This is a genomic window from Herbaspirillum hiltneri N3, from assembly GCF_001267925.1.
In the GTDB taxonomy this organism is placed as follows: Bacteria; Pseudomonadota; Gammaproteobacteria; order Burkholderiales; family Burkholderiaceae_D; genus Herbaspirillum; species Herbaspirillum hiltneri.
Genome location: NZ_CP011409.1, coordinates 2349842 through 2465184, shown reverse-complemented (window position 1 = coordinate 2465184; position 115343 = coordinate 2349842). Strand labels below are relative to the sequence as shown.

Genomic DNA, 115343 nt, shown 5'->3' with positions numbered 1-115343 from the left:
TGCAGGCCATCGCAGACGCCATGCCTGTATTTCCCGCCAGATAGGCAGCGCCACAAACCATCCCATTTCGATGAAGAACAAGAGGATGCCGACCGCCTTGATAAAGAAATGGTAGACCAATGCGGCGATGCCAAGAAACAGCACCAGCCGGTAAATCCAGACCGCCCAGGCGAACAGGACGAGGCCGATGCGGCGCTGGTGCGGGAACACTTCGGGCGCTGGTTCGCCCAGCGCAAACAGGCGTTCACGCAGATCCCAGCGCGCCAGCGCGAAGCAGCGGTTATGCAGATTGGGCAGGCCCAGATAGTCCGACAGAATGTAGTAGCCATCGAAGCGCATGAAGGGGCTGGCGTTGATCGCCAGCGTGGAAATCCAGGTCGTGGTGGACAACAGAAAGGCGGCCTGCTTTACGCCGCCCTCCGGAAGCCAGGCCCACGCCAGCGTGGCCCACGCGGCGATTCCCATTTCGGTCACGATGCCGGCGCCGGCCACCGCCAGGCGTTGTTCGCGCCGCGGCAGCTTCCACACTTCGTTGGTGTCGGTGTAGGCGACCGGCCACATCACCAGAAAAGCCAATCCCATGGTCGGCACGCGGCAGCCATACCGCTTGGCCGTCAGCGCGTGTCCCAGTTCATGACAGGTTTTGGCAAACACGACAGCCACGCCATACATCGCCGCGCCTTGCCAGCTCAGGGTATCCATCAGCGTTGCGGAGAACCGATCCCATTCGCGATAGGCGCCAAGAATACCCAGCACGCCGGCGGCGATGGTCAGGCGGCGAAACGTGGGACTGAACAGGAACGCCAGGCGTGGTTGCAGCCATGTCAGCCAGGCATCGGGGCGTAGCAAGGGGATGCGGAAGAACAGATAGTTGTGCAGCAGCCATTGAAACAAAGTGCCGCGCTGCCGCTCACGCGCCGCGGCAAATACCGGGGCGGAACCGGACGCCGGCTGCAGCAGATTCTGCTCCCGCAAGAAATTCAAGAAATGGTCAAACGCCTCCTTGTCGAGTTGCAAGGCAGTCGAGCGATTGATATCGCCGATGATCGCTGCCGCATCATCCAGGTCCCAGCGGCTGAGCATTTCGAAGCTGGGCCAGTCGAGCTGGAAAAAGACATTGCGCACGGGGTCGTGCAGCGTCCAGCTGGGCTGGCCGTCGGGAAGTCTTGGTCCGGCAGAAATGGATAATTCCTGGCGCAGGCTCGGCAATCTTGCAGGCATGATGTTTACACGGCGAGGAACTGGCGAATGCTCGCCAATGGCCGCCGCAATATCCAGTAGACGAGGGGCACGCGGTCGCCCACCAGCTTTGCGGTTCCTTTCAGGCCGATGCGCTGGTCAGTCGCGGCGTCGATCTTGGCGCGCACGCGATAGGCATAAGTGCCGTCGGGACGCGCTGTTGCGCGATGTCCCATATAGCGCAGCGTGCCGGAGAGCGGCGTCAATGGCGCCGATGCCAGATACAGATGCAGCGGCGCCTGGTCCGGCAGGGGAATCGCGTCGCCCAGAGGCACCCAGGCTTCGATCTCCACGTCATTGGGAGCCGCGATCTGCATGATGCGTTCGCCGGTTTGCACCGGGCGTCCGATCCACTCGGACGGGTCGTCGAACAAGGCGATGCCGGCTTGCGGCGCCAGTACTTTCGAGCGCTGAGCCTGGCCCTCGAGGAAGGCGGCCTGCGCCTGCTTTTCAGCGACCTTGCCCAGCAGCCCCGCCAGTTGCGCTTTGGCGCGGGGATCGTTGAGCACGATCTGCGCTGCCTGCCGATATTCCGCTTGGGCGGTGGACAGCGCTTCGCGCGCGACATCGAGCTTGCTGTCGATCGGCGCCTGGTCGAAAGAAAAGAGTGCCTGGCCGGACGCGACCGACTGATTGGGACGGACGGTGAAGTTGGCGATGACGCCGTCGAGCGGCGCGCGGATGGTGGCAGGATTGGCAGGAACCAGTTCACCCGGAGCCAGCACCGTCAGGTGCACCGGGAACAGCAATACGCCCAGTACGGCGACCGCGACCGCGGCGCGGCGACGCCAGCGCAAGGATGGCAAGGAAGCGTTCCACCAATTGCGCAGATAAGTCGGCAAGGCCGCCAGCGACCAGCGCGGTCCGCGATGCAGGGCGCGCCAGGCGTGTTGCCAGATGTCCATCCATTCCGACAGCGACGCCAACTGCTCGGCCGACAGCGCCAGATCGCCCGCCAGCAGCAAGCCGGCCTGGCCGGAGGTACCGGACCGGTCTTCAGTTACGCGCCCGGTTCTGTTCAGGGGTATCCATGTGACGCAAGGAGGCAGCCATTCGTCCCAGGCGGCGGTGACTTTGGGCGGCAGCCGCGCGGCTTCGACCGCGAGCGGCGTATTCGCGTCATGCTGCTCGGCAAGCGCGCGGCAAAACTGGTCGATCCATTGCGCATAGGGCGCGTTGGCCTCGACCGCGACCACGCCGGACAGGGTGTGAACACCGCCGGCACCAAACCACAGTGCGGCCTGGCGGTAAGGCGCCAGGGTGCGGCTGTCATTGACGGCGAGGAAGGCCAGCTCGTTCGGGCTGCTCGCCGCGCGCGCACTTTGTGCTAGTTCCAGCAGGGCCAGCAGAGGATTGAAGACCGGGCCCGGATTCATGCACGCAATCGCGTCGTCGCCGGACTACGCGACAACAGGGCCAGGCGATCGGCTCCCGCCGCATGCGCCGATCTGATTTGTTCGTTCAGGCCGGGACGTCCCGCCGGTTCCTGCTGGCCGCGCTCAAGCTGCGCGCGCTGGTTGTTTTGTCCCTCTTTGGTGACGACGATCTTGAACGTCTGTACCGCGACGTGGCCCTGGCTGTCGCGCGCACTGACCTTGAAATTCAGCGTACCTTCAAATCCGAGGGGTGGCGTACCTGTGAACCGGCCAGTGGAGGGATCGAACTTGAGCCAGGTCGGCAACGGCCTGCCGTCCGCCAGGGTCGCGTTCAACTGCAGGCTGCTTGCATTTCCGCCGTAGGAGAAGGCATCGCCGGGCACCTGAAGAGAGATAGGACCATTATTGCGTACGTTCAGGTCGGGAATAGGCGTATTGCTGATCAGGACGCCATCGTTGCCAATCAGATCCGGGCGGCCGCTGGTCAGCGCCTGAGGTTCGGACAACGTAGTCGAATCAAGCGTGAAGACGCCGGACATCAACGGACTGCTCCAGGCGACGGAAGGCGTGAGGATGGGCGCGATGCTTGCCTCGTTTGGAGGCAGTCCGGGAGACGCCGGTTCTCCTCCGGTCTGTATGGCGAGAGGCGGCGGGATTTGCGTTTGCACCGGCAGCGGAGGCGGTAGCGGCGACGATGGCGCAACGGTTGCAATCGTTCCGACCGTGAGTTCGTTGCTGCTGACGTCGCTGGACGTGTTGCCGGCGATATCGGTGACGGTTGCCACCACCTCGTAACGATGCGCCGTAGGCAGCGCCAAAACACCGCTCGCCGGGACGGCCGTGGACAGATCAAGGCTCCAATGCCCTGCTACCGGAACGACATTATACGTAGCGCCGCCGACAGTGACCGTCATGGTTTCCCCTGCGGCCAGGGTGGCATTACCGGTCAACGTGGGTGTGCTGCTGTCGGTCTGCAGCGTGTCGACGGTCGCTACCGTGGCCGCAGTATCGTAGACGTAGGCCTGGCTGAGCACGGCGCCGTCGTTGCCGGCGGTGTCGGTCACCTTGACCAGCAGGGTGTTGCTGGCGTTGAGGGTCTGGCCGGCCAGCGACCAGGCATTGCTGCCGACAGTGGCGTTGGCGGTGTTCCAGGTAGCGCCGTTGTCGAGCGAGACCAGCACTGATTCGCCGGCCGCCAGGTTGGAGGACAGGGTGCCGCTTACCGTTTGCGCCGCCGTACGGGTGATGAAGTCGCTGCCGGAGGCGCCGCTGTCGGCCGAGAAGGCCACGCTGGCCACGCTGGTGGTCGGGGCGGTGGTGTCGAGCACGTAGGCCCGGCTGGTGGCGGCGCCGTTGTTGCCGGCGGCGTCCGTCACGCGCAGTTGAAGCGTGTTGCTGGCGGCCAGGGTGACGCCGTTCCAGGTCAGCGTGGTGCCGGACACCTTGCTGGTGATGTCGGTCCAGGTGGCGCCGTTGTCCAGCGAGCCGTAGACGATGTCGCCGGCCGCCGGGGCGCTGCTGAGCGTGGCGGAGATTGTCTGCGCCGCCGTGTTAGTGATCAGGTCGCTGTTGCTGGCACCGGTGTCGGCCGACAGCGCGATGCCGCTGAAGCTGGTGGTGGGCGCCGTGGTATCGAGCACGTAGGCCTGCGAGTAGGCGGTACCGTTGTTGCCTGCGTTGTCGCTGACGCGCACTTTCAGGGTGCCGCTGCCGGACAGCGTCTGCCCGGCCAGCGACCAGGTGTTGGCGCCGGCGCTGCTGGTCGCCAGCGTCCAGGTGGCGCCGTTGTCCAGCGACACGTAGACCTGCTCGTCGGCCGCCCGGTTTGACGCCAGCGTGCCGCTGATGGTTTGCGCCGCAGTCTTGGTGATGAAGTCGGTGCTGGAACTGCCGGTGTCGGACGAGAAGCTGGCGCCAGCCACGGTGTTGGTCGGCGCGGTGGTGTCGACGACGATATTCTTGTTGGCGCCCAGCGAGCCGGCCGTGCCCGGCGTGGCCAGCGTGAGGTCGGCAGGCCGGTGGCTGCCGCCGGCGTCGGTGATGGTGGCAGCGTTGAACGCCAGCGCGGCGGTCGAGCCGTAGTCGAGGTCGGCGCTGTTCTGCCCGGCGGCGACCACATAGGTGAACGTCAGCGTGCTGCTGCCCGAGCCGCCCGCGTAGCTGGCGACGCCGCCGTTGTCGAGCGTCAGCGTCGGCGTGCCGCCGCTGGTGTCGACGTCCACCGCTGTGGAGAAGCCTACCGTGATGGTAATGGTCTGGCCGGCGGCGTAGCTGCCGTCCGCAGTGGTGGCGCTGATGCCGGTCACGCTCGGGCTGGTGCCGTCGACATTGATGCCGGCCGTGCTGCCGACGCTGTTGAGGGTGGTCGCGGCGTTGTTGCCTGCGGTGTCGCGCAGCGTGCCGCCGTTGAGCGACAGCGCGCCGACCGTGATGCCGTTGGCATCGACGTCGCCGCCGGGCACGGTGTAGCGGAACACCAGCGCACTGGTGCCGGAGCCGGACACATAGCTGGCGTAGCGCGTGGTGGCGCCGACCACGAGGGCGATGCGCGGCGTGCCGCCGGTGGTGTCGACGGTGACGGCTTCGTCGAAGTTGACGGTGAAGTCCAGCGGATTGCCATTGTAGTAGGTGCCGTTGGCCGGCACGGCCACCGAGGCGACGGTGGGCGCGGTGGAGTCGATGTTGATGGTCAGCGCGGCCGAAGCGGCCGTGGCGTTGCCGGCGGCGTCCGTGGAGACGGCCGTGATGGTGTGGTTGCCTTCGGCCAGCGCGCCGGTGGTCAGGGTCCAGCCGCCGGCGCCGGCGGTGACGGTGCCCAGCAGCGTGGCCCCGTCGAACACGGTGACGGTGCTGCCGTTCTCGGCCGTGCCGCTCAGTGTCGGCGTGGTGTCGCTGGTCACGCCGTCGCTGCCGGAGGCGCCCGTGTCGCTGGCTCCTGCCAGCACCGGCGTGCCGGGCGTGGCCGGGGTGCTGGTGTCGAGCGTGTAGGCCTGGGTCTTGGCGCTGCCGCTGTTGCCGGCGGCGTCGACGACCCTTAGCTGCAACGTGCTGCTGCCGGTCAGCGTGACGCCGTTCCAGCTCAGGGCGGTGCCGCTGACCTTGCTGGTGATGTCGGTCCAGGTGGCGCCGTTGTCCAGCGAACCGTAGACGATGTCGCCGGCGGCCAGTGTGGTGCTCAGGGTGGCCGTGATGGTCTGGGCCGCAGTCTTGGTGATGAAGTCGCTGTTGCTGCCGCCGGTGTCGGCCGACAGCGCCAGGCTGTTGAAGGCGATGGTCGGCGCCGTGGTGTCGTAGACGTAGGCCTGGCTCAATACGCTGCCGTCGTTGCCGGCGGTGTCGCTGACCTTGACCTTGAGGGTGTTGCTGGCGGTGAGCGTGCGCCCGGCCAGCGACCAGGTGTTCTGGCCCACGGTGGTGGTGGCGGTGGTCCAGGTCGAACCGTTGTCGAGCGATACCAGCACCGTCTCGCCGACGGCCAGGTTGGCCGACAGCGTGCCGCTCAGGTCCTGCGCCGCCGTATTGGTGACGAAGTCGGACGACGAGGTGCCGCTGTCGTTGGAGAAGGCCGCCGTGGCCACAGTGGTGGTGGGCGCGGTGGTGTCCAGCGTATAGCTATGGGAGCTCAGGCTGCTGTCGTTGCCGGCTGCGTCGGTCACCTTGAACGCGATGGAGCTGCTGCCGGCGCCCAGGGTGGCGCCGTTCCAGGTCAGCGTGGTGCCGGACACCTTGCTGGTGATGTCGGTCCAGGTGGCGCCGTTATCCAGAGAGCCGTAGACGACATCACCGGCGGTCAGCGTTGTGCTCAGGGTGGCCGTGATGGTCTGGGCCGCAGTCTTGGTGATGAAGTCGCTGCCGCTGCTGCCGGTGTCGGCTGACAGCGCGATGCCGCTGAAGCTGGTGGTGGGCGCCGTGGTGTCCAGCGCGTAGCTGTGCGTGTAGGCGGTGCTGGAGCCGTCGCTATTGGTGACGCGCGCCTGGAAGGTGCTGCTGCCGGCCAGCGTGGTGGTGGTGCTCCAGCTGCTGGAGCCGACCGTGTAGCTGGTGGCATCGGTCCAGCTGCTGCCGTTGTCATACGACACTTGAACCTTTTCGCCCGTGCTCAGGTTGGTCGACAGCGTGCCGTTGATGGTTTGCGCGGCGGTCTTGGTGATGAAGTCGCTGCTGCTGGTGCCGGTGTCGGCCGACAGGCTGGCGCTGTTGACCGTGACCGTGGGCGGGTGCAGCACAGCCTTGACGTCAGTGATGTCGAAATTCTGGAACAGCCCGAAATCGCCGGAACTGAACACCACCTGCTTGACGTCGTTGATCTGTTTGCTCAGGCTGGAATTGAGCACGGTCTGCCAGCCGTTGGCCAGCGAGTTGACTGTCAGCGTGTCGGTTGTATTGTCGGCATACGTAAAGTCTATCCTCAGCGAGCCGGTCAGGACGCCGACATCGAACGAGCTGATGTCGAAGCTGTAGCCGGAACCGATTGTGATCGTCAGTTTGACTTCATTGGTCGGGCCTTGATAGGCGTACAACCCGTCCGTGCCATAGGTGCCGTCAATGCCCAGGCCGCCGGCGCTGGCGCCGCCGGAAAACGTGATGTTCTGGCCGTTGACCTGCTTGACGATGGTGGTCGAGGTGTAGTCGGCGTCGCTGCCGGACAAGGTAATCAAGGTGAGCAGGCCCTGATAGTCGGCGATGTCGAGCGCTTTGGTGTCGATCTTGCCGGCATGCGCTTCGAGCGTCCAGTTGCCGCCGATGGCTGCCGCGCCGGTGGCGTCGCGCGACGCCGCGACATCGGCGCCGGTGACCTGCGCCAGATCGGCGATCAGCGTGTTGTTGTCGCCGGCGGCGACATCGCAGCCGTACAACAGCAAGTCGCCGTCGGCGGTCAGGGCCTGGCCAAGTTGCGCCAGTTCAGCCTGGGTGGTGGCGGTTCCCAGCGTCGCTTCATCCAACCGCGCCGTGCCGAGGTTGATTACACCTTCCGAGCCATGCGAGAGGATGTGGATTGCATCCAGTCCGTTTTGCGTGGCCGCCCATTGCGCGATCTGCGCCAGGCCGTCCTTGCTGCCGTCGAACTCGACGATGCCTACGCCATCGCGGACGCCGGCTTCCAGGCTCTTGTAATTGGCGACGGAGGTGTCGACCAGTACCACCTCTTTCTTGCCCTCGTCCTTGGCCGGATCGGCGGCTCGCACCGTGACTGCCGGCGGCACTGGCGGCGGCGCGCTGTCATGCGCCTGGGCGGCGTGTGCTGCGTCGGCGACAGCGCCGTCAAACATGAAGCGTTGTTCCAGCGACAGCAATTGCGATGCATGCCGCAGCGGCCGACGGACGGCTGGCTTATCAGTATCGGCAACAGCAGCAACAGCGGCATCGGCGGCAGCGCGACGCAGGGAAGAAATCAACTGGTTCATGGCGTGCTCCTATGTGAGGGGCGTTTGGAACGATTGAACAATTGAAACGATCGCGACTGAACAATTCAATTGAACGCGCGCAGATACTAGCGTGGTGGTGCGATCAGGACTTTGCCGCTCATGCCGGCAATCAACTCACTGAAGTGGCCGTCAATCACCGCGGTCAGCTTGACGGACTGGCTGACCGGATCGACGCGCGCACCGATGCGCAGCACCTTGGCTGGATAAGTCTTGCCGGTTTCGTCAATGTTGACCTGGAACGCCGCACCATTGCGCAGCCACGCAAGCCAGCGCGAAGGGACGATGAATTCCAGTTCCAGCTGACTGTCGTCAATGATTTCCATCAGTCCCTGGCCGGGCTGCACGTATTGCTGTTCCCGCACCTTTTGCTCGGCGATGCGACCGGCGAATGGCGCGGAAATCTGGCATTTCCCGATCAGCGTCCGGTTGGCGGCGACTTCGGCTTGCGCCTTGAGCGCTTCGGCCTTCGACACCTCGAGTTCCATCTTTCCGACCGAATTGAGCTCAGCCAGTTTTTGATTCCCGCGCCACGTGGCATCGGCGGCCATCAATGCAGCGTTGGCTTTCGCCAGCTGGGCCTGCTGCAACATGCAGTCGAATTGCACCAGCACCTGTCCTTGCTTGAATGCAGCACCTTCGACCAATGGCAAGCGATTGATCTTGGCGCCGATTTCAGCCGCCAACGTGGTGTAACGGCGTGGCGCCAATTGGGCGCGGATTTCGCGATTTTCGAGGGCTGATCCGGTTGCAGATCCGGCTGAGGCCTGCGGCGCAGCGGCGTAGCCAGTTGATGCAAGCAGTGTAAACGCACAGGAAAACGCATAGGCAAATGCCAGCCGGCCGCGCCCACCGTGTAAGGCTGAAATCATGGACGACTCTCTGGTTCCGGCAAGACACCCTGATTCCACGCCTGCAGGGATTTGTCGACGGCCGCCGTCAATGCCTCCAACGGCATGTCCGATGTCGCGTCCACAGAAGGTTCCATACCCAATGTCGCTTGCAGGCGTGATGCCGCCGCTTGCGCGTTCGACAAGGCCTGGTAGCGACGCAATTGGGACAGCACCGCGGCGCTCTGTTGCGAAATTCTGTCCAGCGTCGATTGTTTTTCCGCACTGGCCTGATTGGCGATGTGCTGAGCAAGACGCACATCGACTTGCGCAATGGCGTCAGAGCGCTCGTACTGTTGAGCCGTATTCGCGTATTGCAATCGCGCGATGTGCAATTGGCTCAGCACAGCCATCTGTATCGCCATGCGGCGCTGATCCGCCAGTGCGACCCCCGCATCGGCCAGACGCATTTGCGCAGGCGCAGACAGCAAGCCCAGCAGATTGAATGAGATCTGCGCACCCGCTTCGGTCCAGTTCTGATGAATCAGATAATCGTCGTCGCTACGCTTGTAGCCGTAATTGAACGACAAGCCGGGGAAAAATTTGAGCAGCGTACGCCGGGTTTCCTGTTGCGCGATGCGGGCGTTGTAGATGCCTTCGCGCAAATCGGGATTGCGCAGCAATGCCACTTCTTCCAGTTTGTCCATCGGTTGGCCAAGCCATGCCGTATTGATGTCGCCGGCCTGATCGACGACCGTGTAGTCAACGGTCAGAGGTATCGCTGTCAGCGTCGCCAATTCAATGCGCGCAGCCGAGAGTTCCTGTTCTATGGTTTCGAGCAGGCGCAAATTTTCCAGCAGTTGGCGCTGATAACGCAGCGGCTCCAGGGGCGACCGGATGCGGTCCGCTTCGGCCTTGCGCGCATCCTTCAGCGCCAGCTCGGATTCAGTGATGGTGGTGCGCAGCAGAGGCATCAGTTTTTGTGCCGCGACGACGCGCCAATAGGCCGTGCGCACATCCAGGATCAGATTGTGCAGCGCCTTGCGTCGACGTTCCCCGGCAATCAGGACGCGATCGGCATTTTGGCGGGCTGCGTAATAACTCTGTCCAAAGTCGAGCAGGCTCCAGGAGATGCCGACATCGGTAGTGACGGCAGTGCGGCTGGAAGAAATGTAAGGATTGGCCAATGAAGGCGCGCCGGTCACTGAATCGGTGCTGCGGGTAATCAGGTCATTGTTGCGGCTACGATAACCGGCGGAAGCAACCAGCTTGGGCAGCATGTCGAACTGGCCGGCTTCGAACGTCCCCATGGCGACAGCTTCTTCCATGGCCCGATAGCGGCGATCGGCGTTGTACTTGATGGCGCGGGCAATTGCTTCGTTCAAGGTCAGCGGGCCGCTCAAGGGAGCCACATCACGGGTCAGCGCGGCGCGATCCTCGGCGAGAGTGGAGCGAATCTCCGATGTTGAAAGTCGCGCCGAGTCGATGTCCAGCGTTGAGCAGCCGCTGAGTATCAGCAGGCCGATGGCACCGCTTGCCGCGGTCTTGGCCAGCGACGAATAATTTGTCCCGATAGCGGATACCCGCTTCCCCAACGCATGCTGCATTTGCGCATCTCCCCATATTTTCTATATCGGCCGGAACTGCGAATAACTGCGAACAGTCCCGGCATTTCATTTTCTTTGAAGCCAGGCAATATTTTGGCAGTTAACCAGAGCTTAATCAATCGTGTAACGCGAGCTTAACCGCGCATCTTCCGTGTTTTGCGCTTTCGTCTTTGCATTGGACCTTAATTCAAATTATTTAATTGTTAACATTCCGGCCGCTCAATGCTCGGCATCGTTGCCTTCACGCGACCGCGCCGCGCGCAGCGATGTCGCTGAAAACGATATCAGCAGTTGGAATCAAGACAGCAGACGGAGATGCTTCGATTCAGGCGCGGATGAAATCCACAAATGCCCGCAAGGGAGGCGGGAGATTGCGTCGTCCCGGATAGTAGAGAAAAAAACGCGCCGCCGGCGCATTCCAGGCAGGGAGCACCGTCACCAGATCTCCGCAGGCCAGCGCATCGAGCGCCATGGTTTCATAGACATAGGCTACGCCCAGTCCGTCGCGCGCCGCCTGGATCATCAGGGCGTCATCATCAAGCACCAACGCGCCATTGACCGACAACGTCAGCGGCAGGCCCTTGCCCGATAATTCCCACGCATATCGTGTCCCGCTCGGAAAGCGCCTTCCGATGCAGGCATGCGAAAGCAAGTCGGCCGGCTCCCGCGGCGTACCGTGCTGCGCCAGGTAGGACGGAGACGCCACCATCACGAATGCCTGCGGCGGCCCGATGGGAAGCGCAACCATGTCTCCGGCCAGGCGTTCTCCGAAGCGAATGCCGGCGTCGAATCCGGCGCCGACGATATCGCTGAGGCCATCGTCGGTCACGATTTCCACCTGGATGCGCGGATGGGCCGTGATAAAGCGGGACAGTAGCGGGCCCACCGCCAATCTGGCTGCCGGGCGGGGCATGTTGAGTCGCAGCGTGCCGGAGGTCTGCTCCTGCATGGCGGCGAGAGCGGTCAAGGCCTCGGCCACGTCCTGCAACGCAGGCGACAAGCGCGCCAGCAATAGTTCACCGGCTTCGGTCGGCGTCACGCTGCGCGTCGTCCGGTTCAGCAAGCGCAGACCCAGGCGATCTTCCAGGACACGCATCGCATGGCTTAAGGCAGAAGCCGTGATGCCTCGTTCCGCAGCCGCCTTGCGAAAACTGCGGTGACGGGCTACTGCGGCGAAGGCATCAAGTTCATGCAAATCTGGTGTCATAGCTGAATTTTTCTCATCAATCCATCAAGCATAACCGGTCTTATCGTTTTCCACTCCAGCGGACACACTGATGCGCTGCCATCGGCTCACGCAGTTGCGCGGCCCACGGCGATCAACTTCCTCCTCACCTGAAAGAGAAACGAAAATGCAAATGCAACGAAGACGGCTTGGAAAGAGCGACCTTTCCATCTCTCCCATTGGCCTGGGTACCTGGGCGATTGCCGGTCCGGGCTGGGAATTCGGCTGGGGCGCTCAAGACGATGAAGAGAGCCTCGCGGCGATGGAATATGCAGTCGAACGCGGCGTCAACTGGATCGACACGGCCGCCGTCTACGGCTTGGGGCACGCGGAGGAAATCGTGGGCCAGGTGCTCCGGCGCGTGCCGGCGTCTCGTCGTCCGCTGGTGTTTACCAAAGGAAGCCTGGTGTGGGATCCGGTGACAAAAGAGATCTCGCACACCTTGGCGCCGGATTCCCTGATCAGAGAAATCGAAGGCAGTTTGCGGCGCCTGCAGGTGGAGACCATCGATCTGTATCAGATCCATTGGCCGGCCTTTCCGGCGGGCGGCCGGGATGACGGAATCGAAGCCGCCGTCAGCGCTCTTGCCAAGGCGCGAGAGCAGGGCAAGATCCGGGCGATCGGGGTCTCCAACTTCGACGTGCCGCAACTTCGGCGTGCGCAATCGGTGGCGGGGATTGCTTGTTTGCAGCCGCCCTATTCGGCGCTGATGCGCGAGGTGGAGAAGGAAATTCTGCCATTTTGCGACCAGGCGGGCATCGGCGTGATCGCCTATTCAACACTGCAATCGGGCCTCCTGACCGGCGCGATGACGCGCGCACGCATTGCGCAACTGCCCGACGACGACTGGCGCAAGACGCGCAGTGCCGATTATCAGGAGCCGCGCCTGAGCCGCAATCTGGAATTGGTCGAAGTCATGCGCCGCGTCGGCCAACGCCACGGATTGACACCCGCCGCCGTGGCGATTGCCTGGGTCCTGCGGCAGTTGGCCGTCACGGGAGCGATCGTCGGGGCCCGTCGCCCCGGACAAATCGACGGGCTCATGGCGGCGGCCGGGTTTCGGTTAAGCGCGGATGAATTGGCCGAGATCGCCACCTTGCTGCCGGACGGGACGGGCGTGAACGTACCTGCGGCGAGTTCCTGATCAGGCGCGCAGACACGCACCGGCGCCAAGGCGCGATGCCTGCCGTTGCCCTTGGGAAATCAGGATTTGACTGATATGAGGGCGACATTCCGTTGAGTATGATTAAGTCAAATGCAGCGTTCCTAGCGCAACATCTCGACCGAAAGGATTCAATCATGGGCTCCAGCATCAGCTTGACCAGCATCGGAATCATTCTTCTCGACGTGCTCCTCGTGTGGGCGTGTTTTTCGGTCGACAAGCATCTGAAATTCCTTGACGCCGAAGACCAGCGTGCCGAAGACGAAGACGAGCGTCGCCTGCGCCTGATGCCGCTCTTTACGGATGCACCTCACGCGCAGTGCGGTCGCGACGCACACGTTTAGAACACGGGAAGACCTCGGCCGGCCGGCGCGACTTCGTGCAGTCGGCCGACCCGATACCGCATCTCCTTGCAGCTCGAAACGGCTGTCTCGCCCGCCACCGGCTCATTCCGGTTGCGGGCTTTTTTTTATGCACCGACAACGTCTGCGGAGCGAGATGCGCCCCCTATTTTTCAACGCCCCAGATACGTCGTCCGGAATGATCGATTTCCGTGAGGTAGAGGCGCAGATCGAATTCGTATTGATGGTAGTTGGGCTCCATGTGCGTGCACAGTTTGTAGAACGCCTTGTCGTGTTCCTTTTCCTTGAGATGGGCAAGCTCGTGGACGGCAATCATGCGCAGGAATTCGATCGGCGCCTCCTTGAACAAGGTGGCGACGCGAATCTCGTGCTTTGCCTTCAGCTTCCCGCCCTGGATACGTGAAATCGACGTGTGCATGCCCAGCGCATGATTGATGATGTGAATCTTGCTGTCGTACCCGACCTTGTTGATCGGTTCGGCATTGCGCAGGAACTCGGTCTTCAACTCCTGCACGTATTGATAAAGCGCCTTGTCGGTGCGCAGTTCGTGCGGTTTCGGATAGCGTTGCAGCAGCACGCTGCGCAAGCGATCCTCGGCGATGAGTTGCGACACTTGCGTACGGGTTTGCTCGGAATAGGCGTTCAGGTACTTCAGTGATGACATGGGGATGCAAAGGTGGAGTTGCTGCGCGGCTTCGGGACGCCTGTTCAGGCATGCCATGCCGGCCGGAAAGTCGATTGACGACACCGCAAGGAAATGTGGATGTCGATACCGGGAATTCAATGCTTGTAAAGAATCGCCTTCAGGAACAGCTTCAGATCCTTTTCCAGATCCGCGCCAAAATCCTGCCTGGCCACGCCGCGAAATTCCAGCGGCTCCAGCAAGGGATCGACTGAATCCGTTATCCGGACGGCGCCGCCCAGGGCGTCAAACCTGATGGCATAGAGATAGGCGGGATTGGTTGCGGAATCGGGGGTTTCTGCATGGCGGCGTACGCGGAAACTCAGGCTCAGGTAGTCCGGTTTCCGGCTCTCCTCTTTCAGCTCTTCGCTCCACCAGTTCGCAGCCTGCAATTCCACCCGCAACGCAGCGACCGTGTTCTTCACCGCGTCAACGGCACGGGAAGTGATCATGTCGAAATCTTCCAGCGCCTGCCGCAATTCGTCTTCCGCTGCCTGCTTCTCCTGCCGTATTTCGCGTATCGCATCGTCCAGTATGCCCATGGCCGTTTCTCTTCTTCATGTCATCGAAGGGGGAATGGTAGCCGACAAGCGCGATGCTTTCGCAAAATTTATTGGCGATGCGGGAGGACCGGCCAGGCTTATTCGTTCGGTCGCAGATCGAATAAGCCCAATCCGGCGGTCTCAACAAAGAATTGTTTTGCGCAATTTTATCGTTGATAATTGCGGCCATGAACGACACTACACAACGCCCCCCGCTCCCTGACCGGCTCTCGATCGATCCGCGCAGCCCCTATTTCAACGCCGCCATCTTTGAACATGAAGTAGGCATCCGCCTCAATGACAAAGAGCGTACCGATGTCGACGAATATTGCATCAGCGAAGGATGGATCAAAGTTCCGGCCGGCAAGGCGCTGGATCGCAAAGGCAATCCTCTGCTGACCAAGGTCAAAGGCAAGGTCGAAGCTTTTTACAAGTAGCAATATTGTTCAATTGGTATTTTTTGCGTTCGGGATGTCGCGAAGCCTGCGTCAACTGTCCCGTAACGCCATGGTGCGGGCATTGACCATCTACGCCCGCGTCACTTCGCTCCATAGCCAGTCCTTGAAAGCCACCAGCTTAGGCAGGTTTTCGCATTCCGCACGGTACACCACATAGTAGGCCAGGGGCGAAGAGAACCGGATGTCCGGGAAAAGCCGCACCAACCTGCCGGCAGAAAGATCGTCCCTCGCCATGACGCTGCGCGCGAGTGCAATACCATGCCCTTCAATGGCGGCTTGCAGGACCGCTGCGGAGTTGTTGATCTTCATCCCGCGCGCCGTCGGCACATCCGTCGCCCCCGCCTTTTTCAGCCAGGCATGCCATGTCGGAAATGCGCCATGGCCGTCCATCGACAGGTCGTGAATCAGGGTCTCCTGAGCAAGATCTTCCGGCTTGCGCAAGCGCTTCTTTTTCTGCAGCAGTTCCGGTGAGCACACGGGATAGACTTCTTCATCCATCAGTTTGACGCCGACCAGCCCCGGCCATTGCCCCGTCCCGTAGCGCACGCCGATATCGATACGTTGCGCGATGAAATCCACCGGCTTGAGGCTGGTGTCCAGGCGCACATCGGTATCCGGCCATGCAGACTGAAAACGCTCCATGCGAGGCAATAGCCACTTCGCGGCGAAGGCCGGACTGACGGTCACGGTCAGTACGCCGTTAGCCGAGCCCTCCTTCAGACGTTCCAACCCCAGAGACAAACGATCCAATCCCGCACGGATATCCGGCAGGGCTCGTTCGGCAGCCTCGGTCGAGATCAGGCGCGCGCGTCCACTGGTGCCGCGGTGGAAAAGCGGCGTTCCCAGCCAATCTTCCAATGTGCGCACCAGCTGTCCCACTGCTGCCGGCGTGACGTGGAGTTCCTCGGCCGCAGCCGAAAAGCTCTGGTGGCGGGCTGCCGCCTCAAAGGCGCGCAGCGCATTCAAATGTGCCAGCGTTTTCATTCCGATAAAGAAAATATTTCAATAGAAGACACTTTATCTCGTTTGTCCGTGAAAAGAAATAAGAGAAGAATCTGGTCTTCATTGAAGCAAGGGCGGATGAGTATCCGCCTGGCCAGTAGCGTACTGATCGTCATGCGATAGTTTTTCTATGGTCACTTCAACATGGGATGGAATGGCTCCTGCATCTTGTCCCGTTTTTTAATCCTTACCTGTCGCAGACAGGAAGAAAGGCATTCACGTGAGCAATCAATTCAAAGGCAAGAAGTTGTTGGTCGTCGGCGGTACCAGCGGCATGGGCCTGGAACGCCTGGCGGCGATCCTGCAGCACGTGCACAGCAACTACCAGATCGACCTGTTCCAGCGCCTGATCAAGGCCGCTGCGCGCGAAACCAAGGTCGACGATCTGGAAAACAATTCCCTGAAGGTCATCGCCGATCACATCCGTGCGACCTCCTTCCTGATCGTCGACGGCGTGATTCCAGGCAATGAAGGCCGCGGCTATGTGCTGCGCCGTATCATCCGCCGCGCGCTGCGTCACGGTCACAAGCTGGGCCAGACCCAGCCGTTCTTCTACAAGCTGGTCAAGGATCTGGTCGCCGAAATGGGCGCCGCCTATCCGGAACTGCCGGCCGCCGCTGCGCGTGTCGAACAAGTGCTCAAGCAGGAAGAAGAACGTTTCGGCGAAACGCTGGAACACGGCATGAAGATCCTCGAAGCCGCGCTGGCCAAGAATGCCGGCAAGCTCGACGGCGAGACCGCCTTCACGCTGTACGACACCTACGGTTTCCCGCTCGACCTGACCGCCGACATCTGCCGCGAACGCAATGTCGAACTCGACGAAGCCGGTTTCGCCACTGCCATGGAGCGCCAGAAATCGACGGCCCGCGCCGCCGGTAAATTCAAATCGGCTGCCGGCATCGAATACAGCGGCGACAAGACCAAATTCGTCGGTTATGACGCGCTGACGCAGCAGGCCAAGGTCACTGCGCTGTACGTCGACGGCAGCGCCGTCGCCAAGGTCGAAGCCGGCCAGGACGCCATCGTGGTGCTCGACACCACGCCGTTCTACGCCGAATCGGGCGGCCAGGCGGGCGACGCCGGCGTGCTCGAAGCAGCCAATGCGCTGTTCGCGGTGGCCGATACGCAAAAGATCCAGCCCGATGTGTTCGGCCATCACGGCAGCCTGGTCAAGGGTTCGCTGGCGGTGGGCGATGTCGTGGAAGCCAAGGTCGACGGCGAGCAGCGCGCGCAAACCATGCGCAACCACTCGGCCACTCACCTGATGCACAAGGCGCTGCGTGAAGTACTGGGCGACCACGTGTCGCAAAAGGGTTCGCTGGTCGACGCCGACAAGACGCGTTTCGACTTCAGCCACAACGCACCGATGAGCGCCGATGAAATCCGCCGCGTCGAAGAAATCGTCAACCGCGAAATCCTCGCCAATGCCGCGACCGAAGCCAAACTGATGGGTTACGACGATGCCGTCGGCGCCGGCGCAATGGCGCTGTTCGGCGAGAAGTACGGCGACGAAGTGCGCGTGCTGTCGATCGGTTCGTCGCGTGAACTGTGCGGCGGTACGCACGTGTCGCGCACCGGCGATATCGGCCTGTTCAAGATTGTCGCCGAAAGCGGCGTCGCAGCCGGCATTCGCCGCGTCGAAGCCGTCAGCGGCGAAGGCGCACTGGCGCTGGTGCAGACCCTCAGCAACCGCGTCGCCGAAGCGGCCGCGGCCCTGAAGGCGCAGCCGGAAGAACTGACCCAGCGCATTGCGCAGGTGCAGGACCACGTCAAGGCGCTGGAAAAGGAACTGGCCGGATTGAAATCCAGGCTGGCGTCCAACCAGGGCGACGAATTGCTCGCGCAAGCGGTCGACGTCAACGGCATCAAGGTGCTGGCGGCAACACTGGAAGGCGCCGATGTCGCCACCCTGCGCGAAACCATGGACAAGCTGGACCTGCCCAACGGCATGTCCGTCATCGCCCGCACCGCAGGCATCGGCCGCAACGTCGACGAACTGCAGTGGGACCTGAACTACCTGATGCAACTCTGGCGCGCCATCGAAGGCGCCGGCCAGTCCGGCTCCGGCGCTTTCCTGATTTATCAGGAATCCTCGCTGGTGATCCGCGCGATCCGCGACTATTTCCAGCCTGACATCGGCGAAATCCTGATCGATACCGACGACATCCACGAGCAAGCCCAGCAGTTCATGGCGCACGTGATGCCGGACATGGTTCACCGCGTCAAGCGCTACCACGACGACGTGCCGCTGTTCTCGCGCTTCCAGATCGAACACCAGATCGAAACCGCGTACTCGCGCACCGTGCCGTTGCCTTCCGGCGGCGCCATCGTGATCGATCACACCGAAGCCCTGGTCTCCGTCGACGTCAACTCGGCGCGCGCCACTCGCGGCAGCGACATCGAAACCACCGCGTTCTACACCAACCTTGAAGCCGCCGACGAAGTGGCCCGCCAATTGCGCTTGCGCGATCTGGGCGGCCTGATCGTCATCGACTTCATCGACATGGAAAACGCCAAGAACCAGCGTGAAGTCGAATCCCGCCTGAAAGACGCCCTGCACCATGATCGCGCCCGCGTCCAGATGGGCAAGATCTCGCGCTTCGGCCTGATGGAACTGTCGCGCCAGCGCCTGCGTCCGTCGCTGTCCGAAGGCAGCCACGTGACTTGCCCTCGTTGCAACGGCACCGGCCACATCCGCGATACCGAATCGTCCGCATTGCAAGTCCTGCGCATCATCCAGGAAGAAGCGATGAAGGAAAACTCGGCCGCCATCCATGTCCAGGCTCCGGTCGACGTCGCCGCTTTCCTGCTGAACGAAAAGCGCGGCGAAATCCTGAAGATCGAGACACGCCACCGCGTGACGGTCATCATGATCCCGAACAAGCATCTGGAAACCCCGCATTACAAGCTCGAGCGCATCAAGCACGACGATCCGCGCCTGGACGACGCCCAAGCCAGCTATGCCATGGCTGAAGAGGCTGAAACCGACATCGGTTACAGCAAGCGCCAGAAGGAAGACATCAAGCCGCGCCAGGAAGCCGTCGTCAAGGGCATCACCCCTGACCAGCCGGCGCCTATCGTCGAACGCAAGGTGGCGGCGCCGGTTGAATCAGTGCCTACCCTGGCGCCGGAATCGGGCTTCTTCAGCAAGATCTGGAGCTTCTTCCGCACCAAACCGGTGGAAGCGGCGCCTGTCGCCGCACCGGCCGAAACCAAGACCCCGCAAAAACGCGACCACGCCGACCGCAACAGCCGCAATCGCAACGGTCGCAACCGCAATGGCCGCAACCGCAACGAGCGCGAAGAGCGCGACGGCGGCGCATCTGAGAAAAACGCCCGCGACGAATCCGGCAAGCAGGAATACGAAGGCAAGCCGGCCCGTCCGCCACGGCCACCGCGCGAACCGAAGGAAGCCCGCGAACCACGCGAGCCGCGTGAAGGCGCAGAGGGCCGCAACGAGCGTGAGCCGCGCGAACCGCGTGAACCACGCCCGCCGCGCGAAGGCCGTGAACCGCGTGAGCCGAAGGAAAATCGCGAACCGCGCGAAGGCAGCGAAGCGCGTGAACCACGTCAACCGCGTACGCCGCGTCCTCCACGCGAAGAGCGCAAGGACCTGCCGAAAGCGGAAGATGGATTGCCATTGGAAGCCGCTCTGGCGACCGGCGTTGCTGCTGTCGCAGTGACCGACGTCGAAGGCGCCGACACTGCACAAGTGGCAGGCAATCAAGTTGACGGCGCAACAGAAGAAGGCGAACCGCGTCGTCGCCGCCGCCGTGGCGGCCGCAACCGCAATCGCCGCGATCGTGACGGCGAAAACGGTGGCGAAAACGCCGAAGGCGAATCCGCTGATGGCGTGGATGGCGAAGAGCCGGTGCAAGTTGCCGCTCCAGCCGCAGCCGTAGCTGCGCCTGCCGAAGACAATGAGCGTCCATGGTACGAAAAGGCGCCTGCCGCAACACCGGTCGCTGCTCCAGCTCCTGTTGAAGCTCCGGTCGCCGTACAAGCTGCTCCGGCAATTGAAACGCCGGTCGAAGCTGCACCTGCACCAGTTGCTTCGGCGCCGGTTCAGGAAACAGCAGCCGCCGTTGCAGCGCCGGCCCCTGTCGCCGCAGCACCTGTGGCGGAAGCCGCACCTGTTGCTGCTCCTGTTGCTGCTCCCGTTGCTGCTCCTGTTGCTGCTCCTGTTGCAGCCCCTGCGCCGCAACAGATCAGCCTGCTGTCTGAAGCAACTGCTCCGGCAGCCGTGGAACCGGCTCCGGTGGTTGCCGCGGCGCCTGCAGCGCCAGTCATTGAAGCAGCTCCCGCCCCTGCGGCAGTTGTTGCTCCGACACCGGCCCCGGTTGCAGCGGCTCCGGCAGTTTCCAACGGCAAGCAATGGAATGACCTCAACGACATGCTGTCGTCGGCCGGTCTGACCCTTGCCAGTACCGATCCGGAAAAACTGCGCGCAGCCCAGGCCGCCGCCGCCCTGATCGTGCCCGCGCCGCACGTGCCGCGCGAACGCAAGCCATTGCCGCCGCAGTCGACTGAACCCCTGGTCCAGGTCGAAACCCGTCGTTGATGCCTTAGCAAGCACCGCGCAGCAAGAAAAAAGGGAGTGAAAACTCCCTTTTTTCTCGTCTGCCGCCGGCTGAATGTGCGTTTGCATCATTGCAAAAAGGCAAGTAAACATCCTCTTGTTTCCGTACTGTACCGGGATCGCTCCGGCAGCTCTGTACACTGCCGAATTTTCCTCCGCATGCTATCGTAGCGAGTATGAACAAACGCATCATTCCGATCATCGACGAACGCCTGAACGCTAGCTTCGCAGCCGTGCCCGCGCTGCTGGAAGCGCCGTCCGGCTTCCTCGCCGACGCCTTGATGCGTCCGTTGCACGACCTACGCATTTCGGTCACTGATCGTTGCAATTTCCGCTGTGTGTATTGCATGCCCAAGGAAGTGTTCGACAAGGACTACAACTTCCTGCCGCACTCTTCCCTGCTGTCGTTTGAAGAAATCGCGCGTCTGGCAAAATTATTTGTCGCCCATGGCGTGGAGAAAATTCGCCTGACCGGCGGCGAACCGCTGCTGCGCAAGCACCTGGAACGCCTGATCGGCATGTTGCATGAACTGCGCACGCCCGACGGCCGCGAGCTCGACCTGACCCTGACCACCAACGGCACGCTGCTGGCGCAAAAGGCGCAGGCGTTGAAGAACGCAGGCCTCAAGCGCGTCACGGTCTCGCTGGATGCACTCGACGACGCCAACTTCAAGCGCATGAACGACGTCGACGTTCCGGTCTCGCAGATCCTGCACGGCCTCGACGTCGCGCACAAGGTCGGCCTCGGCCCGATCAAGATCAACATGGTGGTCAAGAAAGGCGTCAACGACCACGAAATCCTGGCGATGGCGCGCCACTTCAAGGACTCGCCGTTCACCCTGCGCTTCATCGAATACATGGACGTCGGCAGCTCGAACGGCTGGCGCATGGATGAAGTGGTGCCATCCAGTGAAGTGATCCGCCGCATTCATGCCGAACTGCCGCTCGAAGCGATCGACGCCAACTACACCGGCGAGACCGCGCAGCGCTGGCGCTACCGGGACGGCGGCGGTGAAATCGGCGTCATCTCCAGCGTCACCCAGGCGTTCTGCCAGGATTGCAGCCGCGCGCGCCTGTCGACCGAAGGAAAAATCTATACCTGCCTGTTCGCCGGCGAAGGCCATGACCTGCGCGGCCTGTTGCGCGGCGAGCGCAGCGATGCGGAAATTTCATCCACCATCGCCGCCATCTGGGGCCGCCGCAGCGATCGCTATTCCGAACTGCGGAGCGAACAGAAAGGCTCGTCCCCGACATCGATGCCGCAAGTGCGTAAAGTCGAAATGTCGTACATCGGCGGCTGATGGCCATGGCCGTCACCCCATCCATTTCTCTCCAGCAGATTACCGGCCTCGTACTGGCAGGCGGACGCGGCGCCCGCATGGGCCACGTCGACAAAGGCTTGCAGCTGTTTCGCGGCAAGCCGCTGGCGGCGCACGTGATCGAACGCCTGGCCGGCCAGACCGGCACGCTGGCGATCAACGCCAACCGCCATCAGAGCGACTACGCGGCGTTCAATCTTCCGGTATGGCCGGACCTGCTGCCTGACTTCCCCGGTCCGCTGGCAGGCCTGCATAGCGGCCTGACGCATTGCGCCACTGACTACCTGGCCGCCGCGCCTTGCGACTCGCCGCTGCTGCCCATGGATTTGGTGGCGAAGCTGGCCGCAGCGCTCTCGCTGCAACAGGCCGACGCGGCCATCGCCGTCACCGGCCGCGCTGGCCAGACCGATTTGCAGCGTCACCCGGTGTTCTGCCTGCTCAGGAAAACGCTGCTGCCCTCACTGACCGGCTTCCTGCAAGAGGACGGCCGCAAAATGGAACGCTGGTTTGCCGGCATCCACACCGTCGAAGTCCATTTCGACGACGAAACCGCCTTCTGCAACATCAACACGCTGCAAGAGCTGCGCCAACTGGAATCCGAATAAATGACTCAACTCTCCCTCTCCGACATCGTCAGTTGCATGTCCGGTTATGACCCGGATGCGATGACCGTGCCGCAGGCGCAAAAAATCATCCACGATTTCGTGCAGCCGATTTCTTCGATCGAACGCGTCGCCATCCGCAGCGCGCTGGACCGTACGCTGGCCGCCGATATCACCTCGACCATCGACGTCCCCGCCAACGACAATTCCGCCATGGACGGGTATGCGCTACGTGGCGACGACCTCGCGAGCAATCAGACGCTGACGCTGCGTATCGTCGGCAGCGTCCATGCCGGCCGGCAGTTCGACGGCGCCGTGGCCGCAGGCGAATGCGTTCGCATCATGACCGGCGCCGCCATGCCGGCCGATTGCGATACCGTCATCCCGCAGGAATTTACCGAGCATCAATCCGATGCCGCCGTCACCATTCCGGCTGGTCGCGTACGACGCGGCGACAACCGCCGCTTGCGCGGTGAAGACTTGCGCAATGGTCAGATTGCACTGCGCGCCGGCAAGATCCTGCGCCCCGCCGATATCGGCATGCTCGCCTCGCTGGGCGTGACCGAGGTTCCGGTGCAGCGCCGCCTGCGCGTGGCCTTCTTCTCGACCGGGGACGAATTGCGCTCGGTCGGCGAGCCGCTCGATCCGGGCTGCGTCTACGACTCCAACCGCTATACGCTGTACGGCATGCTCACGCGCCTGGGCTGCGACATCATCGACATGGGCGTGGTCAGGGACGATCCGGTCGCCATGGAAGCGGCCTTCCGCAGCGCCTGCGAGCACGCCGATGCCGTCATCACCTCCGGCGGCGTCTCGGTCGGCGCGGCCGATTACACCAAACAGACCATGACCAAACTGGGCGACATGCTGTTCTGGAAAATCGGCATGCGTCCGGGCCGCCCGATGGCCTTCGGCCGCATCGCGTCACATGATCGCGGCGCCTATCTGTTCGGCCTGCCGGGCAATCCCGTGGCGGTGATGGTGAGTTTTTATTTCTTCGTGCGCGATGCACTACTGCGCATGATGGGTGCCGACGCCGGTCCGTTGCCGCGCCTGCAGGCGATGACCCTGTCGGCCATTCGCAAGAAGCCGGGACGCACCGAATACCAACGCGGCATCCTCGCACCCGACAGCGACGGTGTATGGAAGGTGAAGCTGACCGGCGCGCAAGGCTCCGGCATCCTGCGTTCCATGTCCGACGCCAATTGCATCATCGTGCTTGACGATGCACAAGGGGACGTCGCCGCCGGCGACCTGGTGCAGGTGGTCCTGTTCGACGGCCTGATCTGAAGCCATGACGCTGACCGCGCGCTTCGACCGGCTGCATCTGCGCTCGCGCGCACAGCCGGCGACGCCGTGGGAAGAGCGCCGCGACCGGCTGCAACGCTTGCGCCATCTGCTGCTGCGCCATCGCGACGGCATCGCCGCTGCAATCAGCGCCGACTTCGGCAACCGCTCGCAACATGAAACGCAATTCCTCGAAGTCTTCACCAGCCTGCAGGCGATCGACCACGCACTGACCCACGGCAAGCATTGGATGCAGCCACAAGTCCGACCGACGGCAATCTGGTTCAAGCCTGCCGGCAATCGCGTGCTGCCGCAGCCGCTCGGCGTCGTCGGCATCATCACGCCGTGGAATTATCCGCTGCTGCTGACCGTCGGTCCGCTGGCCTGCGCACTGGCCGCCGGCAACCTGGCGATGATCAAGCTGTCGGAAAACACGCCGATCTTCGGCGAGTTGTTCGAACGGCTGATCCGGCAATCGTTTTCCGACGATGAAATCACCGTCGTCAATGGGGGCATCGATGTCGCCCGGGAATTCTGCGCCCTCGCCTTCGACCATCTGATTTTTACCGGCTCCACCGCTGTCGGCCGCGAGGTCATGCGCGTCGCCAGCGAGCGATTGACGCCGGTGACGCTGGAGCTGGGCGGAAAATCGCCGGCGATCATTGCCGCCGATGCAGATTTCAGGCATGCCGTCGCGCGCATCATCAGCGGCAAGCTGCTTAACGCCGGCCAGACTTGCATTGCACCCGACTACGTATTGCTGCCACACGGCCGTGAACGTGATTTCATCGACGCCGCACGCGCCGTCGTGGCGCGCACGTATCCTGCGCTCAACGACGAACGCCTGGCCGTCGACGACTACACCAGCATCGTCAATGACCGGCATTTCGCACGCTTGCAGGCGCTGCTCGACGATGCGCGCGCACGCGGCGCGACGGTCGCACCACTCTCCACGCATACGCCGCACCCGTCGACGCGCCTGTTGCCGCCCATGGCGCTGACGCAAGTCGCACCGGACACCCGTATCCTGCAGGAAGAAATTTTCGGGCCGCTGCTGCCGCTCGTGACCTATGAGAATCTCGACGAGGCGATTGCCTTCGTCAACGCCAGGCCGCGTCCGCTCGCACTGTATCTGTTTGCAAAAAGCGAGACGGCCATCGACCTGGTCTTGTCACAGACGGTCGCCGGCGGCGTGACGGTCAACGACACGCTGCTGCACATTGCACAAGAGAATTTGCCGTTCGGCGGCGTCGGCGCGTCCGGCATGGGCGCCTATCATGGAGAGGAAGGTTTCAGGCGCTTTTCGCACATGAAGCCGGTGTTCACGCAAAGCCGCTTCAACGTCATGCGGCTGTTCAACCCACCTTACGGCAAGCTGTTTGCGTTGCTGATGAAATTTCTGATTCGCTGATTTTTCGGACCGGGACCGAGCCTGGACTGCTTCAGCGCCCGGAACCTGTTCACGGTCTCAGAGCAATTCGCTCTGGCCGTCGCCGTCGATTTCCGGCTCGGCGGTACCCAGCAGTTTCTGCGCCGTATCGCTCGGCAAGGCTTCCACCGATTTCAGTTTGCGCGTCATCTGGCGCGTGCGCGTCTCGGCCTGCTCGATGTTCTTGGCGGCGCGTTCCAGCGTACTCTTGGTCGCGGCCAGCACATCGCCGAACTTGCCGAATTCGGTCTTCACCGCCCCCAGCACCTGCCACACTTCCGATGAACGCTTTTCCAGCGCCAACGTGCGGAATCCCATCTGCAGACTGTTGAGCAGCGCCGACAAGGTCGACGGTCCGGCGATGCTGACGCGATGCGTACGCTGCAGGTCGTCCGACAATCCCGGGCGGCGCATGACCTCCGCATACAAGCCTTCGGTCGGCAGGAACAGGATGGCGAAATCGGTCGTCAACGGCGGCGACAGATATTTTTCTGCAATGGTCTTGGCCTCGCCGCGCACGGCGCGTTCCAGTTCTCGGCCGGCTTGCGCCACGCCCTCGGCGTCGGCGCGGTCGGCCGCTTCGGCCAGGCGTTCGTATTGTTCCTTCGGGAATTTGGCGTCGATCGGCATCCACACCGGCATGCCGCCGTCGTCGTTGCCCGGCAGCTTGATCGCGAACTCGACGCGCTCGCCGGTATTGGGCACGGTCTCGACGTTCTTGGCGTACTGGTCGGGCGTGAGCATTTGTTCGAGCAGCATTTCCAGCTGCACTTCGCCCCAGGTGCCGCGCGTCTTGACGTTGGTCAGCACGCGTTTCAGGTCGCCCACGCCGATCGCCAGCTGCTGCATTTCACCCAGGCCCTGATGGACCTTGTCGAGGCGATCCGACACCAGCTTGAACGATTCGCCCAGGCGCTGTTCCAGCGTGGCGTGCAGCTTCTCGTCAACGGTCTTGCGCATCTCTTCCAGGCGATTGCCGTTATCGAGTTGCAGGTCCTTGATCTTGGCTTCCAGCGTGGCGCGCACTTCAGCCATGCGCTGCGCGTTGGATTCGGTCAGCGCGGTCAGCGTCTGGTTCAGCGTATCGCCGAAACGCTTGAGCGAGACCGCCTGCTCTTCGCGGCTGGCCTGCGCTTGCAGGTTCATGGTCTGGCGCATGCCGTCGAGTTGCTGGGCATTGGTCTCGTTGAGCTTGACCAGTTGCTGGGCGAAGCTGTCGATCTGGTTGTTCTGCAAGGTCGCGACGCTGGTCATCTGCGCCGCCAGGGTCTGCTGCAACTGGCCGAAGTTGCCGCCCAGTTCCTGGCGCGTGCTTTGCGCATTGGATTGCAGCTGGTCGCGCAATTCGCGTTCGCTGCGCTCGGCCAGGTCTTGCTGATGGCGCTGCAATTCGCTCTTGAGTTGCTGCAACGGCCCGCCGATGTCGATGCCGCCGCGGCCGCGCAGTAGGATCGCTATCTGCAGCACGATGCCGACGGCAATCAGGGCAAGGAGAATCATTTCAGTCTGGGTCATGTCGCTGTTTCTTGGTGTTTCGTTGATAGGTCGGAGGTCGGAATTGTCACTCAGGCTTGTTGCGCATCCAGTCGGCGGTCTGGAAAAACGACTGCATCAGGCGCGTGCGCAGGGCTTCGTCAAGGCCGGTGTCTTCCATCGCCCAGGCCATGCAGCGCAACCACTGGTCGCGTTCGGAAATGCCGATGGCAAACGGCAGATGGCGTGCGCGCAAGAACGGATGGCCGAAGCGTTCGATGTACAGGTTGGGACCGCCGCTCCAGCCGGACAGAAACCAGTAGGTCTTGTCGCGCGAACCGTCGAGCGACGGCGGGTGCAGCGCACGGATGCCGGCGAATTCCGGCTCGAGGTCCATCAGATCGTAGAAACGATCCACCATGGCGCGCAGCTTTTCCGCGCCGCCGATCATGTCATAGACAGTCGGCTGATTGAGGTCTTCGATTTGCATAGACCGAGATGATACCTGCTTCGGCGGCGGTATGTCTCCCGGTTACGCCCTCGCTATGCTTCGCGCAGGGTCTGCAGTGGCGGCCTCGACAGCACATTGCGCAAACCCGCCCAGCCGCCGAACACGGCGCAAGCCATGCCGATGCCCGCGCCCGCCAGCCATAGCCACGGACTGAAGCGCCATTCGAAGTCGAACACGTAGTGCGCCAGCGCCCAGCCGATGCCGGCGGCGCCGCTGGCGGCCAGCAATCCGGCCACGCTGCCGATCAGCATGACCTCGATGCGTTGCGCCTTTGCCAACTCCTGCCGGGTGGCGCCGAGCGCCCGCAGCAGGCCCGCTTCGCGCACCCTCTCATCCTGGGTGCCGACCAGCGCGGCGTACAGCACCAGCACGCCGGCCGTCAGCGTAAAGAGGAACAGGAATTCCACTGCGGAAATCACCTGATCGACGATATCCTGGATTTGTTTCAACACGCTGCCGATGTCGACCACCGTCAGGTTCGGGAAATCGCGCGTGAGCACGTTGCCCAGTCCGGCCTTGGCGTCCGGCAAGTGGAATGCGGTGATCCAGGTCTGGGGCATCTCGCGCATCGCCGCCGGATTGATGATGACGAAGAAATTGACGCGCAGCGAGCCCCACTCCAGTTTGCGAATGCTGGTGATCGGCACGCTGATCAATTGCCCCGCGATATCGAATTGCAGCTGATCGCCGAGGCTAAGCTTGAGTGTCTTGGCCAGGCCCTCCTCCACCGAGGCTTCGGGACGGCTGTCGTCATACCATTTGCCGCCGACGATGGTGTTCTGCGCCGGCAGGTCGCGCATGGTGGAGAGATTGAATTCGCGATCCACCAGGCGCCTGGCGCGGTCTTCCTGATAAGTGTCGTTGGTGACGGGCTTGCCGTTGACCTGCACCAAGCGGCCGCGAATCATCGGGAACAGACGCGCCTGCTGCAGACCTGCCTGTTTCAGTTTTTCCTCGACCACGTCTTTCTGGTCCGGCTGGATATTGATGACGAAACGGTTCGGCGCATCCGCCGGCGTGGCCTGGCGCCAGGCGCCGATCAGGTCGCCGCGGATCACCGTCAGCAACAGCAAGGCCATCAGGCCGAGACCGAGCGCGACGATCTGCATCGTAGTGGCGCCCGGACGGCGTTGCAAGCCGTCGATGGCGAAACGCCAGCTCTGGTTGTTGAACAGGCCGCGCAGCGATTGCACGCTGCGCAGGCACGCCCAGGCAATCAGCGCAAACGATGCAAAACCGCCGAGAAATCCTGCCGCCGTCATCGCCCCCAGCTTGATATCGCCTGCCTGCCACAGCAGCAATCCTGCAAACACCAGCATGCCCAGCGCATAGGTGGCGATGCTCATCGCTTTTGGCGCCGACGCTTCGCGCCGGATCACGCGGTTATGCGGCACGTTGCGCAGCTGCAGCAGCGGCGGCAAGGCGAACCCGACCAGCAACAGCAAGCCGACCGCCACGCCTTGCAGCGCCGGCCACCAGCTCGCCGCCGGCAGCGCGGTCGGCATGAAGCGACCCAGCCATTCGAGCAGTGCAAAGTGCGCGGCAAAACCGAGGGCTACGCCGAGTGCGCTGCCGGCCAGTCCGACCACAATGAATTCCTGCAGGTACATCAGCGTGACCTGGTTTTGCGTCATGCCGAAACAGCGCAGCATGGCACAGGCATCCAGATGCCGCAGCATGAAACGGCGTGCCGCCATCGCCACGGCGACCGCAGCCAGCAAGGCCGACAAGAGGCCGACCAGCGACAGGAATTGTTCGGCGCGATCCAACGTGGCGCGCATCTCCGGACGGCCTGATTCGAGCGACTCGATGCGCACGCCCTTGACGTTGCCGTCATCGATGGTCTTCTGCAGCCATTGCTGGTAGGACTTGACCTGCTCCGGCGCCCCGGCCAGCAGCAGGCGGTAGGTGACCCGCGAACCGAACTGCACCAGGCCCGTGGCGGCAAGGTCGTCCATCGACAGCATCACGCGCGGCGCGAAATTGACGAAGGCGCTGCCGCGATCGGGTTCGACAGCGATCACGCCGGCAATGCGGAAGCGCTGGTCGCCCAGCTTGAGCGCATCGCCCTGCCTGACTTGCAGGGCCGAGAGGATGTTCGGATCGACCCATACCGAGCCGGCTTGCGGGACGCCTTCGGCAGCACGGTCCACGCCCTCAGGGGTTGCCAGCTTCAGCTGTCCGCGCAGCGGATAGGCGCTGGTGACCGCCTTGATCGATGAGAGGATGGAGCGCGCCGCATCGGGGCCGGCGTCTCCTTCGCCGGCAATCGCCATGCTCGGGAAAACCACCGTCTGCGCCATCGTCAGATTATTTTTTTGCGCTTGCTCGATCCAGGCCGGATTGAGCGGCTGGTCCGCACCGACCAGCAGATCGGCGCCGAGCAACTGGTGCGCATCGCGCGTGAGGCCGGCGCGCATGCGGTCGACGAAAAAGCCGACCGAGGACAACGCCGCCACGGCGACGATCAGGGCAATCAGCAAAAAGCGCAATTCACCGGCGCGCCAGTCACGGCGCGTCATGCGTAACGAGAGAAGAAACATGCGGCTCCAGGCGGGAAATCAGAAAGAAACGACGCGCTTGCCACCAGACAAGCGCGTCCATTGCCGACAGCATAGCGTATGCCGGCGGGGTTGGTTTTTTTACGCCGCCGGCGACCTCATCCGGCTAGCGCAGCCACAAGGCCGCGCTGCTCAACGCCAGCAACACGCACGCCGCAACCAGCAGCTTGACCTTGTTGCGTACGTTGTCGAGCGCCGCCACCAATTGCGCGTTTTGCTCGGCCAGCGTATTGATCAGCGCCGAGGCGTCGACCTGCTCCGCTTCCAGCTGCGTGATGCGCTGCGCCAGATGTTCCGGACTGCCCGGGGCCGGCGCTGCGCCATCCTCAACGGCGGACGAGGCGGCCTTGCCCGCCCGCGTGCGCGCCCACAAGTCCTTGGCGCCGCGCACCACGGTCGGCGTGGCCTGAACGACGTCGGCCCAAGGTATCAGTTTGAAAGCTGCGATCCAGTTGAGCGCCATGAATTTATCCAGTCTTCGCTTGAAATATTGATTGGTTTTCGATTGAACTCGATGCCGGGCGGCACTTCTAAAAAACTCGCAGCGCTCTGCCCCCGTGTTCTGCTCCCGCACGGTAACACTTGGCAACAATCTTGCCGTGCAAAGCGCTTGCTTTTGCCTACCGCAACGTAGACACTCGCCACCAGATAAAGTTGAGGAAAAACATGAAATCATCCCTATGCCGCATCGTCGCGCTGCTCTCCTTCTCCGTCGCCGGCTGCAACGCCTGGGCGCTGGACTGCAATAGCGCCCAAACCCAGGCCGACATGGACGAATGCGCCAGCCAGGCGCTCAACAAGGCCGACGCCGAGCTGAACCAGACCTACGTCGACTACCGCAAGCGCCTCGACAAAACCCAGCAAAACCAGATACGCGACGTCCAGCTGGCCTGGATCAAGTATCGCGACCTGTCCTGCAAGTATGCCAACTCGCGTAGCGCCGGCGGCTCGGTGCATAACATGGCACTGCAATCCTGCCTGACGGAAAAGACGCTGGAACGCACTAAAGAGCTCAAGGCGCTATCCACCTGCCCCGAAGGCGATGTCAGCTGCACCCGCTGAAAAAATGGCGTAGCGGCGCTGTCAACGCCCTTGGTTTGGCAAACGTTCAAGGGCAAGCAGGCGGCCATGCCGTCGTGCAAGCGCAGAACCAGGCAAGAACGCGGCATCCGAGCCGCACAACCCACGTTATCCCTGAATGGAGAAAACCATGAAAAAACTGCTTGCAACCTTGGCCCTCGCCCTCATCGCTCCCGTCATGCTCGCTCCGGCCGCCATGGCGGAGACCGCCCAGCAAAGCAAGATGACCACCTGTAACAAGGACGCCGCCGGCAAGAAAGGCGACGAACGCAAGGCCTTCATGAAAGAGTGCCTCTCCAACAAGCCGGCCGCTCCCGCTGCCCCAGTCACCCAGCAAGACAAGATGAAGAGCTGCAACAAGGACGCCACCGGCAAGAAAGGCGACGACCGCAAAGCCTTCATGAAAGAGTGCCTGAAGAAGGACAAGTAATCCCCGCAATTCAGGTTGAAGAAAAAGCCCGCAGGCGACATGGTCGATGCGGGCTTTTTTACGTCTGCCAGTTTATTGTCGGCACGACATCATTGCTGACTGCGTTTGAAGAAAAACAGCCCGGCGCCGACCAGCATCAGCACCCCGCCAAAAAACCGGTTCTGCATGCGCACGGCTTTTGCATCCCGGAAAAAACGCTGCATGCGGCTCGCCGCGAACGCGTAGCCGTGCATCACCACCAAATCGACCGCCACCATGGTGATCGCCATCAGCAGCAACTGCAGCCATAGCGGACGCTCATGGTTGATGAACTGCGGCAAGACCGCGACCATGAAGACGATACCTTTCGGATTGGTGGCATTGGTCAGGAAGCCGGTGACCGTGCGCTGCCACCATGCCGTCGGCGCCGCCGGACGCGCGGCCTGCGCCTCGTCGACATGCACCGGTGCGCGCCACTGCGACCAGCCGAGATAAATCAGGTAGGCCGCGCCGAGGATCTTGATCGTATTGAAGGCGGCTTCCGAGGCCACCAGCAGCGAACCCACGCCGGCGCCGGCGATCACCAGGATCAGCACCAGTGCGACTTCCAGTCCGAGGATCGTGGCGCTGGTGCGCCGCACGCCGTAGCTGAGGCCATGGCTCATCGACAAGACCGCGCCGGAACCGGGCGAGATGGCGATCAGACAAGCCGCCAGGAAAAACGCAAACCAGGATTGAAAAGCCATGCCTTACTTTCTGCAGATGGATCGGGACCGACATTATAAGGACAAGCGCGGCGGTGCGCTGAACTCCGCCGGCCCAATCACGTCAGAAGGATATAGCTGTTCCGATCAAGATCAATCCACAAGGAGCATCACATGAACCTTCATCTTTCCTTCGGCCCGCTGGTCGCCCTGATCGCCGGCATTCTGATCCTCGTCATGCCGCGCCTGCTCAATTTCATCATCGCGATTTACCTGATCGTCATCGGCCTGGTCGGCTTGTTCGGTTCACACGGCTGGCCATTTGCGTAGCGAAAAGACAGCAACATACGCTTACAAATATGACATCTTTTGAAACACTCTGATGTCGTCGCTTCGGTTCACGGCTCGTTAATGGAAGTAAGGCGCAACACTTAGCGCCGAGACTGAAAAAACTTCTCTTTAAGGAAATTGCCATGAACTCGAAATCCATCGTCGTTGCAGCACTGTTCTCCGCCCTGACTCTGCCAGTGTTCGCTCAGACCGGCGCACCTGCAGCACCTGCTGCCGCTGCGACTCCTGCAGCTGCGACAACAGCGCCAAAGGCTGAGCACGCAGCCAAGCACAAGGCCGTGAAGCACACCAAGAAGGAAGCCAAGGCTGAAAAGACCGCTGCCGCAAAACCAGCGACTGACGCAGCTGCAACTCCAGCAACGCCGGCAACACCAGCAGCACCTGCCAAGACCAAGTAATTCAGGCAGCCTGAAGTGAAGTACAGGTAGCATGTAAAACACGCTCAGGGAGCGCAAAAAAGAACGGCTTGCCATCGAACATGGCAAGCCGTTTTTCATTGCGTCGCTAAGAAACCGGACGCCCGCACTCAACTCAGATCGGCCTGCCAGCGCAAAGCAATCCGGCGCTCATCGCTCTCCTCGCCCGGCTTGGGTTGCGCGTGGCAATCCATGCCGATACCCGCCGCATACAGGATCTGCTCCTGTGCAAAAACAAGCGGCAGATACGGACGTTCCCAGGCTGGAATGTCCATGTTTTGAAAATGATATTTGAGACTCTTGGCCGGGCGATTCCAGGCCAGCCTGACGCGTTCGCCGCCGCTGCGCAAACAGACGGACAAGGCTTGCTCGCGCAGCCATGCGGCGTTAAAACCAATGTCGGAAACCTCGAAAAACAGGCTGCCGGAAAACTGTGGAAAATGCAGCTTCTCTTCACCGCGCCAGGTGAACGGCTGCGGCCCGGTGTTTTCATCGAACGGCGGGCGGCGCGGCGTCAGGAAAACACGGTCGCGATAACGTCGTACGTGACAATCGGGATGCGTCACGCACAGCTGTGCATCGTATTTCGCATCGAGCAACTGCGTGCGCAGTTCGAACAGCCAGGCCGACGAAGGCATGCGCAATCCGCGCAGGCCGAGCCAGTGGCGCAACAGATTGTCGATGCGTTCGGAATCGAGCCGGCGCAATGCCGGCACGCTGAGATATTCCCCTTCCAGGCAAGCGGCGATATCCTGATCCGCCAGCACCGTCAGCAGTCGCTGCGCCGCTTGTGCGTGTCCCGCCGCACGTGCAAAGCGTTCCTGAAAACCGGGGAAGAATTCTGCCAGCACCGGCATCACTTTATGGCGCAAGGCATTGCGTGCATAACGCGTGTCGCTATTGGATTCATCCTCGACGTACGCCACCTGCTCTTGCCGTGCATATTGCTCCAGCTCGCCGCGCGATGCGCCGAGCAAGGGGCGCGCCATCAGCAGGTTGGCGTCGCCGAGCAATTCCGCCGCAACGTTGGCGCCATCCATGCCTGAAATCCCGGCCACACCCGAGCCGCGCAGCATTTGCAGCAGCACCGTTTCGGCCTGATCGTCGAGATGATGCGCGGTCAGCAGCAGGCCTGCGCCATGCTCCCGGCACAGTTGCCCGAGCGCCTGGTAACGCGCCACGCGCGCCGCTTCTTCCACGCCACTCTTGTCCTTCGTCGCCAGTGTCACGTTGCGCGTATCGAAACCGGCGCCGACACGTTCGGATTGCGCGCGGCAATGCGTCTGCCACTGATCCGCATTGGCGCTGATGCCATGATGGATGTGGAAGGCGAACAGCCGTATGCCGCGCTCACGCGCGAATTCGGCGGCGAGATGCAGCAGCACCGACGAATCGAGTCCGCCGCTGTAAGCCACAGCGATGACCGGGAATGCTTCGGCCAGCGTGCGATCGTTGTCGAAGCGATGCGGGATGCTCAGCGCCTCGACGGCCTCGGCGAGTTGTTCTTGCAAGGTGGGGACGGCGCCTGAAGCGGACATGACGATTTTCCTGCGCGTGAGCGATAACGGCTGTTGATGGATGAGACGAACTCCGGCGCCTAGATGACAGCTGCCACCGGCAGCCTGACGCTAAAGAAAATGGCCTCAAACGAGGCCATCTGCAAAAAAAGAACTGTAATCCGGCATCGCAACCTTCACGCAGCGACGCCGGCGGCAGGTTTATTCCTGCGTATTGAGTTCCTTGAACTTGCCGTAGCTCATGAGCTTCTCGTGACGCGCAGCCAGCAGTTCCTTGGTCTTGACGCCCTGGAACTGGCGCAGCGTATCGGCCAGCGCGCGCTTGAGCAGCGAGGCCATTTGCTTGGGATCGCGATGGGCGCCGCCGAGCGGTTCGTTGACGATCTTGTCGATCAGGCCCATGGCCTTGAGCCGATGTGCAGTCAGGCCCAGCGCTTCGGCGGCGTCGGACGCGCGGTCGGCGGTCTTCCACAGGATCGAGGCGCAGCCTTCCGGCGAGATCACCGAATAGGTCGCGTATTGCAGCATCAGCACCGAATCGCCGACGGCAATCGCCAGCGCGCCGCCGGAGCCGCCTTCGCCGATGATGGTGGCGATCAGCGGCACCTTGAGTTCGGCCATGACATAGAGATTGTGGCCGATCGCTTCGGATTGGCCGCGCTCTTCCGCGTCGATGCCGGGGAACGCACCGGGCGTGTCGACAAAGGTGAAGATCGGCAAATTGAATTTTTCGGCGACTTTCATCAGGCGCATGGCCTTGCGATAGCCTTCCGGTTTCGGCATGCCGAAATTGCGCAGCGCGCGTTCCTTGGTATCGCGGCCCTTCTGATGACCGATCACCATGCAGGCCTGGCCATTGAAGCGCGCCAGACCGCCGACGATGGACAGGTCGTCCGCATAGGTGCGATCGCCGTGCAGTTCGTGGAAGTCGGTGAAGATTTCATTCACGTAGTCCATGGTGTACGGACGTTGCGGATGACGGGCGATTTGCGACACTTGCCATGGCGTGAGCTTGGCGTAGATATCCTTGGTCAGTTGCTGGCTCTTCTTGACCAGGCGCTCGATCTCTTCCGAGATATCGACTGCCGAGTCGTCTTGCACAAAGCGCAACTCTTCGATTTTGGCGTCCAGCTCGGCGATTGCCTGCTCGAAACCCAGAAATGTCGTTGTCGACTTGCTCATCGTATTCCTTTACGCATTTTCATGAACAGGCGCGAGTATAACAGCCCGCATGCCTTCTATTCGCATTGCCTCCTTGACAACATTGGTCGCCGAGGGGCAATTTTCTCAATCTTCAGGAGGCGGCGCCATCCAGGCTGCGCCACAGATACCAGGTGGCGACGGTGCGCCACGGCTCCCAGTTCGCGGCGACTTCGCGCGCATCGCTGCGCGATACCGGTTCGCCCGAAAAATAACTGTCGCTGATGCCCTTGAGCAAACCGGGGTCGTCCAGGGGAAGCACATTCGGCCGCAGCAGATTAAATATCAAAAACATCTCGGCTGTCCAGCGGCCGATCCCACGGATTTGCAGCATCTCGGCGATGACGTCTTCGTCTTCCATCTCCGCCCATTTGTCGGGATGGACAGTCTTCGCCTTGAAGTGATTGGCGAGGTCAAGAATGTACTCGGCCTTGCGTTTGGACAGCCCGCAGGCGACAAGATTCTCCGGACCGGCCTTGATGACCTGGGCCGGCATGCATTTCGGGCATGCTTCGAGGAAACGCTGCCAGACGGCCTGGGCGCTCCTGGTGGAAATCTGCTGGCCGATAATGGAACGCGCCAGCGTGGTGAAAGCATCGCCGCGGCCGGTCAGCTGAAGGTCGCCGAATTGCGGAATGAGCTTGCGCATGATGCGGTCGCGCTTCATCAACTCCGCTTTGGCGTCCTCCCAATATGCCGGTACGCTGATCGCCGGATCAGCGGGATTGTTTTTTATCATTCTCGTCAGCCTCGTCGCCACTCGGTCAAACCGCCCGGTTTGTCTTCCAGAATCACGCCGGCCGCAGCGAGTTCGGCGCGGATGCCGTCTGCTTCAGCGAAATTCCTTGCTTGCTTGGCGGCGACGCGCGCCGCGATTTTTGCTTCGATATCTGCTGCGGACAAGCCGGCAGCTTCGCTGCCCTGGCCGCCTTGAAGGAAAGCTTCGGCCGGCCGCTCCAGCAATCCGATCACTCCCGCCAGCGCCTTCAACTGCCGCGCCTGCGCCGGCGACCTGGTCTTGTTGACTTCATTGGCCAGATCGAACAGCACTGCAACCGCCACCGGCGTATTGAAATCGTCGTTCATCGCTTCGGCAAAGCGCTGCGCGTAGACATCGCCCTGATCGACCTCTGCTACCGTACCCGCTTCAACCGGCGCATCTTTCAGTGCCGTATAAAGACGCGTCAAGGCGACGCGGGCGTCGTCCAGATGCGCATCCGAATAATTGAGCGGACTGCGATAGTGCGCGCGCAGAATGAAGAAGCGTACCACTTCAGGATCGTATTTTTTCAGGACATCGCGGATGGTGAAAAAATTTCCCAGCGACTTCGACATCTTTTCATTGTCGACACGGATAAAACCGTTGTGCATCCAATAATTGACGAAGGTGTGCCGATGCGCGCCTTCCGATTGGGCGATTTCGTTTTCATGATGCGGGAATTGCAAGTCCTGTCCGCCGCCATGAATATCGAAATGATCGCCAAGCAAATCACTCGCCATGGCCGAGCATTCGATATGCCAGCCCGGCCGGCCCTTGCCCCAGGGCGAATCCCATTTGACTTCGCCCGGTTCGCTTTCCTTGGCGGCCTTCCACAGCACGAAGTCCAGCGGATCACGCTTGCCGGTATTGACGTCGACGCGCTCGCCGGCGCGCAGGTCGTCGAGCGACTTTCCCGACAACTTGCCGTAGCCGGGAAAGTCACGCACCGAATAATTCACGTCGCCGTCGCTGCCCTGGTAAGCCAGGCCGTTGGTCTGAAGTTTGCTGATCAGGTCCAGCATCTGCGGCACATAGGCCGTGGCTCGCGGCTCATGATCCGGCTTCTGCACGCCGAGCGCGGCGGCATCCTCGTCCATGGCCTTGATGAAACGCTGCGTCAGCTGGCCGATCGATTCGCGATTTTCGATTGCGCGCTGGATGATCTTGTCATCGATGTCGGTGATGTTGCGGACATAAGTCACATCGAAACCTGTCGCGCGCAACCAGCGTTGCACCATGTCGAACACGACCATCACGCGCGCGTGGCCGAGATGGCAGTAGTCGTAGACCGTCATGCCGCATACGTAGAGGCGGACCTTGCCCGGTTCGATTGGGGAAAAAGCCTGCTTATCACGCGCCAGCGTGTTATAGATTTTCAGAGTGCTCATGAATGGGAATATAGGTTCCGGCAATGGTTCGTGTGGTGTTTCAGTGCTGAGCAAGAGGCGCGGGTTGCCATCTGCCGGCACGTTTTCAGTGCGTCCGCGCTTGTTGTTTTATAGCGGTCTACAACATGAATACAACACGATTGCCAAAACCCTTTTTATAGTGCTTCTTTGATAAAATGCGTCTTTTCGTTCGAGTATAGCATTGATGAAAACCATGCCTCTTGCATCCCCGCACACTTATCGCAATGCATTGCGTGGCATTTTGAGCAAGACCGTTATTTTATCCGGCTTGATCGCCGCAATCTACCCGGCGCAGGCCAGCGAAGTTTCGGACATCAGCAAACTCATGCGCAGCGGCCAGTATGCCGACGCCCTGATCAAGACCGATGCGGTTCTTGCCAAGCATCCGCGGGACGCCCAGATGCGTTTCGTGAAGGGCCTGATCCTGGCGGAACAAAACAAGTCCGCTGAAGCCATCGCCATCTTCAGCAAACTGACGGAAGACTTCCCCGACCTGCCGGAGCCATATAACAACCTGGCCGTGCTGTACGCCGCCAATGGTCAATATGACAAGGCCCGCACCACGCTCGACATGGCCATCCGCACCAATCCGACCTACGCCACCGCGCTGGAAAACCTCGGCGACATTTACGCCAAGCTGGCCAGCCAGGCGTACGACAAGGCGCTGCAGATCGATCCCGGCAGCAATGTGCCGCAGCCAAAGCTGACGCTGGTGCGCACGCTGTCAGGCAACATCACCGGCGGCACGATTCCGAAACTGGCGAGCGCCAATACCGCCAACAGCAAGCCGTCGACGCCTGCGGCGCCGGTCGCACCCCCAACTCCGGCACCGACGCCGGCGCCTGCCGCGGAAACCAAGCCGAAGCCGGAACCGAAACCAGAACCTGCAGCGTCGGTGGAAAAACCGAAGCCGACGGAAAAACCGATTGAGAAGCCGGCACCGAAGCCTGCTGAAAAGCCGGTCGAGAAACCGGTTGAAAAACCGGCCGAGAAGCCCGCCGAAAAGCCGAGCAAGGCTGACAAGGCCGCTGAAAAGGCAGACAAGGCCGCCGCCAAGGCCTCCGAATCGGCACGTGAAGAAAAAGACAAGACCGCCGTGCTGGCCGCCGTCAACAACTGGGCCAAGGCCTGGAGCGATATGGACGTAAAGTCTTATCTGGCCGCCTACGGCAGCGATTTCCAGACGCCCAAGGGCGAATCGCGCAAGGAATGGGCTGACGAGCGCCGCGCCCGCATTGAGGAAAAAGGCCATATCACCGTCAAGGTCGAAACGCCGCAAATCGCAATCAAGAACGACACTGCAACGGTCCGCTTCCGTCAGATATATAATTCGAACCGTCTGACAGTTAACAGCCGCAAGACACTGATCCTGACCAAACAGGGCAACAAGTGGCTGATCAAACAGGAGCGCACGGGAGGCTGATGGTTCGTTTTGCTGCAAATACGCGCAAGGGATTGCCCTTGCGATCAGTCCTTGGACGACTGATGCTGAGTTGCCTGGCCTGCGCGCCGGTTGCAACCAGCGTCGCTTCCTCTTCCGCAATTCCGCCGCAAACGCTGCAATCGGAAATCCGCAAGCCAGATCCCGAGGCCTTGCTGATCGAGATCTACAAGGACCTGGGCAACAACCGCCTGCAGGAAGCGCAAGCGAAGGCGGATGCGCTGGTGGCGGCGTATCCCCATTTCCGCCTCGGCCATCTGGTGCGCGGCGACCTGCTGATGATGCACGCGCGTCCGGTCAGGGGCTTCGGCGCGATGGCCGACGCTCCGGCCGACAAGCTCAAGGATTTGCGCGCAGAAGCCATGGTGCGCATCAAGTCGCTGCAGGAGCGTCCCAATCCCAACCTGATTCCCAAGCCGGTGCTGCAAGTCGGCGACGACCAGAAGAACGTGCTGGTGGTCGATACCAGCCGTTCGCGCATGTACGTCTACGAAAATCAGGGCGGCCAGTTGCGCTTCATCACCGACTATTACATTTCGCAAGGCCGCTACGGCGTCAACAAGTCGCGTGAAGGCGACCAGCGTACGCCGATCGGCGTGTATTACGTCAACGCCCGCATTCCCGGCCCCAAGCTGCCCGATTTCTACGGCACCGGCGCGCTGCCGCTCAACTATCCCAATGAATGGGACAAGCGCAACGGCCGCAGCGGCTCGGGCATCTGGCTGCATGGCACGCCGTCCGACAATTTCAGCCGTCCACCACTGTCGTCCGACGGTTGCGTGGTGCTTGCCAATCCCGACCTGCAAAGCCTGTACTCCACCGCCGAAGTCGGCAAGACCGTGGTCGTGATCAGCGACGGCATCCAGTTCGTCAACAAGAGCGAATGGGACAAGGAGCGCGGCTCGGCCGGCAAATTCATGGACCAGTGGCAGCAAGACATGGAAGCCGCGGACGCCGACAAGGTACTGGCCAATTATTCACCGGCCTTCCGCTCCAACCTCGGCGAAAGCCTCAGCACCTGGTTCAGCCGCCAGCAAAAAAACCTGAACGGCGCCCGTCCCTCCAGTGTCAAAGTGCGGGACCTGAGCTTGTATCGCTATCCAGGCAAGGATGAGCTGATCGTCAGTACTTTCATTCAGGAAACTGCCGTCGGCAAGAACAAGAACGCGGTCCGCAAGCGCCAGTACTGGCAAAAAGAAGGATCGCAATGGAAGATCGTCTACGAAGGCACGGCCTGAGCGAATCCGGCCTTCCCTCCCCCGCATTTCAGCCGTCCATTTTCAGTCGTTTTCAAGCAAGGAAGCTCTTCATGATTCAAGCCCTGTCCCGCCGCAAGCTGCTGCAATGCATCGCCGCGATTTCCCTGTCCGGCGCCGCCGTGCTTGCGCATGCCGCCGACGCGCCGCGCGTGCTGCTCAAAACCAGCATGGGCGACATCACGCTGGAACTCGATGCCGACAAGGCGCCTGTCACCGTGGCCAACTTCCTGCAATACGTCAAGAAGGGTCAATACAACGGCACCATCTTCCATCGCGTGATCAAGGGTTTCATGATCCAGGGCGGCGGTTTCGACAAGGACATGCGCGAAAAGCCGACTGACGCGCCGATCAGGAACGAAGCCAAGAACGGCCTGAAAAACGAGGCGTATACTATTGCCATGGCGCGCACCTCGAATCCGCACTCCGCCGCAGCCCAGTTCTTCATCAACGTCAACAACAACCAGCCGCTGGATTATCCCAGCCGCGATGGCTGGGGTTACGCAGTGTTCGGCAAGGTTGTGCAAGGAGCAGACGTGGTCGACAAGATCAAGCAGGTCCGCACCGGCAGCAGCGGCATGTACGACGACGTGCCGGTCACTCCGGTGGTCATCCAGTCGGCCACGCTGGTCAAGTAAGCCGGAGCCGGGCTGCAGCACGCATACCGTATAATTTTTCGCATCATTTCATTTTTCACGCAAAGGAATTCTCATGGCTGTTCTCTTCACTACCAACCACGGCAACTTCACGGTCGAACTGGACGCTGAAAAAGCGCCGAAGACGGTTGAAAACTTCCTGGCTTACGTCAATTCCGGCCATTACAGCGGCACCATTTTCCATCGCGTGATCGACGGCTTCATGATCCAGGGCGGCGGCTTCGAGCCAGGCATGAAGCAAAAGCCGACCAACGACCCGGTCGAAAACGAAGCCAAGAACGGTCTCAAGAACGAGCCGTACACACTGGCCATGGCACGTACATCGGCGCCGCACTCGGCATCGGCCCAGTTCTTCGTCAACGTCAAGAACAACAGTTTCCTCGACTTTCCGGGCCAGGACGGCTGGGGCTATTGCGTATTCGGCAAGGTCACCGACGGCACTGACGTGATCGACAAGATCAAGAACGTCAAGACCACCCGTTCGGGCATGTTCGCCGACGTCCCGGTCGAAGACGTGGTGATCGAAAAGGCTGAAGTGATCTGATCGTCCTGCACCGATCTTCAGTGATGACCGACACTTCATCCGTACAGAAAGCGCAACCCCGGGCGGTTGCGCTTTTTATTTCCGACCTGCACCTGCAGGCCTCGCTGCCGCGCACGACGCAGGCGTTTTTTGATTTCCTGGCTGAGCACGCCGCGTTCACGCAGCAGCTTTACCTGCTGGGCGACATCTTCGAATATTGGGCTGGCGACGACGATCTGGAGACGCCTTACAACCGCACTATCGCCGATGCATTGCGCCAGTTGAGCGAACGCGGCGTGCAGCTGTTCTGGATAGCCGGCAACCGTGATTTCCTGGCCGGACCGGCTTTCGCCGAAGCCGCCGGACTGACCATCTTGGGCGATCCGCATGTCATCCATCTGGCCGGACGCACTATCGCGTTGGCGCATGGCGACGCGCAATGCACCGACGACACGGCTTACATGGCGTTTCGCGCACAGGTGCGGCAACCGGCGTGGCAACAGCAATTCCTGGCCATGCCGCTGGCCCAGCGCAAAGCCATCATCGAAGGCGTGCGCCAGAACAGCAAGGACGCCAACAAGGAAAAATCCAACGAGATCATGGACGTCAATGCCGATGCCATCGCCGCGCTTTACGACAGCACCGGCACGCAGGTGCTGATCCACGGTCACACGCATCGCCCTGCCCTGCATGCCGTACCGGCGAACGGACAGACGCGCTTGCGCTATGTGCTGCCCGATTGGGAGTACGACGTCGAAGCGGCTCGCGGCGGCTGGATCAGCCTGACTGCGGATGGCGTGTTGCATCGCTTCGATGCCGCCGGAGTCGAGATACGTTAAATCACATCCGGCGCAAAGACTGCGCGCCATAAAAAAAGAGGAGCATAAGCTCCTCTTTTTTATTGCTCCTCTTTTTCATTCCACCAGCTTGTTGAGCCGGGCAGGATCGAATTTCTCCAACTCTTCCAGCTTCTCGCATCCGATGCCGGCGCTCTTGAGCGCGGCCAGCATGACCTCGATCTGATGTTCCTGTGCGGCAGCCTGATCGATCAGACCGTGCAGGGCTTTCGACAAGGGGTCGTCGCCATTCGGCGTGACGCCATAGGCGGCGAACATCCGCGCGGCGGCATGCTCGCGTGGATCCGGCACTTCCTTGCGCACGACGCGCGCCGGATTGCCGATCGCCGTGGCGCCCGGAGGTACTTCCTTGACCACGACGGCATTGGAGCCGACCTTGGCGCCGTCGCCGACGGTGAAGCCGCCGAGGACTTGCGCACCAGCGCCGATGATGACGCCGCGTCCCAGTGTCGGGTGGCGTTTTGCGCCCTTGTTGAGAGAAGTCCCACCGAGCGTGACGCCCTGGTAAATCGTACAGTCGTCGCCGATTTCCGCCGTTTCACCGATCACCACGCCGAAGCCGTGGTCGATGAAAACCCGGCGGCCGATGGTGGCGCCCGGATGGATTTCGATGCCGGTGAACCAGCGCGCCAGCTGCGAGATGAAACGTCCCAGCCACTTCAGGCCGATCATCCAGCACTTGTTCGCGACACGATGCAACACCACTGCGTGCAGGCCCGGGTAACAGGTCAGGACTTCCCAGGCGTTGCGCGCTGCAGGATCGCGTTCGATGATGCTGGAGATGTCTTCTCGGAGTCGGCTGAACATATTTTCGGTGTCAATGCGGAAGGTGCAATCTTAATCGTTTACCGTCAGTCTTGCCGAACGGGCGTCGGCTTTCCTGGCATCAATAACGGGATCACACGGAGGCAGTACAGAGGAAGAATTGCCTGCCGGGATCCCGGCAGGCGCCCAAAACTACTTGGGCAGACGCTGCCGGCGCGCTTCGTACAGACAGACGCCGGAAGCGACGGAAACGTTCAGGCTCTCGACCGAGCCGAACATCGGAATGCTGACCAGCAAATCGCAGGTTTCACGCGTCAGGCGACGCATGCCTTCGCCCTCCGAGCCCATCACGAGCGCAGTGGGGCCGGAGAAATCGCCGGCGTACAGGTCTTTTTCGGCGTCATCGGTGGTGCCGATCAGCCAGACGCCGCGATCCTTGAGGTCACGCATGGTGCGCGCCAGATTGGTCACGGTGATGTAGGGGACGGTTTCGGCGGCGCCACTGGCGACCTTGGCGGCCGTGGCGTTGAGGCCGACTGCACGGTCCTTCGGCGCAATCACGGCATGTGCGCCGGCGCCGTCCGCCACCCGCAGGCAGGCGCCGAGATTGTGCGGATCGGTAATGCCGTCGAGGATCAGCAGCAAAGGCGGACCTTCGATGGCGTCGAGCAACTCGTCGAGATTGCGCGCCAGCGACAGCTCGCCGGCCTTGGCCACCACCCCCTGGTGACGGCGCGTGCCGACAATGTTCGACAGGCGCTGGTCGTCCGCCTGGATGATGCGCACGCCTGCCGCCTTGGCCGCATGCAGCAGGTCGCGCATGCGGGCGTCATTGCGGTCCGCATCAACGTACAACTCTTCCACCGACGACGCCTCGTGACGAATCCGCGAGGTGACGGCGTGGAAACCAAAAATCATTTTACTTTTCATGTGCTCTACTTCTTGCCTTATCTTGCCAAATTGCTGATTACTTCAATTCCGGATCGTCCGACGCCGGATCAGCGCTTTTTCTTGCTGGGACGGGAAAAACTTTTCGCCGGACGCTTGCGCTCCGACTCAGCCACACCCTTGGCGGCGCCGCTGCGCGCGGCGGTCTTGCCTTTGCCGGCAGCCTTGCCAGCCTTCGCTGGTGCTGTAGCCACAGGGGCGGCTTTCTTGGCGGCGCCGGATTTCGCACCGGAACCACCCTTGCTGCGCGCCTGCTGGGCGCTTTCAGCGCGACGCGCCTCATTCTTGAGAATGGTGCGGATGCCCGGCTCGGTCACCAGCCGCAAGTCGATCTTGCGCGCATCAAGGTCGACGCGGCTGACCTGCACCGTAACGCGATCGGTGAGCTGATAACGGATGCCGGTGCGTTCCCCGCGCAATTCATGGCGCGCTTCGTCGTACTGGAAGTAATCCGCGCCCAGCTCGGTGACATGCACCATGCCTTCGATATACAGCGCGTCCAACTGCACGAAGATACCGAAGGTGGCAACGCCGGAAATCGTACCCGTGAACTCCTCACCCAGCTTGTCGCGGATGAAGTAGCACTTGAGCCATGCCTCGACATCGCGCGATGCTTCGTCGGCGCGGCGTTCGTTGGCGGAACAGTGGATGCCGAGCGCTTCCCAGATGGCGATGCTGCTTTCCGATTTCTTCTTGCCGTTGGCGCGATCCACGGCCTGCGCCTTGCGTGCGGCCGGCGACAGCATCGTATTGAGCACGCTGGTGTCGAGCCCCTTGGGGTCGTAGCGCTTGCCGAGCAGGATCGCCTTGATGGCGCGATGCGTCAGCAGGTCGGGATAGCGCCGGATCGGGCTGGTGAAGTGGGCGTAAGACTCATACGACAAACCAAAGTGGCCGATGTTTTCCGGGCTGTAGACGGCTTGTTGCATGGACCGCAGCAGCATGGTCTGGATCAGCAAGGCATCGGGACGCGCTTTGATCTTCGGCATCAATTCGGCGTAATCGGACGCGCTCGGCTTGTCGCCGCCGTTGAGATTGAGGCCGATCTGCTTGAGGAAAGTGCGCAGCTGGTTGAGTTTTTCCTTGGTCGGTCCCGCGTGGACGCGGTACAGGCCCGGATGCTCATGCCGCTGCAGCAAGTCGGCGGCGCAGACGTTGGCCGCCAGCATGCATTCTTCGATCAGGCGGTGCGCGTCGTTGCGTGTGCGCGGCAGGATCTTTTCGATCTTGCCGGCGGCGTTGCAGACGATATAGGTTTCGGTGGTTTCGAAGTCGATCGCCCCGCGCGCATGCCGTGCCTGCAGCAAGGCCTGGAACACTTCGTACAGGTGCAGCAGATGCGGCACCAGGCCGGCGCGCTTGGCGGCTTCCGGGCCCTTGGTGTTGGCCAGCACGGCCGCGACTTCGGTATAAGTCAGGCGCGCGGCCGAATGGATCACCGCAGGATAGAACTGGTATGCCTTGATCTCGCCCTTGGCCGTGATGACGGCGTCGCAGACGAGAGTGAGACGATCGACATCGGGATTGAGCGAACACAGGCCGTTAGACAATTTCTCCGGCAGCATCGGAATCACGCGACGCGGGAAATACACCGAGGTGCTGCGCTCCAGCGCATCGACGTCAAGCGCATCGTTGGGCTTCACGTAATGGCTGACATCGGCGATCGCGACAATCAGGCGGTAACCGTTGGAGCGGCCGATCTTGACCGGTTCGCAATACACCGCATCGTCGAAGTCGCGCGCATCTTCGCCGTCAATGGTGACCAGCGGCACGTCGCGCAAATCGACGCGGTCGTCGAGGTCGGCAGCGCGGACTTCGCTCGGCAGTTTCGACGCCAGCTTCTTGGCGGCTTCGGAGAATTCATGCGGGACGCCGTATTTGCGCACGGCGATTTCGATTTCCATTCCCGGATCGTCGATATCGCCGAGGATTTCGGCGATCTTGCCGACAGGTTGCGTATAGCGCGAAGGCTGTTCCGTCAGCTCGACGCTGACCACCTGGCCGGCCTTGGCCTTGCCCGGCGAGCCCGCGAGGATCACATCCTGGCCTATGCGCTTGTCTTCCGGCGCCACCACCCAGACGCCGTTCTCGTTGAGCAGGCGACCGATGACGTGGGTATTCGCGCGCGACACCACTTCGACGATGGTGCCTTCCGGACGGCCGCGGCGATCGGTGCCGATGATGCGTGCCTGGACGCGGTCGCCGTGCAAGACCTTCTGCATTTCTTTCTCGGGCAGGAAGATATCGGCGCTGCCGTCTTCCGGCAACAGGAAGCCGAAACCGTCGCGGTGACTGCTGACGCGCCCTTCGATGAAACTATCGGAATGCGTGAGCTGGTAGTTGCCGGAGCGGTCGGGCTTGATCTGGCCATCGCGCTCCATCGCGTTCAGCCGGCGCGTCAGGCCATCCATTTCTTCAGGCTTGACGCTGAGCGCAGCGGCCAGTGTCATCGTGTTTTGCGCACCGGAAGAGGTACGCAGGATGCCGAGAATTTCCTCACGGCTGGGGATGGAATAGGGAAATTGGCTCAAAAGTATATTCGCGTAAATTGTTATTCGTCAGCAGCGCCCGGCGAATTACCTGACGCGCTGTTGGAATACCGTCGGCCGGGCTATATGGCACGGCGCAACATGCCCTAGTGTAACGGAGGTTGCGGCTATTTGCCTAACGTGGGGCGGCGAAAGGCTACCGCGCGGAATGTCGCAGGAAATAATTCCGGCATATGCTCCGAAGTGATTGACATCCCCAGAAATTGCGCTATAATCTCGTTCTTTCGCTTTTACAGCGTGAAGCCCACGTGGCGGAATTGGTAGACGCGCATGGTTCAGGTCCATGTGCCGCAAGGTGTGGGGGTTCGAGTCCCTCCGTGGGCACCAAAACATAAAAGGCTGGTTGATGAAAATCAACCAGCCTTTTGCGTTTTTCGGGCCATTAAAATTCCTGTCCTTATCCCGCAATCCCCGACCGCAAATCCGTCCTTCGTGCACGACATTTCGTTCGCCACCATCGCCTTCAAATCACCAGAATTTTCCCGCATTATTTTGTTGACCGTCAGACACAATGCCAGTATTATTCAGCCCTTCTAAGCGCTGCACAGATTATGTGACAACGTTTCAGGCCCACGTGGCGGAATTGGTAGACGCGCATGGTTCAGGTCCATGTGCCGCAAGGTGTGGGGGTTCGAGTCCCTCCGTGGGCACCAAAATATTAAAGGCTGATCGATGAAAATCGATCGGCCTTTTGTATTTTCAAGTCCCTTTTTACTTTGCGGCAGCGCCCTTCACCTTCACCGCCTTGCCCTCGGGCGGTCGCACCAGCGCCCCGCGCACTTCGAACTGCAGCTGGTCGAGCACCACGCCATTGACGTCCTGCAATACCAGCTTGTGCCTGCCCGGCCACGGCATCCAGTCGTAGCCAAGATCACCAGTGCTCTTTCCTGCCGTCCGCACCAGCGGCTTGCCGTCGAGCACCCAGCTTCCCTGCTTCAGGCCCTGCGCGCTGAAGCGCAAACGCTGGTGCGCGGGCGGGATATCGGGATCGATCGCCACCAGCATGCCGGGCGTCGGATAAGAAATGGCCGGCGCAATGCCGTTGGACTTGGCCACCCGCAGCAAGGACTGCTGCGTGCCGGGCAGAAAATACTCGGTGCGCGCCGCCTCAAGCTGGTTCTCGAACTGCACCGGCTGTGCGATCACCGACGCGGGCCTGGCCGGTTCCTGCGAACCCGATTGCCGGTGCAGGTACTGCATCACCTCCTGCCACACCGGCGCCGCCCCCGTGACACCCGACACGTCCCACATCGGTGCGCCGGACGCGTTGCCGACCCACACCCCGACCGTATAACGCGAAGAGAAGCCGACGCACCAGTTGTCGCGCATGTCCTTCGACGTGCCGGTCTTGACCGCGGTCCAGATGCGCGTCGACAAGGCGTTCTCCAGACCGAAGGTGCGCGCCCGCGCGCTACGGTCCGACAGGATGTCGCCGACGATGAACGATGCGCTGCCGTCCATCGCCTGCTGATAGACCGCGCGCGGATCGCTCATGGCGGTGCGCACGCTGCTGTAGCGTCCCTGGTTGGCCAGCGCGCGGTAAGCATTGGTGAGCGACAACAGGCTGACGTCGGCGCTGCCCAGCGCCAGGCTGTAGCCGTAATAGTCGCCAGACTCGCGCAGGTTGAAACCGAGCGATTGCAAGCGCCGGAAAAATCTCTCCGGCGTCACCGTCACCAGCGTGCGCACGGCGGGAATGTTCAGCGACGAGCCGAGCGCGGTGCGCATGCTGACCAGCCCCTTGAACTGCTTGTCGTAATTTTGAGGAATGTAGAGCCCGGCGGAAGTGGCCAGATTGACCGGAGAATCGTCGAGCAGCGAGGCGGCCGTCAGCCACTTCTTCTCGATCGCCAGTTCATACAGAAATGGCTTCAGCGTCGAACCGGCCTGGCGCAATGCCTGCACGCCATCGACCTGCGCTGCGCCGGAGAGCGAACCGCTGGAGCCGACCCAGGCAAGCACGTCGCCGCTGGCGTTGTCGATCACGACCACCGCACCGTCTTCGATGTTGCGCTCGACCAGCGCCGATAATTGCTGGCGCAACGCATCGCTGGCAAAGCGCTGGGTCGCTGCGTCCAGGGTCGAACGGATCGTCTTGCCGGCATCCTTGAGCAGCTTGCGTCCAAGATGCGGCGCCAGTTGTGGTGCCGTCGCGGCACCGCTGACTTCACCCTTCGCCGTCGCCCGCGCCAACACCAGTTCGGTACGGCCCTGCAAGCCGTTGCATTCCTGCGGCGCCTGCTGCTCCTTCAAGATCGCGCAGGCGCGTTCGGATACCTTCGCCGGCCTGGCGTTGGGTGCGCGAATCAGCGCCACGGCAATCGCCGCTTCGCTCTGGTTCAGGCCGCTCGGATGCTTGCCGAACAACACGCGCGACAAGGCATGCACGCCGACCAGCTCTCCGCGAAAACTGACCAGGTTGAGATAGGCTTCCAGTATCTGGTCCTTGCGCCAGTTGCGTTCCAGCGATTGCGCAATGAACACTTGTGACACTTTCTGCGTCATTGAACGCGCCGACGACTTGCGCCGCAAGTCGTCGTAAATCAAACCCGCCAGCTGCATCGTGATGGTCGATGCACCGCGCGTCCGGGTATTCCACAAATTCCCCCAAGCAGATGCCGCGACGGCGTTCCAGTCGACGCCGCTGTGCTGATAGAAGCGCCGGTCTTCCGACGCGATCAGCGCATTGCGCAGCGCCGGCGAGATGTCTTCCAATGCAATCCACGACAACCGGCGTTCATTGGGGTTGAGCCGCAACTGCTGGATCAGTTCGCCGTGACGGTCGACCATCGACGCCTCCGACGAGCGGAACGACTGCTGCACTTCGGCGAAGCCGGGAACGGCCAGCACGATGCCCGGCACTCCCAGCAGAAACGCCGCCGACACCGCCACCATATGCCGTCGCAGATTGACGTTCATCACTGTGCCTTGATGCTCATCCTGGCGTTCGGGATTTCACCGAACATTTCCGGCGCATACATTGCCTCGACACGCGTCGGCGGCAAACTGAACTCGCCGGCGTTGTTCAGGCGCACCGTATAGGAAATGCTCGAGCGTCCCTTCGGCATGCGCTCGTAATACGCGCGATAGCCTTCAAAGCTGCGCTCTTCATACGCCAGCCATGCACTGCCGCGCGAGCGGCCGTCGTCCTCGCCGCTGCGCGTGATCGCGGAATCGCGCGCCAGTCCCGAACCAAGCAGGCTAGCACCGCCCGGAATCGGATCGCTCAGCACCACCCAGGTCATGTCGGTCTGCGCATCGACGTCCAGCGTCACGCGCAAGACATCGCCGCGGCTGTAGACGCCCTGCTGCTTCTGCTCGACCGCGACGACTGTTTTCGTGATCCGGTAGCCGCTCGAGAACGGCGTCTTCAACGGCACCGCTGCCAGGCTTTGCATCGTGATCCACGGCTTGCCGCTGCCTTCCTGCGAGAACTTCAACGTGCCCGGCGGCGGCGTACCCCACGGCAGTTGCAACTTGCCGCCGACGGCGCCCGCACCGCTCCACGCATGCGCATTGCTACCCGCGTCAGACACCACGCGCGTCGTGCCGGTGACCTTCTCCGCCTCAAAGGCGCGGCTGAATTTTTCCAGCGCCAGGCTGCCCCAGACGTTGGCCGTGGTGGTGTTCCAATGGCCGCGCTGCTGGCGCTGGATGGCGCCGCTGATCAGCTTGGGCATGTCTTCGCGCCACGCCGGATTGTTCAGCATGGTCAGCACCAGCCGGTTGGCGTTGCTGTCGCCGCTTGCCATCAGCCACCACCAATAGTCGCCCGCCTCATCCGAGAAGCCCATGCGCGTGCCCTGGTAGTTCAGGCGCGAACGGATGATCTGATCGGCTTCGGCCAGGCGCTTGTCGCGCTCGGGAATCGTCGCCACGCGCTGCAGGATCGCCATCCAGTCCAGCACCGCCGACGTCGGCCACAGGTTCGGATTGATCTGCACCGAACCGAGCATCGACGGCTGCACGCGATGGTAGCGCGACAGCGCCTCCAGCGCGGCCAGCTTGCGTACATCCAGATCCTTTTTCGGCGACCAGAAATCGCGCGTGAGCTTGCCTTCGACGAAGGCGGCAAGACCATCCAGCATCTTGTCGCGACTCTGCGCCGGCAAGACGTAGGCCACTTCATTGGACGCCGCCAGCAGATACGCGGTCAGCGTGTCGCTGCCGCGCCGCGCATTGGATTCGCTCGGCGGGAAGTAATACGCCAGGCCGTCGGCATCCAGATAGGTCGGCAAGTCGGCGACGATCTTTTGCCACAAGGCCTCATCGCGCAGGCCGATCGCCTTCGACGTCCTTTGCTCGAGGCAGGCAAACGGATAGTCGGCGAAATACTTGCGGATGCCTTCACTGCCGCCGGCCAGAGACGGCTTGAGCGAAATGTTCAGGCCGCCGCGTCCCGGCAGGCTGTCGGCTGGCTGCGCCACGCTCATCGACGATGCCTTGTCGAGCTGGAACAGCGTGGCCTGCTGCACCGTTACCGGTATCGCCGGCAAGACGCGCTGCACGAACCTGATGCTGTCTTTGGCCGGCGATGCCGATTGTTCCTGTGCGCCGATCTCCCAGCTCAGTTGCGAAACATCTGCAGGCACCGCCACCGGCCACGCGACTTCGCGTGCTTCACCGGCGGGAATGGCGACATCCTTGTCCGGCAGGGCAATCGTGGCCGCCGGAGTGGCGCTGCTCGCTTTCGCATTCAGGCGAATCTGCATCGCCCGCGTCGTGGTGTTGCGCACCGTGACCATCGCGCTGAACTGATCGCCTTCGCGCACCAGCGGCGGCAGGCCGGAGATCACCTGCACATCCTGCGACGAACGGATGCTGGCCGAGCCGGTGCCGAACAGGCCGGCGCCGCTTTCGGCAACCGCGACGATGCGAAACGCCGTCAGCGAATCGTTGAGCGGCACGTCGATCTGCGCCCTGCCGTTGGCGTCGAGCACGATGTAAGGCTTCCACAGCAACAGCGTGTCGAACAATTCGCGCGTCGGCGATTTTCCGCCACCGCCGCCGGCCGGCGTGGCCTTCTTGCCGTAGTGGCGTTTGCCGATCACCTGCATTTGCGCGGTTGCGGTTTCAATACCGTAGCTGCGCCGCTGCAGCATCGCGGAAAGCAGATTCCAGCTGTTGTTCGGCTGCAGTTCCAGCAAGGCCTCATCCACCGCGGCCAGCGCAATTTCCGCCCCTGCGGCGGGCTTGCCGTCGGGCTGCGTCACCTGCACATTGACCTTGGCGACCGAACGGATCGGATAGCTGGCCTTGTCAGCGGTCACGGCGACCTTGAGCACATGGGCGCCGCTGCCGACGGCGATTTCGGCGACGCCGAATTTGTAGGCCGGCTTGGCCAGATCGACCATGGTGCCGGGCGCCTGATACTCCTTGAATTCATGCCACCAGTTGATCGGTTCTTTCCAGCCCCAGGTGAAGAAGGAATACCACGGTACTTCGCGCATGCGGCCGCGCACGGCCAGCACCGATACATACACGTTCGGCGCGAAACCGCCCTTGACCGGCAGGCTGATGGTCGGATCCTGCCCGCTCAACTGCACCACCTGGGTGTCGATGATGCCTTCGCGCTCCACGGCAACCAGAGCCGTTGCATAGCGGAATGGCATGCGCACCTGAAACTTCGCAATTTCACCGGGCTGGTAGGTTTTCTTCTCGGGAAGGATGTCGATGCGATCCTGGTTTTCACCATCGAACCACAGCTCGCCCTGGCGCGTGACCCATACCGAAGTCTTCGCGTAGGAAGCATTGCCGTTGGCGTCCTTGCCGCTGGCGGTCAGCTCGACGTTGCCCGCTTCCGTCAACGACACTTCGCAGATCAGCACGCCGTGCTTGTCGGTCTTGCCCGAGCACAGCGTGCCGAGGTTTTGCGACGAGCGCGTGTTTTCATAGGCATAGAAGCCGCCGACCATGCGCTTGCGGTGCGAATTGGTCTGCTTGCTTTCGCCGCTGATTTCCACCGGAACGTCGGCTTGCGGCTGGCCGGCGGCATTGAGCGCCACCATGGTCAGCGCCAGTTTCTTTTTCACCGATACCCAGTCGCCGCCCTTGATGCCGATGACGACCGCCGACGGCCATATCGCCGTGACATTCGAGACCGTCTGGATCTCGCCATTCGGATCGCTGTAGGTCATCTCGGTCAGTAGCTCGCGCGGCGTCCTGACGACGGGCAGTGACTTGACCGTGGTGCGCCCGGCGCCGTTCTTGTCGAGCGTCACCGGCAACTTGTCGGCGACGATTTTCTGGTCGTCGTTGCCGGCGCCGTCTTCACCCGAACTTCCGGCATCGAAGGAATAGCCTTCATACGCGGGGAAGCTGACCGGCTTCGCGCGCATCAGGCTGGTGACCCGCACGGTCTGCCCTGAGGCGCCGCCGCCGTTGATGTAGTTCAGCTGAACGTCGAGCGGCACTTCCTTCGGCGCCACCAGGGCGTCGCCCTTGCCTTTGCCGGTCACCGGCGTGATGCGTCCCTGCATCAGCGGCAGGCGGAATTCTTCGACGCGGAAGCTGCCGCTGCTATAGGTGCCGGCGCCATAGCCGCTCTCGTCGGAGTCGCCGTCGGCGGCGCCTTCGACGCTACCCTTAGCCGCGCCTCGATCAAGCAAGACTTCGTAGCTGCCGAGCTTGGCTTCCTTGGGAATCGCGAAGACAGTCTCCGCGTTTTTCTGATTGCGCCAGTTCAGCGCGAACTGAAATTCCTGCCCGCTGCCCTGATGAATGATGCGCACGCGCGTCGGCAACTTGTCTTTGCCGGCCAGCGCAAATCCGTTCATGCTCTCCAGCCGGAACTCGTGTTTCATCGATACCGTTTCACCGGCGCGGAACAAGGTGCGGTCGAAGATCGTATGGGCGCGAGCGCTGGAGCTTGCCGAGCGATCCGTCGGCAGGTTGAAGCGCCACGATTCGATGCCGTCGTTCCACGAAGTCAGCGCAAAGGCCATGTCGGCGCGTCCCTTTTCATCGGTCTTGCGCGCACTGACGAACAGACCGTTGATGGCGCCGTCCTGATTCTGCCCCATGGCGCAGACATCTTCGAGCGGCTTGCCGATCGTCGCCACGCCGATGGCGTTGGTCTTGCCGCGCCAGATTTCATCGCCCTTGCAATTGGAAACGCGCACCTCGGCGTCGGCTACCGGCTTGGCGGTATCGAGCGTGGTCACCCAGACCGCATTGTTTTCGCGGCCCAGCTTGACGTGGACCGACAGGTTGGTCACCAGCGTGCTGGTGCGCACATACATTGGCGCCGGCTTGCCGAGCAGCGAGGCGCCGAGTTTCTGCGATTCCAGTTCGATCACGTAAAAACCGGGATCCTTCAGCGGGATGCCGACCACTTCAAACGGCCGTTCCCCATCCTTGGCGTCGGACAGAGCCGGCAGGTTCAGCGTCTTCACGCCTGGCTCCTTGGCCAGCAAGCCGATCGCGCGCGTGTCGGGCGTCTTGCCGGAGGTATCGCCCCAGCGCTCATGGTAGCGATTGAGGCGCGTGAGCCATGCGATCACCCCCTTGTCGCCGTCAACCTTGAGATTGGCGACCTTGCCCGGCAAGGCCTTGCCGTCGACGCCGCGCGCCAGCAGATCGGCTTCGACGCGACGCAGGGTCACCGGCAAGGTGGCGTCGGCGTTCAGTTCGATGATGCCGAACGGCGCGGCCGGAAACTTCGCCAGCGGCGGATAGCCGGCGGTGCGCGACTTCAGCGGAAACGCGGAAGCATTGCTCAGCGTACGGCCGCTCTCATCCTTGAAGCCGGACGGCAGATTGATGGTGAATTCACCGTTCTCGGGGAACGGCGGTTTGAAGGTCAGGCCGTAGACGGTTTCATCGGTGTTGCCTTTTTCAAAGAAGGGCTTGAGCTTGCCGCTGCTGCTCTTGAGCTCCACGGCTTCGGCCAGCTTGCGCGGCACCGGCGACGAAAACGACATGGTCACGGGACGGATCGGCGAACAGGCGGCGTTGGCGTTTTCACGCTCGCAACTGAGGCTCGCGGTGAACTCCTTGCGCACCTTGAACTTGAAGGTCTGCGGCATCGTTGTCGCGATACCGTTCGGCGTGGCGATGCCCTTGTCCCAGGTCAGCCGGACCGTGGCGTCGTTGGGCAGGCGCTGCTGGCACTGCACGATGGTGACGGTGGCAGGATCAATCTTTTTGGCGAACTCCTGCAGCAATTGCTTGCGCGTGGCGTCGGCGACGAACTTGACCGGGATGCGCTCATGCACGCCTTCGGCTTCGCAATACAGATGGTCACGCACGGTGTCCTGGTTGGCGGCGCCGTTCTGGAACAGGATGAAGGCCTGTTCTTCTTCGATCTCTTCGCCGCTTGGCATGTGGCGTATCACCGCCGGACCGCCGGTGTTGAACCTGAACACGCTCTTGCCGCCCAGTGCTGCCCCGGACACGGCCTTGACGCCGGGCTTCAAGGTGAAGGAGCAACGAGTGCCCGGCGGCAGGTCGCGCTCAAAATCGTAGACCCAGTTCTTGCCGTCGGCCCAGCGCGAAGTGCCGGCCACAGGGCAATCGACGTCGAATGGCGCCGCCGCCTTGGGATCGCCGAACTTGATCATCGGCTCGGAAAAACTGGCGCGCGCTTGACGGATCTGGGCCACCTCTCCTTGCGGTGAAAACCCGGTGATGCCGGCGGCGAAGGCCGACGACGAAAAGAGTGTCAATACGGTCAATGCGGTCAATGCAGCCAAAGCCAATTGCAGTGGCGAGATCCAACGCGCGGTCCGGGAAATCAGGGGCATGCTTGCTCCGTTATATTTTTAATCAGTGTTAAGCAATTTTGCAGCGACGCCTCATGATGGCGAATCGTCGTGACACGATCAAGACAATTGATGCATGGAATGGTTCTCCTCTGAAGCCGACACTACAGTTTGCATTGCAAAAAATCGAGGAAGCAGCTGATACGTCGCGAGATCCGGGTATTCCGGTAGTACACAGCATGGATCTGCTGGCGGAACGCGCTGTGCGACTTTTCCAGCACGCGCACCAGCCGCCCTTCGGCGACATCGGCGTCCGACATGAAATTGGACAAACAGGCGATGCCTTGCCCATGGATGGCAAGCTGCCGGATGGTCTCGCCGCTGGAGGCGCGGAACGCCGGCCGGATCTGGTAGCGGTCGCCGTCTTCATGCTGCAACGGCCAGTTATTGAGCCCTTCCGGCTGCGTGAAACCGATCAGTTGATGCTTGTCGAGGTCCTTGACGGTCTTCGGCGCACCGTGACGCCGCAGGTACTCCGGGCTGGCCAGCAATTGCAGCCGGGCCGAGGTCAGCGGCTTGGCGTGCAGCGTGGAATCCTGCAGCTCGCCGATGCGGATCGCGATGTCGGTGCGCTGCTCGACCAGATCGATGAAGCGGTCGTTGGTGGTCAGGTCCAGTTCGATATCGGGATAGGCCTCGCGGAAGGCGCCCACATGCGGCACGATACAGTGCAGCATGAACGGCGCCGAGGCATCCACGCGCAGCTTGCCGACCGGTTTCTGGCTGCGGATGCGGATCGATTCTTCGGCGCGTTCCATGGCGGCGACGATCTCGCGCGCCTGCTCCAGAAACACTTGCCCCTCTTCCGTCAGGTCCATGCGTCGCGTGGTGCGCGTGAGCAGGCTGGTGCCCAGTTTTTCTTCCAGGCGCGTCAGGGCCCGGCTCACGCCTGAGGTGGTCTGCTCCAGCACTTCGGCGGCGGCGCTCAGGCTGCCGGCCTCGACCACCGCGATAAAGATCCGCATTTCATCCGATTGCATGGCCATTGTTGACTCCAATTCAAATATTTTTTGATTTTAACTGTATTTTTCTCAACAAAGATAGGCTTCACAATGCCATACGTCAAACAAACCTCAGGGAGTTGAATCATGCCGATTGCTTTATGGGCGCTGGCCATCAGCGCATTTGCGATAGGAACCACCGAATTCGTGATTATGGGCCTGCTGCCCGAAGTCGCCGCCAATCTGGGCACGACATTGTCCTCGGCCGGCCTGCTGGTCACCGGTTACGCGCTCGGCGTGTTCGTCGGCGCTCCGCTGGTCACCGCCACCACCGGCAAACTGCCGCGCAAGACTTTGCTGGTCAGCCTGATGGTGCTGTTCGTCATCGGCAACGTCGGCTGTGCAATCGCACCGGATTACGCCACGCTGATGATTTCGCGCATCGTCGCTTCGTTCTCGCATGGCGCCTTCTTCGGCGTCGGCTCCGTGGTCGCCACCGGCCTGGTGCCGAAAGAAAAGCAGGCTTCCGCGATCGCCCTGATGTTCACCGGCCTGACCGTGGCCAACGTGCTGGGCGTGCCGTTCGGCACATGGCTGGGCCAGGCTTACGGTTGGCGCTCGACTTTCTGGGCAGTCAGCGCTATCGGCGTCGTGGCCTTGCTGGCGACCGCTTATCTGGTGCCGCGTTCGGATGACCGGCAGGATGCCGACTTCCGCAGCGAACTGCGCGTGCTGGGCCGTCCGCAAGTACTGCTCGGCTTGCTGATGACGGTGCTGGGCTTCGGCGGCGTCTTTGCGGCATTCACCTACATCGCGCCGATCCTGACCGACATCACCGGCTTCCAAGCCGGCGCCGTATCGCCGATCCTGTTGCTGTTCGGCGTCGGCCTGGTGGGCGGCAATCTGCTGGGAGGCAAGTTCGCCGACAAGTACCTGATGCCGACACTGGTGGTCAGCCTGGTGCTGCTGGCCGGCGTGCTGGTGCTGTTTTCATTCACCAGTCATTACAAACTGGCCGCCGTGATCACCGTCGGCCTGCTGGGAGCCGCCGCCTTCGCCACCGTGCCACCGCTGCAAATGCGCGTACTGGAAAAAGCCACCGGCGCGCCCAACCTGGCGTCCTCCGTCAACATCGCCGCCTTCAATCTGGGCAACGCCCTGGGCGCATGGCTGGGCGGCGTGACCATCGACCACGGTCCCGGCCTGCATGCAGTGTCGCTGGTCGCAGCAGTGATCACGGCAGGCGGCCTGGTGGTGGCGCTGGTCAGCTGGAAGCTGGACCGCAAAATCGCTCCTTCCGTTGCACTGAAAGCCGTCAACGAAGCTTGCTGAGCCGCGTCCCCTTCACTCTTGTCCTGGAATCCACCACCATGAACACGCACAAAACAGCGCTGGTAGTCGGCGCCCAAGGCGTCATCGGCCGCAACCTGATCGATCATCTGCGCGGCCTTGAGGACTGGAACGTCATCGGCCTGTCACGCCGCGGCGGCGAGTCCGACGCACACGTACGGCATATCGCGGTCGACCTGCTCGATCGGGACGACGCCCGCGCCAAACTGGGCGGCCTGAAACAGGTCACCCATATCTTCTACGCCGCCTACCAGCATCGTCCGACCTGGAGCGAGCTGGTGGCGCCCAACCTGGCGATGCTGGTCAACACGCTGGAAAGCGTCGAGCCCGTCGCCGATCATCTGCAACACGTCAGCCTGATGCAGGGTTACAAGGTCTACGGCGGCCATCTCGGTCCGTTCAAGACCCCGGCGCGCGAAACCGATGCGCATTTCATGCCGCCGGAATTCATGTTCGACCAGCAGACCTATCTCGAACAGCGCCAGCAAGGCAAGGCCTGGACCTGGTCGGGCATCCGCCCGGCGGTGGTCGGCGGCTTTGCATTGGGCAATCCGATGAACCTGGCGCTGGCAATTGCGGTGTATGCGTCGGTGTCGAAAGAGCTGAACTTGCCGTTGCGCTTTCCGGGCAAGCCGGGCGCTTATGACAAGCTGGTGGAAATGACCGATGCCGGCCTGCTGGCCAAGGCCACGGTGTGGGCGGCAACCGATCCGCGTTGCGGCAACCAGGCGTTCAACATCGGTAACGGCGACCTGTTCCGCTGGAGCGAAATGTGGCCGAAGATCGCGCGCTATTTCGATCTCGAGGTGGCGCCGCCGCTGCCCCTGTCGCTGACCACCGTGATGGCGGACAAGGCCGAGGTGTGGCGGCGCATCGTCGACAAACACGATCTGGCCCGGCACGACCTGTCAGAATTGTCCTCGTGGGAGTTCAGCGACTTCGTGTTCTCCTGGGATTACGATATGTTCGGCGACGGCTCCAAGGCGCGGCGCTTCGGCTTTCACGACTACGTGGAGACGGAAGCGATGTTCATGGCGATCTTTGATGACTTCCGTCGCCGCAAAGTGATTCCCTGAGGGCTGCGGCACGCTTCGGGACGCCCATAAAAAAAGAGCTTGCGCCAATGCGCAAGCTCTTTTTCGTTCCGGACCAGCGGTCCTGCAGAACGGCGAATTACTTCGTCTCGCCCTTCTTGATCCATGCCGCCAACTGATGCGGGCCAAGGCCGTCATAGTCTTCGAACGGCTGATGAATCCACGGATTGGTCGGCAGGTAGTCGAGGTGATAGTCCGGCTCCACGATCGAGCAGGCCTTCCACCACAGCACCGCCGACTTGATCTCGGTCACGGCGGGATAGTGCTCCTTAAGATGCTGCTGGACCTTTTGCAGCGTCACGCCGGAATCGACCAGATCGTCCACCAGCAAGACGCGGCCCGACAGGCTGCCCTTGGTGATGGTGATGTACTTGGCGATGTCCAGACTGCTGCGGATGGTGCCCGCGGCTTCACGATAGGAGCTGGTCGACAGGATCGCCAGCGGCACGTCGAAGATGCGCGAGAATACATCGCCCGGACGCAGGCCGCCGCGCGCCAGGCACAGGACCTGATCGAATTGCCAGCCCGATTCAAACACCTTCAGGGCAAGCTTTTCGATGCTGCGGTTGTAGTCGTCCCAGGAGACCCACAGGTCTTTGTCGTCGGATATTTTCATTATTGATACTCGTCGTACGGAATTGCTTAATTGGATTACTTGAACGGGTGGCGCAAGACGATGGTTTCTTCGCGATCCGGACCGGTGGAAATCATGTCGATAGGCACGCCGACCAGTTCCTGGATACGCTCGATGTAAGCGCGAGCGTTCTTCGGCAGGCCGTCCAGCGATTGTACGCCGACGGTCGATTCTTTCCAGCCCGGCATTTCTTCGTAGATCGGCACGCAGGCGGCGGCTTCTTCAGCGCCGACCGGGAAGATGTCGACGGTCTTGCCGTTGAGCGTATAACCGGTGCACAGCTTGAGCGACTCGAGGCCGTCCAGCACGTCCAGCTTGGTCAGGCACATGCCCGACACGCCGTTGATCTGCACCGAACGCTTCAGCAGCGCGGCGTCGAACCAGCCGCAGCGGCGCGCACGGCCGGTCACGGTGCCGAATTCGTGGCCGACGGAAGCCAGATGCTTGCCGACGCCGGCATCGGTCGGCAGTTCGGCCGGGAACGGGCCCGAACCGACGCGGGTGGTGTAAGCCTTGGTGATACCCATGACGTAGTGCAGCATGTCGGGACCGACACCGGCGCCTGCGGCGGCGTTGCCGGCCACGCAGTTGCTCGAGGTGACGAACGGATAAGTGCCGTGGTCAACGTCCAGCAGGCTGCCTTGCGCGCCTTCGAACAGCAGGTTGGCACCGTTCTGATTGGCGATGTGCAGGTCGTTGGAAACGTCGGCGACCATTGGCTTCAGACGCGGCACGTTGGCCAGCGCGTCGTCCAGCGTCTTCTGGAAGTCGACCGGCTGGGTCTTCAGGTATTGGGTCAGGACGAAGTTGTGGTAGTCCAGGTTTTCCAGCAGCTTTTCGGCAAAGCGCTTTTCGTTGAGCAGGTCGGCCACGCGGATGGCGCGGCGGGCAACCTTGTCTTCGTAGGCCGGGCCGATGCCCTTGCCGGTGGTGCCGATCTTGGCGGCGCCGCGCGCGGCTTCACGCGCCACGTCCAGTGCCACGTGATAAGGCAGGATCAGCGGACAGGCTTCGGACACTTTGAGGCGCGATGCGACTTCGACGCCAGCGGCTTCCAGCTTGTCAATTTCGCGCAGCAGATCAGGCACGGACAGGACCACGCCGTTGCCGATGTAGCAAGCCACACCAGGACGCATGATGCCCGACGGGATCAGCTGCAGCGCGGTCTTCTGGCCGCCGATGACCAGCGTGTGGCCGGCATTGTGACCGCCCTGGAAACGCACCACGCCCTGGGCGTGATCGGTCAGCCAATCGACGATCTTACCTTTACCTTCATCGCCCCACTGCGTACCGATGACGACGACATTCTTTGCATTGCTTTTCTGTAACATGGCTTAACCCAAATTTTTGATAATCCAATTTCCATTGCTGAGTTCCACTGCACGGTCGCAGTCGAATTCGTCCTGGTCGTTCTCGTGTCCCGGGAGGCTCTGAATCACGATTTCCCCGGCGCGGCGCAATTCCGCTATTTTCTCACGCAAACCTGCCTCGGTACCCCATGGCGCGCGAATTGCGGGCTTTCTTTCCGCTCCCGGCATCAGGCGAGCCAGTTCACGCAAATCCATGGAAAAACCCGTCGCCGGGCGAGCGCGTCCGAATGCTTCGCCGACATGATCGTAACGGCCGCCGCGTACCACTGCATTGGGCAGGCCAGGCACATAAGCCGCGAACATCACGCCGCTGTGATAGTGGTAACCGCGCAGGTCGGCCAGATCGATCGTGATGTTGGCTTCGCCGGCCAGCTGCACCAGCGCCTGCAGTTCGTCGAGCGCCTGGGCGATGCCCGGCAGCGCCGGCAAGGCCTTGCGCGCACGCGCGATCACCTCGATGTCGCCGTACAGGCCCGGCAGCGCCAGCAAGGCGTCGCGCGTGGCCGGCAGATAATCTTTGGTCAAGATGTGCAGACCGGGAATGTCCTTGGCTTCCAGCAGGCCGAACAGTTGCGCCGCCTGTTTCGCCGCCTTCTCGTCGTTGGCGATGATGGCACGCAGCACGCCGACATGGCACAGGTCCAGCCGCACCTTGCCGATGCCGGCCAGCGCCAGCGAAGCCAGCGCCAGCTCCTGGATTTCGGCGTCGGCTTCAAGGCCGGCGTGGCCATAGATTTCGGCGCCGATCTGCAGCGGTTCACGGGTGGCATGCAGGCCCGATGGACGAGTGTGCAACACGCTGCCGGCGTAGCACAGGCGCGTGACGGAATCGCGATTGAGCAAATGCGCATCGATGCGCGCGACTTGCGTGGTCATGTCGGCGCGAATGCCCAGCGTGCGACCCGACAGCTGGTCGACCAGCTTGAAGGTGCGCAGGTCGGTGTCCTGTCCGGCGCCGGTCAGCAGCGACTCCAGGTATTCGAGCAGCGGGGGCATGACCATTTCATAGCCGTACAGACGGAAATTGTCGAGCATGCGGCGACGCAGCTCTTCAATCTTGCGCGCTTCTGACGGCAAGACATCGGCGATGTTTTCAGGAAGAAGCCAGTTAGGCATAAAACAATTCAATCAAAAAAATATCTGAAACGAACCCCGGCATGCCCGGGCCAATTCAGGCAAACCCCGCCACACGCGGCAAGGCACACGCGTCCGAAGAAGCGTATGCCTGGTGCACATCACATCAATGCCGGGGAAACAAATACTCGAAAGAAACGAAAGAAACAGCGGATATCAATTCAGGTCAACAAAAACAGAAGGACGCCCCGTGCCGGCAGCATCCGTTTTCCTGTTCGCGCAACCCGTAATTGTATACCACGAACGGGGCGTGGCTTATTTCTTGGCGCTTGCGCCTCCCACGCCCTTGAAATATTTAAAGAACTCGGAGTTGGGGTCCACCACCATCAGGTCGTGACGGTTCTTGAAGCTGGCGCGGTAGGCTTCGAGGCTGCGGTAGAACTTGAAGAACTCGGGATTCTGTCCGAATGCCTGCGCGTACACCTGGGAAGCCTTGGCATCACCCGCACCGCGGATTTTTTCCGCGTCGCGATAGGCTTCAGCCAGAAGCACCACACGCTGGCGATCGGCGTCGGCGCGAATCTTTTCCGATTCGGCGGCGCCGGTGGAACGCAATTCATTGGCGACGCGGGCGCGTTCGGATTTCATGCGGTCATACACCGAGTTATTGATCTGGTCGACATAATCAACACGACGCAGGCGCACGTCGATGATCTCGGCGCCGATCTGCTTGGCTTCCGTGGCGACTTTGCGCTGGATCGCGTCCATCACCTTGCCGCGCTCGCCCGAGATCACTTCGCGCACGGTGCGCTTGGTGATTTCTTCGTTCAGCGCGGCCTTGACGATTTGCGACAGGCGATCTTGCGCACGGCGCTCATCACCGCCAAAGCTGATGAAATACAGGCGTGGATCGACAATGCGCCATTTGACGAAGGAATCCACCAGGACGTTCTTCTTTTCGGCCGTGATGAAACGGTCGGCGTCAGGCGTGTCCAGTGTCTGGATGCGCTTGTCGATGTAGATCACATTCTGGAACGGCGGCGGCAGCTTGAAATGCAGGCCCGGCTCCGTCACCACCTGCTTGACTTCACCAAGCGCGAAGACGATGGCCGACTGGCGCTGTTCAACGACGAAGATGGTGGTCGACACCAGCCAGATGGCGATGATGGCGACGATGATGCTGGTAATCAGGCGGCTCATTAGCGTACCTCCCGATCGCGGGAATCGCGCGCATCCCGGTTGCGGGAATCGCGTTGGACATCTGTTGAATACACTGGATCTGTTCCTGGAAGTGTTGGCGTGGTCGCGGCAGGCGCGGCGGCAGGCTTCGCTGCCGCCGCGGCGCTGTCAGATTGCTGGACCAGCTTGTCCAGCGGCAGATACAGCAAGTTGTTGCCGCTCTTGGCGTCCACCATGACCTTGGTCGTGTTGGAGAAGATCTGCTGCATGGTTTCCAGATACATGCGGTCCCGCGTCACCGCCGGGGCTTTTTGGTATTCCTCTAGCACTTGCTTGAAGCGCGCCGCATCACCTTCGGCGTTGGCGACGATGCGCGAACGATAGGCCTCGGCTTCTTCCAGCAGGCGCGAAGCAGCGCCACTGGCCTTCGGAATCACATCGTTGGCATAAGCCTGGCCTTCATTCTTCTGGCGTTCGCGGTCCTGCCCTGCCTTGACGGCGTCGTCGAACGCCGCCTGCACCTGCTCAGGCGGTTGCACGCCTTGCATGGTGACGTTGGTGATCTGCACGCCCGACTTGTAGCGATCGAGGATCTGCTGCATCAGTTGGCCGACGTCGAGCGCCACTTTTTCACGGCCTTCGTACAACACGAAGTCCATCTTGCTGCGGCCGACGATTTCACGGATTGCAGTCTCCGCCACCTGGCGCACGGTCTCGTCCTGGTCGCGATTGTTGAACAGCCATTCAGCGGCGTTCTTGAGCTTGTATTGGACGGCGAACTGGATGTCGATGATGTTTTCATCGTCAGTCAGCATCAGCGCTTCCTTCAACTGCTTGTTCTTGGCATTGCTGCGATAGCCGATTTCTGCCGTACGTACCTGCGAGACGTTGACGATCTCGTGGCTTTGCACGGGATACGGCCAGCGCCAGTTGAAACCCGGCAAGGTCGTGTGGCTGTACTTTCCGAAGGTCATGACGACCGCGGTCTGGCCTTCCTGGACGATGAAGAAACCGCTGGCCAGCCACAGGAACGCGACGATGACGGCGATCACGCCTGCACCGATACCGGCGCCCTTGATGTCGCCGCGATTGAAACCGTCGCCGTTGTCCGAACCGCCGCCGCCACGCTTGCCGAACAGCCGGCTCAGGCGCTGATTGAAATCACGCCACAGCTGATCGAGGTCAGGTGGACCCTCTTCCGGCTTTTTGCCGTTGTTGCCGTTGTTCTGATTTTGACGGTTGTTGTCGTCTTGTGAACCGCGCCCCCATTGAGGGTCGTTCAACGAAAACTTTATACCGAGTTTTTTGAATAGAGAAACAAGCATGCGTTGCGATCCGGCTTAGTAATTGAAAGAATCAAAAGAGGGAATGCCCGCCAACTTCGAGAACCGCCTGGACGACCAGCTGTGGCGGTTCAAGCCAACAGATTAATGTGCATGCGCATCGTGCGCATCTTGAGAATCGAGAATCTGCGATCGCGCACCCCTGCGTGCCTCGACCGACGACCTGAGTGAGTCGGCAATTGCCTGCCGCAACAAATCCAGGCCGGCACCAGTTTTCGCACTGACAAAAACCCGGTGGATTCTACCATACTCGTCATGCTCGATTGCCGGCTCCAGCTCGGCGGCATCGATCTTGTTCCAGACCAGAATCTGGGGAATATGATCCGCGCCGATCTCCTTGAGAACCAGGTTCACCTGCTCGATTTGCTCCATGCGCACGGGGCTTGCCGCATCGACAACATGCAGCAGCAGATCGGCGTGGATGGTCTCTTCAAGCGTGGCGCGGAATGCCGCCACCAATTGGTGAGGAAGTTCGCGGATGAAGCCGACCGTGTCTGAAATGACAACATGGCCGACTTCGCCCAGATACACCCTGCGCGACGTCGTATCGAGTGTCGCGAACAGCTGATTGGCGGCATATACGCCGGCTTTGGCCATGGCGTTGAACACCGTGGATTTGCCGGCGTTGGTATAGCCGACCAGCGAGACCGAGAACGTGTCGTTGCGGCCGCGCGCGCGTCGTTGCGTGGCATGCTGGCGATGCAGTTTGGCAAGCTGGGCGCGTAAGGCCTTGACACGATCGCCGAGCAAACGGCGGTCGGTTTCGAGCTGGGTTTCGCCGGGACCGCGCAGGCCGATACCGCCCTTTTGCCGTTCCAAGTGAGTCCAGCCGCGGATGAGGCGCGTCGCCAGATGCTGCAACTGGGCAAGCTCAACCTGCACCTTGCCTTCATGGCTCTTGGCGCGCTGGGCGAAAATATCGAGGATCAGACTGGTGCGATCAAGCACCCGCGTTTTCAGCACCCGTTCAAGATTGCGCTGTTGCGCGGGTGACAAGGCGTGATTGAAGATGACGATGTCGAGTTGCAGATCGGCGACGGCATCCGCAATCTCCTGCGCTTTGCCGGAACCGACAAACAGCGCGGCGTCCGGACTGGCGCGTTTGCCTGTTACGGTAGTGACAGGCTCTGCGCCAGCGGACTTGGCCAGCAGGAACAATTCATCCAGACTCGCGGCAAAATCGCTTTTGCCGAAATCCAGGCCGACTAGCGCGGCACGCATATCAGTATGCACACGGCGTGGCGCCGGCTGGATAAACCATTATTCCGCTTCTGCCGAATCGAGGCTCAGATTCACAGCGCGGGCTGGTACGACAGTGGAAATGGCGTGTTTGTATACCATTTGGGTGACGGTGTTGCGCAGCAGGACCACATATTGATCGAACGATTCAACATGGCCTTGCAGCTTGATCCCGTTGACCAGATAGATCGAAACGGGTACGTGTTCTTTTCTTAAGGCGTTAAGAAATGGGTCTTGTAACAATTGCCCTTTGTTGCTCATGGCAGCTCCACTGTGTTGTTGTGATTAGGATTTGGAGGCACCTGACAGAATTTCAAGTGCTTTACCAATCTATGCGTTATGAATGTAAACGATTTCCCACCGACCGCCAAGATTCGAGATTATTTATCTGGGCGCGCGAAAGGATTCTTGCTCGAGCGGAACTCGATACGGAGTGGAGTGCCAACCAACGAGAAAGTTTCACGAAAATGCTTTTCGAGATAACGTTTATAGCTGTCATCCACGCCTTCAAGGGCGTTGCCGTGGATCACCACGATCGGAGGATTCATGCCGCCCTGGTGGGCGTAGCGCAATTTGGGTCGGATTGAGCCTTTACGGCGCGGCTGCTGATGCTCGACCGCTTCGATCAGCGCCCGCGTGAGCTTCGGCGTGGTCAGATTGGACATCGCTGCGGCATAGGCCGAGTCGATCGATTTCATGAGCGGGCCGATGCCGGTCGACTTCAGCGCGGAGATGAAGTGGAACTTGGCGAACGACAGGAAACTGAGCTTGCGCTCAAGATCCATCTTGATCTCGTCGCGACGATCGCTTTGCAGGCCATCCCACTTGTTGACGCCGACCACCAGCGCACGACCGGACTCCAGGACGAAGCCGGCGATATGCGCATCCTGCTCCGATATGTCCTGTTGCGCGTCGAGCAGCAGCAGGACCACGTTGGTTTCCGAGATCGACTGTAGCGTCTTGACCACCGAGAATTTTTCGATCGCTTCGAATACCTTGCCGCGGCGGCGGATGCCGGCAGTGTCGATCAGCGTGTATTGTTTGCCGTCACGTTCGAATGGAATCTCGATCGAATCGCGTGTCGTCCCCGGCATGTCGAAAGCGATGACGCGTTCTTCGCCGAGCAGCGTATTGACCAGCGTCGACTTGCCCACATTGGGACGACCGACAATGGCAATCTTGATGCCGCGCGCGACGTCGACTTCTTCGCCGAGATCGGGACGCTGCGCCAGCGCGATATCCAGTGCTTCATCCACCAGATCGGCGACGCCGTCGCCATGCGCAGCGGAAATCACATAGGGATCGCCCAGGCCCAGCTCATAGAAGTCAGCGGTGACGGAGGTGTATTTCATGCCTTCGGCTTTGTTGACCACCAGCATGACCGAACGGCCCGACTTGCGCAGGAAATCGGTAATGGTTTTGTCGTGCGGCGTGAGGCCCTGGCGGCCATCGACGATGAATATCACGATGTCGGCCTCGACCACCGCCTGCTTGGTCTGTTTGGCCATTTCGAACATGATGCCTTCTTTGGCCACCGGCTCGAAACCGCCGGTATCAATCACCAAAAAGGGGCGTTCGCCGACCCGGCCTTCGCCGTAGTGACGATCCCGGGTCAGACCGGGCAAGTCTGCGACCAGCGCATCACGTGAACGGGTGAGCCGATTAAACAATGTCGACTTACCGACATTGGGACGACCAACAAGTGCAATAACCGGCTTCATTAAATTTTATTCTGCCGCCAAGGCGACGACTGTTCCTGCTTGAGTTTGAAAAACGACGGCTTGCCCAGCGGCAATCGGCGTCACCTGGATCGGGCTGCCGTCAGTGCTTGTACGGGCGACAAACGCACCGTCGTCGCGCGACAGGAAATGGATATAACCCTGATAATCGCCTACTGCGACCGCTTTGCCAACTGCAATCGGCGGCGACAAGCGGCGATAGGCCAGCTTGCTGTTGCGCCACAGCGCAGTGCCGGTGTCGCGGGCGAATTCTGTCACACCACCCTTGTCATCGGCTGCAAACACGAAACGATCATCTAGCGTCAGACCTGATTCGCTGGAAAAATCCTTGGCCCAGCGCACATTGCCGTTGGTGACATCAAAGCAGCCGATGCGGCCTTGGTAGGCGACCGCGCAGACATCACGCACACCCAGTCCCGGCACGCCCGAGACGTCAGCGATACGCTCAAGTTCGGTGGTGCCCTTCGGATCGCCGACGGCGACTTCCCAGCGCGGACCGCCATTGTTCAGCGCCAGCGCCGACAAGCGGCCGCCCGGCAAGGCGACATAAGCGGTTTGCGAATCGAGCACGATGCCCGGTGCAGTGCGCAGAGTCAGCGTCGGCAGAGGACGCAGAACGGTCCAGCGGCGGGTGCCGTTTTCTGCGTCGAATGCGGTGACGCGATTGTCGATGCTGCGCACCAGCACCAGACCAGAACCTACGACCGGAGCCGACAGGACTTCACTGGGCGCCTGGGCTTTCCACAGCGACTTGCCGTTGCCGTCAAAGGCTTGGACGACACCCTTCTCGCCCACCACTGCGACCACGTTGCCGTCGCTGCCGACACCGGCGGTCAGCGACGAGCCGGCATTGACGCGCCACACGGTCTGGCCAGTGGCGGCATTCAGGCGCACTACAGCGCCGTCAGCACCTGCGGCGAACACGCTGCCGCCGGCGAACACGGGGCTGAACCGGAAGGAGCCGGCCTTGCCGACCGATGCGGTCCAGACGGTTTGCGTACGCAAGGTTTGCTTGAACTCGACCAGCGCGGCAGGCGGGTTGACTTCCTTTTTGCTGGAAAACAGCGAGCAGCCCGACAGCAACGCCACGGCGGCCAGCGCACTCAGTTTGATCGCCAGGGACGCTGTACGCCTGGATACGACTTGTGACTCACGACGCATATGGTTTTTCCTCTTACCGGATTGCACGATGTTGGAGTGTTGTTATGGCGATGCTCAGGCTGCAGCCTTGGCCGGTGCGCCACCGATGGCGTCGAGCTTCAGCTGGATCAGCTGGCGGCCCGGATTGCGCTCGTCGGTCTTGTCCAGCGCCAGTTGATACGCGCTACGCGCTTCATCGCGCTTGTCCTGCGCCACCAGGATATCGCCCTTGCGGTCGGCGACGGCGCCGGCAAACTGCGCCGGGAAATCGCCGGCCAGCAACTTGAGCGCATCGTCATAGGCCTTGCCGTCCAGCAACAGGCCGGCCAGGCGAATCGATGCGATCGCCTTGTATTCGGCGTCGCGGCCATGGTCGATGACCCATTGCAATTGCTTCTTCGCGGTCTCGGTGTCGTTTGCCTCGAAGGCGGTCTTGGCCGCGACCAGCGCGCTCATCTGCGCGTAAGCGGTACCGCTGAACTTGTCTTGCATGTCGGTCGCTGCGCGCAGCACTTTGGCGCCATCTTTGGCTTGCGCGGCCTTCTGCTGCTCTTCGTAGAGTTGCGAGGCCTGCTGCGACTGCTTGCGCTGATACAAATTCCAGCCGCTCCAGGCGCCGTAGGCGGCCAGCGCGGCGATCAATACCCAGGTCAGAAGATTGCCGTACTTGTTCCACCAAGCCTTGATGGAAGCAAGCTGTTCTTGTTCTTCGAGATCGTATGCCATGAGAAAAGTCTAAAAGTGGTTCAGGAATTAAGGGTGGTAATGCACGTGGTCATGATCGTGATCATGATCACCGACGATTTGCTCCACGACATAGTCGGTGACGCCGTCGAATGAAATCGTGACCTGGTTGCTCTCGCCTTCGGCTGCACGCAAGGTCTTGACCGTCGCAGTGGCGTTCTTGACTTCGTCTTCGCCGAGGATGACCGCAAACGCCGCGCCGCTCGCGTCGGCCTTCTTCATCTGCGACTTGAAGCTGCCGCCCGCGCTCGCCGATGCGCAATGTAGCACAACATCCAGCCCGGCACCGCGTAATCTTTCCGCCAGTACAAAGGATTGCAGTTGCGCTTCGTCACCCTGGTGGACCATATAGACGTCGCATTGGTTCGGCGCATACTGCTCGCCGCTCGCCTTCATCAGTTCCAGCAAGCGCTCCACGCCCATGGCGAAACCGCAGGCCGGGGTCGGCTTGCCGCCGAACATTTCGATCAGCGGATCGTAGCGCCCGCCGCCGCACACCGTGCCTTGCGAACCGAGCTGGTCGGTGACCCACTCGAATACCGTCCGGTTGTAATAATCCATGCCGCGCACCAGACGCGGATTGATCGTGAACGGGATGTTGTTGTGATTGAGGATCTTTTGCACGCCTTCGAAGTGCGCACGCGATTCTTCACCGAGATAGTCGAGCAGCTTGGGCGCGGCGTTGACCATCTCCTGCATGGTCGGATTCTTGGTGTCGAGGATACGCAGCGGATTCGAATGCAGGCGGCGCTGAGCGTCTGTGTCGAGCAGCTCCTTGTGCTGCTCGAAATAGGCAATCAGATCCGCGCGATGCTTGCTGCGCTCCTCGGCGTCGCCGATGGAATTCAGTTCGAGGCGAATGTCTTCCAGGCCGAGGTCGTCCCACAGGCGTTGGCACATCATGATCAGTTCGGCGTCGATGTCCGGGCCGGTGAAGCCAAGCGCTTCCGCGCCAACCTGGTGGAACTGGCGATAGCGGCCGCGCTGCGGACGCTCATGGCGGAACATCGGACCCGCGTACCAAAGGCGCTTCGGGCCATCGTAGGTCAGATTGTGTTCGAGCGCCGCGCGCACCACGCTGGCGGTGCTTTCCGGACGCAAGGTCAGGTTGTCGCCGTTCATGGAATCGGTGAAGGAATACATTTCCTTCTCGACGATATCGGTGACTTCGCCCAGGCCGCGCGAGAACAAAGCGGTCGGCTCGACGATCGGCGTGCGGATTTGCTGGAAGCCGTAGCTCTTGAGCACCGAATGCACGGTGTTTTCGAACAATTCCCACAGCGGCGCATCGGCCGGCAGGATGTCGTTCATCCCTTTGACGCCGACGATTTTTTCGATTTTCTTGTTTTCAGACATGCTAATGATCTTCAGGTTTGTTCAGTCACAGGCCAGCCGGCGGCCGCCTGTCCAGGCGGCATGCCGACAAGGACTCAGGCCGCGGTTTGCTTGCCGTAATGCGTTTGCACGTAATCCAGCACGATGGTTTGGAATTCTTCGGCGATGCGCTCGCCGCGCAGCGTCATGCGCTTTTCGCCGTCAATGAATACCGGTGCGGCAGGCGATTCGCCGGTACCGGGCAGGCTGATGCCGATATTGGCATGCTTGGATTCGCCGGGGCCGTTGACGATGCAGCCCATGACGGCGACGTTCATGCTTTCAACGCCGGGATACACGCCTTTCCACTGCGGCATTTGCTCGCGCAGGTAGGTCTGGATCTTGTCCGCCAGGTCCTGGAAGACGGTCGACGTCGTACGGCCGCAACCGGGACAGGCGATCACCATCGGCGTGAATTTGCGCAAGCCCATGGTTTGCAGGATTTCCTGGCCGACGATGACTTCACGGGTGCGGTCGCCGCCCGGTTCCGGCGTCAGCGAAATGCGGATGGTGTCGCCGATGCCTTCTTGCAGCAACACCGACAAGGCCGCTGTCGAGGCGACGATCCCCTTGCTGCCCATGCCTGCCTCGGTCAGTCCGAGATGCAGCGGGTAGTCGCAACGGCGCGCCAGTTCGCGATACACGGCGATCAGGTCCTGCACGCCCGAGACCTTGCACGACAGGATGATCTTGTCGCCGGCCAGGCCCAGCTCTTCTGCGCGCTGGGCGTTTTCAATGGCCGAGGTCACCAGCGCCTCGTACATGACGGCCTGCGCCGGCCAAGGCTCTGCGCGCCCGGCGTTTTCATCCATGATGCGCGCCAGCAGCGCCTGGTCCAGGCTGCCCCAGTTCACGCCGATGCGCACCGGCTTGTCATAGCGGCAAGCCGCTTCGATCATCTGGGCGAATTGACTGTCGCGCTTGGCGCCCTTGCCGACGTTGCCCGGGTTGATGCGGTACTTCGACAGCGCCCTGGCGCAATCGGGATAGTCATTGAGCAGCGTGTGGCCGTTGTAATGGAAGTCGCCCACCAGCGGCACGTCCACGCCCATGCGATCGAGTTGCTCGCGAATCGCCGGCACCGCTGCTGCGGCTTCCGGCGAGTTGACGGTGATGCGCACCACTTCCGATCCGGCGCGCGCCAGATCCTTGACCTGGATCGCCGTGCCGATGGCGTCGGCGGTATCCGTATTGGTCATGGATTGCACCACGACCGGCGCACCGCCGCCGACCACCACTTCGCGCTCACCGTACCGGATGACGGCGCGGCGGCTTTGACGGCGGCCCAGCGGGCCGGATGCGATCGGAAAAGACGAAGATGACATACGTGCGTTATTTCAGATTCATTTCAGGCTCAGACGAGCCACGTTGCTGCTGCTGCCGGTTTCCAGGTCCAGCTTGGAACCACGCAGGCTGGCATCGACACCCGCTGCATTGCCGACCACCAGCGTGACCGGCTCATTGATGTCGAACGACTCGGTGGTGCCGGCCTTGAGCAAGCGCGAAATCATGGTCGACTTGTCGCCGCGACGGATTTCCACCCATGAGTCCTCGCGGAAGGTAAGGCGCAGCAAATCCTTGCTGTTGCTGATGTTCAGGCTGCCGGTCACGGGCGAACCCGGGTTGACCGGTGCTGCGGCGGCGACTTTCGGCTGCGCAGGCTCAACCGCCGGCGTCTTTGCAGCAACCGGCTCCGGCGCGCTCGGCGCCACTACGCTGGCGACCTTTTCGGAAACATTGGTGATCGCGGCGCCGGCCGAACTGGCAGCGCTCGTCACGGCCGACTCGACTTTTTCCAGTTTGCTCTTGTCCGAGCCGTCCTGTACTTCAGGCGGCAAATCCTGCTGGGCGTCGGCTTGCGCCGGCGCGGGAGCCACATCGTCGGAGGACGTTTTGGCGCCCTGCTTCAGCCATGCCAGTTGCGGCACGTCGCTGAACGCGTCCGTGCGATGGATCACTGCGGCAGCGCCGACCAGCAACACCACCAGCACGCCGCCGACCACCAGACCCGGCGAAACCTTGCTGCGATTGCCCAGCGGCAGCGGCGACTCCGAAAACGGCGTCGACAGTGTGCGCTGCGGCGCGATCGGCCCGGTTTGTGCAGGACCGTCCTGCGGCAGCAATGCCACCAGCGCGTTGGCGTCCAGCCCCAGCAACTTGGCATAGGCGCGCACAAAGCCGCGCACGATGACCGGCCCCGGCAACGCGGCATAATTGTCCGCTTCCAGCGCAATCACCTGGCGCGTGGCGAATTTCAACTGACTCGCGGCATGTTCCACAGACCACCCCTTGGCCTGACGTTGCGCAGCCAATAGCGCTCCGGGTAATGCTACTTGCCTTACCTCTTCTGTCCCCGATGCAAAACCGGAGATTGGCGCTTCATTTCCCTGCTGATCACTCATCAAATGCTCCACGTTGATAAGCCGCGTATTCTGACGAAGACGGATAGCGACGGCGCAACTGCGCCGCCAGTTCATTTTCGGCTGATTGATTGCCTAGTTTACGTTCAATCTTGATGGCTAGCCATAGCGCATCGACATTCAAGACATCATTTTTCGCCGCCAGACCGATGTGAAAGCGCGCACGCTCGAATTCATTTCGGTCAAAGTAAATTCTGGTCAAGTTCACATTGGTCGCCAGACTGGCCGGCTCATACTGGAACGCCCGCGCAAAATAGCGCTCTGCCGCCGTCACGTTCTGCAGCTTCAGGCTGCATGCGCCGGCATTGGCCAGGGCCTTGCCAGGCGAACGATAAGACGGTTGCGCGACTGCCGCCTCGAAGTACGGTATCGCTTCAGTAGCACGACTATCATTGCACAGGAACCAGCCATAATTGTTGGCAAAATCAGGATTGCCGGGTGCGAGATTCAGCGCCTGGCGGAAATCCGCCTCGGCTTGCCTGCTGCGGCCCATTTCCATGAAAGCCAGCGCACGCATGCCATAAGCCTCGGCAAAATCGGGAACCGCTTGCAAAGCCAGTCCGGCTTCTTCCGCCGCGACGGCAAACTGGCGCTGTTCGTAATAACCGACCGCCAGTTGCAAACGAATATCGGCGCGCTTCTGAGCGTCAGCCTGGACGTTCATTCGGGACGACGATACCGGTACGCTGTGGCCGGCGACGGCATCGTCCGTTTTGGAGGAAGCGCATCCGGTCAGCAGCAAAGCAGGTGCCAGCAGCAAGGCAATGACACTGTTCTGCCAGCGTATCCTCACCCGGAGATCTCCACGATGCGGCCGAAGTCCTTGCCGAATTTTTGCTGGTACTCCGTCATCTTCTGCATGCGCTCCTGCACGCGGGTGCGGTCCTTGACCTCGCCCGCCAACTGGCCGCAGGCAGCGTCGATATCATCGCCGCGCGTCTTGCGAATGGTGGTGACGATCCCGGCATCCATCAGAATCTGGGCAAACGCCTTGATGCGCGGATTGTGGGAACGCTTCAATCCGGATTCAGGGAAAGGATTGAACGGAATCAGGTTAAACTTGCATGGCACTGCAGCCTTGCTGTCGCCGCCGCCCTGCACCAATGCCACCAGTTCGCGCGCATGCGCGTCGCTGTCGTTGACGCCGTCCAGCATGCAATATTCGAAGGTCACGAAATCACGCGGCGCGAATTCGAGGTAGCGCTTGCACGCCGCCATCAGTTCCTGCAGCGGATATTTCTTGTTCAACGGAATCAGGCTGTCGCGCAACGCATCGTTGGACGCATGCAGCGACACGGCCAGGGCTACGGCGCATTCCTGCGACAGCTTGTCCATCATCGGCACCACGCCGCTGGTCGACAGCGTTACGCGGCGGCGCGACAGGCCGTACGCGTTATCGTCGAGCATCAGCTTCAAGGCGGTAACAGTAGGTTCGAAATTCAGTAGCGGCTCGCCCATGCCCATCATCACCACGTTGGTGATCTGGCGTTCGCCTTTGGGGCCTGCTTCGACGCCCTTGGTCTTGCGCAGTTCGAACTCGGCCATCCACAACTGGCCGATAATTTCGCCGACGCTCAGGTTGCGGTTGAAGCCTTGCTTGCCGGTCGAGCAGAAACGGCAATTGACCGCACAGCCTGCCTGGGTCGAAATGCACAGGGTGCCGCGATTTTCTTCGGGAATGAATACGGTTTCAACGGCATTGCCGTTGCCGACATCCACCAGCCATTTGCGGGTGCCGTCGGTAGAAGTATGGTCGCTGATGACGGCCGGCGCTGCCACATGGGCGCGCGTCGACAGCTTTTCACGCAGCGACTTGGCGAGATCGGTCATCTCGGCAAAATCGGCAACGCCGTATTGATGAATCCAGCGTTGCAATTGTTTGGCGCGAAACGGCTTCTCACCCAACTCGCCACAATAAGCAACGAGTTGCGCGGGATCCAGATCCAGCAGGTTGGTGAGAGCTGTTGTCATAACATGTACCGCTTTTGGTTAACCTTGATGCATGGACGCCCAAACTTCAAGGTAACTTTGCTGCAAATTAACGCGAATAGATATTCAGCGCCGGGAAGAAGTAAGCGATTTCAACTTTCGCTGTTTCTGCCGCGTCGGAACCGTGCACTGCGTTGGCGTCGATCGAATCAGCGAAATCGGCGCGGATTGTGCCTTTTTCTGCCTTCTTCGGATCGGTTGCGCCCATCAGGTCGCGGTGCTTCAGGATGGCGTTGTCGCCTTCCAGGGCTTGCACGATCACAGGACCGGAGACCATGAAGTCGACCAGATCCTTGAAGAATGGACGCTCACGGTGAACCGCGTAGAAACCTTCAGCTTCGGCACGCGACAAGTGAATCATGCGCGCAGCGATGATTTTCAGGCCGGCGTTTTCGAAACGGGAATAAATCTGACCGATCACGTTTTTCGCAACTGCGTCCGGTTTGATAATCGACAGGGTGCGTTCAATTGCCATGTGTAAAAACTCCAATAAAAAGAAAGGGTTAAAGCCGTTAATTAACAATTCAATCAACCTTTAATTCTACCACGAAACGGCTATTTATCAGTCTAATTCGCTATAAAGCATGACAAACTGACAAAATTCCTTCGTATCCGCGGACGAACTTCGCTCTGGCAGCGATGTCTCATGCAGTGAGCGTCGTGCTATGCTCTGTTCGCATTTAACGCTACCGGAGGACGAATGAACAATTACTCGCAAAACACACTTGAAAACCTGAATACCGGCGCCCTGGCGCGCAATCGCGTGCTGCGCAACACTTACTGGCTGCTCGCATTGTCCATGATCCCGACCGTGCTCGGCGCGTGGCTGGGCGTGCAATTGCATCTGAGCCTCTTCGCCGGCAGCCCGATGATCGGTTTCGTGGTGTTCATGGCCGTGGCGTTCGGCTTCTTCTACGCAATCGAAAAGACCAAGAATTCCGGCCTGGGCGTTGCAGTCCTGCTCGGCTTCACCTTCTTCATGGGTCTGATGCTGTCGCGCCTGATTGAGTACACGCTGGGCTTTTCCAACGGCGCACAACTGATCATGACCGCATTCGGCGGCACCGCACTGATTTTCGGCGCCATGGCAACCGTTGCGACCGTATCCAAGCGTGATTTCTCGAGCATGAGCAAATGGCTGTTCGCCGGCGTGCTGGTCATCATCGTCGCCTCGCTGGCCAATATCTTCCTGCAACTGCCCGCGCTGCAACTGACCATTTCGGTGGTGGCAATCGCGATTTTCTCGGCTTACATCCTGTATGACGTGCAACAAGTCATCAACGGCGGCGAAACCAACTATATTTCGGCCACCCTGGCGATCTATCTGGACGTCTACAACGTGTTCGTCAACCTGCTCTCTATCCTGGGCATCCTGGGCGGCAATCGCGACTGATTGCGCAGCAGACAGCTTCAAAGAAAAAGCCGACCAGTGGTCGGCTTTTTTCATGGTGTCACCGAGACAACTCAACCCGGCAAATCGAACACCGCCATGGATTCCACATGCGCCGTGTGCGGAAACATGTTCACCACACCCGCCAGCGTCAGGCGGTAGCCGCCGAGAGTGACCAGCTCGCCGGCGTCGCGCGCCAGCGTGGCCGGGTTGCAGGACACGTAGACGATGCGCCTGGGCTTCAGGTGGGCGTGCTGCTCGCCCAACCCGGCAATCGCCTTGCATACTTCCAGCGCGCCTTCACGCGGCGGGTCGATCAGCATGCGATCGAATTTCCCCAGCGCGATGAAATCCTCGGTCGTCGCTTCAAACAGATTACGGCAGTAGAACGCCGTTTTTCCGGCAACGGCATTGACCTTCGCATTCTCGGCAGCACGCTCCGTCAAGGCCGTACTGCCTTCGATGCCGACGACTTCCCTGGCCAGCGTGGCGATCGGCAACGTGAAATTGCCCAGGCCGCAAAACAGGTCGGCGACGCGATCTTCCGGCTGCACATCGAGCAGACGCAAAGCCCGCGCCACCAGCACACGGTTGATCTGGTGATTGACCTGGGTGAAATCGGTGGGCTTGAACGGCATGCGGATGCCGAATTCCGGCAGCGTGTAATGCAGGTTCGATTGCGGCGGATAGAAGGGATGCGCCGTGTCCGGACCTTTCGGCTGCAGCCACCACTCGACCTTGTATTCGTCGGCAAAAGCCTTGAGCTTGATTTCGTCGTCGGCGCTCGGCGGCTCCATCACGCGCAAGACCATCACGGTGGTTTTCACGCCGTTGTCACCCTCACCGATGGCAAGTTCGATTTGCGGCAGGCGGTCGATGATGCTCAGCGAACCGATCAGGGCACGCAGCGGCATCAGCATTGCGGAAACGTGCGGCGGCAGGATCTCGCAAGTCTTCATGTCGCTCACGAACGGCGACTTCTTTTCATGGAAGCCAACCAGCACGGTGCCCTTCTTGACCACGTTCTTGACGGAGATCCGGGCGCGGTAGCGGTAACCCCAGGTCGGCCCGTAAATTGGCCGCAACATGGTTTCCGCTTTGAGCTTGCTGAGATGCCAGAGATTGTCTTCGAGCACGCGCTGCTTCATGGCGACCTGGGCCGACGGCTCCAGATGCTGCATGGCGCAGCCGCCGCAGAGACCGAAGTAGTCACATTGCGGCTTGACGCGCAAGGATGATTCGCGATGCAGGGTGGTCATGGTGGCGGCCTCCCACTTCGGCTTCCTGCGGTAAGACTGGAAGCTGACCTGTTCGCCGGGCAATGCGCCTTCGACGAAAATCACTTTGCCCTGAGTGCCATCCTCGTTCGCCAGATGGCCGACGCCGCGCCCGTCCATGTCGAGGGCTTTGATATTGATGATGTTTTGCTGCATAGAAACAATAGATGCGACCAGCGTCGCGACCGAAAAGACCAAAAACGCTATTGTCGGCGATACCGCGACCGGAGGGAAGCTAAAACAGCGCGTCCTTGCCCACGCCGCGGGCCAGCAGGCTGCGTTTGAGCTTGATCAGTGCCTCTTGCTGCACCTGGCGCACGCGTTCGCGGGTGATGCCCATCTCCGAGGCGAGTTGTTCCAGCGTGGAAGGATCGTCGTTGTCGAGCCCGAAACGCCGGGTGATGACGATTCGCTGCTTGTCCGGCAAATTTCTAAGCCAATCGCGGATCAGTATCGACACTTCGTGGTATTCAGCCTTGGAATCGGGACTCTCGTCGAGCGAACCCGGCAACAGGTCGATCAGACTGGCCTGCGGATCGTTGTCGAGCGGCGTATCGAGCGACGCGGCATGTTCGGACAGCGCCAGCACGTCCTGCACGTCCTCGACCGGGCGATCGACCAGGTGGGCGATATCTTCGGCAGTGGCGTCGCGGCCGTCGTGGTGCTGTGCCTCCAGATGATATTTGGCGCGCAGGATCTGATTCAGTTCGCGCACCATGTGCACCGGTAGTCGCACCGTGCGCGCCTGGTTCATGATGGCGCGTTCGATGCTCTGGCGGATCCACCAGGTGGCATAGGTCGAGAAACGAAAGCCGCGCTCGGGCTCGAACTTGTCGATGGCGCGCATGAGGCCGAGATTGCCTTCTTCGATCAGATCGAGCAAGGCGACGCCGCGGTTGATGTAGTGTTTGGCGATCGACACGACCAGGCGCAGGTTGTGCTCGATCATCTTCTGGCGCGAGGCAAAATCGCCCTGCTTGGCCAGCGTGGCGAAATACAGCTCTTCCGGCGCCGTCAGCAACGGTCGGGTGCCGATCTGATTCAGGTAATGCTGGGTGGTATCGGTGGACAGCTCGGCTGCCAGCACCTTCTTGAGTTCTTCTACGCCTTCGACGGCAACGACGACTTCCTCTTCGCCCTCGGCCGCCTCGCCCTCGTCAATGACTTCCAGATCATCGACTGTTTCCAACGGCTCGACCTGATCGTCCGATCTGGACTCATCGTCTGGCAGGTGATCGCGAGGGCTTGGGCTCATACGCTAACGTGGCGGCAGGTATTTCGACGGATCGACAGGCTTGCCCTGCTGGCGAATTTCGAAGTGCAACTTGACGCTGTCGCTATCCGAATTTCCCATCTCGGCAATCTTCTGCCCCTTGGTTACAGCTTGCCCTTCCTTCACCAGTATCGTCTTGTTGTGTGCATAAGCGGACAAGAGATTATTGGTGTGCTTGACGATCACAAGGTTGCCATAGCCACGAATGCCGGCACCGGCATACATGACCTTGCCGGCGCCCGCCGCCAGCACGGGCTGGCCGCTCTTGCCCGCGATGTCGACGCCCTTCTTGCCGCCGTCGAAAGTGCCGACCACCTTGCCGTCGGCCGGCCACATCCACGATACGGCGTCATCGTCAGCAGCAGCTGCAGCGACAGCCGGCTTCTCGGCCGGATGCGCAGCGTCGGGCTTGGCCGAAGCTTGGGCCGTAGCTGCAGGCGCGGCAGCCGGAGCAGTTGCCGCGCTAGAAGGCGCTGCGTCCGGTTTTTCCAGCTCGGCCAGCGTGCTGTCCGAATAAGCACGCTTGTCGCCGCGCGGACCTGTCTTGTTGGCGCCGGTCGCTGCGGGAGCCGCACCGGCGGAAGTCGAGGCGCCCAGCGGACGAACCTCGATGCCCGAGGCACCCGCCGCCGGAGCAACTACTGCGCCGGTTTGAACGCCATCAGGCGGCGCGACGCGCAGCACCTGGTCAACCTTGATGTCGTTCGGGTTGGTCAGATTGTTCCACGCCACGATGTCGCGGTAGCTCTGTCCCGATTCCAGTGCGATGCGATACAGCGTATCGCCTTTCTTCACCGTGTAATAACCTTTTCCTTCAGGACGCGCCGGTGCGGCTGCCACGGTTTTGGCGGCATCTGCCGCCGGCTTGGCCGAACTGGTCGTACGTTCCACCACAGGAGCTGCAGTACGCGGCGTAGTGGAACACCCTGCCAGCAGACTCACGACAATCCCCAACCAGACCAGACGATTATTTTTCATGCTCATTACATTAATTTTGTACAACGATAACGTTGACCCGCGCCCTGCGCGAGAAGTTCATCGGGATCGGCGAGGCAAAAAACCGCTCGCCGCCGTATTCTGAATAGCTTGTTTTATTTCTTGTTACACCGTGCCCGGACGCAGCGGCACGAAATGGCATTCTTCCAGGGTTTCGCTGGTCCACTCGAATTTACCGATACGTTCGATGAGCTGCAACATCTGCTGACGCCCCCCGACCGGCGCCACCAGGCGCCCGCCGATCGCCAGCTGTTCCAGCAGCGCCTGCGGCACTTCCAGTCCGGCCGCCGCCAGGATGATGCCGTCGAACGGCGCCACCTGCGGCAGGCCTAGCATACCATCTCCGTAATGCAAGCGGATGTTGGCGATACGCAGCGGCCGCAAATTGGTCTTGGCCAGTTCGTGCAAGGGCTTGATGCGCTCGATGGAGTACACCTCTTTGGCCACCAGCGACAGGACCGCGGCCTGGTAGCCGCAGCCGGTACCGATTTCCAGCACGCGCTCAAGCACCCCGCCCTTCTTGTTGTCGCGCATGATCTCGATCATGCGCGCCACGATGTACGGCTGCGAAATGGTCTGGTGATGTCCGATCGGCAACGAGGCGTCAACATAGGCCTGGCTCGACAAACCCGGCTCCATGAACATGTGGCGCGGCACTGCCTCCATCGCCGCCAATACCTTTTGATCGCCGACGCCCTGCTTGGCCACGCGCGCCACCATGGCCTTGCGCACCGCTTCGGACACCAGCGGCGCCGAGCGATTGGAAGTGGCGATCGGGGTCGGTAATGTAGCGCGCGGTGTGGGCTTGCCGGCCGGCGAGGATGGCGCCGGATGTTGCGCTGCGCGCACTGCCTGCGCCTTGGCGGCCAGGCGACCGGAGTCCAGCGCGGCGTTGCGCGTCGCCGTCTGCGGCGTCACCACCGTGCGCGACGACGTTGCGGGCGTAGTCTTGCCCTTCTTCTCCACCACGGAAGACAACGACAACGGGAAGCGGCTAGGTTTGCCGGTCATGCGAGCGCCTTCTTCAGGTCAGCCAGCTGAGCGGCGTGCGTAAGGTCGATCTGCAAGGGCGTAATCGATACGTGGCCATTGGCGGTCGCATGGAAGTCGGTACCCTCGCCGGCGTCCTTGACGCCGCCCGGCGGGCCGATCCAGTAGATGTCCTTGCCATGCGGGTCGCGCATCTTATAGACCGGCTCCGACATGTGGCGCTTGCCCAATCGCGTCGCCACGCAAGACTTGAGTTCGGCATACGGCAAGTTGGGAATGTTGACGTTCAGCAGATACGGTTTGGCGATGGCGTCGAACTGGCGCTCGACCACTTCGCGGGCAATACGCGCGGCGCTGTCGAGATGTTCCCAGCCCTTATGCAGCTGGGAAAACGCGATGGCCGGGATGCCAAACAGGAAACCCTCGGTCGCCGCGGCAACGGTGCCGGAATACAAAGTGTCGTCGCCCATGTTCTGGCCTTGATTGATGCCGGAGACGATCAGGTCGGGACGATCCGGCAGCAAACCGGTCAGCGCCACGTGCACGCAGTCGGACGGCGTGCCGTTGAGGTAATAAAAACCATTGCCGGCGCGCTCCACCCACAGAGGGCGATCCAGCGTCAGCGAATTGGAACTGCCGGAGCGGTTGCTGTCGGGAGCGACCACGGTGATTTCGGCGATGGCGGACAAGGCGTCGGCCAGCGCAATGATGCCTGGAGCAAGGTAGCCGTCGTCGTTGCTGATGAGAATTTTCATCCCGCCATTTTACCTGAAGCGCCCCGCCCGATTCAGGGAGAAATGCGACGGTCCGGCACAAAAACGGCGGCATTTCCGGCCTTGCAGAAAAACGCCTTTTGCCGGGGCGATATCAGCCGGTTTCGCTGGCGGTCTGATAGACGAACGCTGACAGGATGACACGGTCGCGCGCCGACAGGCCGACGAATTCCAGGCCGTATCTGGCGCAGTGCGGATCGGCGTCGGCCCCGACCGTGCGCAATACCACCTCAAGGTCCAGACCGCGCTCTTCGCCGGCAACATTGACGATGAAACGCAAACGACCGGTGGCGTCTTTGCCGCTGCCGGGAAAGTTGCCGACGCCGGATACGCCGCCAACGCTGAGATCCAGCAAGCGGACCTTTCCGGGCGGCGCCGTGCCGATGGTGAGGAACGCATCCAGGTCGACGTCCACGCGCGCGTCCTGGCGGATCACGGTGCAGCGTACTTCACGCGGGCAGGCCAGATGCAGATAGGGATAAGGCAGATTTTGATACTTGAGCACAGTGGTTGCAAAAGCATACGCGCGACGCCCGGACAATGCGCGCACGACAACCACCTGGCCGTCGCGCAAGTGGATGTACTTGCCGTCTTTCATGGGAGCGGACACCAGCACGCTCTTGCCGGCCATGCTACCGATCAGACTGATGCTGTAACGCAGCTCGGAGGCCTCCTTGATCTGCAGCGTGACGGCGTCGGCGATCTTCCAGCGCACCTCGTCCATGCCGACGATGCTCTCCTGTCCGCGGCTTGGCGCCGGCGGACGCAGGCCTTTGGCGCGGCGGCGCTTCTGCAGGACATCGAGCGACTTCGGCAAAGGCACCGAATCGGTATCCGGTTCGTCGCCCCATTTTTCATTGCGGAACAACCCATGTTCGAGCAGTCCGTCCAACTGGCCTTGGGTGTCGATCATGCTGCCGCGCGCCAGCAGCAAATCGCCCTGGTCGTTATAGATCGGCCGGGGCGATGGTCGCCCGATGAGCAGCTCGCTGGCGCGCACCGGCACCAATGCAGTCGAGGCGGATGGCGAACGCGGCCCCGCCATGATCAGTCTTCCCCGGCGGCAGCGGCCATGGCCGCACGGCGTGCAAAGAAATCCTCAACCATGCCGATTTCACGCGTGCGCTTGAACGGCGGCAGGCTTTGCCAGATTCGGCGACCATAGCCCTTGGAGATCAGCCGCGGATCGCAGATCATCAATACCCCGCGATCAGTCTCGTCACGGATCAGGCGACCGGCGCCCTGCTTCAAATTGATGATCGCCGCCGGCAACTGATGATGCACAAAACCGTTCAGGCCCTTCTTCTCCAGCTCGGCAATACGCGCCGCCAACACCGGATCGTCGGGCGGCGAAAACGGCAGCTTGTCGATGATCACCAGCGACAGCGCCTCGCCGCGCACGTCGACGCCTTCCCAAAAACTCTGGCTGCCGATCAGCACGCCGTTGCCGGAAGCGCGGAAACGATCCAGCAATTCGGTGCGGCCGGCTTCGCCCTGCACCATCAGCGGGAACGGCAGGCCGCGCTGTTCGAACTCTTCACGCAGGCGTTCCGCTGCGCGATTGACCGCGCGGATCGTGGTGCACAGCAGAAAAGTACGGCCGCCGGCGGCGATGATGGCCGGCAGCGCCGCATCGATGACGGCGTCGGTATATTCGTAGGAATTCGGCTGCGGCAGGTTGTTCGGCACATACAGCAAGCCTTGCTGCTCGTAGTCGAACGGGCTCGGCCAGGATTTTGCCGGCTCGTCCCACAGGCCCATCTGCGAAGTGTAATGATGGAAATCATTTTTTACCGCCAGCGTCGCCGAGGTGAATATCCATGTGCGCGGCACGCCTTCGCGCTGCTTGTTGAAAATCGGCGCGATCGACAAGGGTGTGCGATGCAGCTGCAACGATGAAGTGAATGCTTCGACCCACAACACGTAGGTCTGCCCTTCTTCGTCGGCGGCCTTGTCCTGCGCGCCATTCCATTTTTCGAGCTGGTGCGACAATTCAATCGCGCGGGTACGGCATTGCTCGATGGTTTCGGCGCGCTCGGCTTGTTTTTCGAGCACGGCGATCATGTCGTCCATGTTGTCGCGCAGGGTTTCCAGCGCCGGGAAGAACACACTGGACGGCGCAATCTGGTTGACCGCCAGGCGTACGATATCTTCCGGAAACGCCAGCCGCAGATCGCGCGCCGCCTTCTCGACCGGCGCCACCACCTTGGCCCAGTCGGCGCCGTCACGCGCGTGCGACAGGCCTTCGGCCAACACGTCGCGGCATAGCTCCAGCACCTGCGAAGTCGATACGGTGTCGCCGAAGAACATGGTCGCGGTTTCCGGCAACTGATGCGCTTCGTCGAAGATCACGGTATTGGCGGTCGGCAGCAATTCCGCCACGCCGGTGTCCTTGAGCGCGACGTCGGCGAAGAACAGATGGTGATTGACCACGACCACATCAGCCTGCTGAGCTTCCTTGCGCGCCTTCATGACGAAGCAATCCTGATAGTACTGGCATTCTGCGCCGAAACAGGTGTCGCGCGTGGAGGTCACGAGATTCCAGATCAGCGCATTTTCCGGCACCTTGGACAACTCGGCCTTGTCGCCTGAAGACGTGGTTTTCATGAAGCGCGAAATCTCGCGCAGGTAACCGACGTCGTCGCGCGAGGTCATGCGGCCATTCTGCAGCGTGCGCTCGAGATGGAAATGGCAAACGTAGTTGGAGCGCCCCTTCAGTAGCGCCACCGAAACGGGGGCGCTCAACGCCTTGCGCACGGTCGGGATGTCGCGCAGATAAAGCTGGTCCTGCAAGTTCTTGGTGCCGGTCGAAACGATGACCTTGCCGCCCCACAGCAACGCCGGAACCAGATAGGCGAAGGTCTTGCCGGTGCCGGTGCCGGCTTCGGCGATCAGGGTGGTCTGGCCGGCGATGGCCTCGGCGATGGCCTTGGCCATTTCGGTCTGGGCGTGGCGCGGACGGTAGCTGCCGACCTGCCCGCCCAGCGGACCGCCGGCGCCGAACAGCCGTTCAACCTCGGCATCATGGATACCCTGTGGGACGGATGCTTCGGTATCTTCGATGGAACTCACTGACTCATGCCTGTAAAGAGATTAAACCTGAAACGGAAAATGCCGGACGCCATGCGGTCGCCGACGACGTTTGCCGTCCTGGCAAGGTCACGGCAACGGGAATGGATGCCGCGAATGAAACCGGTCAAAAGTTGCTGAAACGCGCCGCCGGGTTCAGGCCGGAATATCGGGGATCAATTGCATTTTAAGCAACATGATGTGGTCTTTCAATTGCAGCTTGCGCTTCTTCAAACGACGCAATTGTAATTCCTCATGACGTACTTCGCGTGAAAGCAGGTCGATCACTGCATCCAGATCGCGGTGCTCCACTTCCAGTTCGATAATACGGCGCTGTATATCTTCGCGATGCGTCATTGTCATGTCGGCTTCTGTTGCAAAAACGGCTGGAGGTTGCAGCAAGTCGCGGCTTGAGCGCCGCCGCTGCAAAAAAGGAACTGCACACAGTGTAATCCACCTGCCACAGGTCAACAATCGTTGTCCGCTGCGGCGCTCGCTGCAAAGCGGACCGCCGCGGCCGGATTACCTGGGCTGGTTCGGATCCGCAACGGCCGGTCCGGAAGCCGGCGCCTGCTGTTGCTTGGCGGCACGCTCGCGCGCTTTTTCGGCCTTGTTGGCTTCGACTTCCTTGCGATGCACTTCGGCCGCCTTGACCTTTTCCTGGTAGGCCTTCTCATTGGCCTCGCGCTGCGGCGCCTTGGCGGCATCGGCCGCCTGTTTCTGGCGCATCTGTGCCTCATGCGCCTTCACGCGCGCATCTTCCTTGCCTTCGCTTTGCAGCTCGCGCTGCTTGACTTGTTCCTGCTTGGCGGCGCTCTCCTGCACCTTGCGTGCGGCGGCGGCGTCGCGCTCCTTCTGATCGGCGGCGCGGCGTGCCGAATCCTGCTCATCCTTGACACGTTGCTCGGCCAGCGATTTGTCGCGATCATCGGCCTTGGCCTGCCGCTTGTAGGTATTTGCCTCGACTTCCACATCACGCACCTGCTTGCCGGCCACGCGATTGCGTTCTTTGGCGCCGTCCAGGCAAGCCGTCACAAAAAACCTCTTGTAGCAGTCGCGCTGTTCCGCGATGTATTGGTCTTCGATGATGAGACGTTCCTTGTCGGCTTCGGCCAAAATCTTGTCGGCTTCATCGGTCGAACGGATCGAACCCGACGGATAGCGTTCGTTGAATGGCGGTTTGCCGGGCGTCCCGTAAGGCGCCGGTTCGGCAGCCGCGACCAGCGGCAGCGCCAGTCCGGCGACGGCCAACGTCAGCATTGCAGCCGGAGCACAGCAGGTCTTGTAAAAAAATGATTGCATGTAACCCTTATCCATAATCAGGCAAGCTTGTCCGCAGCGAGACGGCGTTCGGAATCCATATACTCGCGCGATTGCATCTCAATGATACGTGAAACCGTGCGGTGGAATTCATTTGCCAGCATGCCTTCCGTATAGAGTTCTTCCGGTTCGACTTCGGCCGACATGATGAGCTTGACCTTGTGGTCGTAGAACACGTCGATGAGCCAGGTGAAGCGGCGCGCTTCCGACGACATCGCCGCGGACATGCGCGGAATGCCCGACAGGATCACGGTCTGGAAGCGGCTGGCGATTTCGAGATAGTCGTTCTGCGAACGCGGGCCGCCGCACAAGGTGGCGAAATCGAACCAGATGGCGCTGCCGGCGCGGCGCAAGGCGCGGATTTCACGCGCTTCAATATGCACGTGCGTGTCCTCGTCGGCGGTCTCGGCGACCGCGGCAAACGCCTCGCGCAACTCGCTGTCGGTGGCGGCGTTGAGCGGCGTGTGGTAAATCCTGACCTGCTCCAGCGCGCGCTTGCGGTAGTCGATGCCGGCATCGATGTTCATGACGTCGAGCTTGCTGTTGAGCAGCTGTATGGTCGGCAGCATGCGGTCGCGGTGCAGGCCGTCCGGATACAGGGTATCCGGCTTGTAGTTCGAGGTCATGACGAAGGACACGCCATTGTCGAACAGGCCGCTGAGCAGGTTGTACAGGATCATCGCATCGGCGATGTCGGAGACATGGAATTCGTCGAAACAGATCAGGCGGTATTTCTTGGCGATGCGCTTGGCGACTTCATCGAGCGGATTGGCGATGCCCTTCAATTCGTCCAGCTGGCGATGCACGTCGCGCATGAATTCGTGGAAGTGGACGCGCGTCTTGCGCACCACCGGCACCACCGAATAGAAGCTGTCCATCAGGAAGGATTTGCCGCGTCCCACGCCGCCCCACATGTACACGCCGCGCGGTACGTCGGGACGATTGATCAGGCGCTTGAAGGAACTGGAGCGTTGCGACTTGAACGCCACCCATTCTTCATAGGCGCGCTGCAGGCGATCGATCGCGCGCTGCTGCGCCTCGTCGGATTTGAAGCCACGCTCGCTTAGCGCGTGATCGTAGAATTCGCGGACATCCATGGTTGATCTTTATTTTAATGCGTCGCCTCCGTGCACGGAGACGAACTATTTATTGCTGCCTAAAACAAAATGGGCGAGCCATGCTCGCCCATCGGTGACGACCGGGGTTTACCTGTTGCGGCAAACCCGGATCATCAGAAGTTCAGCGCGCGCTTGTCGACAGCCAGCGCCGCTTCCTTCGTTGCTTCGGACAACGAAGGGTGAGCGTGGCAGATGCGTGCGATGTCTTCGGCGGAAGCACGGAATTCCATCGCCACGACGGCTTCGGAAATCAGTTCCGACGCCATCGGACCGACGATGTGAACGCCCAGGATTTCGTCGGTCTTGGCGTCCGCCAGGAACTTGACCATGCCCGAGGTATCGCCCAGCGCACGTGCGCGGCCGTTGGCCAGGAACGGGAAGGTTCCGGCCTTGTAAGCAATGCCGTCTGCCTTCAGTTGTTGCTCGGTCTTGCCGACCCATGCGATTTCCGGCGAGGTGTAGATGACCCAGGGAATCGTGTTGAAGTTGACATGACCGTGCTGACCGGCGATACGCTCGGCCACGGCAACGCCTTCTTCTTCCGCCTTGTGCGCCAGCATCGGGCCGCGCACAACGTCGCCCACAGCCCACACGTTCGGCAGATTGGTCTTGCAATCGCCATCAACGGCGATGAAGCCGCGCTCGTCCAGCTTCAGGCCGACGGCTTCCGCATTCAGACCGGTGGTGTTCGGGGTACGGCCGATCGAGACGATCAGCTTGTCGAACACGGCTTTTTGCGCATTGCCCTTGTCGTCGGTGTAGTCGACGCTGACGTCTTTCTTGCCGGCCTTGATGTCGCCGATCTTGACACCCAGATTCACCGTCAGGCCTTGCTTGGCCAGCAGCTTCTGCGCTTCTTTGGCGATCTGTTCATCGACTGCGCCGAGGAACGTCGGCAGTGCTTCCAGCACGGTCACTTCCGCGCCCAGACGGCGCCAGACCGAACCCATTTCCAGACCGATGACGCCGGCGCCGATCACGCCCAGCTTCTTCGGCACTTCGGTGATGGCCAATGCGCCGGTGTTCGACAGGATCAGTTCTTCGTCGAACGGTGCGCCCGGCAATGCGCGTGCGTTGGAGCCGGTTGCGACGATGACTTGCTTGGCGGTGATGGATTCTTCAGCGGCGCCGGCAACCTTGATTTCGTAGCCGTTGGCGTCGCCCTTGACGAAGCTGCCGCGGCCGTGGAAGAAGGTGACCTTGTTCTTCTTGAACAGGTACAGGATGCCGTCGTTGTTCTGCTTGACGACGGTGTTCTTGCGACCCAGCATCTGCGGCAGATTCAGGCTCAGGCCCTTGACATCGATGCCGTGGTCCTTGAACGCATGACCGGCATGTTCATAGTGCTCGGAAGATTGCAGCAGCGCCTTGGAGGGAATGCAACCGACGTTGGTGCAGGTGCCGCCGGGTGCGGGACCGCCCTTTTCGTTTTTCCATTCGTCGATGCAGGCGGTGTTGAAGCCCAGTTGTGCTGCGCGGATTGCAGCGATGTAACCGCCAGGGCCGCCGCCGATGACGACCACGTCGAAATTCTTGCTCATAGTTTTATCCTAGTGCGTTTTTGAATGTGCGCAGACTGCTCACAGTCCGGCACGAATGCAAAAGAGAAAAAAGGCGCCGAGACAACAGAGGGACGATGATCCGGTTTCTCTGTCTTCCCTGCGCCTTTTTCAGGTCCTGATGATTACAGATCCAACAGCAGACGGGCTGGATCTTCCAGCGCTTCCTTGATGGCAACCAGGCTCAGAACGGCTTCGCGGCCGTCGATGATGCGGTGGTCGTAGGACAGTGCAAAGTAGTTCATCGGACGAATCACGATCTGGCCGTTTTCAACCACGGCGCGATCCTTGGTAGCGTGGATGCCCAGAATCGCCGATTGCGGCGGGTTGATGATCGGCGTCGACAGCATCGAACCGAAAGTACCGCCGTTGGACACGGTGAAGGTGCCGCCGGTCATTTCTTCGATCGACAGCTTGCCGTCCTTGGCCTTCTGACCGAATTCGCCGATCTTCTTTTCGATGTCGGCGATCGACAGCTGATCCGCGTCGCGCAGAACCGGAACCACCAGACCGCGTGGCGAACCGACGGCGACACCGATGTCGAAGTAACCGTGGTAGACGATGTCATTGCCGTCAACGGATGCATTGACGATCGGGTACTTCTTCAGTGCATGAACCACTGCCTTGACGAAGAAGGACATGAAGCCCAGCTTGACGCCGTGTTCCTTTTCAAACTTGTCCTTGTACTTGGCGCGCAAGTCCAGCACAGGTTGCATGTTGATTTCGTTAAACGTGGTCAGGATGGCGTTGGTTGCTTGCGATTGCAGCAGACGCTCGGCCACGCGTGCGCGCAGACGGCTCATCGGCACGCGCTCTTCCGGACGGTTTTCCAGGTTGACCTTGCCGGGAGCAGCAACAGCCTGCAGCGCCGGCTTGGCGGCTGCTGGTGCTGGTGCTGCAGCCTTCGGTGCATTCAGGGAAGCCAGCACGTCGCCCTTGGTGACGCGACCATCCTTGCCTGTGCCCGACACTTGCGATGTCGACATGTTGTTGTCGGCCAGGATCTTGGCGGCGGCAGGCATGGCGACGTCGGACTTGTTCGCCAGTTCAGGCGCTGCGACCGGTGTCGGTTCGTTGGTGTTTTGCGGTGCAGGAGCAGCCTTGACTTCCAGCGGGCTCACTTGTGCGGACGCGTCGGTGTCCAGGATCGCGATGACTTCACCTGCGACCACGGTCGAGCCGTCGGCCTTGATGATCTGGGCGATGACGCCGGCTTCCGGCGCCGGCAATTCCAGCACGACCTTGTCGGTTTCGACGTCGATCAGGTTCTCGTCGCGTGCGACGGCTTCGCCCACTTTTTTATGCCATTGCAGCAGCGTGGCTTCTGCAACGGATTCTGATAATTGCGGGACTTTTACTTCGATTTGTGCCATGTAACTTCTCCGATTCGGGTTATTCAATAAACATCAGCGCGCATCGCCCTCGCAATGCGCGCCGTGCAAGATCTGCTTACTTAGTCAGGACAAAGCCCTTGAGTTTGGAAAACGCGGTGTCGATCAGCGCCTTTTGTTGCGCATAGTGCTTGTCGTAGTAACCGACCGCTGGCGATGCGCTGGCTGGACGACCTGCATACGCAAGCTTTTGACCGTCAGTCAGATTTTCAAAGATGTTGTGCTGGATCTGCAGCCATGCGCCCTGGTTCTGCGGCTCGTCCTGTGTCCATACCAATTCCTGGAAGTTCGGGAATTGCTTGAGCGCAGCAGCGAACGCCTTGTGCGGGAACGGATACAGTTGTTCGACACGGATGATTGCCGTGTCGGTCTGACCGCGTTCCTTGCGTGCATTGACCAGATCGTAATAGACCTTGCCCGAGCAGGCGATGATGCGCTTGACCTTCTTGGCGTCGAGTTTGTCGTCCAGTTCCGGAATGACGGTCTGGAACGATCCCTTGGCCAGATCGGACAGCGGCGAACCGGCATCCTTGTTACGCAACAGCGACTTCGGCGTGAGGATGATCAGCGGCTTGCGGAACAGGCGGATCATCTGACGGCGCAGCAAGTGGAAAATCTGCGCGGCGGTGGTCGGCTGGACAACTTGCATGTTGTTGTCGGCGCACAGCTGCAGGTAACGCTCAAGACGTGCGGACGAGTGCTCAGGACCTTGGCCTTCGTAACCGTGCGGCAGCATCTGTACCAGACCCGAGGCACGGCCCCACTTCACTTCGCCGGAGCTGATGAATTGGTCCATCACGACTTGCGCGCCGTTGGCGAAGTCGCCGAACTGAGCTTCCCAGATCGTCAGCGTGTTCGGTTCGGCAGTCGAGTAACCGTATTCGAAACCGAGCACGGCTTCTTCCGACAGCACGGAGTCGATGACGGTGTAAGGAGCCTGGTTTTCTGCGACGTTTTGCAGAGGAATGTAGGTGCCTGCATCCCAACGTTCACGGTTCTGATCATGCAGAACGGCATGACGGTGGACGAAGGTGCCGCGGCCTGCATCCTGGCCGGTCAGGCGGATGGCGTAGCCGGACGCAACCAGCGAAGCGTAGGCAAGATGTTCGCCCATGCCCCAGTCCAGGTTCAGTTCGCCACGACCCATTGCAGCGCGGTCGTTGATGACCTTCTCGACCAGCGCGTGCGCCTTGAAGCCTTCAGGGATGGTGGTGATGCGTGTAGCCAGGCGCTTCAGCTCTGCCAGCGGGACTGCCGTGTCGGCAGCGTCGGTCCACTTGCGGTTCAGGAACGGCAGCCAGTCGACGGCATACTTGCTCTTGAAGTTGGTGATGACCGGATCGACAGTATGCTTGCCGCTATCCATCGCATCGCGGAAAGCCTTGACCATGACATCGCCGCCGTCGGCCGGGATGGTGCCTTGCGCAGCCAGCTTCTCGGCGTACAGTTTGCGTGTGCCCGGATGTTGCGCGATCTTCTTGTACATCAGCGGCTGTGTCAGCGCCGGCGTATCTTGTTCGTTGTGACCCAGCTTGCGGAAGCAGATGATGTCGACGACGATGTCCTTCTTGAACTGCATGCGGTAATCAACCGCGATTTGCGTGGCGAACACGACGGCTTCAGGATCGTCGCCGTTGACGTGCAGCACAGGCGCTTCGATCATCTTGACCACGTCCGAGCAATACAGCGTCGAGCGCGAATCGCGTGGATCCGAGGTGGTAAAACCGATCTGGTTGTTGATCACGATGTGCACGGTGCCGCCGGTGCCGTAACCGCGCGTCTGCGCCAGATTCAGCGTTTCCATCACGACGCCCTGGCCGGCGAAAGCTGCATCGCCGTGAACCAGAATCGGCAGCACTTGCGAACCGTCCTTGTCGCCGCGGCGATCCATACGCGCCTTGACCGAACCTTCAACTACAGGGTTGACGATTTCCAGGTGAGACGGGTTGAATGCCAGCGACAGGTGAACCGGGCCGCCCGGGGTGCTGATGTCGGAGGAGAAACCTTGGTGGTACTTGACGTCGCCGGCCGGCAGGTCGTCGGCGTGATGGCCTTCGAACTCCGAGAACAACTCCTGCGGCGTTTTGCCCAGGATGTTGACCAGCACGTTCAGGCGGCCGCGGTGGGCCATGCCGATGACGATTTCCTGCACGCCCTTTTCACCGGCGCGCTGGATGGTTTCATCCAGGGAGGCGATGAAGCTTTCGCCGCCTTCCAGCGAGAAACGCTTCTGGCCGACGTATTTGGTGTGGAGGTAGCGCTCCAGGCCTTCGGCTGCGGTCAGGCGGTCGAGGATGTGTTTTTTCTTTTCAGCCGAGAACTGCGGCAATGCACGTGTCGGTTCCAGACGTTCCTGGATCCAGCGCACTTCTGCCGGGTCGCTGATATAGGTGAATTCGGCACCGATCGAACGGCAGTACGTGTCGCGCAGCGATTGCAGCAGGTCGCGCAGCGATGCGGTTTCGCCGCCGAAGTAGGTGTTGCTGATGTTGAACACGATGTCCATGTCGGAATCGCTGAAGCCGTAGAAACTCGGCTCGAGTTCAGGGATGCTCGGACGTTCCTGGCGTTGCAGCGGATCCAGGTTGGCGAAACGGGAACCCAGGTCGCGGTAACCGGCGATCAGTTGGGTTGCCGCGACGCGCTTGCGACCCATTTCGGTGTCGGTGGAAGCGACCACGGTGCGGATCGGACCTTGCTTGGCGCGCTCGGCGAACGAAGCGATTACTGGTGCATGGGCGACGTCAGGACGATTGGAACCATCAACTGCAGGCACGTGTTGCACCGCGTCGAAATAGGCACGCCAATTGTCTGGTACGGATCCGGGATTGTTAAGGTACGCTTCGTACAGTTCTTCCAGGTACGGCGCATTCCCACCAAAGAGGTAGGAGTTGAGATTGTATTGCTCGTAGAGCTGAGTCATATCTGGCTCACCTTTCTTCGCGTTTCGCGAGATTAGCGGGTTAATCTAACCTTCCGCGACACGGCCTGACCGGTTAGCGGATTGCACATCAAGTTGTGGGGAAGGACCATGTCTACCTGAACTTTTTTGAGTTATCCAGCCAACATAGCCCGAATTATATATCCTTATTTCCAATAAAAAAGCGAATCCTTGAGATTCGCTTTTTATTTGTGCCATTTGTTGCACCGGCGGAAGGCAAGCCTCGCGCCGTCGTGCAACAAGCTGCACGAGATGATGACAGCCTGATGACCGACCGTGCCGGGCGGCCATCAAACCTGCTATCAGCCGCGCTTGTCAATAGGCGAAACGTCGCGTTTCGCGGAACCGACGAACAGCTGGCGTGGACGACCGATCTTTTGCTCCGGATCGGAGATCATTTCGTTCCATTGAGCGATCCAGCCCACCGTACGCGCCATTGCAAAGATGCAGGTGAACATCGATGTCGGGATGCCCAGCGCGCGCTGAACGATACCGGAGTAGAAGTCGACGTTCGGGTACAGCTTGCGCGACACGAAGTAGTCGTCTTCCAGCGCGATCTTTTCCAGCTCCATGGCCAGCTTGAACAATGGGTCGTCGTGCAGGCCCAGTTCATTCAGGACTTCGTAGCAGGTTTCACGCATCAGCTTGGCGCGTGGATCGTAGTTCTTGTAGACACGGTGACCAAAGCCCATCAGCTTGACGCCGGAGTTCTTGTCCTTCACTTGCTTGATGAACTCAGGAATGTTCTCGACCGAGCCGATGCTTTCCAGCATGGTCAATGCAGCTTCGTTGGCGCCGCCGTGAGCAGGGCCCCACAGGCAGGCGATACCGGCAGCGATACATGCGAACGGATTCGCACCCGACGAACCGGCCAGGCGGACGGTCGATGTCGATGCATTTTGCTCGTGGTCGGCATGCAGGATCAGGATGCGATCCAGCGCGCGCACCAGAACTTCGTTGACCTTGTACTCTTCGCATGGATTCGCGAACATCATGCGCATGAAATTAGCGCTGTACGACAAGTCGTTGCGCGGATACACGAACGGCTGGCCGATGTTGTACTTGTATGCCATGGCGACCAGTGTCGGCAGCTTGGCGATCATGCGGATTGCGGAAACGTCGCGGTGCACCGGATTGCTGATGTCCAGCGAGTCATGGTAGAACGCCGACAAGGCGCCGACCGAACCGGTCAGCACGGCCATCGGGTGAGCATCGCGACGGAAGCCGCGGAAGAAGAAATTCATCTGCTCGTGAACCATGGTGTGCTGGGTCACTGTGCCGACGAATTCTTCTTTTTGCGCTGCGTTCGGCAGCTCGCCGTGCAGCAGCAGGTAGCAGGTTTCCAGGAAGTCGCAGTTGACCGCCAGTTGTTCGATCGGATAACCGCGGTACAGCAGCTCGCCCTTGTCGCCATCGATATAGGTGATTGACGAATTACATGCCGCAGTCGACATGAAACCAGGGTCGTAAGTGAACTTGCCAGTGGCGCCGTACAGTTTGCGGATGTCGATGACATCCGGACCGATAGTGCCCTTGTAGACGGGGAAATCCAGGGACGGCGTGCCATCCGAGAACGACAGGGTCGCTTTGATATCTGAGGTGGGCATAGTTCTTCCTTCAGCTGTGATGATGAATCGTTAATCAAAAATCGCAAATCAACCGCTTTAGAGCCTGTTGCAAAATGAATTTCACGCCCTCGCCCACGTGGAGCCGGATACCGCCAACTTCATTTTGCAACAGCCTCTAAGACAACGCCGGCCGCTTTTGAACCAATCTTGCCAGAACTCGGTGGAACGTTCAGGCGTTACGCAATTTTTTGAGCAAGGCGTGGACCTGGGGCAAGTCCACTGCTGCTTCAGGCTCCTTGCGTACAAGGAGCAAGTCCATCAGGTCGTTGTCGCCGAGATCCATCAGGCGGGAAAACGCGTCGACTTCGTCGTCGGTCATGCTCTCTTCATTGGCGTCGAGATAACGCGTCAGGATGAGATCGTTTTCCAGCAATCCGCGACGGGCGCGCCAGCGCAGGCGTGCACGTTTGGCGGGATCGTCTTGATGGCTTTGGGACATGGATTCAAATCACTTCTTAACTTGATTCTTCCGGCCACACTGGCGAACCGGCGCGGAAGGCAATCACTGGTGAAACACGAATAAAACCACGGGCGGGAGTCGCCTCCCGCCCGCTTGCAGCAAACTGCTTATACCGCGCGGCGAACCATCAATTCCTTGATCTTGCCGATGGCCTTGTTCGGGTTCAGACCCTTCGGGCAGACATCGACGCAGTTCATGATGGAACGGCAACGGAACAGGCGATACGGATCTTCCAGATCGTCCAGGCGCTGGCCGGTCGCTTCGTCGCGGCTGTCCGCGATGAAACGGTAAGCCTGCAGCAGGCCGGCAGGACCGACGAACTTGTCCGGATTCCACCAGAACGACGGGCACGAAGTCGAGCAGCATGCGCACAGAATGCACTCGTACACGCCATCGAGTTCTTCACGCTGTTCAGGCGATTGCAGACGCTCTTTTTCAGGAGGAATGCTGTCGTTGATCAGGTAAGGCTTGATCGAATCGTATTGCTTGAAGAAGTTGGTCATGTCCACGATCAGATCGCGGATCACCGGCAGACCTGGCAACGGCTTCAGAACGATAGGCTCGCTCAGTTCGTTCAGGTTGGTGGTGCAGGCCAGGCCATTCTTGCCGTTGATGTTCATCGCGTCGGAGCCGCACACGCCTTCGCGGCACGAACGGCGCAGCGCCAGCGAATCGTCGACGTCGGACTTGATGCGCTGCAGAGCATCCAGCAGCATCTTGTCGGTTGGCTTCAGCTCGACTGTCAGGTCTTGCATGTACGGCTTTTCGTCCTTGTCCGGATCGTAGCGGTAAATCTTGAATTTCAGAGTACGTGTCATGTTCTGACCTTTTAGAAAGTACGTGCTTTAGGTTTAAATGTTTCGACTGTCAACGGTTGCATGTTGACTGGCTTGTAGTCGAGACGATTCCCCTCGGAAAACCACAGCGTGTGCTTCAGCCAATTTTCGTCATCGCGCTTCTCGTAGTCGCGATGTGCGTGCGCACCGCGCGATTCCTTGCGGGCTGCTGCCGAAGTAATGGTTGCCTTGGCTGTTTCAATCAGATTGTCCAACTCAAGCGCTTCGACGCGTGCGGTGTTGAAGACCTTGGACTTGTCCTTGAACGACACGTGCTTGCGGCGCTCGTCCAGTTCCATGATCTTTTGGCGACCTTCGTTGAGCAGCTCGTCGGTGCGGAACACGCCGCAGTAGTGCTGCATCGTAGCGCGAATCGCGTTGGCGACGTCCTGCACGCGCTCGGAACCGGTGCTGGTTTCCAGGCGCGCAACGCGCTCCATCGCGCGATCGGTTGCATCCGATGGAATAGGCTTGTGGCTGCGATCCTGCAGACGGCTTTCAACGATGTGATTGCCGGCGGCGCGACCGAACACGACCAGATCCAGCAGCGAGTTGGTGCCCAGGCGGTTGGCGCCGTGCACCGACACGCAGGCGCATTCGCCGATGGCGTACATGCCCTGCACCACTTCCTTGTACGAACCGTTCTTCGGCGCGACCACCTGACCGTAGACGTTGGTCGGAATACCGCCCATTTGGTAGTGGATGGTCGGCACGACAGGAATCGGCTCTTTGGTTGCGTCGACGTTGGCGAACTTGTGCGCGATTTCCAGAATCGACGGCAGACGTTTTTGAATCGTCTCGGCGCCGATGTGGCGCAGGTCCAGCAGCACGTGATCCTTGTGCTGGCCGACGCCGCGGCCTTCCTTGATTTCCTGGTCCATCGAACGCGAGACGAAGTCGCGCGGCGCCAGATCCTTCAGCGTCGGCGCATAGCGCTCCATGAAACGTTCGCCGTTGCTGTTGATCAGGATGCCGCCTTCGCCGCGCACGCCTTCAGTGATCAGCACGCCCGCGCCGGCCACGCCGGTCGGGTGGAACTGCCAGAACTCCATGTCTTGCAGCGGCAGGCCGGCACGCGCCGCCATACCCATACCGTCGCCGGTATTGATGAAGGCGTTCGTCGATGCGGCCCAGATACGGCCTGCGCCGCCGGTTGCAAACAGCGTGGTCTTCGCGTGCAGCATCATGATTTCGCCGGTTTCCATTTCCAGCGCAACCACGCCGATCACATCGCCTTCGTTGTCGCGGATGACGTCGATCGCCATCCATTCAACGAAGAAGTGCGTCTTGGCGCGGACGTTGCGCTGATACAGCGTGTGCAGCAGCGCGTGACCGGTACGGTCCGCTGCGGCACAGGCGCGTGCTACCGGCTTTTCGCCGAAGTTCGCCGAGTGGCCGCCGAACGGGCGCTGATAAATGGTGCCGTCGGCATTCCGGTCGAAAGGCATGCCGAAGTGTTCCAGCTCGTAGACGGCCTTCGGTGCTTCGCGGCACATGAATTCGATGGCGTCCTGGTCGCCCAGATAGTCCGAACCCTTGACGGTGTCGAACATGTGCCAGTACCAGTTGTCTTCCGACATGTTGCCCAGCGATGCACCGATGCCGCCTTGGGCAGCGACCGTATGCGAGCGGGTCGGGAAAACCTTGGACAGAACCGCGACGTTCAGACCGGCTTCAGCCAGTTGCAACGAAGCGCGCATGCCGGATCCGCCGGCGCCGACAATAACCGCATCAAAGCGGCGTGTAGGAATTGTGGATTTGATAGCTGCCACGATTACACTCTCCACAAAATCTGTGCCGCCCAACCGGCGCACACAACCAGCCACAGGATCGTGGCAACTTGCAAGACCAGGCGCACAGCGACCGGCTTGACGTAATCCATCCAGATGTCACGCACGCCAATCCAGGCGTGGTAAAACAAGGCCATGAAGGCTGCAAAGGTCGCCATCTTGAACCACTGATGCGAGAACAGTGCAGCCCAGCCTTCATAAGAGAAGTTGCTGGATGTCAGGAAACAGACCAGCAGAACGACTGTGTACAACGCCATGACGACGGCGGTGGCGCGTTGCGCCAGCCAATCGCGCATGCCGTAGTGAGCGCCCACGACGAGGCGCTTCGATCCGATATTATTGTTTGCCATTTTTAGAATGCTCCGAACAGTTTCAACGCTACCAGGATCACCAGTGCGATGCTGACGACCAAAACGCCGGCCGACGATTTGCGCGCGCTATCCTTGTCGAGACCGATGTGGTTATCCATGATCAGGTGACGGATGCCGGCACAGAAGTGATGAAGGTATGCCCAGGACAGGGCGAGGACGACAAGCTTGACGAACCAGTTGGAGGCAAAGCCTTTGAGGTACTCGAAGGTGCCTTCGGAGAGCAGACTGTTATCCAGCAGATACAGGATGAACGGCAGCATCAGGAACAGGAACAGGCCACTGACACGGTGCATGATCGACACCAGCGCCGCCAGTGGCATACGGTAACCAGCAATTTGGGTAATATTAATGTTACGAAATTGTGGCCGTGGTGGTTTAGCGGCTTCAGACATAACAAGGTTCTCCTCAGATTTAAAACAATCCCGCAATTTTCGCCGATTTCATGAACCTTCACCAACACTTATTCTGCTTAGCAGCAAATTAGGCATTACAAAGTCGACGAACGGATGCGAGCAAAGGACATCCCCTGCAGGTTTAATTCAGTTCGCTCTGGTAGTGATGATTCAACGTCAAATACAAGCCGCGTCGCATCTCCACCGGCTTGTCGCCATAGGTAAAAGAAGCGCGGTCCACACTCAACAAAGGCGTTTGGGGCGGAACCCCCAGCAGTTCCGCAGACTCCGGATCCGCCCCCACGGCACGAATCTGCTCTTCAGCGCGAATCATGCGTGTCCCGAATTCGGTTTCAAACAGGCCGTATAACGGCCCTTTATATTCCATCAGACGTTCCGCGGTGAGCCCTTTGAAAATAAGACCGGGCAACCAGATTTCTTCAAGTATGGTCGGAACGCCGTTGAATGATTTTACCCGTTTGATGAAGATCACGGAGTCGCCCGACTTCATGTCGAGCTGGCGCGCCACTTCCGCGGGTGCGCGCACGCGCTTGACTTCGATGATCTTGTTTTCCGCACGCTGCGGACCGTCCGTATCGGCGGTCAGGCGCAGGAAACGGAATTGCGCATGCGTTTCATGATGCGTGGCAACAAACGTGCCCTTGCCTTGCCGCCGCACCACCAGGTTTTCAGCAGCCAGTTCGTCGATCGCCTTGCGTACGGTCCCCTGACTCACCTTGAAACGGTTGCCGAGTTCGACTTCGCTGGGGATCAGTTCGCCCGGCTTCCACTCGCCTGATTCCAGACGCTGCGTGATCAAAGCCTTGATTTGCTGATAGAGGGGACTGAAGGTAGGAGCTGCTCCGGCAACACTGGTGCCCACGCTTTGCGCGTCGCTGTTGTTCAGATTGGGCAGGCTGGAGCTCATAACCCCAAATTTGACCACAAAAACCCTTCTCGCGTCCAGCAAAAAGTATTTAATAAGATGTCTTATATAAGACATAAGATAGCGATTGACAGACCAGAAAGGCAAGCCTACACTCGCGGGCATATTCAGAGACGAACAGGTTTTTTTGGTCGTGCTTGCACGCGATGCGCCGGGACTGCACCTTTTGCGTCATACCGGTTCGCTGCCGGGGCGGCAAAACAACTGACTGCCTGCGCTTTCGACGGTATGATTACAGTCTCTTGAAAGAATACGCAGTAATTGCCGGCGTCTTTTCGAGACCGGCGAGGAGTTGGGAAGCACTTCCAGGACTTGTTTCAGCGCGTTTGCAGCCTGTTTTGCGAGCGCCTCCCGACTCCGGCAGTATTGAACGCTTTCTATCACCACTTTGGAGATTCAACATGGCTAAAGCCCCCAAGCGTGTTGCCGTAACCGGCGCCGCCGGTCAAATCGGTTACTCCCTTCTCTTCCGCATCGCCAACGGCGACCTGCTCGGCAAAGACCAGCCAGTGATCCTGCAGTTGCTGGAAATCCCTGACGAAAAAGCACAAAAAGCCCTGAAGGGCGTCATCATGGAAATCGATGACTGCGCATTCCCGTTGCTGGCCGGCGTGACCGCGCACAGCGACCCGATGACTGCATTCAAGGATGCCGACATCGCCCTGCTGGTTGGCGCCCGCCCACGCGGCCCAGGCATGGAGCGCAAGGATCTGCTGGAAGCCAATGCACAGATCTTCACCGTGCAAGGCAAGGCGCTGGACGCCGTCGCTTCGCGCGACGTCAAGGTTCTGGTGGTCGGCAACCCGGCCAACACCAATGCATACATCGCCATGAAGTCGGCGCCGAATCTGCCGGCCAAGAACTTCACCGCCATGCTGCGCCTGGACCACAACCGCGCGTTGTCGCAAGTTGCAGCCAAGATCGGCCAACCGGTTTCGGCCATCGAAAAGCTGTGCGTCTGGGGCAACCACTCGCCGACCATGTACGCCGACTACCGTTTCGCCACCGCGAACGGCAAGGCCGTCAAGGACCTGATCAACGACCAGGTCTGGAACAAGGACACCTTCCTGCCGACAGTCGGCAAACGCGGCGCAGCGATCATCGAAGCGCGCGGCCTGTCTTCGGCGGCATCGGCAGCCAACGCAGCAATCGATCACGTGCATGACTGGATCCTCGGCACCAACGGCAAGTGGACCACCATGGGCGTGCCATCGGACGGCTCCTACGGTATCCCTGAAGGCACCATGTTCGGCTTCCCGGTCACTACCGAGAACGGCGAATACAAGATTGTCCAAGGCCTCGAAATCGACGAATTCTCGCAAGAGCGCATCAACATCACGCTCAAGGAATTGTCGGAAGAGCGCGAAGGCGTCAAACACCTGGTCGGCTAATTGACCAGCGCGCGGCGGGCTCCCATAGCCGCCGCGCAATTTTTTGCACACATTCGGAATTCAGCAGCAATGCATCCCACCCAGGTCTTGTTCCCAGGCACCCGACAACCGGTCTCGCTACCGGTCTGCGACCACTACGCCGGCTCTGAAAAGCTGATGCGCAAGTCGATTGCCCTGCAACAAGAGCTCGGCCCGGTTTTTGACATCACCCTCGACTGCGAAGACGGCGCCAGCGCCGGCAACGAAGCCGAGCACGCGCAACTGGTTGGCTCCCTGATCGCCGGCGACGACAATCGCTTCGGCCGCATCGGCGCCCGCGTGCATGACGTGACCAGCCCCTTTTTCGAACAAGATGTCGCGACGATCTGCGCTGCCGATGCCGGTGACAGTGCCTCGCGACTGGCTTACCTGATGCTGCCCAAAGCCGACGGCCTGGCCGACGTGCAGCAAGCCATCGCCACCATCACTCGCCACACGAGCGCGGCCGGTCGCCGCATGCCGCCGCTGCATGTGCTGATCGAGACCCACGGCGCGCTGGAAGACGTGCGCATGATCGCGGCGCTGCCGCAGGTCGAGTCGCTGTCTTTTGGCGTCATGGACTTTGTGTCGGCGCACTATGGCGCCATCCCGAGCGCCGCAATGCGCTCGCCCGGCCAGTTCACGCACCCGTTGGTGGCGCGCGCCAAACTGGAAATTTCAGCCGCCTGCCATGCACACGGCAAAGTCCCCTCGCACAACGTCACCACCGAGATTCAGGATACCGCGGTGGTCACCGGCGACGCCGGCCGTGCGGCGCGGGAATTCGGCTATACCCGGATGTGGAGCATCCATCCGAACCAGATCAAAGCGATCGTGCAAACCCTGTCCCCGGCCGATGACGAAATCGGCGAAGCGGCACAAATCCTGCTTAAAGCCAGGGACGTGCAATGGGGCCCGATCCAGCACGGCGGTACGCTGCATGACCGTGCGAGTTACCGCTATTACTGGAGCATCCTGCAGCGCGGCCATGCCGGCGGCGCTGCCCTGCCGGTGGCAGTCGCAGCCTGGTTTGCAGAAACCGGCACGATCGCCGCACCGATTTCAACCACCCCGCAACATTGAACATTGAATATTGACCGACGCCCGATGAAAACATATCTGACCGCCCTGACCCTCGCAAGCGCCCTCTTCGCCGCAGGCATGCCGTCTGCATTCGCAGAGACCGCTGCGACTGCTGCAACCACTGCCAAGAAGCAGCCCGCCAAGAAAAAAGCGCATCCAAAAGCGGCTGCCGCTGCAGCCAAACCAGCCGAGAAAATGGCGTTCTCTTCCGACGCTGACGACGACGAAAACGAGCCGGAAATCGGCGGCACCAAGTCGGCCGATTTCAGCTGCGAAATGGGCAACAAACTGACCATCTACAAGAACGACGACGATGACAAGCACATCGCCATCCGCTGGAACAAGCGCATCAACCGCCTGACCCGCGTGACCACCACCACCGGCGCCAATCGCTTCGAAAACCGCAAGGTCGGCCTGGTCTGGATCGGCATTCCTGCCAAGGGCATTCTGCTGGATTCCAAGAAGGGCCAGCAACTGGCGAACGAATGCAAGAACGTAGAACCGGCGACTGCAGAAGCGCCGGCTGCCCCGAAAAGCTAAGCAGCAAACCGGTAACAAGATTCAGCATAGATTCAGCAAGAATTCAGAAGTAACGCAGTCCCGTATTTGCAACGAAACCAAGCTTCGTAGCGCCAACAAACTTATACCATCCGTAATCTAAGGAGAAGAGGCCATGTCCCGCAACACATTGAACACCCTAAAGGAATTCAGCATTTCCGGTTCCAAGAAAGGCAAGTTCTACTCACTGCCCGCCCTGGAAAAGAAGCTCGGGATCAACATCTCCCGTCTGCCAGTGTCGATCCGTATCGTGCTGGAATCCGTCCTGCGCAACTGCGACGGCCAGAAGGTCACGGAAGAGCACGTCAAGCAATTGGCGAACTGGGGCGCCAAGGCTCCCCGCGTCGATGAAATCCCATTCGTGGTCGCCCGCGTCGTGCTGCAAGACTTTACCGGCGTTCCCCTGCTGGCCGATCTGGCCGCCATGCGTAACGTCGCCAAGAAGCTGGGCAAGAATCCAAAGAACATCGAGCCGCTGGTTCCGGTGGATCTGGTTGTCGACCACTCGGTGCAGATCGACCACTTCCGCGAAAAGAAAGCGCTCGACCTGAACATGAAACTGGAATTCCAGCGCAACAACGAGCGCTACCAGTTCATGAAATGGGGCATGCAGGCATTTGACACCTTCGGCGTCGTGCCTCCCGGCTTCGGCATCGTCCACCAAGTGAACCTGGAATACCTGGCACGCGGCGTGCACAACAAGACAGGCATCTATTATCCGGACACCCTGGTCGGCACTGACTCGCACACCACTATGATCAACGGTATCGGCGTGGTCGGCTGGGGCGTGGGCGGCATCGAGGCAGAAGCCGGCATGCTGGGCCAACCGGTCTACTTCCTGACACCTGACGTGGTCGGCGTGAACCTGACCGGCCAACTGCGTGAAGGCGTCACCGCGACCGACCTGGTCCTGACCATCACCGAACTGCTGCGCAAGACCAAGGTTGTGGGCAAGTTCGTCGAATTCTTCGGCGAAGGCACCAAGTCGCTGTCGCTGACCGACCGCGCCACCATCGCCAACATGGCGCCTGAATACGGCGCGACCATGGGCTTCTTCCCGGTCGACGAAGCAACCATCGACTATTTCAAGGGCACCGGCCGCACCAAGGCGGAAATCGACGCGTTCGAATCCTACTTCAAGGCACAGAACCTGTTCGGCATTCCAAAGGCTGGCGACATCGACTTCACCAACGAAGTGTCGCTGGATCTGGGCACCGTTGCACCATCGCTGGCTGGTCCGAAGCGTCCGCAAGACCGTATCGAAATCGGCAACGTCAAATCGAACTTCGCTGATCTGTTCGTCAAACCGGTGGCTGAAAACGGCTTCAACAAGAAGATCGAAGACCTGAACAAGTCGTACACCAATGCCGACGGCATCGATGTCAAGAACGGCGACGTGCTGATCGCAGCGATCACGTCGTGCACCAACACATCGAACCCGAGCGTGCTGCTGGCAGCCGGCCTGCTGGCCAAGAAGGCTGTCGAAGCCGGCCTGAAGGTTGCGCCGCACATCAAGACCTCGCTGGCGCCCGGATCGCGCGTCGTGACCAAGTATCTGGAAGCAGCCGGCTTGCTGGGCTATCTGGAAAAACTGGGCTTTGGCGTGACTGCCTACGGTTGCACCACTTGCATCGGCAACGCCGGCGACCTGACTCCAGCCATGAACGAAGCGATCGTCAAGAACGACATCGTCGCTTCCGCCGTGCTGTCGGGCAATCGCAACTTCGAAGCACGTATTCACCCGAACATCCGTTCGAACTTCCTGGCTTCGCCCCCGCTGGTCGTGGCTTACGCCATTGCCGGCAACGTCAATGTCGACCTGATGACACAACCGGTCGGCAAGGGCAAGGGCGGCAAGGAAATCTTCCTGGGCGACATCTGGCCGACTTCGCAAGAAATCGAAAAGCTGTTGAAGTTCGCGATGAACGCCAAGGTGTTCAAAGAGAACTACGCCGACGTCAAGGGCGCACCAGGCAAGCTGTGGGAAGCCATTAAGGGCGTCGCTGCCGGCCAGGTCTACAACTGGCCTACTTCGACTTACATCGCAGAACCACCGTTCTTCGAGAGCTTCACCGAAGTACCGAAAGCAGCAGCAACCGGCATCAGCGGTGCGCGCGCTCTGGGCGTGTTCGGCGACTCGATCACCACCGACCACATCTCCCCGGCCGGTTCGATCAAGGACTCCAGCCCGGCAGGCAAGTGGCTGCAAGCCAATGGCGTGCTGAAGGCGGACTTCAACTCCTACGGCTCGCGCCGCGGCAACCACGAAATCATGATGCGCGGCACTTTCGCCAACGTGCGTATCAAGAACCTGATGGTGCCGGGCGTTGAAGGCGGCGTGACGGTTCACCAGCCTAGCGGCGAACAAATGGCGATCTATGATGCAGCCATGAAGTACGTCAACGACGGCGTGCCGACCATGGTGTTCGGCGGCGAAGAGTACGGTACCGGCTCCTCCCGCGACTGGGCTGCCAAGGGCACGCAACTGCTGGGCGTAAAGGCTGTGATCACACGTTCGTTCGAACGTATCCACCGCTCGAACCTGGTTGGCATGGGCGTGTTGCCGCTGCAATTCATCGGCAACGACAGCGTCCAGACTCTGGGCATCACAGGCGAAGAAACTTTCGACCTGAAGGGCCTGGAAGGCGAGATCAAGCCGCAACAGGAAGCCACTCTGGTGATCCATCGCAAGAACGGCGAAACCAAGGAAGTCAAACTGCTGCTGCGCATCGATACACCGATCGAAGTGGACTACTACAAGCACGGCGGCATCCTGCCGTTCGTTCTGCGTCAACTGCTGACAGCTTAATCAGCCTCCTGCAGAGACGTCCCGCTTTGCGGGTACGCAGCAAATAAAAAACGCCGGTTTCGACCGGCGTTTTTTTTATGCGCGCGCCGTGGGGCGCGCCATGCAATGCGTCAGGAGCGATGTTGACAAACATGCATGCCGGTCAGCAACACCCGGCCCGATGTCGAATCAACTACAATAGATATTCTCATCATTTGATTGTCAATATTTCATCATGCGCCGCCCCGCCAAACGCTCTTCCTCCAGGTTATCCGCTGAAAGCCAGCGCCTGGTCAATTCATCACAAGCGGTCGCCGGCTCTACCAGTCGTCTCGAAGAACGGGCCTGGGAACGCACCCTCGATCTGCAGCTGCATAAGCAGTTGAAAAGTAACCATCAAGGCATGATCGACGCCGCCCTCGATCATCTGTTCAAGTCCGATCTCGACGGTTACGACGTCCTGGTGGAAGCAGTCGAAGCCAACAGCGAAGCCTGCGCGCTCGATTACGACGGCAAGGTTTACAGCGTGCAGCTGCTGGCGTTGCCGGTGCTGGCCTGGACGCGTTTCAGCATCGCCTCCGGCAACCTGCCGGCCGATGTACGCAACGGCTTGTTCGCCCACCTCCACGCGCATGTGCTGGCCGACAACGTCCACCTTGCATTGGCGCCGCCATTATATGCAATCGAACAACTGCCCCGCCACCATGCCGACGTCTTCGCGCTGACCCAGCGCATGGGCCAGTCCGCCCTCAAGCAAAGCACGCCGCAGCTGTCGCTGGAGCACACGCCGACCGCGCCCTTCCTGGCCGATACGCGCTACCTGATCGCTGCGGTTGCCGTGCCGACCGGCGCACCGGTATTCCGCTGGCAAATGGATGAGAACTCCTCAACCATACACGAGCGGGAAGCCGCACTTGAGGCCTGGACCGCCCAAGCCACGCCGCTGCTGACCCGCTTCCTGCCCGGCTGCAATGTCGAGTTGCTGTTGCCGCAACCGTATTACTTCGCCTGCCGCGAAGCGGACAAACGTATCCGCCCGGCCGCCATTCGTGCCGCCGATCATTACCTGACGCAGACGCTGGGCGTGGCTTCGTCGGAGTTGCACGCCAATATCGGCAGTTTTTGCGAGAACATCAACGGCCAGATCGATGAATACCGCGTCGGCTTTAGCCTCGGCAACGACGACGGTGTCGTGTACGGCATCGTGTGGCCGCTGTACGAGCAGGAAGATGGTGACGAAGTACGCGACCTGTCCGCGCCGGATAGCCCACGGACGCCAATAGAAGAAATTCTGGGGGTATTGCGTGAATGCGGCATCGTACAGATCAAGCTGCATGAGGAACGCTACACGATGGAGTTCTGCGACGATTGCGGTACGCCGCTGTTCCCGGCTCCCGACGGTGATTTGGTGCATGCAGAAATGCCGGAAGACGCACCGGCATCAACCGAACACTTCCACTAAGCCGGATTTCCCTGCCTGTACCGGCAAGCGTCCTTGATGCCTGCCGGTGCAGTCCGTCTGCATCAATCCTGCCATCCAAAAAGAAACGGGCGCCTGCCGCAGAGCCATGCGGCAGGCGCCCGTTCCCGGACTCGGTTCCTGAAGCGGCTTAAGCGGCCAGCTTCTCGATCAGGCCCATATCGGCGCTGGACATCAGCTTGTCGATGTCGACCAGGATCAGCATGCGCTCATCCAGAGTGCCCAGACCGATCAGGTAGTCGGAGTCGAAAGTCGTGCCCATTTCCGGCGCCGGCTTGATTTGCTCCGGCGACAAGGTGATCACATCGGACACGCTGTCCACCACCATGCCGACCACACGGCCGGAAATATTCAGGATGATCACGACGGTGAATTGATCGTAAGTCGGTTCGCCAAGCTGGAACTTGATGCGCATGTCGACGATAGGGACAATGATGCCGCGCAGATTGACGACGCCCTTGATGAATTCCGGCGAATTGGCGATCCGGGTCACCGCTTCGTAACCACGGATTTCCTGAACTTTCAGGATGTCGATGCCGTATTCTTCCTTGCCGAGTGTGAAGGCCAGGAACTCATTCCCGGCGCTATCGGCTTTTTCGCCAAAGCCGGAAATATTTTTCGAAATGGTGTCAGACATGGTAATGGCCCTTATAAGAAATCAGGAAAATACAGATTCGTCGCTCAATTGCCGGCTTGATCGTAACAAAGCGGCAACGTCGATAATCAAGGCTACGCCTCCGTCACCCAGAATAGTAGCACCAGAAATCCCTGCAACCTTACGATAATTGGATTCCAGGTTCTTGACAACAATTTGCTGCTGGCCGATCAGATCATCGACGAACAATGCAGCTTTCTTGCCATCCGATTCCAGGATTACCACCAACCCCTGCGACGGATCGGTGAATGTCGGCTCGATATTGAAAATTTGATACAGCGGAATCAGCGGCAGATATTCGCCACGGACCTTGATGACCTTGCCCTGGCCGCTGATCTCCTTGACGTCCTGCGTCGCCGGTTGCAGCGACTCGACCACGTAACCGAGCGGCAGGATATAAATCTCGTGTCCGATCCGGATCGACATGCCGTCGAGGATCGCCAGCGTCAACGGCAGCGAAATCGAAATCGTGGTGCCGAAACCCTTGCTGGAGCGAATATCGACCGCCCCGCCCATGGCCAGGATGTTGCGCTTGACGACGTCCATGCCGACGCCGCGACCGGACACATCGGTGACCTGCTCGGCAGTCGAAAAGCCCGGCTCGAAAATCAATTGCCAAACGTCGCCGTCGCTGAGATTGTCCGACACCGCCATGCCTTGCTGCTTGGCCTTGGCCAGAATCTTGTCGCGGTTCAGGCCACCGCCGTCGTCAGTGACTTCAATAATGATGTTGCCGCCCTGGTGTTCGGCCGACAGCGACAGCGTGCCGTAATCGGTCTTGCCGGCCGCCAGGCGCGTCTCGGGAATTTCGATGCCGTGGTCGATACTGTTGCGCACCAGGTGCGTGAGCGGATCGACGATGCGCTCAATCAGGCCCTTGTCCAGCTCCGTCGCGGCGCCATGGGTGACAAATTCGACGCGCTTGCCGAGTTTCGCGGCCAGATCGCGCACCATGCGGGGGAAACGCGAGAACACGTAATCCATCGGCATCATGCGAATCGACATGACGGATTCCTGCAAGTCGCGCGTATTGCGGGTCAGCTGGCTGACACTGTTGAGCAGATGTTCATGCAGCATCGGGTCCAGCGAGCCGGTGCGCTGCTCAATCATCGCTTGCGTGATCACCAGCTCACCTACCAGATTGATCAGCTGATCGACTTTTTCGATGCCGACGCGGATCGACTGCGATTCGTGCACGGTCGCGGGCTTCTCGCCCTTGGCTTTCTTTTCGCCGCCTTCCGTCACGGCCAGAGCCGGAGGATCGTCGTCGGTATGTGCAGCAGCTTCTGCCGCCTGCTTGGCTTGTTCAGTCTCGCCTTGAGGAACGAACGGCTCGAAGAAACCGTAGCCGCGCTCCTTGTCCGTTGCGTTCATCGGCACGAACGGCGCAAAGAAACCATAGCCGCGTTCTTCATCGGTTGCATCCTGCGGCACGAATGGTGCGAAGAAGCCGTAGCCCTGCTCTTCTTCCTTGGAACGTCCGGCGACCGCTTGCGAAATCTTCAGGTCATCCGTGTTCACCAGGAAGGAACAGATTTCGACGATGCTGTCGGCGCTCTTGGCGGTGTCAAGGATGAATACGCTGCCGCCGCCTTCAGCTTCGGCTTTCTCGATTTTTCCGAGCAAGCCGAGCTCCTGCTGCAAAGCCTCGATGTCGCGATCGGCCAGCTGCGGCAATTCAATGCGATAACGGCTCACGCCGCCCTGTCCGGCCAGTGGCTGCGCGCCCTTGGCTTTCTTGCCGCCGCCTTCGGACAGCGATTGCAGCAATTTGCGTACTTCAGCGGCCGCGTTCAGATCGACGGTCGCACCATGGCGATGGCCGTCCAGCATGGATTTGATGACATCCTTGGCGGCCAGGAAGGCGTCGACATGCTGACTGGTCAACGCCATTTCGTGCTGGCGAATGCGGTCAAGCAGCGACTCCAGCACGTGGGTCACCTCGGTAATGTCGTTCAAGCCGAATGTGGCCGAACCGCCTTTGATGGAATGCGCGGCGCGGAAGATCGCGTTCAGATCTTCGTCGTCGGGATCCGACACATTAACGGCCAGCAAGAGCTTTTCCATTTCGGCGAGGCCTTCCTCCGCCTCGTCGAAAAACACCTGGAAAAACTGGCTCATATCAATGGTCATGATTGGGCTCCGTCATGGATGCTGTAGGTCTGTCTTTTATCGTTGATTATTGACACTAGCCAATGACTTTTTTAACTACTTCGGTCAGGCGCTGCGGATCGAACGGCTTGACCAGCCAGCCATTGGCGCCGGCAGCCTTGCCCTTGGCCTTCATCTCATCGCTGAACTCAGTGGTCAGCATCAGGATGGGCACGCGCTGATAGCTAGTCAGCGCACGCAGGGAACGGATCAGCGTCAGGCCATCCATGCGCGGCATGTTCTGATCGGTCAGCACTAGGTCGAAAGTCTGCAATTTCGCCTTGTCCAGCGCATCTTGCCCGTCCACCGCTTCGGTGACTTGATAGCCGGCTGCTTTCAGGCTGAACACCACCATCTGGCGCAATGACCCCGAGTCGTCTACCGCAAGAATTGTTTTAGACATCATTACTCCCTGTTCTTCATTTACGACTATGAGTTGTTCGAACTCATTATGCCGCATCCATTATCAAAAAATTGCTATTGTGCGATTGATTCAACCCATCGTCAAAACACCGAAGAGCTCCGCCGAATCTGCATACTGACGCGGCTCCGGTTAAAACAACTCGATGTCGCCGCTTTCCATGCGCGTTTGCCGTACCGTTTTCCACAGGCCATTTTCAAGCGCGGTCAGACGTTCTTCCATCGACTCTACCGTGTTCTTGAGCAAGCTTTCGAGCATCTCCACCGATTGCGTGGAATCGGGAGTAATTTCAAAGCTGTTCGCGCTGAGCACACCCAGCGCGTCACGCAGGCCGATCACGCGGCGCACGATACGCTCCAGCAACTGGCTGGTCATGTCCTGGAACTGCAGGCCTGTCACGGCCGCATTGACGTGCGCCGTAATGTCGTCCTGCATGACCTTGAGGCGAGCGATATCCTCAGCGGACAAGGTACCGTTGCCGGCCATGACCACTTCCAGTTCCTTCTGCTGCGCGAGGACAGCGGTATGCAACTCCATGAAGCTCGATCCCAGCTTCTCGATCGCTTCGCCGAGCAGGATGTTGGTCTGGACCAAATCCGTTTCGACTTCAGTCAGTTGCCTGCTTCCACCGCTAGCCGTATCGAGCAGCAAGCGCTTCAGCTCTTGCAGCATTTTGGGTGTCGACATTCGAAGCCCTCCTTTTCAATGGGGCCTGGTGTTTAAAATCCAGTTAATTCTTGGCCGGTTCGCTCAAACCATCTTTTACGTCAGCGTCGGACGACACGTCGAGTGAAGACGATCCACCGTTCTGAACAAGCTCTTCCGCTTTCTTGTTCATCACGATGATGCTGATGCGGCGGTTGATCGGGTTGAACGGATCCTCCTTGTCCAGCAGCACGGCGGACGACAAGCCCACCACGCGCAATACCTTCGATTCATCCATTCCACCTGAAATCAACTCGCGACGCGACGCGTTGGCGCGATCCGCGGACAGCTCCCAGTTGCTATAGCCTTTTTCACCGCTCGAATACGGAGTGGCATCGGTGTGCCCGGACAGGCTGATCTTGTTCGGTACATCGTTGAGCGTTTTGCCGATCTCACGCAGGATTTCACGCGTATAAGGCTGCAGCTGGGCGCTGGCGAGTGCAAACATCGGACGGTTCTTTTCGTCCACGATCTGGATGCGCAAGCCTTCGGACGTAATGTCGATCAACAGTTGATTCTTGAATTGCTTCAAGGTCGGACTATTGTCGATAGCGGTCTCGATGCGCTTTTTCAATTCGTCCAGACGGGCGCGTTCGGCCTTTTCCAGTTCGGCCTGTGCGGCGCGCACACTGCGTTTGCTGGTGATATCGTTCTCACCCTTGCGCAACTGCCCCTCCTGCCGCGTCAGATCCTTACCGCCGCCAGGCAGCACCGTATTCGCATCGCCACTACCGGAGCCGCCGGCCATCGCCACCTTGAGGGGTGTTTTGAAATATTCCGCGATACCGTTGAGGTCGCCCTTTGCAGTCGAGCCCAACAGCCACATCAGCAGGAAAAACGCCATCATCGCCGTCACAAAGTCGGCGTAGGCGATCTTCCAGGCGCCGCCGTGATGACCGCCGCCGCCCTTCTTGATGCGTTTTACAATAATGGGACGTAGCCCTTCGTCGGCCATGCCTTACTCCTGCTGATGACTGGTCATATCGGGTTACTTGCTTTTTGCCTGTTTGACGTGCTCTTCCAGTTCCAGGAAGGATGGACGTTCCGTCGAGAACAGGACCTTGCGGCCGAATTCGATCGACAAGGCAGGTGCGTAACCGTTCAGGCTGGCGAGCAGAGTGACTTTGACGCATTGGTAAATCTTGGTCGACTCGTGCAGCTTTTGCTCCAGCAAGCTCGACAGCGGCCCCACGAAACCGTACGCCAGCAGAATACCAAGGAAAGTACCGACCAGCGCATGCGCAATCAGCATACCCAGTTCGGACGGCGGGATACCCACCGATTCCATCGTATGCACCACGCCCATCACCGCTGCCACAATACCGAACGCCGGCATGCCGTCGCCGAGCTTGGCGATGCAATGCACCGGAATTTCGCCTTCGTGGTGATGGGTTTCGATTTCATTGTCCATCAGGTTTTCGATCTGGAACGCATCCATGTTCCCCGACACCATGAGGCGCAGGTAATCGGTCATGAACTCGATCAGGTGATGGTCGGCCAGAACGCCGGGATATTTGCTGAAAATCGGGCTCGACTCAGGTTCCTCGATGTCGCCTTCGATCGACATCAACCCTTCCTTGCGCGACTTGGTCAGGATTTCGAACAGCAGCGACATCAGCTCCATGTACAGAGCTTTGGTATATGTCGAGCCTTTGAAAACGGTCGGCAACGCCTTTATCGTGGCTTTGATGGCCTTGTTGTTGTTACCGACAAGGAAAGCGCCCCCCGCTGCTCCACCAATCATCAGCAACTCGATCGGCTGAAACAACGCCCCGAGATGCCCCCCTGCCATCGCAAATCCGCCGAAGACGGACGCCATGACGATTACATATCCAATTATGACTAACAAGTGCCTACTCCCGTCCCAGTGGCGTTCAGTGTTTTTTCCCTGCTGTCAGGTTACATGCAATCCCATCAACCAAATGATGGAATACATGACCGAAAGCGGGCTTTCATTTTCAATTACGACACCAAAGATAAAAACTTGATAACGTGCGGAGAATGTAACACAGCTCTTTTTTGTTTCACATACGCCAACCATACAAAGCCGGCCCATTTTCCTTCGGATGCACGACGACATCCGGTTGCATGTCCTCAATGATGAATTCGTAGCTCAGCAAGAGCGTGCCGGGACGCATTTCCACCCGCGCCTTTTGCCACAACGCCGTCATCGCCGCCGGCGACAGGTAGGCGAAGATGACATCGTAGTCACTGAAATCCAGGCGCGTATAGTCGCCGCGCACGAACGCGCCGCGACTCCGGCCAAGCAAAGCGCGTACCTGGCTGACCAGCCACGGCAACGGCGCCAGCTCGATACCGACGAAACGGCTGTCGGGGCGCAGTCTCGACAAATAAAGAACCGCGCCGCCCAGGCCGCTACCGATATCGATCACGCGCAACGGCTGGTCGGCCGGCAGCAAACCCGCCACCGCATCCCAGGTTGCCTGACCCGACGGATAGAACGGCACCTGGCTGCGAAACGTCGACCAGAACAAGAGCAGCAGAAAGAGGAATACCGCGAGAAACAGCACCGGGGGCAAATGGAAGGAATTCACCAGCACGGCAGCCGGCGGAAAGAAAAACAGGATCGGCGCCCACCATGACGCCATGCGGCGCAGGCAAGCAAGGCCTGCGGCCAGTGCACCATGCAGGAAAGCGAAAGGAATGGGGGAAATGACGACACCGAACCACGACTCGACGGCCTGTCCGGCCAGCAATGCCAGAACCCATGCGGCGCAAAGAACGAACAACGCTTGTACTGCAGGTGCCTGCAGAACGGGTCTGCGCTGCCCCAATGTCATCTCGGCCTCCAAGCCTGCATCAAAAGCCGATTATTGTAATGCGACAGTGGTCAGATTGATCCGAATCAGGCAATGGCGGCGATCTGCGGCGCTTCGAGCGCTGCAGCAATGGCCGGGGCGGCGATCGCGTCCTTGGCCTTCTTGGTTTTGCCGGCGCGCGAAGGCATGTGGCACAAACCGCACAGGTAGTCCTGATGCAAATCCAGACGATGCACGACGAAATGGCCGCGGCATTTGCTGCACGGCGTGGTCATCAGCATCTTGCTTTCAAAGAAGCGCACCAGCGTCCATGCTCGCGTCAGCGACAGCACCGACTCGTCACCTTCAGCAACCTGGCCGGCCTGTTCGAGATACAGTTTGTATGCCTTCATCACGGCTTCAATGCCGGAGATCTTGGCGTACTCAACGAGGTATTTGTGGATATTGATGAACAGCGAGGAATGAATGTTCGGTTGCCAGGTGATAAACCAGTCTGTCGAGAACGGCAGCATGCCCTTCGGTGGCGAGACGCCCTTCAGTTCCTTGTAAAGCTTGAGCAGACGCTCACGCGACAAGGAAGTTTCGGACTCCAGCAATTGAAGACGCGCCCCCAGATTGATCAACTCAATGGCCAATTGAATCTCTTGCGATTCAGTTATCACGCTTTTCTTAGCCATGAACACACCCCCGATATTTTTTAATTACAACTCAACTTCTTTGCCAACCTGACTGACGCTTAACGTCGAATCATTCTCCCGGGTTGACCAAGTCGACCCAAACATACCACGAAGGATGATTACAGCGTCAGGAAATTTGTTCGACCGGCTGACAAGCCATCAGAATCGCAGCATGCGATTGAGCGAGACCCTTGTCTTTGTTGTAATTGGTCAGCATGCCGAGGATTGCACCGTCGTCGAAGCGGAATCGCGTCAACATCATGTTGGTGCCGGCAAGTTTCAGAATTTGTGCGTTGCTCAGACCTTGAATCATGTCTGCTATTTCGTCGCTGATACCAAGACGAAATATGGCGGTTGCCTTGTCGGATCGGATCATTTGCTGAGCCAACATCAAATAACTCAGATTTGCATCACGAATTTCAGCCATCATGTCATTGGTATTCATTTAACCCCCAGCTCAAAATCAATTTACACCCGGTTACTTTTTCTTACCGGTAAGGCCGATTCTGAGGGGGTGTTGAAAGGCAGGAAATTAGTGGATGTCGGTATTTTTCGTCGGCTCCGCCCCAAGCAACACATAGGATTTTGTCTTACAAAAACATCGCAAAATTTCTTGAAAAATCAAGCTTTTTTTCCAAAACCCGCCACCACACTGGGTTTAAGAGCCGACAAAATTTCTATTTTTTCAAAAATTTCCACAAGGAAATCATCGCGAAAATTAAATTTTTATCAATATTTCTCACAGTTGAAAATCGTCCTGTTTTCCTACTTTGTTGTCGCCAAACGACTACGAAAAACCGAAAAAACTTCAAATTCCAGGCGTCATAACGAGAACTGCCGATAAAACTCCCCAACTTTTACAAATACTTACCTTCAGCGAGAAATTCAACGGCCTGCATTATCGGGCTGACAAAAACCTACTTGGCAGCATGAATTGCATCCAGGCTTTGCGAGATATCGGCAATCAGATCTTCGGCCGACTCCAGCCCGATATTGAAGCGCACCAGGCCGCCCTTCTCCGTCCAGGTCTTGCGCATTGTCTGCATGCGATACGGCACGCAAAGGCTATGGGCGCCGCCCCAGCTAAAGCCGATCTTGAACAGCGCCAGTCCATCGACGAAGCGATCGATTTGTGCTTCGCTGAATTTCGCATCAAAAATTACGGAAAACAAACCGCCTGCACCGGTGAAGTCGCGTTGCCAGAGTTCGTGCCC

The 115343-nt window shown here is 60.4% G+C and carries 95 protein-coding genes and 2 tRNA genes (2 of these 97 running past the window's edge); 27 read left to right on the top strand and 70 right to left on the bottom strand.

The genetic code is table 11. The features are described 5' to 3' along the window. From F506_RS11190 to F506_RS11165, 6 genes are all read right to left on the bottom strand, one after another. On the bottom strand, positions 1-1221 hold the 5' portion of the coding sequence (locus tag F506_RS11190) for an HlyD family efflux transporter periplasmic adaptor subunit (protein WP_083457766.1). The gene continues 882 nt to the left of window position 1, outside the view; the window shows 1221 of its 2103 coding nt (coding positions 1-1221); it begins with the start codon at positions 1219-1221; the stop codon falls past the left edge of the window. A 5-nt stretch (positions 1222-1226) separates the two neighbouring features. Continuing rightward, a complete protein-coding gene (locus F506_RS11185) occupies positions 1227-2615 on the bottom strand; it encodes an efflux RND transporter periplasmic adaptor subunit (protein WP_053197483.1) in 1389 nt (462 codons plus the stop codon). Beyond that, the gene (locus F506_RS11180; RefSeq protein WP_053197482.1) at positions 2612-8020 is read right to left on the bottom strand and encodes an Ig-like domain-containing protein; all 5409 of its coding nucleotides are present in this window, start codon (positions 8018-8020) and stop codon (positions 2612-2614) included. Before F506_RS11180 ends, F506_RS11185 begins: the two co-directional genes overlap by 4 nt. 86 nt (positions 8021-8106) lie before the next feature. Further along, positions 8107-8910 (bottom strand): efflux RND transporter periplasmic adaptor subunit, encoded by an 804-nt coding sequence (locus tag F506_RS11175; RefSeq protein ID WP_083457763.1) that lies wholly within the window; start codon positions 8908-8910, stop codon positions 8107-8109. Beyond that, complete coding sequence (locus F506_RS11170) at positions 8907-10475, bottom strand: TolC family protein (RefSeq protein ID WP_083457760.1); 1569 nt, start codon at positions 10473-10475, stop codon at positions 8907-8909. Before F506_RS11170 ends, F506_RS11175 begins: the two co-directional genes overlap by 4 nt. Positions 10476-10800: 325 nt before the next feature. Beyond that, positions 10801-11682 (bottom strand): LysR family transcriptional regulator, encoded by an 882-nt coding sequence (locus F506_RS11165; protein ID WP_053197480.1) that lies wholly within the window; start codon positions 11680-11682, stop codon positions 10801-10803. A 145-nt stretch (positions 11683-11827) separates the two neighbouring features. On the opposite strand from F506_RS11165, the gene F506_RS11160 reads away from it, so the two are divergent. Together F506_RS11160 and F506_RS11155 are read left to right on the top strand one after the other, a co-directional pair. Continuing rightward, complete coding sequence (locus F506_RS11160) at positions 11828-12844, top strand: aldo/keto reductase (RefSeq protein ID WP_200907728.1); 1017 nt, start codon at positions 11828-11830, stop codon at positions 12842-12844. 155 nt (positions 12845-12999) lie between these two features. Beyond that, positions 13000-13206, top strand: coding sequence for a hypothetical protein (locus F506_RS11155; RefSeq protein WP_053197477.1), 207 nt, complete (start codon positions 13000-13002; stop codon positions 13204-13206). 163 nt (positions 13207-13369) lie between these two features. On the opposite strand, the gene F506_RS11150 is transcribed toward F506_RS11155, so the two are convergent. Both F506_RS11150 and F506_RS11145 read right to left on the bottom strand, forming a co-directional pair. Beyond that, entirely contained in the window at positions 13370-13888 is a 519-nt protein-coding gene (locus tag F506_RS11150) for a YgjP-like metallopeptidase domain-containing protein (protein WP_053197476.1), read from the bottom strand. Between the two features lie 116 nt (positions 13889-14004). Continuing rightward, positions 14005-14448: a hypothetical protein gene (locus F506_RS11145; RefSeq protein ID WP_053197474.1), complete on the bottom strand. Its 444-nt coding sequence runs from the start codon at positions 14446-14448 to the stop codon at positions 14005-14007. 188 nt (positions 14449-14636) lie between these two features. On the opposite strand from F506_RS11145, the gene F506_RS11140 reads away from it, so the two are divergent. Then, entirely contained in the window at positions 14637-14885 is a 249-nt protein-coding gene (locus F506_RS11140) for a DUF3297 family protein (RefSeq protein ID WP_053197472.1), read from the top strand. A gap of 90 nt (positions 14886-14975) precedes the next feature. Here F506_RS11140 and gcvA read toward each other — a convergent pair whose 3' ends face one another. Then, positions 14976-15890 (bottom strand): transcriptional regulator GcvA, encoded by a 915-nt coding sequence (gene gcvA / locus F506_RS11135; RefSeq protein ID WP_053197471.1) that lies wholly within the window; start codon positions 15888-15890, stop codon positions 14976-14978. A gap of 292 nt (positions 15891-16182) precedes the next feature. Here gcvA and alaS point away from each other — a divergent pair, with 292 nt between their 5' ends. The 5 genes from alaS to F506_RS11110 all read left to right on the top strand — a co-directional run bounded on the left by alaS (position 16183) and on the right by F506_RS11110 (position 25106). Beyond that, positions 16183-20469, top strand: coding sequence for an alanine--tRNA ligase (gene alaS, locus F506_RS23795; protein ID WP_083458255.1), 4287 nt, complete (start codon positions 16183-16185; stop codon positions 20467-20469). Positions 20470-20663: 194 nt separating this feature from the next. Then, complete coding sequence (moaA, locus tag F506_RS11125; protein WP_053197469.1) at positions 20664-21788, top strand: GTP 3',8-cyclase MoaA; 1125 nt, start codon at positions 20664-20666, stop codon at positions 21786-21788. Continuing rightward, entirely contained in the window at positions 21788-22411 is a 624-nt protein-coding gene (gene mobA / locus F506_RS11120; RefSeq protein WP_053197467.1) for a molybdenum cofactor guanylyltransferase MobA, read from the top strand. Before moaA ends, mobA begins: the two co-directional genes overlap by 1 nt. Next, positions 22412-23698 carry a molybdopterin molybdotransferase MoeA gene (gene moeA / locus F506_RS11115; protein WP_053197466.1) on the top strand — a complete coding sequence of 429 codons (1287 nt, stop codon included), beginning with the start codon at positions 22412-22414 and terminating at the stop codon, positions 23696-23698. It abuts the gene before it with no gap. Between the two features lie 4 nt (positions 23699-23702). Then, positions 23703-25106, top strand: coding sequence for a coniferyl aldehyde dehydrogenase (locus tag F506_RS11110; protein ID WP_053197464.1), 1404 nt, complete (start codon positions 23703-23705; stop codon positions 25104-25106). A gap of 57 nt (positions 25107-25163) precedes the next feature. On the opposite strand, the gene rmuC is transcribed toward F506_RS11110, so the two are convergent. From rmuC to F506_RS11090, 4 genes are all read right to left on the bottom strand, one after another. Next, positions 25164-26639: a DNA recombination protein RmuC gene (gene rmuC, locus F506_RS11105; protein WP_200907727.1), complete on the bottom strand. Its 1476-nt coding sequence runs from the start codon at positions 26637-26639 to the stop codon at positions 25164-25166. A 46-nt stretch (positions 26640-26685) separates the two neighbouring features. Then, positions 26686-27087 (bottom strand): group II truncated hemoglobin, encoded by a 402-nt coding sequence (locus F506_RS11100; protein ID WP_053197463.1) that lies wholly within the window; start codon positions 27085-27087, stop codon positions 26686-26688. A gap of 53 nt (positions 27088-27140) precedes the next feature. Continuing rightward, complete coding sequence (locus F506_RS11095; RefSeq protein ID WP_053197462.1) at positions 27141-29651, bottom strand: ABC transporter permease; 2511 nt, start codon at positions 29649-29651, stop codon at positions 27141-27143. Between the two features lie 124 nt (positions 29652-29775). Next, positions 29776-30132 (bottom strand): hypothetical protein, encoded by a 357-nt coding sequence (locus F506_RS11090; protein WP_053197460.1) that lies wholly within the window; start codon positions 30130-30132, stop codon positions 29776-29778. A 203-nt stretch (positions 30133-30335) separates the two neighbouring features. On the opposite strand from F506_RS11090, the gene F506_RS11085 reads away from it, so the two are divergent. Both F506_RS11085 and F506_RS11080 read left to right on the top strand, forming a co-directional pair. After that, complete coding sequence (locus tag F506_RS11085; RefSeq protein ID WP_053197458.1) at positions 30336-30731, top strand: lysozyme inhibitor LprI family protein; 396 nt, start codon at positions 30336-30338, stop codon at positions 30729-30731. 148 nt (positions 30732-30879) lie between these two features. Beyond that, a complete protein-coding gene (locus tag F506_RS11080) occupies positions 30880-31179 on the top strand; it encodes a PsiF family protein (protein ID WP_053197457.1) in 300 nt (99 codons plus the stop codon). An 89-nt stretch (positions 31180-31268) separates the two neighbouring features. On the opposite strand, the gene F506_RS11075 is transcribed toward F506_RS11080, so the two are convergent. Next, positions 31269-31904 carry a LysE family transporter gene (locus F506_RS11075; protein WP_053197455.1) on the bottom strand — a complete coding sequence of 212 codons (636 nt, stop codon included), beginning with the start codon at positions 31902-31904 and terminating at the stop codon, positions 31269-31271. A 132-nt stretch (positions 31905-32036) separates the two neighbouring features. Between F506_RS11075 and F506_RS22680 the strand changes: the two genes are divergently transcribed. Both F506_RS22680 and F506_RS11070 read left to right on the top strand, forming a co-directional pair. After that, positions 32037-32192, top strand: a complete 156-nt coding sequence (locus F506_RS22680) for a DUF3096 domain-containing protein (RefSeq protein WP_083457757.1) — start codon at positions 32037-32039, stop codon at positions 32190-32192. A gap of 143 nt (positions 32193-32335) precedes the next feature. Further along, positions 32336-32611 (top strand): hypothetical protein, encoded by a 276-nt coding sequence (locus tag F506_RS11070; RefSeq protein WP_053197452.1) that lies wholly within the window; start codon positions 32336-32338, stop codon positions 32609-32611. Positions 32612-32739: 128 nt separating this feature from the next. On the opposite strand, the gene tilS is transcribed toward F506_RS11070, so the two are convergent. The 4 genes from tilS to cysS form a co-directional block, all read right to left on the bottom strand. Next, positions 32740-34167 carry a tRNA lysidine(34) synthetase TilS gene (tilS, locus tag F506_RS11065; protein ID WP_053197450.1) on the bottom strand — a complete coding sequence of 476 codons (1428 nt, stop codon included), beginning with the start codon at positions 34165-34167 and terminating at the stop codon, positions 32740-32742. A 180-nt stretch (positions 34168-34347) separates the two neighbouring features. Then, on the bottom strand, positions 34348-35328 hold the full coding sequence (locus tag F506_RS11060) for an acetyl-CoA carboxylase carboxyltransferase subunit alpha (RefSeq protein WP_053197449.1): 981 nt from the start codon (positions 35326-35328) through the stop codon (positions 34348-34350). Between the two features lie 112 nt (positions 35329-35440). Beyond that, the gene (locus tag F506_RS11055; RefSeq protein WP_053197447.1) at positions 35441-36085 is read right to left on the bottom strand and encodes a DNA-3-methyladenine glycosylase family protein; all 645 of its coding nucleotides are present in this window, start codon (positions 36083-36085) and stop codon (positions 35441-35443) included. 5 nt (positions 36086-36090) lie between these two features. Beyond that, a complete protein-coding gene (gene cysS / locus F506_RS11050; RefSeq protein ID WP_053197445.1) occupies positions 36091-37494 on the bottom strand; it encodes a cysteine--tRNA ligase in 1404 nt (467 codons plus the stop codon). 205 nt (positions 37495-37699) lie between these two features. Here cysS and F506_RS11045 point away from each other — a divergent pair, with 205 nt between their 5' ends. The 5 genes from F506_RS11045 (at position 37700) to F506_RS11025 (ending at position 42230) form a co-directional block, all read left to right on the top strand. Continuing rightward, positions 37700-38938: a L,D-transpeptidase Cds6 family protein gene (locus tag F506_RS11045; protein WP_053197443.1), complete on the top strand. Its 1239-nt coding sequence runs from the start codon at positions 37700-37702 to the stop codon at positions 38936-38938. Further along, positions 38938-40194 carry a L,D-transpeptidase family protein gene (locus F506_RS11040; RefSeq protein WP_053197441.1) on the top strand — a complete coding sequence of 419 codons (1257 nt, stop codon included), beginning with the start codon at positions 38938-38940 and terminating at the stop codon, positions 40192-40194. The genes F506_RS11045 and F506_RS11040 overlap by 1 nt, the downstream gene beginning before the upstream one ends. Before the next feature lie 71 nt (positions 40195-40265). Further along, entirely contained in the window at positions 40266-40850 is a 585-nt protein-coding gene (locus tag F506_RS11035; protein WP_053197439.1) for a peptidylprolyl isomerase, read from the top strand. A gap of 73 nt (positions 40851-40923) precedes the next feature. Further along, entirely contained in the window at positions 40924-41412 is a 489-nt protein-coding gene (locus F506_RS11030; RefSeq protein ID WP_053197437.1) for a peptidylprolyl isomerase, read from the top strand. Positions 41413-41435: 23 nt separating this feature from the next. Beyond that, entirely contained in the window at positions 41436-42230 is a 795-nt protein-coding gene (locus tag F506_RS11025) for a UDP-2,3-diacylglucosamine diphosphatase (RefSeq protein WP_053197435.1), read from the top strand. 75 nt (positions 42231-42305) lie between these two features. On the opposite strand, the gene cysE is transcribed toward F506_RS11025, so the two are convergent. From cysE to rnr, 3 genes are all read right to left on the bottom strand, one after another. Next, positions 42306-43055 carry a serine O-acetyltransferase gene (gene cysE, locus F506_RS11020; protein ID WP_053197432.1) on the bottom strand — a complete coding sequence of 250 codons (750 nt, stop codon included), beginning with the start codon at positions 43053-43055 and terminating at the stop codon, positions 42306-42308. Between the two features lie 150 nt (positions 43056-43205). Beyond that, on the bottom strand, positions 43206-43943 hold the full coding sequence (gene rlmB, locus F506_RS11015; protein WP_053197430.1) for a 23S rRNA (guanosine(2251)-2'-O)-methyltransferase RlmB: 738 nt from the start codon (positions 43941-43943) through the stop codon (positions 43206-43208). 68 nt (positions 43944-44011) lie between these two features. Beyond that, positions 44012-46492, bottom strand: coding sequence for a ribonuclease R (gene rnr, locus F506_RS11010; protein ID WP_053197428.1), 2481 nt, complete (start codon positions 46490-46492; stop codon positions 44012-44014). Positions 46493-46752: 260 nt separating this feature from the next. Here rnr and F506_RS11005 point away from each other — a divergent pair. Continuing rightward, positions 46753-46837 (top strand) — tRNA-Leu (locus F506_RS11005). 241 nt (positions 46838-47078) lie between these two features. Next, positions 47079-47163 (top strand) — tRNA-Leu (locus F506_RS11000). Between the two features lie 58 nt (positions 47164-47221). On the opposite strand, the gene pbpC is transcribed toward F506_RS11000, so the two are convergent. From pbpC to F506_RS10985, 3 genes are all read right to left on the bottom strand, one after another. Then, complete coding sequence (gene pbpC, locus F506_RS10995; RefSeq protein WP_083457754.1) at positions 47222-49429, bottom strand: penicillin-binding protein 1C; 2208 nt, start codon at positions 49427-49429, stop codon at positions 47222-47224. Beyond that, a complete protein-coding gene (locus F506_RS10990) occupies positions 49429-55254 on the bottom strand; it encodes an alpha-2-macroglobulin family protein (RefSeq protein ID WP_053197426.1) in 5826 nt (1941 codons plus the stop codon). The genes pbpC and F506_RS10990 overlap by 1 nt, the downstream gene beginning before the upstream one ends. Positions 55255-55376: 122 nt before the next feature. Next, complete coding sequence (locus F506_RS10985) at positions 55377-56258, bottom strand: LysR family transcriptional regulator (RefSeq protein WP_053197424.1); 882 nt, start codon at positions 56256-56258, stop codon at positions 55377-55379. A gap of 102 nt (positions 56259-56360) precedes the next feature. Between F506_RS10985 and F506_RS10980 the strand changes: the two genes are divergently transcribed. Further along, on the top strand, positions 56361-57545 hold the full coding sequence (locus F506_RS10980; RefSeq protein ID WP_053197422.1) for an MFS transporter: 1185 nt from the start codon (positions 56361-56363) through the stop codon (positions 57543-57545). A gap of 38 nt (positions 57546-57583) precedes the next feature. Continuing rightward, positions 57584-58639 carry an SDR family oxidoreductase gene (locus F506_RS10975; protein WP_053197420.1) on the top strand — a complete coding sequence of 352 codons (1056 nt, stop codon included), beginning with the start codon at positions 57584-57586 and terminating at the stop codon, positions 58637-58639. A gap of 97 nt (positions 58640-58736) precedes the next feature. Here F506_RS10975 and F506_RS10970 read toward each other — a convergent pair whose 3' ends face one another. The 16 genes from F506_RS10970 to ndk form a co-directional block, all read right to left on the bottom strand. Then, positions 58737-59273 carry a phosphoribosyltransferase gene (locus tag F506_RS10970; protein WP_053197418.1) on the bottom strand — a complete coding sequence of 179 codons (537 nt, stop codon included), beginning with the start codon at positions 59271-59273 and terminating at the stop codon, positions 58737-58739. A 35-nt stretch (positions 59274-59308) separates the two neighbouring features. Next, positions 59309-60622, bottom strand: a complete 1314-nt coding sequence (locus tag F506_RS10965; RefSeq protein ID WP_053197416.1) for an adenylosuccinate synthase — start codon at positions 60620-60622, stop codon at positions 59309-59311. A gap of 3 nt (positions 60623-60625) precedes the next feature. Then, positions 60626-61777, bottom strand: a complete 1152-nt coding sequence (locus F506_RS10960) for an ATP phosphoribosyltransferase regulatory subunit (RefSeq protein ID WP_053197414.1) — start codon at positions 61775-61777, stop codon at positions 60626-60628. A gap of 273 nt (positions 61778-62050) precedes the next feature. Next, the gene (gene hflC, locus F506_RS10955) at positions 62051-62935 is read right to left on the bottom strand and encodes a protease modulator HflC (RefSeq protein ID WP_053197412.1); all 885 of its coding nucleotides are present in this window, start codon (positions 62933-62935) and stop codon (positions 62051-62053) included. Continuing rightward, on the bottom strand, positions 62935-64239 hold the full coding sequence (hflK, locus tag F506_RS10950; protein ID WP_053197410.1) for an FtsH protease activity modulator HflK: 1305 nt from the start codon (positions 64237-64239) through the stop codon (positions 62935-62937). Before hflK ends, hflC begins: the two co-directional genes overlap by 1 nt. A gap of 102 nt (positions 64240-64341) precedes the next feature. Next, positions 64342-65478: a GTPase HflX gene (gene hflX, locus F506_RS10945; RefSeq protein ID WP_053197409.1), complete on the bottom strand. Its 1137-nt coding sequence runs from the start codon at positions 65476-65478 to the stop codon at positions 64342-64344. Positions 65479-65517: 39 nt separating this feature from the next. After that, positions 65518-65757, bottom strand: coding sequence for an RNA chaperone Hfq (gene hfq, locus F506_RS22675; RefSeq protein ID WP_034297704.1), 240 nt, complete (start codon positions 65755-65757; stop codon positions 65518-65520). 119 nt (positions 65758-65876) lie between these two features. Further along, positions 65877-67217, bottom strand: coding sequence for a ribosome biogenesis GTPase Der (der, locus tag F506_RS10935; protein ID WP_053197404.1), 1341 nt, complete (start codon positions 67215-67217; stop codon positions 65877-65879). A gap of 6 nt (positions 67218-67223) precedes the next feature. Next, complete coding sequence (bamB, locus tag F506_RS10930; protein WP_053197402.1) at positions 67224-68396, bottom strand: outer membrane protein assembly factor BamB; 1173 nt, start codon at positions 68394-68396, stop codon at positions 67224-67226. A gap of 54 nt (positions 68397-68450) precedes the next feature. Beyond that, on the bottom strand, positions 68451-69101 hold the full coding sequence (locus F506_RS10925; RefSeq protein WP_053197400.1) for a YfgM family protein: 651 nt from the start codon (positions 69099-69101) through the stop codon (positions 68451-68453). A 27-nt stretch (positions 69102-69128) separates the two neighbouring features. Next, positions 69129-70475, bottom strand: a complete 1347-nt coding sequence (hisS, locus tag F506_RS10920; protein ID WP_053197399.1) for a histidine--tRNA ligase — start codon at positions 70473-70475, stop codon at positions 69129-69131. Positions 70476-70549: 74 nt separating this feature from the next. Then, positions 70550-71818 carry a flavodoxin-dependent (E)-4-hydroxy-3-methylbut-2-enyl-diphosphate synthase gene (gene ispG, locus F506_RS10915; RefSeq protein WP_053197397.1) on the bottom strand — a complete coding sequence of 423 codons (1269 nt, stop codon included), beginning with the start codon at positions 71816-71818 and terminating at the stop codon, positions 70550-70552. A gap of 18 nt (positions 71819-71836) precedes the next feature. After that, positions 71837-72805 (bottom strand): RodZ domain-containing protein, encoded by a 969-nt coding sequence (locus F506_RS10910; protein ID WP_235471481.1) that lies wholly within the window; start codon positions 72803-72805, stop codon positions 71837-71839. An 82-nt stretch (positions 72806-72887) separates the two neighbouring features. Further along, positions 72888-73706, bottom strand: coding sequence for a type IV pilus biogenesis/stability protein PilW (pilW, locus tag F506_RS10905; protein WP_053197394.1), 819 nt, complete (start codon positions 73704-73706; stop codon positions 72888-72890). Then, on the bottom strand, positions 73703-74884 hold the full coding sequence (gene rlmN / locus F506_RS10900) for a 23S rRNA (adenine(2503)-C(2))-methyltransferase RlmN (RefSeq protein WP_053197393.1): 1182 nt from the start codon (positions 74882-74884) through the stop codon (positions 73703-73705). Before rlmN ends, pilW begins: the two co-directional genes overlap by 4 nt. 67 nt (positions 74885-74951) lie before the next feature. Beyond that, complete coding sequence (gene ndk, locus F506_RS10895) at positions 74952-75377, bottom strand: nucleoside-diphosphate kinase (RefSeq protein WP_053197391.1); 426 nt, start codon at positions 75375-75377, stop codon at positions 74952-74954. Between the two features lie 225 nt (positions 75378-75602). Here ndk and F506_RS10890 point away from each other — a divergent pair, with 225 nt between their 5' ends. After that, on the top strand, positions 75603-76295 hold the full coding sequence (locus tag F506_RS10890; protein ID WP_053197389.1) for a Bax inhibitor-1/YccA family protein: 693 nt from the start codon (positions 75603-75605) through the stop codon (positions 76293-76295). Between the two features lie 71 nt (positions 76296-76366). On the opposite strand, the gene rlmD is transcribed toward F506_RS10890, so the two are convergent. The 20 genes from rlmD to F506_RS10790 all read right to left on the bottom strand — a co-directional run bounded on the left by rlmD (position 76367) and on the right by F506_RS10790 (position 99404). Further along, the gene (gene rlmD, locus F506_RS10885; RefSeq protein ID WP_053197387.1) at positions 76367-77725 is read right to left on the bottom strand and encodes a 23S rRNA (uracil(1939)-C(5))-methyltransferase RlmD; all 1359 of its coding nucleotides are present in this window, start codon (positions 77723-77725) and stop codon (positions 76367-76369) included. Positions 77726-77804: 79 nt separating this feature from the next. Then, positions 77805-78824, bottom strand: a complete 1020-nt coding sequence (rpoS, locus tag F506_RS10880) for an RNA polymerase sigma factor RpoS (RefSeq protein WP_053197386.1) — start codon at positions 78822-78824, stop codon at positions 77805-77807. 3 nt (positions 78825-78827) lie between these two features. Next, positions 78828-79820 carry a peptidoglycan DD-metalloendopeptidase family protein gene (locus F506_RS10875; protein WP_053197383.1) on the bottom strand — a complete coding sequence of 331 codons (993 nt, stop codon included), beginning with the start codon at positions 79818-79820 and terminating at the stop codon, positions 78828-78830. 123 nt (positions 79821-79943) lie between these two features. Continuing rightward, positions 79944-80849, bottom strand: coding sequence for a protein-L-isoaspartate(D-aspartate) O-methyltransferase (locus F506_RS10870; RefSeq protein WP_053197381.1), 906 nt, complete (start codon positions 80847-80849; stop codon positions 79944-79946). Next, positions 80846-81583 carry a 5'/3'-nucleotidase SurE gene (gene surE, locus F506_RS10865; RefSeq protein ID WP_053197379.1) on the bottom strand — a complete coding sequence of 246 codons (738 nt, stop codon included), beginning with the start codon at positions 81581-81583 and terminating at the stop codon, positions 80846-80848. The genes F506_RS10870 and surE overlap by 4 nt, the downstream gene beginning before the upstream one ends. A 112-nt stretch (positions 81584-81695) precedes the next feature. Further along, positions 81696-82646, bottom strand: coding sequence for a flagellar brake protein (locus F506_RS10860; protein WP_053197378.1), 951 nt, complete (start codon positions 82644-82646; stop codon positions 81696-81698). Positions 82647-82648: 2 nt separating this feature from the next. Next, entirely contained in the window at positions 82649-84673 is a 2025-nt protein-coding gene (locus F506_RS10855; RefSeq protein ID WP_053197377.1) for an ATP-dependent DNA helicase, read from the bottom strand. 153 nt (positions 84674-84826) lie between these two features. Then, on the bottom strand, positions 84827-85033 hold the full coding sequence (locus F506_RS10850) for a YdcH family protein (protein WP_081768826.1): 207 nt from the start codon (positions 85031-85033) through the stop codon (positions 84827-84829). Between the two features lie 159 nt (positions 85034-85192). Beyond that, positions 85193-85972, bottom strand: a complete 780-nt coding sequence (locus tag F506_RS10845; protein ID WP_235471479.1) for a hypothetical protein — start codon at positions 85970-85972, stop codon at positions 85193-85195. Positions 85973-85989: 17 nt separating this feature from the next. Beyond that, a complete protein-coding gene (gene zapE / locus F506_RS10840; protein WP_053197375.1) occupies positions 85990-87087 on the bottom strand; it encodes a cell division protein ZapE in 1098 nt (365 codons plus the stop codon). A 134-nt stretch (positions 87088-87221) separates the two neighbouring features. Beyond that, positions 87222-88649: a dihydrolipoyl dehydrogenase gene (lpdA, locus tag F506_RS10835; protein WP_053197373.1), complete on the bottom strand. Its 1428-nt coding sequence runs from the start codon at positions 88647-88649 to the stop codon at positions 87222-87224. Between the two features lie 143 nt (positions 88650-88792). Continuing rightward, positions 88793-90040, bottom strand: a complete 1248-nt coding sequence (odhB, locus tag F506_RS10830) for a 2-oxoglutarate dehydrogenase complex dihydrolipoyllysine-residue succinyltransferase (RefSeq protein ID WP_053197371.1) — start codon at positions 90038-90040, stop codon at positions 88793-88795. 76 nt (positions 90041-90116) lie between these two features. Next, the gene (locus F506_RS10825) at positions 90117-92981 is read right to left on the bottom strand and encodes a 2-oxoglutarate dehydrogenase E1 component (RefSeq protein ID WP_053197369.1); all 2865 of its coding nucleotides are present in this window, start codon (positions 92979-92981) and stop codon (positions 90117-90119) included. Between the two features lie 320 nt (positions 92982-93301). Further along, positions 93302-94606, bottom strand: a complete 1305-nt coding sequence (gene gltA / locus F506_RS10820) for a citrate synthase (protein WP_053197367.1) — start codon at positions 94604-94606, stop codon at positions 93302-93304. A 190-nt stretch (positions 94607-94796) separates the two neighbouring features. Further along, a complete protein-coding gene (locus tag F506_RS10815; protein ID WP_053197366.1) occupies positions 94797-95066 on the bottom strand; it encodes an FAD assembly factor SdhE in 270 nt (89 codons plus the stop codon). Positions 95067-95194: 128 nt separating this feature from the next. Next, complete coding sequence (locus tag F506_RS10810; RefSeq protein ID WP_007876492.1) at positions 95195-95905, bottom strand: succinate dehydrogenase iron-sulfur subunit; 711 nt, start codon at positions 95903-95905, stop codon at positions 95195-95197. An 11-nt stretch (positions 95906-95916) separates the two neighbouring features. After that, on the bottom strand, positions 95917-97695 hold the full coding sequence (gene sdhA, locus F506_RS10805) for a succinate dehydrogenase flavoprotein subunit (protein ID WP_053197364.1): 1779 nt from the start codon (positions 97693-97695) through the stop codon (positions 95917-95919). 2 nt (positions 97696-97697) lie between these two features. Then, positions 97698-98063 (bottom strand): succinate dehydrogenase, hydrophobic membrane anchor protein, encoded by a 366-nt coding sequence (sdhD, locus tag F506_RS10800; RefSeq protein ID WP_053197362.1) that lies wholly within the window; start codon positions 98061-98063, stop codon positions 97698-97700. Positions 98064-98065: 2 nt separating this feature from the next. Further along, the gene (gene sdhC, locus F506_RS10795) at positions 98066-98476 is read right to left on the bottom strand and encodes a succinate dehydrogenase, cytochrome b556 subunit (protein ID WP_053197360.1); all 411 of its coding nucleotides are present in this window, start codon (positions 98474-98476) and stop codon (positions 98066-98068) included. Between the two features lie 142 nt (positions 98477-98618). After that, entirely contained in the window at positions 98619-99404 is a 786-nt protein-coding gene (locus tag F506_RS10790) for a GntR family transcriptional regulator (RefSeq protein ID WP_053197358.1), read from the bottom strand. Positions 99405-99823: 419 nt separating this feature from the next. Between F506_RS10790 and F506_RS10785 the strand changes: the two genes are divergently transcribed. The 5 genes from F506_RS10785 to F506_RS10765 all read left to right on the top strand — a co-directional run bounded on the left by F506_RS10785 (position 99824) and on the right by F506_RS10765 (position 106722). Then, a complete protein-coding gene (locus tag F506_RS10785) occupies positions 99824-100813 on the top strand; it encodes a malate dehydrogenase (protein WP_053197355.1) in 990 nt (329 codons plus the stop codon). A gap of 69 nt (positions 100814-100882) precedes the next feature. Then, complete coding sequence (locus F506_RS10780) at positions 100883-101914, top strand: HpcH/HpaI aldolase/citrate lyase family protein (RefSeq protein ID WP_053197353.1); 1032 nt, start codon at positions 100883-100885, stop codon at positions 101912-101914. Positions 101915-101938: 24 nt separating this feature from the next. Then, complete coding sequence (locus F506_RS10775) at positions 101939-102454, top strand: hypothetical protein (protein WP_053197351.1); 516 nt, start codon at positions 101939-101941, stop codon at positions 102452-102454. Positions 102455-102587: 133 nt separating this feature from the next. Continuing rightward, positions 102588-105281: an aconitate hydratase AcnA gene (acnA, locus tag F506_RS10770; protein WP_053197349.1), complete on the top strand. Its 2694-nt coding sequence runs from the start codon at positions 102588-102590 to the stop codon at positions 105279-105281. 214 nt (positions 105282-105495) lie between these two features. Next, a complete protein-coding gene (locus F506_RS10765; protein WP_053197347.1) occupies positions 105496-106722 on the top strand; it encodes a DUF2863 family protein in 1227 nt (408 codons plus the stop codon). Between the two features lie 148 nt (positions 106723-106870). Here F506_RS10765 and F506_RS10760 read toward each other — a convergent pair whose 3' ends face one another. The 10 genes from F506_RS10760 to F506_RS10715 all read right to left on the bottom strand — a co-directional run. Next, on the bottom strand, positions 106871-107377 hold the full coding sequence (locus F506_RS10760) for a chemotaxis protein CheW (RefSeq protein ID WP_053197345.1): 507 nt from the start codon (positions 107375-107377) through the stop codon (positions 106871-106873). A gap of 21 nt (positions 107378-107398) precedes the next feature. Beyond that, the gene (cheA, locus tag F506_RS10755; RefSeq protein ID WP_053197343.1) at positions 107399-109528 is read right to left on the bottom strand and encodes a chemotaxis protein CheA; all 2130 of its coding nucleotides are present in this window, start codon (positions 109526-109528) and stop codon (positions 107399-107401) included. A gap of 55 nt (positions 109529-109583) precedes the next feature. Next, positions 109584-109949 (bottom strand): response regulator, encoded by a 366-nt coding sequence (locus tag F506_RS10750; protein ID WP_007876463.1) that lies wholly within the window; start codon positions 109947-109949, stop codon positions 109584-109586. A 150-nt stretch (positions 109950-110099) separates the two neighbouring features. Further along, the gene (locus F506_RS10745; protein ID WP_053197341.1) at positions 110100-110654 is read right to left on the bottom strand and encodes a hypothetical protein; all 555 of its coding nucleotides are present in this window, start codon (positions 110652-110654) and stop codon (positions 110100-110102) included. A 43-nt stretch (positions 110655-110697) separates the two neighbouring features. Further along, on the bottom strand, positions 110698-111627 hold the full coding sequence (motB, locus tag F506_RS10740; RefSeq protein WP_053197338.1) for a flagellar motor protein MotB: 930 nt from the start codon (positions 111625-111627) through the stop codon (positions 110698-110700). Positions 111628-111660: 33 nt separating this feature from the next. Further along, a complete protein-coding gene (motA, locus tag F506_RS10735; RefSeq protein ID WP_050477258.1) occupies positions 111661-112521 on the bottom strand; it encodes a flagellar motor stator protein MotA in 861 nt (286 codons plus the stop codon). A gap of 175 nt (positions 112522-112696) precedes the next feature. Next, the gene (locus tag F506_RS10730; protein ID WP_053197336.1) at positions 112697-113473 is read right to left on the bottom strand and encodes a class I SAM-dependent methyltransferase; all 777 of its coding nucleotides are present in this window, start codon (positions 113471-113473) and stop codon (positions 112697-112699) included. A 65-nt stretch (positions 113474-113538) separates the two neighbouring features. Next, the gene (gene flhC, locus F506_RS10725; protein WP_053201473.1) at positions 113539-114129 is read right to left on the bottom strand and encodes a flagellar transcriptional regulator FlhC; all 591 of its coding nucleotides are present in this window, start codon (positions 114127-114129) and stop codon (positions 113539-113541) included. Positions 114130-114256: 127 nt separating this feature from the next. Continuing rightward, positions 114257-114574, bottom strand: coding sequence for a flagellar transcriptional regulator FlhD (gene flhD, locus F506_RS10720; protein WP_007876449.1), 318 nt, complete (start codon positions 114572-114574; stop codon positions 114257-114259). A 472-nt stretch (positions 114575-115046) separates the two neighbouring features. Further along, a protein-coding gene (locus tag F506_RS10715) for a cystathionine beta-lyase (RefSeq protein WP_053197334.1) crosses the window boundary here: on the bottom strand, positions 115047-115343 show its end. The gene runs 882 nt beyond the window's last position; the window shows 297 of its 1179 coding nt (coding positions 883-1179); its start codon lies off the right edge, out of view — the gene reads right to left on this strand; it ends in the stop codon at positions 115047-115049.

What these genes read in the sequence shown, in the direction of transcription:
- F506_RS10780 (WP_053197353.1), top strand. Translation starts at nt 100,883, where the DNA reads ATGCATCCCACCCAGGTCTTGTTCCCAGGCACCCGACAACCGGTCTCG.
- F506_RS11090 (WP_053197460.1), bottom strand. Translation starts at nt 30,132, where the DNA reads ATGGCGCTCAACTGGATCGCAGCTTTCAAACTGATACCTTGGGCCGAC.
- F506_RS11095 (WP_053197462.1), bottom strand. Translation starts at nt 29,651, where the DNA reads ATGTTTCTTCTCTCGTTACGCATGACGCGCCGTGACTGGCGCGCCGGT.
- tilS (WP_053197450.1), bottom strand. Translation starts at nt 34,167, where the DNA reads ATGTCCGCTTCAGGCGCCGTCCCCACCTTGCAAGAACAACTCGCCGAG.
- F506_RS10815 (WP_053197366.1), bottom strand. Translation starts at nt 95,066, where the DNA reads ATGTCCCAAAGCCATCAAGACGATCCCGCCAAACGTGCACGCCTGCGC.
- gcvA (WP_053197471.1), bottom strand. Translation starts at nt 15,890, where the DNA reads ATGAAAACGCTGGCACATTTGAATGCGCTGCGCGCCTTTGAGGCGGCA.
- F506_RS10790 (WP_053197358.1), bottom strand. Translation starts at nt 99,404, where the DNA reads ATGAGCTCCAGCCTGCCCAATCTGAACAACAGCGACGCGCAAAGCGTG.
- F506_RS10970 (WP_053197418.1), bottom strand. Translation starts at nt 59,273, where the DNA reads ATGAAAATATCCGACGACAAAGACCTGTGGGTCTCCTGGGACGACTAC.
- hisS (WP_053197399.1), bottom strand. Translation starts at nt 70,475, where the DNA reads ATGTCTGAAAACAAGAAAATCGAAAAAATCGTCGGCGTCAAAGGGATG.
- hflX (WP_053197409.1), bottom strand. Translation starts at nt 65,478, where the DNA reads ATGCGTGCCGCGCTAGTCGGCCTGGATTTCGGCAAAAGCGATTTTGCC.
- lpdA (WP_053197373.1), bottom strand. Translation starts at nt 88,649, where the DNA reads ATGAGCAAGAATTTCGACGTGGTCGTCATCGGCGGCGGCCCTGGCGGT.
- F506_RS11045 (WP_053197443.1), top strand. Translation starts at nt 37,700, where the DNA reads ATGAAAACCATGCCTCTTGCATCCCCGCACACTTATCGCAATGCATTG.
- cysE (WP_053197432.1), bottom strand. Translation starts at nt 43,055, where the DNA reads ATGTTCAGCCGACTCCGAGAAGACATCTCCAGCATCATCGAACGCGAT.
- F506_RS10785 (WP_053197355.1), top strand. Translation starts at nt 99,824, where the DNA reads ATGGCTAAAGCCCCCAAGCGTGTTGCCGTAACCGGCGCCGCCGGTCAA.
- F506_RS10750 (WP_007876463.1), bottom strand. Translation starts at nt 109,949, where the DNA reads ATGTCTAAAACAATTCTTGCGGTAGACGACTCGGGGTCATTGCGCCAG.
- F506_RS10975 (WP_053197420.1), top strand. Translation starts at nt 57,584, where the DNA reads ATGAACACGCACAAAACAGCGCTGGTAGTCGGCGCCCAAGGCGTCATC.
- F506_RS10980 (WP_053197422.1), top strand. Translation starts at nt 56,361, where the DNA reads ATGCCGATTGCTTTATGGGCGCTGGCCATCAGCGCATTTGCGATAGGA.
- F506_RS10760 (WP_053197345.1), bottom strand. Translation starts at nt 107,377, where the DNA reads ATGTCTGACACCATTTCGAAAAATATTTCCGGCTTTGGCGAAAAAGCC.
- sdhC (WP_053197360.1), bottom strand. Translation starts at nt 98,476, where the DNA reads ATGTCTGAAGCCGCTAAACCACCACGGCCACAATTTCGTAACATTAAT.
- F506_RS11175 (WP_083457763.1), bottom strand. Translation starts at nt 8,910, where the DNA reads ATGATTTCAGCCTTACACGGTGGGCGCGGCCGGCTGGCATTTGCCTAT.
- F506_RS11165 (WP_053197480.1), bottom strand. Translation starts at nt 11,682, where the DNA reads ATGACACCAGATTTGCATGAACTTGATGCCTTCGCCGCAGTAGCCCGT.
- rpoS (WP_053197386.1), bottom strand. Translation starts at nt 78,824, where the DNA reads ATGAGCCCAAGCCCTCGCGATCACCTGCCAGACGATGAGTCCAGATCG.
- F506_RS10925 (WP_053197400.1), bottom strand. Translation starts at nt 69,101, where the DNA reads ATGGCATACGATCTCGAAGAACAAGAACAGCTTGCTTCCATCAAGGCT.
- F506_RS22680 (WP_083457757.1), top strand. Translation starts at nt 32,037, where the DNA reads ATGAACCTTCATCTTTCCTTCGGCCCGCTGGTCGCCCTGATCGCCGGC.
- F506_RS10810 (WP_007876492.1), bottom strand. Translation starts at nt 95,905, where the DNA reads ATGACACGTACTCTGAAATTCAAGATTTACCGCTACGATCCGGACAAG.
- F506_RS11185 (WP_053197483.1), bottom strand. Translation starts at nt 2,615, where the DNA reads ATGAATCCGGGCCCGGTCTTCAATCCTCTGCTGGCCCTGCTGGAACTA.
- F506_RS11155 (WP_053197477.1), top strand. Translation starts at nt 13,000, where the DNA reads ATGGGCTCCAGCATCAGCTTGACCAGCATCGGAATCATTCTTCTCGAC.
- F506_RS11160 (WP_200907728.1), top strand. Translation starts at nt 11,828, where the DNA reads ATGCAAATGCAACGAAGACGGCTTGGAAAGAGCGACCTTTCCATCTCT.
- F506_RS11100 (WP_053197463.1), bottom strand. Translation starts at nt 27,087, where the DNA reads ATGCAAATCGAAGACCTCAATCAGCCGACTGTCTATGACATGATCGGC.
- F506_RS11040 (WP_053197441.1), top strand. Translation starts at nt 38,938, where the DNA reads ATGGTTCGTTTTGCTGCAAATACGCGCAAGGGATTGCCCTTGCGATCA.
- F506_RS11140 (WP_053197472.1), top strand. Translation starts at nt 14,637, where the DNA reads ATGAACGACACTACACAACGCCCCCCGCTCCCTGACCGGCTCTCGATC.
- moeA (WP_053197466.1), top strand. Translation starts at nt 22,412, where the DNA reads ATGACTCAACTCTCCCTCTCCGACATCGTCAGTTGCATGTCCGGTTAT.
- F506_RS11030 (WP_053197437.1), top strand. Translation starts at nt 40,924, where the DNA reads ATGGCTGTTCTCTTCACTACCAACCACGGCAACTTCACGGTCGAACTG.
- F506_RS10825 (WP_053197369.1), bottom strand. Translation starts at nt 92,981, where the DNA reads ATGACTCAGCTCTACGAGCAATACAATCTCAACTCCTACCTCTTTGGT.
- F506_RS10845 (WP_235471479.1), bottom strand. Translation starts at nt 85,972, where the DNA reads ATGCAATCATTTTTTTACAAGACCTGCTGTGCTCCGGCTGCAATGCTG.
- der (WP_053197404.1), bottom strand. Translation starts at nt 67,217, where the DNA reads ATGAAGCCGGTTATTGCACTTGTTGGTCGTCCCAATGTCGGTAAGTCG.
- F506_RS10775 (WP_053197351.1), top strand. Translation starts at nt 101,939, where the DNA reads ATGAAAACATATCTGACCGCCCTGACCCTCGCAAGCGCCCTCTTCGCC.
- rlmN (WP_053197393.1), bottom strand. Translation starts at nt 74,884, where the DNA reads ATGACAACAGCTCTCACCAACCTGCTGGATCTGGATCCCGCGCAACTC.
- F506_RS11170 (WP_083457760.1), bottom strand. Translation starts at nt 10,475, where the DNA reads ATGCAGCATGCGTTGGGGAAGCGGGTATCCGCTATCGGGACAAATTAT.
- sdhD (WP_053197362.1), bottom strand. Translation starts at nt 98,063, where the DNA reads ATGGCAAACAATAATATCGGATCGAAGCGCCTCGTCGTGGGCGCTCAC.
- F506_RS10985 (WP_053197424.1), bottom strand. Translation starts at nt 56,258, where the DNA reads ATGGCCATGCAATCGGATGAAATGCGGATCTTTATCGCGGTGGTCGAG.
- odhB (WP_053197371.1), bottom strand. Translation starts at nt 90,040, where the DNA reads ATGGCACAAATCGAAGTAAAAGTCCCGCAATTATCAGAATCCGTTGCA.
- F506_RS10875 (WP_053197383.1), bottom strand. Translation starts at nt 79,820, where the DNA reads ATGAAAAATAATCGTCTGGTCTGGTTGGGGATTGTCGTGAGTCTGCTG.
- F506_RS10960 (WP_053197414.1), bottom strand. Translation starts at nt 61,777, where the DNA reads ATGCCTAACTGGCTTCTTCCTGAAAACATCGCCGATGTCTTGCCGTCA.
- ispG (WP_053197397.1), bottom strand. Translation starts at nt 71,818, where the DNA reads ATGTCATCTTCGTCTTTTCCGATCGCATCCGGCCCGCTGGGCCGCCGT.
- flhD (WP_007876449.1), bottom strand. Translation starts at nt 114,574, where the DNA reads ATGAATACCAATGACATGATGGCTGAAATTCGTGATGCAAATCTGAGT.
- hfq (WP_034297704.1), bottom strand. Translation starts at nt 65,757, where the DNA reads ATGAGCAACAAAGGGCAATTGTTACAAGACCCATTTCTTAACGCCTTA.
- F506_RS10965 (WP_053197416.1), bottom strand. Translation starts at nt 60,622, where the DNA reads ATGTTACAGAAAAGCAATGCAAAGAATGTCGTCGTCATCGGTACGCAG.
- ndk (WP_053197391.1), bottom strand. Translation starts at nt 75,377, where the DNA reads ATGGCAATTGAACGCACCCTGTCGATTATCAAACCGGACGCAGTTGCG.
- F506_RS10745 (WP_053197341.1), bottom strand. Translation starts at nt 110,654, where the DNA reads ATGTCGACACCCAAAATGCTGCAAGAGCTGAAGCGCTTGCTGCTCGAT.
- rlmD (WP_053197387.1), bottom strand. Translation starts at nt 77,725, where the DNA reads ATGCAGCAAAACATCATCAATATCAAAGCCCTCGACATGGACGGGCGC.
- F506_RS10765 (WP_053197347.1), top strand. Translation starts at nt 105,496, where the DNA reads ATGCGCCGCCCCGCCAAACGCTCTTCCTCCAGGTTATCCGCTGAAAGC.
- hflK (WP_053197410.1), bottom strand. Translation starts at nt 64,239, where the DNA reads ATGCTTGTTTCTCTATTCAAAAAACTCGGTATAAAGTTTTCGTTGAAC.
- flhC (WP_053201473.1), bottom strand. Translation starts at nt 114,129, where the DNA reads ATGGCTAAGAAAAGCGTGATAACTGAATCGCAAGAGATTCAATTGGCC.
- rmuC (WP_200907727.1), bottom strand. Translation starts at nt 26,639, where the DNA reads ATGACCCAGACTGAAATGATTCTCCTTGCCCTGATTGCCGTCGGCATC.
- F506_RS10730 (WP_053197336.1), bottom strand. Translation starts at nt 113,473, where the DNA reads ATGACATTGGGGCAGCGCAGACCCGTTCTGCAGGCACCTGCAGTACAA.
- F506_RS10890 (WP_053197389.1), top strand. Translation starts at nt 75,603, where the DNA reads ATGAACAATTACTCGCAAAACACACTTGAAAACCTGAATACCGGCGCC.
- rlmB (WP_053197430.1), bottom strand. Translation starts at nt 43,943, where the DNA reads ATGAAAAGTAAAATGATTTTTGGTTTCCACGCCGTCACCTCGCGGATT.
- bamB (WP_053197402.1), bottom strand. Translation starts at nt 68,396, where the DNA reads ATGCGTCGTGAGTCACAAGTCGTATCCAGGCGTACAGCGTCCCTGGCG.
- cheA (WP_053197343.1), bottom strand. Translation starts at nt 109,528, where the DNA reads ATGACCATTGATATGAGCCAGTTTTTCCAGGTGTTTTTCGACGAGGCG.
- cysS (WP_053197445.1), bottom strand. Translation starts at nt 37,494, where the DNA reads ATGAGCACTCTGAAAATCTATAACACGCTGGCGCGTGATAAGCAGGCT.
- F506_RS10850 (WP_081768826.1), bottom strand. Translation starts at nt 85,033, where the DNA reads ATGACAATGACGCATCGCGAAGATATACAGCGCCGTATTATCGAACTG.
- gltA (WP_053197367.1), bottom strand. Translation starts at nt 94,606, where the DNA reads ATGCCCACCTCAGATATCAAAGCGACCCTGTCGTTCTCGGATGGCACG.
- acnA (WP_053197349.1), top strand. Translation starts at nt 102,588, where the DNA reads ATGTCCCGCAACACATTGAACACCCTAAAGGAATTCAGCATTTCCGGT.
- pbpC (WP_083457754.1), bottom strand. Translation starts at nt 49,429, where the DNA reads ATGAACGTCAATCTGCGACGGCATATGGTGGCGGTGTCGGCGGCGTTT.
- F506_RS11075 (WP_053197455.1), bottom strand. Translation starts at nt 31,904, where the DNA reads ATGGCTTTTCAATCCTGGTTTGCGTTTTTCCTGGCGGCTTGTCTGATC.
- F506_RS11070 (WP_053197452.1), top strand. Translation starts at nt 32,336, where the DNA reads ATGAACTCGAAATCCATCGTCGTTGCAGCACTGTTCTCCGCCCTGACT.
- mobA (WP_053197467.1), top strand. Translation starts at nt 21,788, where the DNA reads ATGGCCATGGCCGTCACCCCATCCATTTCTCTCCAGCAGATTACCGGC.
- hflC (WP_053197412.1), bottom strand. Translation starts at nt 62,935, where the DNA reads ATGAGCCGCCTGATTACCAGCATCATCGTCGCCATCATCGCCATCTGG.
- F506_RS11145 (WP_053197474.1), bottom strand. Translation starts at nt 14,448, where the DNA reads ATGGGCATACTGGACGATGCGATACGCGAAATACGGCAGGAGAAGCAG.
- alaS (WP_083458255.1), top strand. Translation starts at nt 16,183, where the DNA reads ATGGGCCTGGAACGCCTGGCGGCGATCCTGCAGCACGTGCACAGCAAC.
- zapE (WP_053197375.1), bottom strand. Translation starts at nt 87,087, where the DNA reads ATGGATGTCCGCGAATTCTACGATCACGCGCTAAGCGAGCGTGGCTTC.
- F506_RS10990 (WP_053197426.1), bottom strand. Translation starts at nt 55,254, where the DNA reads ATGCCCCTGATTTCCCGGACCGCGCGTTGGATCTCGCCACTGCAATTG.
- moaA (WP_053197469.1), top strand. Translation starts at nt 20,664, where the DNA reads ATGAACAAACGCATCATTCCGATCATCGACGAACGCCTGAACGCTAGC.
- F506_RS11035 (WP_053197439.1), top strand. Translation starts at nt 40,266, where the DNA reads ATGATTCAAGCCCTGTCCCGCCGCAAGCTGCTGCAATGCATCGCCGCG.
- surE (WP_053197379.1), bottom strand. Translation starts at nt 81,583, where the DNA reads ATGAAAATTCTCATCAGCAACGACGACGGCTACCTTGCTCCAGGCATC.
- F506_RS11180 (WP_053197482.1), bottom strand. Translation starts at nt 8,020, where the DNA reads ATGAACCAGTTGATTTCTTCCCTGCGTCGCGCTGCCGCCGATGCCGCT.
- F506_RS11150 (WP_053197476.1), bottom strand. Translation starts at nt 13,888, where the DNA reads ATGTCATCACTGAAGTACCTGAACGCCTATTCCGAGCAAACCCGTACG.
- F506_RS11025 (WP_053197435.1), top strand. Translation starts at nt 41,436, where the DNA reads ATGACCGACACTTCATCCGTACAGAAAGCGCAACCCCGGGCGGTTGCG.
- F506_RS11060 (WP_053197449.1), bottom strand. Translation starts at nt 35,328, where the DNA reads ATGAGCAAGTCGACAACGACATTTCTGGGTTTCGAGCAGGCAATCGCC.
- F506_RS10870 (WP_053197381.1), bottom strand. Translation starts at nt 80,849, where the DNA reads ATGACCGGCAAACCTAGCCGCTTCCCGTTGTCGTTGTCTTCCGTGGTG.
- F506_RS11085 (WP_053197458.1), top strand. Translation starts at nt 30,336, where the DNA reads ATGAAATCATCCCTATGCCGCATCGTCGCGCTGCTCTCCTTCTCCGTC.
- F506_RS10860 (WP_053197378.1), bottom strand. Translation starts at nt 82,646, where the DNA reads ATGGCGGGGCCGCGTTCGCCATCCGCCTCGACTGCATTGGTGCCGGTG.
- motB (WP_053197338.1), bottom strand. Translation starts at nt 111,627, where the DNA reads ATGGCCGACGAAGGGCTACGTCCCATTATTGTAAAACGCATCAAGAAG.
- F506_RS11110 (WP_053197464.1), top strand. Translation starts at nt 23,703, where the DNA reads ATGACGCTGACCGCGCGCTTCGACCGGCTGCATCTGCGCTCGCGCGCA.
- F506_RS11080 (WP_053197457.1), top strand. Translation starts at nt 30,880, where the DNA reads ATGAAAAAACTGCTTGCAACCTTGGCCCTCGCCCTCATCGCTCCCGTC.
- F506_RS11055 (WP_053197447.1), bottom strand. Translation starts at nt 36,085, where the DNA reads ATGATAAAAAACAATCCCGCTGATCCGGCGATCAGCGTACCGGCATAT.